The sequence below is a fragment of the Staphylococcus sp. 11-B-312 genome (assembly GCF_016743055.1).
Classification (GTDB): domain Bacteria; phylum Bacillota; class Bacilli; order Staphylococcales; family Staphylococcaceae; genus Staphylococcus; species Staphylococcus ureilyticus.
On sequence record NZ_CP068241.1, the window covers coordinates 288,358 to 403,700 of the forward strand.

Annotated in this window: 100 protein-coding genes and 1 riboswitch (2 of these 101 only partly in view); of the genes, 57 read left to right on the forward strand and 43 right to left on the reverse strand. The window is 33.1% G+C overall.

Annotation, left to right across the window (positions count from 1 at the left end; translation table 11 throughout):
* The 3 genes from JG554_RS01200 to JG554_RS01210 all read left to right on the forward strand — a co-directional run.
* Positions 1–244, forward strand: the 3' portion of a protein-coding gene (locus JG554_RS01200) for a lipoate--protein ligase (protein WP_070037109.1). Its footprint begins 779 nt before the window's first position; only the last 244 of its 1,023 coding nucleotides appear in the window; its start codon lies beyond the left edge, outside the window; its stop codon occupies positions 242–244.
* A gap of 317 nt (positions 245–561) precedes the next feature.
* Complete coding sequence (locus JG554_RS01205) at positions 562–1,551, forward strand: Gfo/Idh/MocA family protein (RefSeq protein ID WP_070037112.1); 990 nt, start codon at positions 562–564, stop codon at positions 1,549–1,551.
* 225 nt (positions 1,552–1,776) lie between these two features.
* Positions 1,777–2,997, forward strand: coding sequence for a putative glycoside hydrolase (locus JG554_RS01210; protein WP_046206601.1), 1,221 nt, complete (start codon positions 1,777–1,779; stop codon positions 2,995–2,997).
* A 103-nt stretch (positions 2,998–3,100) separates the two neighbouring features.
* Here JG554_RS01210 and larC read toward each other — a convergent pair whose 3' ends face one another.
* The 6 genes from larC to JG554_RS01240 are packed head-to-tail and all read right to left on the reverse strand — an operon-like array spanning position 3,101 to position 9,510.
* A complete protein-coding gene (larC, locus tag JG554_RS01215) occupies positions 3,101–4,276 on the reverse strand; it encodes a nickel pincer cofactor biosynthesis protein LarC (RefSeq protein WP_046206602.1) in 1,176 nt (391 codons plus the stop codon).
* A 17-nt stretch (positions 4,277–4,293) separates the two neighbouring features.
* Entirely contained in the window at positions 4,294–5,052 is a 759-nt protein-coding gene (larB, locus tag JG554_RS01220) for a nickel pincer cofactor biosynthesis protein LarB (RefSeq protein WP_046206603.1), read from the reverse strand.
* Between the two features lie 32 nt (positions 5,053–5,084).
* Positions 5,085–5,894, reverse strand: coding sequence for an ATP-dependent sacrificial sulfur transferase LarE (larE, locus tag JG554_RS01225; RefSeq protein WP_070037719.1), 810 nt, complete (start codon positions 5,892–5,894; stop codon positions 5,085–5,087).
* A 42-nt stretch (positions 5,895–5,936) separates the two neighbouring features.
* Positions 5,937–7,199, reverse strand: coding sequence for a nickel-dependent lactate racemase (larA, locus tag JG554_RS01230; RefSeq protein WP_046206604.1), 1,263 nt, complete (start codon positions 7,197–7,199; stop codon positions 5,937–5,939).
* 46 nt (positions 7,200–7,245) lie between these two features.
* The gene (locus tag JG554_RS01235; protein WP_238394781.1) at positions 7,246–8,358 is read right to left on the reverse strand and encodes a 2-keto-3-deoxygluconate permease; all 1,113 of its coding nucleotides are present in this window, start codon (positions 8,356–8,358) and stop codon (positions 7,246–7,248) included.
* 21 nt (positions 8,359–8,379) lie between these two features.
* Positions 8,380–9,510, reverse strand: coding sequence for a glycerate kinase (locus JG554_RS01240; protein WP_046206605.1), 1,131 nt, complete (start codon positions 9,508–9,510; stop codon positions 8,380–8,382).
* 139 nt (positions 9,511–9,649) lie between these two features.
* Between JG554_RS01240 and JG554_RS01245 the strand changes: the two genes are divergently transcribed.
* From JG554_RS01245 to JG554_RS01260, 4 genes are all read left to right on the forward strand, one after another.
* A complete protein-coding gene (locus JG554_RS01245; protein ID WP_070037117.1) occupies positions 9,650–10,729 on the forward strand; it encodes a CdaR family transcriptional regulator in 1,080 nt (359 codons plus the stop codon).
* A 396-nt stretch (positions 10,730–11,125) separates the two neighbouring features.
* Positions 11,126–13,762, forward strand: coding sequence for a pyruvate, phosphate dikinase (gene ppdK / locus JG554_RS01250; RefSeq protein WP_070037120.1), 2,637 nt, complete (start codon positions 11,126–11,128; stop codon positions 13,760–13,762).
* Positions 13,752–14,567, forward strand: a complete 816-nt coding sequence (locus JG554_RS01255) for a pyruvate, water dikinase regulatory protein (RefSeq protein WP_064209154.1) — start codon at positions 13,752–13,754, stop codon at positions 14,565–14,567. Before ppdK ends, JG554_RS01255 begins: the two co-directional genes overlap by 11 nt.
* Positions 14,568–14,689: 122 nt before the next feature.
* Entirely contained in the window at positions 14,690–15,103 is a 414-nt protein-coding gene (locus JG554_RS01260; RefSeq protein ID WP_064209155.1) for a VOC family protein, read from the forward strand.
* A 287-nt stretch (positions 15,104–15,390) separates the two neighbouring features.
* On the opposite strand, the gene JG554_RS01265 is transcribed toward JG554_RS01260, so the two are convergent.
* From JG554_RS01265 to JG554_RS01280, 4 genes are all read right to left on the reverse strand, one after another.
* Entirely contained in the window at positions 15,391–15,900 is a 510-nt protein-coding gene (locus JG554_RS01265; protein WP_064209156.1) for a DUF3278 domain-containing protein, read from the reverse strand.
* 13 nt (positions 15,901–15,913) lie between these two features.
* Positions 15,914–16,417: a hypothetical protein gene (locus tag JG554_RS01270; RefSeq protein ID WP_070037123.1), complete on the reverse strand. Its 504-nt coding sequence runs from the start codon at positions 16,415–16,417 to the stop codon at positions 15,914–15,916.
* Positions 16,401–16,610 carry a helix-turn-helix transcriptional regulator gene (locus JG554_RS01275; RefSeq protein WP_046206612.1) on the reverse strand — a complete coding sequence of 70 codons (210 nt, stop codon included), beginning with the start codon at positions 16,608–16,610 and terminating at the stop codon, positions 16,401–16,403. The genes JG554_RS01270 and JG554_RS01275 overlap by 17 nt, the downstream gene beginning before the upstream one ends.
* Positions 16,611–16,962: 352 nt before the next feature.
* Positions 16,963–17,514 carry a helix-turn-helix domain-containing protein gene (locus JG554_RS01280; protein ID WP_070037126.1) on the reverse strand — a complete coding sequence of 184 codons (552 nt, stop codon included), beginning with the start codon at positions 17,512–17,514 and terminating at the stop codon, positions 16,963–16,965.
* Positions 17,515–17,599: 85 nt separating this feature from the next.
* Here JG554_RS01280 and JG554_RS01285 point away from each other — a divergent pair, with 85 nt between their 5' ends.
* From JG554_RS01285 to JG554_RS01310, 6 genes are all read left to right on the forward strand, one after another.
* On the forward strand, positions 17,600–18,784 hold the full coding sequence (locus JG554_RS01285) for a CynX/NimT family MFS transporter (RefSeq protein WP_070037129.1): 1,185 nt from the start codon (positions 17,600–17,602) through the stop codon (positions 18,782–18,784).
* A 158-nt stretch (positions 18,785–18,942) separates the two neighbouring features.
* Positions 18,943–20,427 (forward strand): cardiolipin synthase, encoded by a 1,485-nt coding sequence (gene cls / locus JG554_RS01290; RefSeq protein ID WP_070037132.1) that lies wholly within the window; start codon positions 18,943–18,945, stop codon positions 20,425–20,427.
* Positions 20,428–20,667: 240 nt separating this feature from the next.
* Positions 20,668–22,053 carry a MocR-like transcriptional regulator GabR gene (gabR, locus tag JG554_RS01295; protein ID WP_203265348.1) on the forward strand — a complete coding sequence of 462 codons (1,386 nt, stop codon included), beginning with the start codon at positions 20,668–20,670 and terminating at the stop codon, positions 22,051–22,053.
* A gap of 107 nt (positions 22,054–22,160) precedes the next feature.
* Positions 22,161–23,483, forward strand: a complete 1,323-nt coding sequence (gabT, locus tag JG554_RS01300) for a 4-aminobutyrate--2-oxoglutarate transaminase (RefSeq protein WP_070658042.1) — start codon at positions 22,161–22,163, stop codon at positions 23,481–23,483.
* Positions 23,484–23,557: 74 nt separating this feature from the next.
* Positions 23,558–24,937: an NAD-dependent succinate-semialdehyde dehydrogenase gene (locus JG554_RS01305; protein ID WP_070037139.1), complete on the forward strand. Its 1,380-nt coding sequence runs from the start codon at positions 23,558–23,560 to the stop codon at positions 24,935–24,937.
* A gap of 143 nt (positions 24,938–25,080) precedes the next feature.
* Entirely contained in the window at positions 25,081–26,466 is a 1,386-nt protein-coding gene (locus tag JG554_RS01310) for an APC family permease (RefSeq protein ID WP_064209163.1), read from the forward strand.
* A gap of 105 nt (positions 26,467–26,571) precedes the next feature.
* On the opposite strand, the gene JG554_RS01315 is transcribed toward JG554_RS01310, so the two are convergent.
* The 4 genes from JG554_RS01315 to JG554_RS01330 all read right to left on the reverse strand — a co-directional run bounded on the left by JG554_RS01315 (position 26,572) and on the right by JG554_RS01330 (position 30,318).
* A complete protein-coding gene (locus tag JG554_RS01315; RefSeq protein WP_070037142.1) occupies positions 26,572–27,579 on the reverse strand; it encodes a PTS sugar transporter subunit IIC in 1,008 nt (335 codons plus the stop codon).
* A gap of 384 nt (positions 27,580–27,963) precedes the next feature.
* On the reverse strand, positions 27,964–28,854 hold the full coding sequence (locus JG554_RS01320; protein WP_046206621.1) for a fructose bisphosphate aldolase: 891 nt from the start codon (positions 28,852–28,854) through the stop codon (positions 27,964–27,966).
* 136 nt (positions 28,855–28,990) lie between these two features.
* Positions 28,991–29,707 (reverse strand): class I SAM-dependent methyltransferase, encoded by a 717-nt coding sequence (locus JG554_RS01325; protein WP_064209165.1) that lies wholly within the window; start codon positions 29,705–29,707, stop codon positions 28,991–28,993.
* Between the two features lie 155 nt (positions 29,708–29,862).
* On the reverse strand, positions 29,863–30,318 hold the full coding sequence (locus JG554_RS01330; protein WP_070037147.1) for a DUF805 domain-containing protein: 456 nt from the start codon (positions 30,316–30,318) through the stop codon (positions 29,863–29,865).
* Positions 30,319–30,742: 424 nt separating this feature from the next.
* Between JG554_RS01330 and JG554_RS01335 the strand changes: the two genes are divergently transcribed.
* Entirely contained in the window at positions 30,743–32,365 is a 1,623-nt protein-coding gene (locus tag JG554_RS01335) for a BCCT family transporter (protein ID WP_103161376.1), read from the forward strand.
* Positions 32,366–32,566: 201 nt separating this feature from the next.
* Here JG554_RS01335 and cudC read toward each other — a convergent pair whose 3' ends face one another.
* On the reverse strand, positions 32,567–33,121 hold the full coding sequence (cudC, locus tag JG554_RS01340; RefSeq protein ID WP_046206624.1) for a choline uptake/conversion transcriptional regulator CudC: 555 nt from the start codon (positions 33,119–33,121) through the stop codon (positions 32,567–32,569).
* A gap of 204 nt (positions 33,122–33,325) precedes the next feature.
* On the opposite strand from cudC, the gene betB reads away from it, so the two are divergent.
* On the forward strand, positions 33,326–34,819 hold the full coding sequence (gene betB, locus JG554_RS01345; RefSeq protein WP_046206625.1) for a betaine-aldehyde dehydrogenase: 1,494 nt from the start codon (positions 33,326–33,328) through the stop codon (positions 34,817–34,819).
* A 60-nt stretch (positions 34,820–34,879) separates the two neighbouring features.
* The gene (betA, locus tag JG554_RS01350; protein WP_046206626.1) at positions 34,880–36,562 is read left to right on the forward strand and encodes a choline dehydrogenase; all 1,683 of its coding nucleotides are present in this window, start codon (positions 34,880–34,882) and stop codon (positions 36,560–36,562) included.
* 370 nt (positions 36,563–36,932) lie between these two features.
* Here betA and JG554_RS01355 read toward each other — a convergent pair whose 3' ends face one another.
* Positions 36,933–39,089, reverse strand: coding sequence for a bifunctional glycosyltransferase family 2 protein/CDP-glycerol:glycerophosphate glycerophosphotransferase (locus JG554_RS01355; RefSeq protein WP_046206627.1), 2,157 nt, complete (start codon positions 39,087–39,089; stop codon positions 36,933–36,935).
* Between the two features lie 403 nt (positions 39,090–39,492).
* On the opposite strand from JG554_RS01355, the gene JG554_RS01360 reads away from it, so the two are divergent.
* The 3 genes from JG554_RS01360 (at position 39,493) to JG554_RS01370 (ending at position 42,964) form a co-directional block, all read left to right on the forward strand.
* Positions 39,493–40,665 (forward strand): IS256-like element IS256 family transposase, encoded by a 1,173-nt coding sequence (locus JG554_RS01360; RefSeq protein WP_000195429.1) that lies wholly within the window; start codon positions 39,493–39,495, stop codon positions 40,663–40,665.
* A 145-nt stretch (positions 40,666–40,810) separates the two neighbouring features.
* Positions 40,811–41,437 carry a nitroreductase family protein gene (locus JG554_RS01365; protein WP_070037150.1) on the forward strand — a complete coding sequence of 209 codons (627 nt, stop codon included), beginning with the start codon at positions 40,811–40,813 and terminating at the stop codon, positions 41,435–41,437.
* A gap of 384 nt (positions 41,438–41,821) precedes the next feature.
* Positions 41,822–42,964: a CapA family protein gene (locus JG554_RS01370; RefSeq protein ID WP_070037153.1), complete on the forward strand. Its 1,143-nt coding sequence runs from the start codon at positions 41,822–41,824 to the stop codon at positions 42,962–42,964.
* A 105-nt stretch (positions 42,965–43,069) separates the two neighbouring features.
* On the opposite strand, the gene JG554_RS01375 is transcribed toward JG554_RS01370, so the two are convergent.
* On the reverse strand, positions 43,070–44,008 hold the full coding sequence (locus JG554_RS01375) for a nucleoside hydrolase (protein ID WP_070037155.1): 939 nt from the start codon (positions 44,006–44,008) through the stop codon (positions 43,070–43,072).
* Positions 44,009–44,219: 211 nt separating this feature from the next.
* On the opposite strand from JG554_RS01375, the gene JG554_RS01380 reads away from it, so the two are divergent.
* From JG554_RS01380 to JG554_RS01405, 6 genes are all read left to right on the forward strand, one after another.
* Complete coding sequence (locus JG554_RS01380) at positions 44,220–45,632, forward strand: MFS transporter (RefSeq protein WP_070037158.1); 1,413 nt, start codon at positions 44,220–44,222, stop codon at positions 45,630–45,632.
* A 345-nt stretch (positions 45,633–45,977) separates the two neighbouring features.
* A complete protein-coding gene (locus tag JG554_RS01385) occupies positions 45,978–47,474 on the forward strand; it encodes a DUF6583 family protein (RefSeq protein WP_070037160.1) in 1,497 nt (498 codons plus the stop codon).
* A 19-nt stretch (positions 47,475–47,493) separates the two neighbouring features.
* On the forward strand, positions 47,494–48,660 hold the full coding sequence (locus JG554_RS01390; protein ID WP_064209172.1) for an ABC transporter permease: 1,167 nt from the start codon (positions 47,494–47,496) through the stop codon (positions 48,658–48,660).
* A complete protein-coding gene (locus JG554_RS01395) occupies positions 48,657–49,580 on the forward strand; it encodes an ABC transporter permease (protein ID WP_070037162.1) in 924 nt (307 codons plus the stop codon). Before JG554_RS01390 ends, JG554_RS01395 begins: the two co-directional genes overlap by 4 nt.
* Before the next feature lie 10 nt (positions 49,581–49,590).
* Positions 49,591–50,256: an ABC transporter ATP-binding protein gene (locus JG554_RS01400; protein ID WP_046206634.1), complete on the forward strand. Its 666-nt coding sequence runs from the start codon at positions 49,591–49,593 to the stop codon at positions 50,254–50,256.
* Between the two features lie 205 nt (positions 50,257–50,461).
* Positions 50,462–51,799: a gluconate:H+ symporter gene (locus tag JG554_RS01405; protein WP_046206635.1), complete on the forward strand. Its 1,338-nt coding sequence runs from the start codon at positions 50,462–50,464 to the stop codon at positions 51,797–51,799.
* A 181-nt stretch (positions 51,800–51,980) separates the two neighbouring features.
* Here the strand turns inward: JG554_RS01405 and JG554_RS01410 are convergent, their stop codons facing one another.
* The gene (locus JG554_RS01410) at positions 51,981–52,730 is read right to left on the reverse strand and encodes a DeoR/GlpR family DNA-binding transcription regulator (RefSeq protein WP_046206636.1); all 750 of its coding nucleotides are present in this window, start codon (positions 52,728–52,730) and stop codon (positions 51,981–51,983) included.
* 143 nt (positions 52,731–52,873) lie between these two features.
* Between JG554_RS01410 and JG554_RS01415 the strand changes: the two genes are divergently transcribed.
* The 9 genes from JG554_RS01415 to argB all read left to right on the forward strand — a co-directional run bounded on the left by JG554_RS01415 (position 52,874) and on the right by argB (position 62,688).
* Positions 52,874–53,629 (forward strand): ABC transporter ATP-binding protein, encoded by a 756-nt coding sequence (locus JG554_RS01415; RefSeq protein ID WP_107360195.1) that lies wholly within the window; start codon positions 52,874–52,876, stop codon positions 53,627–53,629.
* Positions 53,619–55,238: an ABC transporter permease subunit gene (locus JG554_RS01420; protein WP_107360194.1), complete on the forward strand. Its 1,620-nt coding sequence runs from the start codon at positions 53,619–53,621 to the stop codon at positions 55,236–55,238. Before JG554_RS01415 ends, JG554_RS01420 begins: the two co-directional genes overlap by 11 nt.
* A 4-nt stretch (positions 55,239–55,242) precedes the next feature.
* On the forward strand, positions 55,243–56,259 hold the full coding sequence (locus JG554_RS01425) for an extracellular solute-binding protein (protein WP_238394782.1): 1,017 nt from the start codon (positions 55,243–55,245) through the stop codon (positions 56,257–56,259).
* Positions 56,260–56,263: 4 nt separating this feature from the next.
* Positions 56,264–57,361, forward strand: a complete 1,098-nt coding sequence (gene phnW / locus JG554_RS01430) for a 2-aminoethylphosphonate--pyruvate transaminase (RefSeq protein ID WP_070037173.1) — start codon at positions 56,264–56,266, stop codon at positions 57,359–57,361.
* Positions 57,362–58,144, forward strand: coding sequence for a phosphonoacetaldehyde hydrolase (gene phnX / locus JG554_RS01435; protein ID WP_046206640.1), 783 nt, complete (start codon positions 57,362–57,364; stop codon positions 58,142–58,144).
* A 244-nt stretch (positions 58,145–58,388) separates the two neighbouring features.
* A complete protein-coding gene (gene rocD, locus JG554_RS01440) occupies positions 58,389–59,588 on the forward strand; it encodes an ornithine--oxo-acid transaminase (protein WP_070037177.1) in 1,200 nt (399 codons plus the stop codon).
* 32 nt (positions 59,589–59,620) lie between these two features.
* A complete protein-coding gene (gene argC, locus JG554_RS01445; protein WP_046206642.1) occupies positions 59,621–60,652 on the forward strand; it encodes an N-acetyl-gamma-glutamyl-phosphate reductase in 1,032 nt (343 codons plus the stop codon).
* 23 nt (positions 60,653–60,675) lie between these two features.
* On the forward strand, positions 60,676–61,914 hold the full coding sequence (argJ, locus tag JG554_RS01450; RefSeq protein WP_070037180.1) for a bifunctional glutamate N-acetyltransferase/amino-acid acetyltransferase ArgJ: 1,239 nt from the start codon (positions 60,676–60,678) through the stop codon (positions 61,912–61,914).
* Positions 61,915–61,926: 12 nt separating this feature from the next.
* Positions 61,927–62,688: an acetylglutamate kinase gene (gene argB, locus JG554_RS01455; RefSeq protein WP_064209178.1), complete on the forward strand. Its 762-nt coding sequence runs from the start codon at positions 61,927–61,929 to the stop codon at positions 62,686–62,688.
* Between the two features lie 174 nt (positions 62,689–62,862).
* On the opposite strand, the gene JG554_RS01460 is transcribed toward argB, so the two are convergent.
* Positions 62,863–64,095, reverse strand: coding sequence for an ArgE/DapE family deacylase (locus tag JG554_RS01460; protein ID WP_203265349.1), 1,233 nt, complete (start codon positions 64,093–64,095; stop codon positions 62,863–62,865).
* 550 nt (positions 64,096–64,645) lie between these two features.
* On the opposite strand from JG554_RS01460, the gene ssuE reads away from it, so the two are divergent.
* Positions 64,646–65,185 (forward strand): NADPH-dependent FMN reductase, encoded by a 540-nt coding sequence (gene ssuE / locus JG554_RS01465; protein WP_046206646.1) that lies wholly within the window; start codon positions 64,646–64,648, stop codon positions 65,183–65,185.
* Between the two features lie 135 nt (positions 65,186–65,320).
* Here the strand turns inward: ssuE and JG554_RS01470 are convergent, their stop codons facing one another.
* Positions 65,321–65,980, reverse strand: coding sequence for a hypothetical protein (locus JG554_RS01470; protein WP_070037184.1), 660 nt, complete (start codon positions 65,978–65,980; stop codon positions 65,321–65,323).
* A gap of 320 nt (positions 65,981–66,300) precedes the next feature.
* Positions 66,301–67,890 carry an L-lactate permease gene (locus tag JG554_RS01475; protein WP_046206648.1) on the reverse strand — a complete coding sequence of 530 codons (1,590 nt, stop codon included), beginning with the start codon at positions 67,888–67,890 and terminating at the stop codon, positions 66,301–66,303.
* A 356-nt stretch (positions 67,891–68,246) separates the two neighbouring features.
* Between JG554_RS01475 and JG554_RS01480 the strand changes: the two genes are divergently transcribed.
* The 5 genes from JG554_RS01480 to JG554_RS01500 all read left to right on the forward strand — a co-directional run bounded on the left by JG554_RS01480 (position 68,247) and on the right by JG554_RS01500 (position 74,208).
* The gene (locus JG554_RS01480) at positions 68,247–69,512 is read left to right on the forward strand and encodes an MFS transporter (protein ID WP_070037186.1); all 1,266 of its coding nucleotides are present in this window, start codon (positions 68,247–68,249) and stop codon (positions 69,510–69,512) included.
* Positions 69,513–70,093: 581 nt separating this feature from the next.
* Positions 70,094–71,125 (forward strand): ornithine carbamoyltransferase, encoded by a 1,032-nt coding sequence (gene argF / locus JG554_RS01485; RefSeq protein WP_182478102.1) that lies wholly within the window; start codon positions 70,094–70,096, stop codon positions 71,123–71,125.
* A gap of 176 nt (positions 71,126–71,301) precedes the next feature.
* A complete protein-coding gene (locus JG554_RS01490) occupies positions 71,302–72,840 on the forward strand; it encodes a PTS transporter subunit EIIC (RefSeq protein WP_070037191.1) in 1,539 nt (512 codons plus the stop codon).
* Positions 72,841–72,908: 68 nt separating this feature from the next.
* Complete coding sequence (gene nagB, locus JG554_RS01495; RefSeq protein ID WP_070037194.1) at positions 72,909–73,676, forward strand: glucosamine-6-phosphate deaminase; 768 nt, start codon at positions 72,909–72,911, stop codon at positions 73,674–73,676.
* A 400-nt stretch (positions 73,677–74,076) separates the two neighbouring features.
* Entirely contained in the window at positions 74,077–74,208 is a 132-nt protein-coding gene (locus tag JG554_RS01500; protein ID WP_019469020.1) for a beta-class phenol-soluble modulin, read from the forward strand.
* Between the two features lie 118 nt (positions 74,209–74,326).
* On the opposite strand, the gene JG554_RS01505 is transcribed toward JG554_RS01500, so the two are convergent.
* From JG554_RS01505 to JG554_RS01530, 6 genes are all read right to left on the reverse strand, one after another.
* Positions 74,327–75,541, reverse strand: coding sequence for a NupC/NupG family nucleoside CNT transporter (locus JG554_RS01505; protein ID WP_070037197.1), 1,215 nt, complete (start codon positions 75,539–75,541; stop codon positions 74,327–74,329).
* Between the two features lie 9 nt (positions 75,542–75,550).
* On the reverse strand, positions 75,551–76,462 hold the full coding sequence (locus JG554_RS01510) for a pseudouridine-5'-phosphate glycosidase (protein WP_070037200.1): 912 nt from the start codon (positions 76,460–76,462) through the stop codon (positions 75,551–75,553).
* A complete protein-coding gene (locus tag JG554_RS01515) occupies positions 76,446–77,555 on the reverse strand; it encodes a carbohydrate kinase (RefSeq protein ID WP_046206655.1) in 1,110 nt (369 codons plus the stop codon). Before JG554_RS01515 ends, JG554_RS01510 begins: the two co-directional genes overlap by 17 nt.
* A gap of 494 nt (positions 77,556–78,049) precedes the next feature.
* On the reverse strand, positions 78,050–78,868 hold the full coding sequence (locus tag JG554_RS01520) for a hypothetical protein (RefSeq protein WP_070037203.1): 819 nt from the start codon (positions 78,866–78,868) through the stop codon (positions 78,050–78,052).
* A gap of 321 nt (positions 78,869–79,189) precedes the next feature.
* The gene (locus tag JG554_RS01525) at positions 79,190–80,485 is read right to left on the reverse strand and encodes a TcaA second domain-containing protein (RefSeq protein WP_046206657.1); all 1,296 of its coding nucleotides are present in this window, start codon (positions 80,483–80,485) and stop codon (positions 79,190–79,192) included.
* A gap of 14 nt (positions 80,486–80,499) precedes the next feature.
* Positions 80,500–81,312, reverse strand: coding sequence for a zinc ribbon domain-containing protein (locus tag JG554_RS01530; RefSeq protein ID WP_070037206.1), 813 nt, complete (start codon positions 81,310–81,312; stop codon positions 80,500–80,502).
* Positions 81,313–81,595: 283 nt separating this feature from the next.
* Here JG554_RS01530 and JG554_RS01535 point away from each other — a divergent pair, with 283 nt between their 5' ends.
* From JG554_RS01535 to JG554_RS01555, 5 genes are all read left to right on the forward strand, one after another.
* Positions 81,596–82,492 (forward strand): DUF7916 family protein, encoded by an 897-nt coding sequence (locus JG554_RS01535; RefSeq protein ID WP_070037209.1) that lies wholly within the window; start codon positions 81,596–81,598, stop codon positions 82,490–82,492.
* A 292-nt stretch (positions 82,493–82,784) separates the two neighbouring features.
* On the forward strand, positions 82,785–84,725 hold the full coding sequence (locus JG554_RS01540) for a BglG family transcription antiterminator (RefSeq protein WP_070037214.1): 1,941 nt from the start codon (positions 82,785–82,787) through the stop codon (positions 84,723–84,725).
* Positions 84,726–84,735: 10 nt separating this feature from the next.
* The gene (locus tag JG554_RS01545; RefSeq protein WP_046206661.1) at positions 84,736–85,176 is read left to right on the forward strand and encodes a PTS sugar transporter subunit IIA; all 441 of its coding nucleotides are present in this window, start codon (positions 84,736–84,738) and stop codon (positions 85,174–85,176) included.
* 5 nt (positions 85,177–85,181) lie between these two features.
* The gene (locus JG554_RS01550) at positions 85,182–85,466 is read left to right on the forward strand and encodes a PTS sugar transporter subunit IIB (RefSeq protein ID WP_046206662.1); all 285 of its coding nucleotides are present in this window, start codon (positions 85,182–85,184) and stop codon (positions 85,464–85,466) included.
* A 22-nt stretch (positions 85,467–85,488) separates the two neighbouring features.
* Positions 85,489–86,847, forward strand: a complete 1,359-nt coding sequence (locus tag JG554_RS01555; protein ID WP_070037217.1) for a PTS ascorbate transporter subunit IIC — start codon at positions 85,489–85,491, stop codon at positions 86,845–86,847.
* 52 nt (positions 86,848–86,899) lie between these two features.
* On the opposite strand, the gene JG554_RS01560 is transcribed toward JG554_RS01555, so the two are convergent.
* Both JG554_RS01560 and panE read right to left on the reverse strand, forming a co-directional pair.
* Positions 86,900–87,718: an acyl-CoA thioesterase gene (locus JG554_RS01560; protein WP_070037220.1), complete on the reverse strand. Its 819-nt coding sequence runs from the start codon at positions 87,716–87,718 to the stop codon at positions 86,900–86,902.
* Positions 87,719–87,761: 43 nt separating this feature from the next.
* Positions 87,762–88,679 carry a 2-dehydropantoate 2-reductase gene (panE, locus tag JG554_RS01565; RefSeq protein ID WP_070037226.1) on the reverse strand — a complete coding sequence of 306 codons (918 nt, stop codon included), beginning with the start codon at positions 88,677–88,679 and terminating at the stop codon, positions 87,762–87,764.
* Between the two features lie 526 nt (positions 88,680–89,205).
* Between panE and JG554_RS01570 the strand changes: the two genes are divergently transcribed.
* Entirely contained in the window at positions 89,206–90,057 is an 852-nt protein-coding gene (locus tag JG554_RS01570; RefSeq protein ID WP_070037228.1) for an NAD-dependent epimerase/dehydratase family protein, read from the forward strand.
* 479 nt (positions 90,058–90,536) lie between these two features.
* Here JG554_RS01570 and JG554_RS01575 read toward each other — a convergent pair whose 3' ends face one another.
* Positions 90,537–91,394, reverse strand: a complete 858-nt coding sequence (locus JG554_RS01575; protein ID WP_046206669.1) for an ABC transporter substrate-binding protein — start codon at positions 91,392–91,394, stop codon at positions 90,537–90,539.
* A gap of 383 nt (positions 91,395–91,777) precedes the next feature.
* Positions 91,778–91,887, forward strand: a riboswitch (SAM riboswitch).
* 93 nt (positions 91,888–91,980) lie between these two features.
* Here JG554_RS01575 and JG554_RS01580 point away from each other — a divergent pair.
* The 6 genes from JG554_RS01580 to JG554_RS01605 all read left to right on the forward strand — a co-directional run bounded on the left by JG554_RS01580 (position 91,981) and on the right by JG554_RS01605 (position 99,864).
* Positions 91,981–92,796: a MetQ/NlpA family ABC transporter substrate-binding protein gene (locus tag JG554_RS01580; RefSeq protein ID WP_064209198.1), complete on the forward strand. Its 816-nt coding sequence runs from the start codon at positions 91,981–91,983 to the stop codon at positions 92,794–92,796.
* A 52-nt stretch (positions 92,797–92,848) separates the two neighbouring features.
* Positions 92,849–93,781, forward strand: a complete 933-nt coding sequence (locus JG554_RS01585) for a lactate/malate family dehydrogenase (RefSeq protein WP_070037230.1) — start codon at positions 92,849–92,851, stop codon at positions 93,779–93,781.
* A 237-nt stretch (positions 93,782–94,018) separates the two neighbouring features.
* Positions 94,019–95,881, forward strand: coding sequence for a BglG family transcription antiterminator (locus tag JG554_RS01590; protein ID WP_070037233.1), 1,863 nt, complete (start codon positions 94,019–94,021; stop codon positions 95,879–95,881).
* 78 nt (positions 95,882–95,959) lie between these two features.
* Positions 95,960–97,909 carry a PTS fructose transporter subunit IIABC gene (locus JG554_RS01595; protein WP_070037236.1) on the forward strand — a complete coding sequence of 650 codons (1,950 nt, stop codon included), beginning with the start codon at positions 95,960–95,962 and terminating at the stop codon, positions 97,907–97,909.
* Between the two features lie 16 nt (positions 97,910–97,925).
* Positions 97,926–98,861: a mannose-6-phosphate isomerase, class I gene (gene manA / locus JG554_RS01600; RefSeq protein WP_070037238.1), complete on the forward strand. Its 936-nt coding sequence runs from the start codon at positions 97,926–97,928 to the stop codon at positions 98,859–98,861.
* Between the two features lie 106 nt (positions 98,862–98,967).
* Positions 98,968–99,864, forward strand: a complete 897-nt coding sequence (locus JG554_RS01605; RefSeq protein ID WP_064209203.1) for an ROK family protein — start codon at positions 98,968–98,970, stop codon at positions 99,862–99,864.
* Positions 99,865–99,964: 100 nt separating this feature from the next.
* On the opposite strand, the gene JG554_RS01610 is transcribed toward JG554_RS01605, so the two are convergent.
* The 5 genes from JG554_RS01610 to JG554_RS01630 form a co-directional block, all read right to left on the reverse strand.
* Positions 99,965–100,423, reverse strand: coding sequence for a threonine/serine exporter family protein (locus JG554_RS01610; RefSeq protein WP_046206676.1), 459 nt, complete (start codon positions 100,421–100,423; stop codon positions 99,965–99,967).
* A gap of 11 nt (positions 100,424–100,434) precedes the next feature.
* A complete protein-coding gene (locus JG554_RS01615; RefSeq protein ID WP_064209204.1) occupies positions 100,435–101,187 on the reverse strand; it encodes a threonine/serine exporter family protein in 753 nt (250 codons plus the stop codon).
* A 481-nt stretch (positions 101,188–101,668) separates the two neighbouring features.
* Positions 101,669–102,949, reverse strand: coding sequence for a homocysteine synthase (locus JG554_RS01620; RefSeq protein WP_064209205.1), 1,281 nt, complete (start codon positions 102,947–102,949; stop codon positions 101,669–101,671).
* Between the two features lie 221 nt (positions 102,950–103,170).
* Complete coding sequence (locus JG554_RS01625) at positions 103,171–104,415, reverse strand: MFS transporter (RefSeq protein WP_046206679.1); 1,245 nt, start codon at positions 104,413–104,415, stop codon at positions 103,171–103,173.
* 100 nt (positions 104,416–104,515) lie between these two features.
* Complete coding sequence (locus tag JG554_RS01630; RefSeq protein WP_019468982.1) at positions 104,516–105,073, reverse strand: TetR/AcrR family transcriptional regulator; 558 nt, start codon at positions 105,071–105,073, stop codon at positions 104,516–104,518.
* A 171-nt stretch (positions 105,074–105,244) separates the two neighbouring features.
* Between JG554_RS01630 and JG554_RS01635 the strand changes: the two genes are divergently transcribed.
* Genes JG554_RS01635 through JG554_RS01645 form a run of 3 tightly spaced genes read left to right on the forward strand, consistent with a single transcriptional unit; the run spans position 105,245 to position 107,763 of the window.
* Positions 105,245–105,949 (forward strand): ABC transporter ATP-binding protein, encoded by a 705-nt coding sequence (locus JG554_RS01635; protein WP_046206681.1) that lies wholly within the window; start codon positions 105,245–105,247, stop codon positions 105,947–105,949.
* A 2-nt stretch (positions 105,950–105,951) separates the two neighbouring features.
* A complete protein-coding gene (locus JG554_RS01640) occupies positions 105,952–107,097 on the forward strand; it encodes an ABC transporter permease (protein ID WP_203265350.1) in 1,146 nt (381 codons plus the stop codon).
* 18 nt (positions 107,098–107,115) lie between these two features.
* Positions 107,116–107,763 carry a TetR/AcrR family transcriptional regulator gene (locus JG554_RS01645; protein WP_070037241.1) on the forward strand — a complete coding sequence of 216 codons (648 nt, stop codon included), beginning with the start codon at positions 107,116–107,118 and terminating at the stop codon, positions 107,761–107,763.
* A 76-nt stretch (positions 107,764–107,839) separates the two neighbouring features.
* On the opposite strand, the gene JG554_RS01650 is transcribed toward JG554_RS01645, so the two are convergent.
* Positions 107,840–108,310 carry a thioesterase family protein gene (locus JG554_RS01650; protein ID WP_046206684.1) on the reverse strand — a complete coding sequence of 157 codons (471 nt, stop codon included), beginning with the start codon at positions 108,308–108,310 and terminating at the stop codon, positions 107,840–107,842.
* A gap of 441 nt (positions 108,311–108,751) precedes the next feature.
* On the opposite strand from JG554_RS01650, the gene JG554_RS01655 reads away from it, so the two are divergent.
* A complete protein-coding gene (locus JG554_RS01655) occupies positions 108,752–109,843 on the forward strand; it encodes a YkvI family membrane protein (protein ID WP_046206685.1) in 1,092 nt (363 codons plus the stop codon).
* 104 nt (positions 109,844–109,947) lie between these two features.
* A complete protein-coding gene (locus tag JG554_RS01660) occupies positions 109,948–110,154 on the forward strand; it encodes a hypothetical protein (RefSeq protein ID WP_046206686.1) in 207 nt (68 codons plus the stop codon).
* 325 nt (positions 110,155–110,479) lie between these two features.
* Here JG554_RS01660 and JG554_RS01665 read toward each other — a convergent pair whose 3' ends face one another.
* The 7 genes in view from JG554_RS01665 to JG554_RS01695 are tightly spaced (at most 13 nt apart) and all read right to left on the reverse strand, a layout consistent with a single transcriptional unit that may run on beyond the window.
* Positions 110,480–111,322 carry an urease accessory protein UreD gene (locus JG554_RS01665; protein WP_046206687.1) on the reverse strand — a complete coding sequence of 281 codons (843 nt, stop codon included), beginning with the start codon at positions 111,320–111,322 and terminating at the stop codon, positions 110,480–110,482.
* Entirely contained in the window at positions 111,322–111,936 is a 615-nt protein-coding gene (gene ureG, locus JG554_RS01670) for an urease accessory protein UreG (protein ID WP_046206688.1), read from the reverse strand. Before ureG ends, JG554_RS01665 begins: the two co-directional genes overlap by 1 nt.
* A gap of 13 nt (positions 111,937–111,949) precedes the next feature.
* A complete protein-coding gene (locus JG554_RS01675) occupies positions 111,950–112,639 on the reverse strand; it encodes an urease accessory protein UreF (RefSeq protein WP_046206689.1) in 690 nt (229 codons plus the stop codon).
* Positions 112,632–113,084 carry an urease accessory protein UreE gene (gene ureE, locus JG554_RS01680; protein ID WP_064209209.1) on the reverse strand — a complete coding sequence of 151 codons (453 nt, stop codon included), beginning with the start codon at positions 113,082–113,084 and terminating at the stop codon, positions 112,632–112,634. Before ureE ends, JG554_RS01675 begins: the two co-directional genes overlap by 8 nt.
* Positions 113,085–113,095: 11 nt before the next feature.
* Positions 113,096–114,811, reverse strand: coding sequence for an urease subunit alpha (gene ureC / locus JG554_RS01685; RefSeq protein ID WP_064209210.1), 1,716 nt, complete (start codon positions 114,809–114,811; stop codon positions 113,096–113,098).
* Complete coding sequence (locus JG554_RS01690; protein ID WP_046206692.1) at positions 114,808–115,221, reverse strand: urease subunit beta; 414 nt, start codon at positions 115,219–115,221, stop codon at positions 114,808–114,810. Before JG554_RS01690 ends, ureC begins: the two co-directional genes overlap by 4 nt.
* Before the next feature lie 13 nt (positions 115,222–115,234).
* On the reverse strand, positions 115,235–115,343 hold the end of the coding sequence (locus JG554_RS01695) for an urease subunit gamma (protein ID WP_046206693.1). It continues 194 nt past the right edge of the window; 109 of the gene's 303 nt are visible here — the last part of the coding sequence; its start codon lies beyond the right edge, outside the window — the gene reads right to left on this strand; the stop codon is at positions 115,235–115,237.

The following is a 115,343-nucleotide window of genomic DNA, read 5'->3' on the forward strand; positions in this document are numbered from 1 at the left end:
TAGAGATGCGAAATTAGCGGCAGGTACCATTGATATTACACTAGATGTTGAACATGGTCGCATCAAGGCATGTCGTATTTATGGTGATTTTTTTGGTCAAGGTGATATTAGAGAAGTTGAAAAGCAACTTATCGGTGTTCGAGTTGTTAAAGCAGATTTGTTTGATGCTTTAAGTAAAATGGATATTCCTTACTATTTCGGTAAAACGTCAGCAGAAGAACTTGTTGATTTAATTTTAAGTTAATACTAAAAGGAAACATTAGCTGAAAGCAATGTAACAGTACATGACTTATATACGAGCAGTTATTTCTTGGGAAATAGCACAAAAAAGGATTAAAGAGTTGTTAGCTAAACATATAAAATTGTCGTGAAATATTCAAATGTAATGATAGAAAAGATGATGAAATGAACAAATAAACTGTGACGTATTATGTTTTATAAGGTTGGACAGGTAAATGCCACAGCCATTAATATCGTTATAGATGATTTAATTTTATGATTCAAAAATTGTAGATATTTCATTATAGACAATAAATTTTTATGATAAAAAAGGGGAAATTTATGAATATAGGTATAGTTGGAGCCGGAAAAATTGTAAAAGAAGCATTGCCAGTGATGTCAGAGATACCAGAAATTCATATACAAAGCATAGTGACTACTGGACGTAATCCTGAGAATGTAGCTCAATTGCAAAAGCAATTTGATATTAAGCAAGTCTTTGAAGATTTTCAAGCGTTTATAGAAGATGAAAAGATAGACACTGTTTATTTGGCTGTTCCCAATCATCTTCATTTTGATTACGCACGTAAAGCTATAGCAAAAAATAAGCATGTGATTTGTGAAAAACCTTTTACATTAACCACAGAGGAGCTTATCATACTTAAAGATTTAGCAGAGCAACAAAAGGTGATTATTATTGAAGCGATTACCAATTTGTATTTAAGTAATTATGATGTACTTAAGCAAAGTATACCAGAAATTGGAAATTGCAAAATTGCTCAGTTCAACTATTCACAGTATTCCTCAAGATTTGATGATTTTAAAAATGACATTATTCAACCCGCATTTGATCCGAGTAAGGGTGGCGGTGCATTAATGGATATTAATGTTTACAATGTTCATTTAGCAGTAGGCTTATTTGGTAAACCTAATAAAGTGACATACTTTGCAAATATTGAAAAAAATATCGATACTTCTGGTATCTTACAATTAGAATATGAAGAGATGAAAGTAGTTTGTATTGGGGCTAAAGATTCTAGTTCTGATAATCAATCTTATATTCAAGGAGATAAAGCAACAATCAATCTTAAAGGTCCTACAAATGAGTTGAATGCATTCGAATTAAAATATCACACTGGTGGTACACAGTATTATCAGGTGAACGCACACAAGCATCGAATGTACGAAGAATTTGTGAAAATTGAAAAAGTAATTCGGGAACAAAACATTATATTTGCAACAAGACAATTAGAGCATAGTATTCATGTATTAGATGTGTTAGAGCAAGCATTAGCGAGTGCCAATTTAAGTATTGGGCCTTCAATTAAGTAAAAGTTGAGCACAGCTGAATTGATAATATTAAAAATAATAGCTTAAAAGACAGAAATAAGTCGTCAATCCTGTAATTGATAACTATTTCTGTCTTTTTTTATAAATAAAAGTTCGGAATTTACGTTGTTTAAAATATTAAAATGATATAATATGTGTAGTGTGATACTTATTTGTGATTTAAATGTTTTTGTCTTTGAATTGATTGAGGGAGAGGGAGATAATTCAATGAAGGTATGGAAATTTATAGTGATATTATTTGTGACCGTATTAATGATGTCAGCTTGTAACAGTGGTTCTAACAATGAGAAAGAAACAAATGAAGGTAAAGAAAGTTCAAACAAATCAAAAAAGCATACATATAGTGATGTTGATTATCCAAAAGATGGTGTGAAAGGTATCTATGTAACACCGGATTCAGCAAAAGGGGAAAATTTTGAAGAACTTATACAATTTATAAATGAAACTGAATTAAATGCCATGGTAATTGACGTTAAAGATGATGAAGGAAATATAACGATGGACTTTAAAAGTGACAATAAATTGATTAGCAGCAATACAGTGAATCGTGTTGACGTAAAAAAAGTCATAAAAGCAATGGAAAAAAACAATATTTATCCAATTGCACGTATTGTTACATTTAAAGATTCTAGATTGTCTGAAGAAAAACCTGATTGGTCATTTAAAACGTCTGATGGTAATGTTTGGGAAAGTGAAGGCGGGGATAGTTTTTTAAATCCTTTTAATGATAAAGTATGGAAATATAATATTGCAGTTGCAAAAGAAGCGGCTAAAGCAGGATTTAAAGAAGTTCAATTTGACTATGTTCGATTTCCTGAAGGATTTGAAAACAAAGATAAATCACTACAATATTCAAATGGAAAGTATAAAAATAGTGATTTAAACCATGTTGAGCAACGTGTAGATACGATTACTAATTTTTTGAAAACTGCACGTAAAGATTTAAAATCATATGATGTTCAAACATCTGCGGATGTTTTTGGTTACGCAGCTACGGTTAAAGAAACACCAGGTATTGGGCAAAGCTTCCCTAAAATCGCCAAAAATGTAGATGTCATTTCATCGATGATTTATCCTTCTCATTGGAGCCCAGGAGATTTTGGATTAGAAGCGCCAGATACAGAACCATATAAAACAGTGGATCGTTATCTTGATAAAGAAAAAGAAGCACTGCAAGGTATCGACCCTAAAAAGGTTAAATCTCGTCCATGGCTTCAAGATTTTACAGCCTCTTATTTAGGAGAAGGGCAGTATAAATCCTATGACAAAGCGGAAGTAACTGCACAAGTACAAGCGTTAAAAGATCATAATATTCATGAATTTTTATTATGGGATGCTTCTGCTGACTATACGAAAGGCGCCGATTACAATCCATCAAAATACACCAATCCGGATGCTCAAAAGCCAGAAAACGCTAAAAGTAATTAAACATATTAACTACTAAGATGAAGTAAGCCTATAACTGAAATTTATAGAATTTCAGTTATAGGCTTATTCTATTAGGACTTATGTGGCATAAGGTTTAAGAAATTCAGTCAAATTGTATATGTTTTTGAATCTCTTGATTAATATGATTGTATACATGTAAGAATGGTTTATTTGCTTGAATTGCAGCGTTTCTCACATCTTCAAATTCTGGTTTTGCCTTAATTATTTTTCCATTTAACATGGCTGTTTTTACTAAAATCGCTCCATAATTTGTATGAATTGTTTCGAATTGTCTATGGAGTACTTTACGATTAACCGTGTAACTTCTAATTCCTAATGTAGATGTATTTTTTAAAACATAGTCTTCGAAAAATTGTGCATTTTCTAATTTACAAATGACTGTGATTTGAGTGGCTGGTCTGCTTTTTTTCATGGTGATAGGTGTGAAGTATGCATCTAATGCACCATCTTCTAAAACTTGTTCAAGAAAGTAACTTAACATCTCAGCAGACATGTCATCTATCTGACTTTCTATTACTTGGACTTGTGTTGGTGTATTGTCTTTAGTTTTAAATTGAATTGCTCTTAAAATGTTTGGAAAATCAAAGTCTTTGGTGCCACTTCCATAACCAATTTCTTCTATTGTGACAGAAGGTAAAGGACCAATTTTAGATGCTAATGCTTTAATAAAAGCTGCTCCGGTTGGCGTCGTTAATTCGCTATTAATATCAAAAGAAGCAAGCGGTATACCTTTTAAAATTTCTGCCGTTGCTGGTGCAGGCACAGGATATAATCCATGAGCGATATTTATTTTACCTCCACCTGTTGGAATTGGGGAAGCGTGTAACTCATCAATTTTCAAATTTTCTAAAGCAAGGCAACCGCCGATAATATCGATAATGGAATCCATAGCGCCTACTTCATGAAAATGTACTTCTTCAACGGACATCCCATGAATTTTAGCTTCTGCGTGAGCAATCGTATCAAAGACTTTTTGGCTTCGTACTTTAACTCTTGCGGGTAAATCACTATCCTGTATCATTTTTGTAATATCAGAAGCTGTTCTATGGTGTGTTGTTTCACTAAAATCAATATCTAGTTGTTTGGCTTGAATACCTTGCTTGGTTTGATTAGAAAAGTGCAATTTAAAATCATTAAGTGGCAACTTTTGTAAATGAGATTCAATGTAAGCTATATTTGCACCTAAGTCTACTAGAGAAGATAGCAACATGTCACCTGCAATACCTGCATGGCAATCTAAATATATTGTATTCGTCATATCATTCACTCCATCCCTTAATGTTGTTCCAACATATTGACAATCATAGCAGCGTTATAACCACCGCCAAAGCCATTATCAATATTAAGTACACTAGAACCAGGTGCACATGAATTGATCATTGATAATAATGTAGTGATACCATCTAGATTTGCACCATAACCAATACTTGTTGGTACGGCATAGACAGGATGGTCAACCAAGCCAGCAACTACACTTGCTAACGCGCCTTCCATGCCAGCTATTACTACAGATACATTGCAATTGCGAATATCATCAATATGAGCGAAAAGACGGTGGATACCAGAAACTCCAACATCGTAAAATCTTTTTACTGAGATTCCCATTACTTCTGCTGTTATAGCAGCTTCTTCCGCTACAGGAAGGTCAGACGTACCTGCACAAATAATAGCAGCTTGACGTTGTGTCTTGGTAATATGCTCTAAAGATGTACAAACGATTTGTGCTGTTGCATGATGTACCAATTGAGGATATGTTTCACAAATAAAATGGGCTTTTTCATTATTAACACGAGTAATTAAAATTGTTTCTTCGTGTAATATTAATGAGTGAATGATTTTCACTAGTTGTTGCTCAGTTTTACCTTCGCCAAATATTACTTCTGGGAATCCTTGTCGCTTTCTACGATGTAGGTCGATTTTTGCAAAACCTAATTCATCATATTGACTTAATTCTGATTTAGCCTCAGATATTGATAATTGATCTGATTTTACTGCTTGCAATAATGATTCGATGGAATCATATTTATCTGTCATAGTTAAACCACCTTTATACTATAGCGTTAAAATTAAGATTGTATGACCTCATTCATACTACCAGTACGATAGCCTTCTAAATCAATTGTGACATAGTCAAAGCCAAGCTCTTTAAGTCGTAGTGAAATTTGGTCTTTATGTTGAATTATCGTAACAATATCTGTTTCATCAACTTCGATACGTGCTATGTTGTCGTGATAACGTACTCTCACGTTATTAATATCTAAATCTAAAATGAATTTTTCAGCTTCATTAACTTTATTAACTTTGTTGAAACTAAGTGGTTCACCATAAGGGATACGAGAAGCTAAGCTACAAAGTGCAGGCTTATCCCAAACCGGTAAGCCATTTGATTTGCTTAGTTCTCGTACTTCATCTTTATAAAGTTCAACTTCTTGTAAAACGCTTCTCACCCCGTATTCAGATCTCGCTTTAAGACCTGGTCGGAAATCTGAAATATCGTCCATAATCATGCCGTCTAACACATAATTGAATCCAAATGTTTTTCTTAACGCTTCTAGTTTTGCGTATAATAAACATTTGCTGTAATACCAACTGTCGGGTGTGTTTTTTATGATGTGTGGGTCTTTTAATTCTGCTATTTCCGTCTCTACGATATCTGCATTTAACGTATTTCCAAGTTCTATAGCCCGATTAAATTCTTCGTTTCTAAATAATTCTGATTTAACTATCACTGCTTTTACATTATTGGTACCTAATACATCAATTGCTTTTTTCAGAACTAAGCTACTATCGACACCGCCTGAAAAAGCAATAACTACTGTCTCCATTTCTTTTAAAAGCATTTCAAGTTTAAATTCTTTATTCTGTAATTTAGTCATCATTTAAATTTCCTCCTTAAATATTTTTGGACGTATTGAAAATTATGATTCTACATACGGTATGGTAAGTGGGCCGAGTGGCATAACGCCAATAGTCATGTCTTTCCCATATTGTCGTTCTAAAGTTTTTAATGTTGCTTCAATATTTGAAACAGGATGTAACATAGCATCTTTTGCTTGTTGATCAGTTAATTTGGAATATAAATACACATTGGCAAAAGTTTGAATCACAGCTTGTTTTTGAACTTGCCACTGATCTAGCATGGCGAAGTTTGGATCATTAATCATTTTGACAAGTGCTTCTGGGGTGTCTGCCATTTTCAGTATTTCTGCATAATTACCATGATTTGGAAAACCATCGCTGCATTCAGATAACATGATAATACTGCCGCCTTCTTTAACCACTTTATGAGCAGCACTCATTCCTTTAACTGTTTGATATAAATTTTGGTCAAGTGGATAACCAGAATTAGATGCGATAACGACGTCAAAGCGATGGTCACATTTGAACATAGCGTGTTTTTTTGCATAAGCACATCCCAAATCATGTGCTTTATACAGTTCTCCAGCAAAGACTTCTGTAATTTCTTTTTCTTTGTTCAATGTTACATTGAGCATAAAGTCAGGTTTGCACATGGCATTAATTTCTCGAGTCATATCTTGTACTGGATTGTCTGTCATATTCCCCCAAGTAGAACGAATATCACCGATCATTTTGGCATTGTGAAATGTCATAATCGTTTCTATACCTGCAATACCAGGCATGATTCCTTTTGGTCCTCCTGAAAATCCAGCAAAGAAATGTGGTTCTATAAAGCCAGTTACAATTTTGAAATCAGAATCTACATAATCCTTGTTTAAATAAACATCACAGCCGTATTTACTATGGCCAACTTTTTTTAAAGTTTGCTTATCATTACAATGATTATGTACAATTCTAATATTGTTTACGATATCTTCACCTAACATTTGTATCAATTCATCTTTAGTTTGATCTCGATGTGTACCAGTACCATTAATGATAACAATATTTTCTAAAGGTACATGTGCAAGGCATTCTATAATAAGAGGTACAAGTATATGATTGGGTGTAGGGCGCGTGATATCACTAATAACGATTGAAACAGTCTGATTGGATTTTACTAAATCTTCCAGCGGATCCGAATTTATAGGATTCTTTAATGCATCACGTATGGCTTGTTTATCATTTTCGAGTGCAGGTATAGGTGTTGGCTCTATTAAGACGCAGTTTTCAGGTAATTCTATATTAAGGTTTGACTTTCCATATAATATTTCTGTATTCAAGGTCGATCTTCCTCCTTATATGAAGCGCTTTCATAAAAATGTGATTTTATTTTCGCATTAGAATGTGTTTGGGTCGATTGAGTAACATATTCCTTTGTTCCATATATTCCTTACTTTTTTGATACCTATCAATCAATATGACTGCTATTGGACATAATATTGCTGTAGTAATAGCCGAAATTGAAATTTGTGCTGTGGCGATAGGTGCTACTTTCTCAATCATAGCATACTCACTTTGACTCAGATTACCATTTGCGAGCGCCGTAGAAGCAGCAGCAACTACTGCAGCAGGTGTAGATACTGCGTTACCTGCTGTAGATGATTCAGAAATTGGTGCAATTACACTCTTTTCTTTAAATATTTTAAAGGCAATGATACCAGTAAATGCGGTACAAATAAAGGTTAATACTGCTAACGTTAAGCCTCCTGATAATACGGAAAAATTAAAGAATTCAGCTAAATTCATACCAGCACCTAAAGAAAAGGCGAAAAAGGGGATGAGTATGGTTTCACCTGGACGTAAAAACTCTGATATTTTAGGGTCAAGATTGCCTAATATCATGCCTATACTTAAAGGTAAAAGCACAGAAATAAATGAAATGATTGGAAAGCTTGTACCAATAAATCCCAATGAAATCAAAGTTAACAATGGTCCGTCATTAATAGCAAGTATGGACAGGCCACCAACATCTGAACGATTCCCATAAGTACTTGTTAAAGCAGCATACATGCCACTATTACTATTTGTCATTGCTGCGATGACAGCTATTGTAGACAAACCGAATAGTCCACTCCAAGGATCAAATAATGAGCCTAATAGGAGTCCTACTGCTAACCCAGAAAAATATTTCGTTGTTGTTAATAGCATACCTTTTTTTAAGGCCTTACCGCCAATTTTTAAATTCATTTGACTTCCTACACAAAATATAAAAAGTGCAATTAAGACAAGAGCACTATATTTGAATAATTCTTGTGAAAAACCCCCAATTTGAAGCATTTCGTAATATCCTTGTTCAGTTTTAGGTGCGCCCAGTGACTTAAGTAGGTTCATTATAGGAGTTAAATGTAATTGGTCAACGGTGTTTATTGTAGCGCCTAAAAGCAACGGGACTACCATCAATCCTCCAGGAATTTTTTCTATTGTATCTTTAATTCTCATAACTAACATCCCCTTAATATGTTATTGGTTATGGAAAAATGTTTTTACAATATTCTTGGTTGTTTGTTTTATCAATTTTTCCGACTTTGAAAATGTTTCTTCTAATGACATAGGTCCATTACTTAAACTAAATGCGCTGAGTATACCACTGTCTTTTAAGTCTTTTTCATCTACTTCTACTGATCCTCCTATAAAAATAACTGGTACATTATACTTTTTAGCACATTTTGCAATGCCAATTGGTGCTTTACCATAAAAAGATTGCTGATCGATTTTTCCTTCTCCAGTAAGGATTAAGTCTGCTTGCTTTAAGTATTTCTCAAATTGTATATATTCCATAACTACCTGGATACCTTCTTTAAAGTAACTTGGGAAAAATGCTTTGAAAGCACCTCCTAAACCACCTGCTGCGCCAGCACCAGGTAAATCGTGTAGCCTTATGCCTGTAGTGTGTTCAACTAGATTAGCCCAATGAGTGAGGTTATCATCGAGTTGATGCATATTTTGTGCAGATGCACCTTTTTGTTTCCCAAAAATAAATGATGCGCCATTAGGTCCTACTAATGGATTTTGAACATCAGTCGCTATAATAAAATTACAATAAGCGATTCGAGGATCAAAATTCGATAAGTCAATTTGAGCTAAATTTTGTAGTTCTCCACCTCCAAAATGTATTGAATGATTTTGGTTATTCTTTAAATCTGCTCCTAAAGCTTGCAACATACCTGCGCCAGCGTCATTTGTAGCTGAACCACCAATCGCCAGGATGAAATTTTGATATCCGTGATTTAAAGCATGTAAAATTAGTTCGCCTGTACCATACGTTGTCGTATATAAAGGGTTTAATTCGTCTTGATCTAAATGCTTTAATCCTGAAGCTTCTGCCATTTCAATGACACAAGTATGATTATCTAAAATACCGTATTGAGCTGTTACTTTGTCACCAAGTGGTCCGGTTACACTGACTGTAGTAAACGAACCATTTGTTGCATTTATTAATGCTTCCATTGTTCCTTCGCCACCATCACCGATGGGTAAATCATGAATGGTAGATTCAGGGAAAACTTCTAATATAGAATCTTTCATATACTTGGTTACTTCGCTTGCCTTCATACTTCCTTTAAATGAATCAGGTGCTAATATGATTTCCATTGTGAATTTCTCCTTTTTAAGAAAGCGCTTTCTAAAATGTATTGTTCTAAGTTTAACGATTTTACTATTTTAGAAAAAGGGTTAAACTATACAAAAATAATATTTTAAATTTGTATATAAATAACAAGTGGTGAGATAAATGGATATATTGACTGAAGAAATGGCAACGTTAATCGTTAATGAAACAGCTAAAAGAACCAAAACTAACATTAATATTATGAATTTTAATGGAGTAATTATTGCGTCTTTCGATAAAAGACGTATCGGTACGCTACACGAAGGTGCTATAGAAGTGTTGAAACAAGAAAAAACCGTGGTAATTAACCAGAAAGACAGTTTACATCTTAAAGGTACGCAGGCAGGTATTAACTTACCTATTATTTTTCAAGATAATATAGTAGGTGTTATCGGTATTACAGGTAATCCTAGTCAAATTACACATGTAGCAGATTTAGTTAAAATGTCTACAGAATTGTTACTTTATCAGAATTATTTTACATATGAATTGGAAGGGCAAATACGGAGTCAAGAATTATTTATAGAGGAGTTGTTAAAAAGTGAATCATCAAAATCCTTTATTCAATATTTAATGAAACAACTCAATATCGATTTATTAACCTATAGAAAATGTATTATTATCGATATTGAAAAGCAGATTTTTTCTAGAAATAGCATTGTACGTTCATTAACGAGTAGGATAGACGCCCGTTCATTTACAATTGCATTTACGAATTATAACCGTATTGTTATTCTTGCTACTGCTCAGTCAGTACAAGCTTTAGATAATAAAATCAATCATATATATCAAATATTTCAAAACTTAGAGCTTAACGTTCAAATGGCTTCAAGTCTTATGTTTAAAAGATTAAAAGATTTTAAAAATGCATATGAAGAGTGTGAGTTAGTGTTTATGTTGGCTGAAAATGAAAAGGTTGTAACCTCATTTGAAGATATAGAAGAAAAAACACTTTTATATCAAATTGATAAGAACATAAGAGAACGATTTAAAAAAAGAATATTGAGTGATGTGGGTCAACAGAGTATCGATACACTAAAAAGTTTCTTTGAAAATGATTTAAATATAACGCAAACTGCTAAAAAATTGTATATCCATAGAAATACTTTATTGTATAGGTTAGAAAAATGTGAAAAAGAAACAGGATTAAACCCAAAAAAATACTCTGATGCTGTTAAATTACAGATTGCAATATGGTGTTAGCGACGAAAGCAATAAAATCACTTCATTAGAAAGTTTAGTAAGAATAATAAAAAGGTTAGACACATAAAAAAACACTTTGCAGCAATCAAAGATCAATCATACATGTAATAGATGAGCTGCTAGCATGCAACGACATACAAATTTTAAAAATAATAGCAGTCTAAACGGATAATCATTTTAATATTTTAATTATGTCATACGATAAAAAATAAAAAGTCTTAAGCAATACGATGAACTCGTGTTGCTTAAGGCTTTTTATATGCTTTTTTTAGCTCAGTAGGTTACGAAAGTGAATGATAAAGAGCAACCGTTAAAATTTTGGTTGTTTTTTATAAAGTAATATGACATACTCTATAATAATTAGTATGACATATTAAAAATTTGAGGTGAATCAGTATGACAAAATATATTTATGCATTTGATGAAGGCAATAAAGCCATGAAAGATTTATTAGGAGGTAAGGGAGCTAATTTAGCTGAAATGAAACGGTTAGGGTTACCTGTGCCGGACGGTTTTACGCTTACTACAAAGGCGTGTATTGAGTATTTAAAGCAAGGCGCTCACCTTTCAGATGAATTAGTTGGACAATTACATGAACAATTAGAAGCATTTTCACAACGCACTCAAAAATCATTTTCTTCTAAAGAATCCTTATTATTAGTTTCTGTAAGAAGTGGCGCAAAAATTTCCATGCCAGGCATGATGGATACCATTTTAAACTTGGGGTTGAATGATTTTAATGTTAAAACATTAGCAGAAAAAACAGATGATGCACGTTTTGCATATGACTGTTACCGTAGATTATTACAAATGTTTGGCGAAGTCGTATACGGCATACCGATGACTTCATTCGATACATATTTTAATCAATATAAAGCACAACACAATTACCAAAATGATGCAGATATTCCAGCTGAAGGTTTAGAAGAAATATGTGATCATTTTAAAAGTGTTTATTTGGAAGAAGTTTATAAACCATTCCCACAGGAGCCAATTGTACAATTAACAGAAGCAATTGAAGCAGTTTTTAAATCATGGGACAATGATCGCGCACGTGTATATCGTCAATTAAATGAAATACCACACGATATTGGCACTGCAGTTAATATTCAGGAGATGGTTTTTGGTAATAGTGGTGCACAAAGTGGGACAGGTGTTGCATTTACGCGTAATCCAGTAACTGGTGAAGCAAAATTGTTTGGTGAATATTTGTTGAATGCTCAAGGAGAAGATGTTGTCGCTGGTATTAGAACGCCAAAAGATATCAGCACATTAAAAGCACAAATGCCTCTTGTTCATCAACAGTTTTTAGAAGTTTCTCAACAATTAGAAAAACACTATAAAGATATGCAAGATATTGAATTTACTATTGAAAATGAGCAACTATATGTCTTACAAACGCGCAGTGGTAAACGAACTGCTAATGCAGCCATTCATATTGCAGTAGATTTAGTCGAAGAAGGTATTATTTCTAAAAATGAAGCAGTTATGAATGTAGAAGTAAAATCAATTGAGCAATTATTACATCCTAATTTTGATGATAAAGCACTTGAGAGAGCTACAGCTGTTTCGAAAATGGGACTTCCTGCTAGTCCGGGTGCAGCGAGTGGTGAAATCGTGTTTTCTGCTGAAACTGCAAAATTCAAAGCTGAACAGGGATATAAAGTAATATTGATGAGACCTGAAACCTCACCTGAAGATATTGAAGGTATGGTTGCAAGTGAAGCGATAGTTACCACACATGGTGGTATGACTTCCCATGCTGCAGTTGTAGCTAGAGGAATGGGTAAATGTTGTGTGACAGGATGTTCAGACGTTGAAATTAATGTTAAGGATAAAGAAGTAACATATCCTAACGGAACATTAAACGAAGGGGACATTATCTCAGTTGATGGCGCTAAAGGTGATATTTATTTAGGAGAAGTTGAAACGATTAAAGCTGAGAGAAGTAAGGCTTTTGAACAATTTATGCAATGGTCAGAAGAAATTGCAAGATTAGATGTTCGCATGAATGCAGAAACATCACAAGATATTCAAGCTGGCTACCAATTTGGTGCGAAAGGTATTGGTTTAGTTCGTACTGAGCATATGTTTTTTGGCCCTGAACGTTTGATTGAAATGAGACGTTTCATTTTATCTGATACACAAGATAAAAGAGTGAATGCTTTAAATAAAATTAAACAATATCAAAAAGAAGATTTTGAAACGATATTAAAGTTATCTGGAGAACGTCCGACGATTATCCGTTTATTAGATCCACCTTTACATGAATTTTTACCTAACTCAACAGAGGAAAAAAATAGTGTGGCAAGCCAACTCAACGTGTCTGTTGCAGAGTTAGACCATTATATGGAAAGTTTAAATGAAGTTAATCCAATGCTAGGGCATCGTGGGTGTCGCTTGGCGATTACTTACCCTGAACTTTATATTATGCAAGCAGAAGCTATTATGGAAAGTGCATTGAAACTTAAAAAGCAGGGCATTGATTGTCAACCTGAGATTATGATTCCGCTCGTATCAACTGTTTCAGAATTCACAACATTAAAGACACAAGTTGTTGAATGCATTGAAGCCTTACAAGCTGAAATGGGAGTAAGTGTTCACTATATGATTGGAACGATGATTGAAACACCAAGAGCATGTCTAATCGCTGGAGATTTAGCACGAGAATGTGATTTCTTTAGTTTTGGCACAAATGATTTAACACAATTAACGTTTGGTTTCTCACGTGATGATGCTGGTAAATTTATTAGCGCTTATTCAGAGCAAGGCATATTAACAATAGACCCATTCCAAACACTTGATATAGATGGCGTTGGACAATTAATTAAGCAAGCGACAGAGCAAGCAAAAGCCACAAATCCAACGATAAAAATTGGCGTATGTGGAGAATTAGGCGGTGACCACAAATCAATTCAATACTTTAATCAACTAGATTTGGATTATGTATCATGTTCTCCATTTAGAGTGCCAGGAGCCTTATTATCAACGGCTCAAAGTGAAGTCGAAGGCGGTAGATTACGTGTTAAATGATAATGATAGACCACAGTTAACGCTATTCGTTGTATCTGATTCTATAGGTGAGACAGCACAGCGAATGATTCATGCGACCTTAACACAATTTCCAGATGTCACGCGTATAGAAATTAAAAAATTTCCTTTTATCAAAAATCAAGATGAATTACTCAATGTGCTTTCTTTGGCTAAGGCGCGTGGTGCAGTCGTTATAACGACTTTAGTTAATCCAGAATTTAATATAAAAGGTCAGGCATATGCTCAAGCGCAACAAATTCCATATGTTGATTATATGTCTGATTTAATTAGCATTATTCAAGAACATACGAATTGTTCACCCATCTTAGAAAGTGGTGCTTTGCGCAAGTTAGATGACAACTATTTTAAAAGAATTGAGGCAATGGAATATTCTGTGAAATATGATGACGGTAAACATTTTACGGATATAGGAGAAGCTGATGCTTTGATTTTAGGTGTTTCACGAACGTCAAAGACGCCTTTAAGTATGTATTTAGCAAACAAAGGTTATAAAATCGCTAATATCCCTTTAGTTCCAGAAGTGGATATTCCAGATGAGGTTTTTAGAAATAAAAATTTAAAGGTATTTGGTTTGACTGCGAGTCCTACCTATATCTTGAATATTCGTACTGAACGCGTGAAAGTATTAGGTTTACATGGACCTACAGATTATAATAGTGTCGATAGAATTAAAGAAGAACTAATGTATGCCGAAGAAATATTTGCTAAATTAAATGCCACAGTTATTAATACGGAATTCAAATCGATTGAAGAATCAGCATTTTATATTGAAAAGTTTTTATAAAGATGAAAAATTGTAATTACCTATGTGTGTTTCAAATCTAGATATCAAACTTGAATTGTCTAAATTTATGTTAAAAGGGTATGTTTGATAATAGAAAACGATATTTAAAAAGAGGGGATACTATGTTGAAATCGACAGTACCGTATTTGTTTTTTAACGGTCAATGTAAAGACGCTTTGGCATTTTATAGTAAGGTGTTGAACGGAGAGATTAAAGATACAATGACATACGGTGAAGCGAATGAAAGTGTTGCAGATGATCCTAATCGTATCATTCATGCCCAATTAGAAGTTGATGGTAACTTATTCATGCTGTCAGATATACCTAAAGATGATGATACAATGCTACAAGATAGAAATGTATATATTGTTTTAGAATTTGATAGTGAAGCGGCAGTCGAAGAAGCTTATGAACAATTGAAAGATGAAGGCAATGTTCAAATGGAGCTAGATACTATGTTTTGGGGAGCGAAATATGCCAAGTTGATTGATAAATATGATATCGGTTGGGATTTAAGTTACACATATCCACAATAACTTAAACTGCAATTGGAATAGAAATATTCACGCACATGTATCTTAATCTGTTCAAACATAAAAAGATGTTTATTAAGGTATAACAGTATATAATTAAAATAAATGTATTTTCATTTTTGAAGATAGCACCTCAAGTTGCATTGCTATTTACTGCGATAACTTGAGGGCTGTACTTTCGAATGGATTTGCATTTTTTATTTTAAATGGCACGTCGTACTTTATCTATTAAAATAACTAAAAATTGAAAGCAGCGTTTTTCACGCTGCTTTCAACATAAAATTAGGCCTTCATTTTTTATAAGTACGAATGATTTTGGATTTGGCTATCATATATATGATTAATCCTGTAATCATGGCAATGGTTGCAGTCGTTGGGATTTGAGAACTTAAAGCTGTGATTTTAGGAAGTTCTTGGTGTGTCACAAAGGGAATAAGGTAATTATTGATGTTGAAAATTATAAACATAATAAATGCAAATAGGATACTGCCGTTACGTGCTTTTTTGATATATTTTTGGTATTCATCTTTAGAATCGACATCAAATAGGTCTACTTTTTTATTGTGAAGTGCGCATGTGAGTATGATTGAAGCCACCATCAATCCAATCAATGCAATGATACTAACAAATGGTATTTGTTGAAAATACATAGAGATAAAACAATCTAGTGCGGAAATCATCAATGTTCCCCAAAATATCCAGACATATAGTTTGGCATAGAGATTTAATAATACTTGCCGTTCATATTCATCAGTAAATCTATAGTTTGGAATTAAGCGAAGTGTTTTTTCATTATTCAAGATGATTGGCCTCCTATTCTATTAATTTTATGCGCGAATCTTTGTTAACTGTAAAGATGACAATGAATATAAAGGGTATATAGGTACTTATATTTAATAAATAACTAAAATTCATTGGATTTCCTGCAAGTAGTGGTGCGGTGATTGTTGCAGTCCCTAACATATAAATTAGGGCTGTAACCAAGAAAATAATCCTTTTATTTCGTGTTTCTTTTAGTAGTTTATAATATGTATGTCGCTGATGTACTTCAATTTCAATAGCATCTGCACCGAGACGATTCATGCTCATTCTACAGAATAGAATAATAATTAACAGGGCACCACCAACGGTAAATGGTGATAAAAATTCTCGCTCTATATCAAGGAAAATAGATAAATAAACAAGGGCAAGTAACGTATATAAAGCAATAATTGAAATTTTTGCTAATGTTTTATCAATTTCATGTCGTTGATATTCATCAGGTGTATCAATTAAACCGGCGAAGTTTTGATATAACCATTTATCTCTTTTCTTCATCGTTATGATCCTCCCAAAATAAATCGTTTAATGTAACATTTAATGATTGTGCAATATTGATACATAAATTTAATGATGGATTGTATTTATCATTTTCAATCATATTAATCGTTTGTCGTGAAACGCCTACGGAACGTGCAAGCGCAAGTTGAGATATTTGTTGTTGACTGCGAAAGTATTTAACTTTATTCAATTTAAATCATCACTTCTTTCTGATGTGTCAAATATATATGACATAACTTTTTTCGTCAAGATAATATAAAAAATAATAAATCTTTATATATTAAATAAAGCGCGATATATAAAATGTTTCTAAAAACAAGCGGGGTAGAAATCATTTGATAAAATTTGATTTCTACCCCGTTTGGGATTGTATGTGATAGTTCAGCGTTGAATGTGTCATACCTTGGCAACAACATCACACCGTATTCATTTGGCGTTATTTTTAAGAAGGTTAATGACCATTTTGATGATGGCTTTTATTTATCTTTTGTTTGTCGCAGTGAGATTATTAAATAATGTTGAGTGCAAATTTACTACGATTGCTATTGTACTTGATAATGTATTGTGGCGGTAAGTATAACAACTTCATTATTTGGGTTATAGTAACCATGAGCTACATCACTATTAAAACGAAAAGCTTGGTTACTGCTAATTGTATAAGACGTTTGTTCGACTTCAATATTTAAAGTGCCTGAATTAACAATGATAAACTCTTCAGATTGTATATGATGAGGATCAGAAATCATTTTACCACCTGGTTGAATTTCCATTTTAAACATTTCAAAATGCTTTCTATCATCGTAAGGAAAATACGGAAAGATCTTAACTTTATCTTCAACAATAGGAATAATGTCAGATTCATCTACGAAGTTTATATGTTCTTGTCTTGTTGATGTCAGTTGTGACAGAGGTAAATGAAGTCCATTGGCAATCTTCCATAATGTTGTAATTGTTGGATTAGATGCGCCTTTTTCAATTTGACTTAGCATGTTTTTACTAACGCCAGTTAGGTTAGCCATTTTATCTAAACTAAGCTGATGTTTACTACGATAAGTTGCTAAATTTTTTGCAATAATATTTTGAATATGATACACGTGAATCGCTCCTATTTACATTATAACGTACATATTGTACCATATGTAATGTTGTTTAGAAAATTTATGATGTAAGGTGAGCAAAATGGAAAATTATAGAAAAGTAAAGCCGTTTAATTGGCTTTTATTTATCGGTGTCTTATTAGTGGGTGCAAATCTAAGGGCGCCAATTACTTCAATCGGAGTTGCGTTGCCTGATATAAAAAATGATTTGGCGATGTCTAACAGTGCAGTTAGTGTAATTACAGTCGTCCCGTTGATTGCATTCGCAATTATTTCGCTATTTGCAGCAAAAACCAGTTATCGCTTTGGATTAGAGCGTACAATTTTTGTGGCTTTATGGCTAATACTGATTGGTGTAATCGTACGTTCTATCACAGGTGTTTCGTGGTTATATATAGGTACCATTCTTATCGGTGTCGGTATAGGTTTTGGTAATGTACTTGCGCCAGCAGTGATCAAAGCGAAATTCCCATTACATATAGGTGTGATGACAGGCTATTATACTGTTGTTATGAACGTGTTTGGAGGATTATCATCATATGGAACGGCGCCAGTCGTCAAAGCATTTAATTATAATATTGCTATTAGTGCGATTGGTGTCATTACATTGATTACCATTATAATATGGGCGTTTCAATTAAAGCATAAGGAAGAAACAACGGCCTCATTACCAAAAGAGAGTGTCAATGTTTGGAAGTCGCCATTATCATGGCAAATAACGATATTGATGGGCGGACAGTCACTTATTTTTTATTCTCTAATCAATTGGCTGCCAGCATATTTATCTCAAAGTGGTATGTCAATCAGTGAAGCCGGGATGTATTTATCAATTATGCAAATCTCCATCATCCCATTAACATTTATTACACCTATATTTGCTACCAAAATGAAATCACAGTTTTTATTAACTTTTATCACTGGTTTATGTTTTGTGGTGGGTGTTTCAATAATGTTATTTTCACCACAACTTGCTTTAATTGCTACGATTTTAATTGGTGTTGCAAGTGGCTTAGCGTTTGGACTTGTTAATACATTCTTTAGTTTAAGAACAGAACATAGTCAAACGTCAGCAAAGTTATCTGGTATGGCTCAATCTGTGGGTTATCTTTTTGCAGCTATAGGTCCTTTATTATTTGGTATATTACACGATGTTACAGGTCAATGGATCGGTTCATTAAGTATTTTATTAATCACTGCACTATTAATCACATTATTCGGCTCACAAGCAGGGCGTAATCGAACAATAGAAAAAACAATAGAACAATAGACAGTATCATTCAAATATTGTACGATATTTTACAACATGCTTTGTTTTTCTATGAGTTTTAAAATTAATTGGATTTGATAAGTTGAGCTACATTAATAGTCACATAGATGACTTATGTAGTCTTCATTAAAATCTAAAAGAAACGATGAGGTGTCATTATGCAACTTATTTTTGATCCAAGTGTAAGCCCGATTTATCGAGGTATACTTGCGTTTTTCTTTGTTATTAATATAGCACTTGCCTTTATTATTGTATTCTTAGATAGAGATCGCAGAGATGCTACAGCAACTTGGGCATGGTTATTTCTACTATTTGTAGTACCTATTTTAGGCTTTATTATTTATATATTCTTTGGTCGAGCAGTGCGAAAAAAACGTGAACAAGGCTTTCACCATAATCAGATAGATGACATGAAAGAACGAATGAAAACACAGTTATCAGATGCTACCAACAAGATTAATCATTCAGATAACCGATTAGTTAAAAAACATGCAGATATTGTAAATACATTGCTAACGAAAGAACCAACATTTTTAAGTTACGATAATAATGTCGACATTTATACTGATGGTCATGCGCTATTTGACCAAATGAAAGAAGATTTACGCAATGCGAAATCGTATATTCATTTAGAGTATTATGTTTTGAAATTAGATAAGTTGGGCTCTGAAATTGTCGATATTTTGCAACAAAAGGCTGAAGAAGGATTGGAAGTTAAAATACTTTATGATGCAGTAGGATCTAAAACGGTACATAAATCAAAATTCAAAAACTTCCAAGAAGCTGGTGGACAAGTAGAGGCTTTCTTCCAAGCTAAAATTCCATTAATAAATTTCAGACTAAACAATAGAAATCACCGTAAAATTTTAGTGATTGATGGTATGACTGGTTATGTGGGTGGATTTAATATTGGTGATGAATATTTAGGTTTAGATGAAAAATTTGGCTATTGGCGTGACACACATTTAAGAGTTAAAGGTGATGGCGTTGACGCGTTACAGCTCAGTTTTATCCACGATTGGAATTCTCAATCACACCGTGAACAATTGGAATATAATGATAAGTATTTCCCAGACAATGCAAATCAAGGTGGAGATGTGCCGATGCAAATTGCACTCGGTGCCCCAAGTGATAACTGGCATCAGATAGAGTTTGGCTATATGAAAATGATCATGAACGCCAAAGAATCAATTTATATGCACAGTCCGTATTTTATACCAGATAAAGGTTATATCAATGCATTGCGTATAGCTGCAAAAGCTGGGGTAGACGTGCGGTTAATTATTCCTAATAAACCAGACCATATTTTTGTATACTGGGCCACAATTACAAGTGTCGCGCAGTTGATTAGAGATGGTGTCAAAGTTTATACGTATGAAAATGGATTTATTCATTCAAAAATGATGATTATTGATGATGAAGTAGCAAGTGTAGGCTCATCAAATATGGACATACGTAGTTTTGAATTAAATTTTGAAATTAATGCATTTATGTATGATGCAAATATTGTCAAAGAACTTAAAGCAGCATTTATAGAAGATATGAAAGTATCTAAGGAATTAACAGAAGAGCGCTATGAACAGCGATCAAATTGGATTAAGTTCAAACAATCGATTGCTAAATTAGCGTCACCAATTCTATAAAATATAAAGCATATTGAAGTGGCAAGTTCTAAGACTGTATGTATTTATCAATGCAACTATCGCTCGTGATGCCACTGGAGTTCCAATAACATATTGTAATTTTCCAACCATAAGATTGGTCTGATGAGGACGGTGACATGGAATCAAATTTACGTTTTGATTTCTATACCGTCCTCATTTTCATTATAATGAGTGATATGAGAAAACTGGAGAACAGATGATGTAAAAAGGGGGGATTGAATGCAACGGGAAAGCGGTCAATTCATTTATCGTCAATTATATAGCCAATTAAAAGAAGATATTCTCGCATTCAAATATGAAAGTCATGAAAAGTTACCTTCCAAAAGAGATATGTCACAACATTTAAATATTAGTGTGAATAGTGTAAAAGCAGCATATGAACAGCTACTGGCTGAGGGATATATTTATACTGAAGAGCGGAAGGGTTATTTTATTGAGCCATTAGAAAAATTGATCATTGATCCAAATGCGCAAATATCTTTGAATGTTCAAGAACAGCAAATTGAAGATGCATACGATTATTCATTTTCTCATATGAGTACCGATATTTCAGCGTTTCCAGTAGAGGTATGGACTAAACTCGTTAAACGTGTATTTGAAAATTATGATCATGAATTATCTTCAATACCTCAAATTAAAGGGCCAATAGAGTTAAGACAATCGATTGCCAAATTAGTGTCTTATCAAAGAGGTATCCAATGTCATCCGGAACAAATTGTCATTGGATCAGGCACTAATATACTGTTAACCAAATTGATTCAATTATTACCAGATGAAATCAAGATTGCAGTGGAAAATCCAGGGTACTCAAGGTTTAGAACACTAATCCGTCAAACATCTGCACAGTTAAAACCGATTGCTTTAGACCATAAGGGGATATCTATTGAAGCAATTAAACAAGCTCAACCTGATGCTACGATAGTGACACCATCGCATCAATTTCCAATGGGAATCATCATGCCTGTGTCGCGTCGTATTGATCTTTTGAACTGGGCAAGTCAAACACAAAGTTACATCATAGAAGATGACTATGATAGTGAGTTTAAATATGAAACTGATAATATCCCCTCACTGTTTAGTTTTGATAAAAATGAACGCGTGATATACTTAGGTACATTTTCAAAAACGCTAATGCCAGGATTACGCATGAGTTATATGATTTTGCCAATTAATTTAGTAAAACAATTTGATCACTATAATTTAAATATGATTCCTGACTTTTCAACGATTCACGCACTTACATTAAATTTAATGATCAAAGAAGGCTACTATGAAAAATATGTAAAAAAGATGCATCAAATATATGGAAAGAAACGAGAAACACTCATCACACATCTATCCAATACCTTTACAAATAATATTCGAATCAAAGATACGCGAGCAGGTTTACATTTTATTGTAGAAGTTAACACCCCCTTTTCCTACCAAGAAATTGAATCACGAGCTAAAGAAATGAAACTTGAACTTTATACACTAAATCGATTTTCTGTGAAAGCGCTTGAAAAAAATAGTTCATATAAAACACTGATTATAGGATTTTCAAAAATCAAGCAAGAGCAGATTCCTCAGGCAGTACAGAGATTAAAAGAAGTCATTTGGGAATAATCTGGTTCCATTAAATTGTCATAACTGGTACTTTACACTGTACCAATAATCCCTTAAATTTTAGAAAACTACAGGTCTTATGTAGAAGCAAAGAGGAGGGGTTATTGATGACAAATCAATTTGAAAGCTATAAGAGACAACGTGATAAGTATGTAGCACGTGGTGTTGGGAATGGTAATCTGCATGTTGCAGATCATGCACAAGGTGCTACGATCACAGATGTAGAAGGTGAACGTTTCATAGATTTTGCGGGAGCAATTGGTACATTAAACGTTGGACACACACACCCTAAGATAACCAAACATTTAAAAGAACAACTAGACAACTTTATACATCCTGGCTTCAATGTCATTATGTATAAAAGCTATCTCAACTTAGCTCAAAAATTAACAGAGATTACACCTGGTGATTTTGATAAAAAAGTGATTTTACTTAATTCAGGTGCAGAAGCTGTAGAGAATGCAGTGAAAATTGCTAGGAAACACACTGGAAGGCAATCAGTTGTTTCCTTTGTAAGAGGTTTTCATGGACGTACAAATTTAACAATGTCTATGACAAGTAAAGTAAGGCCTTATAAACTTGGATTTGGCCCATTTGCACCAGAGGTTTACCAAGCGCCATACCCTAATATTTCAGAAAAATCCGAATACTTATCTGAAGCAGCCTATATTGATCAAATGATTGATAAGTTACATGATTTTTTCATAGAGACTGTAGATCCTAGTGAAGTAGCTTGTATCGTGATGGAACCAGTCCAAGGAGAAGGCGGATTTATTATTCCGGATAAAAAATTCGTGAAAGCAGTTAAAAAAATATGTGAAGCGCATGACATTATTTTTGTAGCAGATGAAATTCAAACAGGTTTTGCACGAACAGGTAAAACATTTGCGATTGAACATTTTGATATAGAACCCGATTTAATAACTGTGTCTAAATCATTGGCTGCAGGATTTCCATTAAGCGGTGTAGTTGGAAAAGCGGAAATTATAGACAGTGCATCTCCTGGAGAACTAGGTGGCACATATGCTGGAAATCCCTTAGCTTGTGAAGCTGCTTTAAAAGTCATTGAAATCATTGAAGAAGAAGACTTAAACAATAAAGCAGAACAAATTGGAAAACAACTTGAAAGTTTCTTATATCGCAGTGCAGAACAATATTCATTTATCACAAACATTCGTAGACTTGGTGCTATGGTTGCCTGTGAAATCATCGATGATCAAACCGGTCAGCCCAATAAAGCATTGACTGGAAAAATTATTCAAACAGCGAATGCAAATGGTTTGTTATTATTATCTGCTGGTATTAAAGGTAATGTTTTACGATTCTTAACACCGCTTGTTATTACAGACGATGAATTACAACAAGGATTAGAAATATTGTCTGAAACATTTGAAAAAGTGAGTATAGCGGAAGCACATCTGGACGTTTAAAATTTTATTTTTAAATAACGGGTATAGTTAAGTCATACCTCATAACAAAAATAAATGTAAAGGAGAGAACAATAATGAGTCAATTAGAAGTTTATAATCCTTCTACCAATGAAATTATAGAACGTTTAAACTACTCAAGTCATGATGAAATCCATTCACAAATTGAACGTGCACGTACAGCATTTGAAGAATGGAAATTAGTTGATGCACACGAACGTTCAGCAAAGTTATATCAATGGGGGAAACTCATTGATGAACATCAGGATGAACTTGCGAAGCTTATTACACTTGAAGGTGGAAAACCTTTAGCAGAAGCTAAAGGGGAAGTCATATATGCGAATGCTTATGTAAAATGGTATGCGGAAGAGGCTAAGAGAGTATATGGACGTACGATACCTGCAAATACGTCATCTAAGAAAATAGTGATTGATAAATTTCCGGTAGGTGTAGTAGGGGCGATAACACCTTGGAATTTCCCGGCAGCGATGATAACGCGTAAAATGGCGCCTGCATTAGCTGCTGGATGCACAATCATTTGTAAACCTGCTGTCAAAACACCTTTAACAACCATTAAACTAGTTGCACTAGCACATGAAGCTGGCATACCCAAAGATGCGATATCCTATATTATTGCGTCTGGTAAAGATGCAGGTGATATCTTCACCACACATAAACTGATTAATAAAGTGACATTTACTGGATCGACTGCTGTTGGAAAATCACTGATTGAACAGTCAGCGCAAAGTGTGAAAAATGTAACGATGGAGCTAGGTGGTTTAGCCCCTTTAATTGTGCATAAAGATGCTGATATTGAAGCAGCTGTAGAAGGTACGATTGCTTCTAAGTTTAGAAATGCAGGGCAAACATGTATCTGCGCGAATCGTATTTTTGTACATCGAGATATTGCTGATCAATACACAAACCGTTTGATTGAGAAAGTCAACGAACTTTCTGTTGGTGATGGTCTGCAAAAGGATGTAAACATAGGACCACTCATTGATAAAGCTGCAGTTGAAAAAGTGATGACACATATTACAGATGCACAAGCTAAAGGTGGGAAATTATCACGGTCAGTAGATGAAATACAAGCGTTAAAAGGAAATTTCCTAAAACCAGTGGTTATCTCTAATGTGAATTTAGATATGAAAGTAATGCATGAAGAAACTTTCGGTCCAGTCGCACCGGTTATGGTTTATGAAGATTTAGATGAAGCAATAAAAATGGCAAACGATACAGAATTTGGCTTAGCTTCTTACTTCTTCACAAATGATTATCGTACAGGATTAAAGCTTTATAATGAGTTAGAATATGGTGTTGTTGGGTGGAATGATGGTGGTCCTTCAGCTGCTCATGCACCATTTGGTGGTTTGAAAGAAAGTGGTTATGGCAGAGAAGGTGGCACTGAAGGTATAGAGCCATATTTAGAAACAAAATATTTATCCATAGGTATTTAAAGTGCAAGTTAGAAAGCACTGGTTGTAAATAAAGCAAAACGTATGAATCTAAACGAACAAGAAAGTGATGATTAGATTGAAACTAATATAGAAAATTTAAGCTCATTCACTTTTAATTCAATGAATGTTATGGGGTATGTAAAATGAAATCTCAATTTAATAAGACGATGAATATTGTTGATGTCTTATTTCTGGCAATCGGCGCAATGCTTGGATGGGGCTGGGTCGTATTATCAGGAGAATGGGTATCAACAGCTGGTTTTGTAGGAAGTGTTGTGGCATTTTTACTCGGTGGATTTTTAGTCATTGTCATCGGACTTACATATGCAGAATTAGCTGCAGCAATTCCAGAAACTGGCGGCGGTTTTGTATTTGTTAAAAAAGCTTTTTCACCAGGCGTTGCCTTTATATCAGGTTGGTCCGTATTATTTGGCTATGTTTCAGTTATTACATTTGAAGCGGTCGCATTGCCCACAGTGATCGACTATGTTATTCCATTTCAACATCAAGGATTGATGTGGAATATCGCGGGGTGGGATGTATACTTCACATGGGTGATCATTGGCTCAATTGGAAGTGTCATTTTAACTTCACTTAATTATTTTGGTGTAAAGCCTGCAGCAATCATGCAAACAGTTTTCACAATTTTTATTGTAGGCGTTGGCTTATTACTTGTATTTGGTGCAGGATTTAATGGTAATTTCAACAATTTACAGCCATTTGAAAATGGTATTGGTGGAACGATGTCTGTATTAATGATGATTCCATTTCTGTTTGTGGGCTTTGATGTCATCCCACAAATTGCAGAAGAAGTTAAAGCACCTGCGAAAAAAATTGGCGGTATTTTAATATTATCAATTATCGCTTCTGTGATTTTTTATTTGCTCATTGTATTTGGTGTAGCAACAGGTTTATCACCTAAAGCTCTAAGCAACAGTAATTTGGCGACAGCAGATGCAATGGCTAACTTATTTGGTCATAGTGGATTTGGCGTCTTGCTAGTATTAGGTGGTGTAGCTGGCATTATTACAAGTTGGAATGCTTTTATTATTGGTGGTAGTAGAATTCTGTATGCTATGGCGAAAAATCACATGATTCCTAAATGGTTTGCATTTATTCATCCTAAATATAAGACACCTACACATGGTATTTTGTTTCTTGGTATCTTAGCGTTTGTTGCACCACTTTTAGGTAGAGCAGCACTTGTATGGATTGTTAATGCTGGTGGTATTGGTGTGGTATTAGGGTATTTACTTGTAGCGATTTCTTTTATGAAGTTACGCAAAGTGCAACCTGATTTAGCTAGACCCTATCGTATAAAGAATGGAAAACTCGTTGGTACTATCGCTATTGTTTTAAGCGTTTTGTTTATAGTCATTTATTTACCAGGTATGCCATCATCGTTAGCATGGCCTTCCGAATGGCTTATCGTATTGGCTTGGTATGCAATCGCAGCAATTTTATATGTAACACAAACAAGAAAAGCTACTGCAAATGTCCCTGTAAACGCACGTGTGGATAAAGAGTAGAGTGAGATTGAAAATATATTTATCATTACATTGATTTAGATGAACATAAATAAATCCTGAGACATGTAAATTGTCTCAGGATTTGTTTTATATTGTATGTCGTTGCTATTTTGCAATGTGAATCAGTTGGTCACCAGGACGTATCCATTGTTTTTTAAAACAAATTCTATAAAGAAAGAAACTGATAATGGCTGGCAATAAAATGTGGAAAGTAAGAATTAAGGACCAAGTCTGTATAGAGCCACCCATTGTATTGATAGTCATAATTTGACCGATGAAGCCGCTTGTGCCCATACCAGCACCTGCAGCATTATTTGTCATAGGGAAGCACGTTGTCATAATAGGTGCAACAATAGCGCTTGTAAGAGTAGGTGGTAGTAAAATCATTGGATGTTTAATGATATTTGGGACTTGCAACATACTTGTACCAATACCTACAGAAAGCACACCACCCCAACCATTATCTTTATAGCCAGTAACTGCAAAACCAACCATTTGTGATGCACAACCAATTGTTGCTGCGCCTGCAGCGAGGCCATTCAAATCTAACATCAACGCTAAAGCTGCACTTGAGATCGGTGCAGTTAAAGCTAAACCAAAGATAACAGAGACTAAGATACCCATGATGAACGGTTGTTGATCCGTGGATGCAATGATAATTTTGCCTAAGCCTGTCATAAATTGATTTAATGCTGGTCCAAAAGCCTTTGCAATAAAACCACCAATTAATATCGTTAGTAGTGGAGATAAAATGATGTCGATTTTTGTTTTGCCAGCATATAATCTACTCAGTTCAACAACGATGACTGTAGCGATATAAGCGCCTACTGGACCACCATCAAAAGTTGTATAACCTAATGTACCTACGATAACACTAGAAAATGTAACGAGTGGTTTTGCGCCTAAACCATAAGCTATCGCCACACCAATAGCGGCACCAGTCATGGACATTGCTACTTTACCGATTGCTGATAAAAATGTCAGATTTAATTGTGGTAATAATGTTTGTTCTCCAAGCGTTTCTAAAATCAATCCGATAATCAAAGAGCCAAATAACCCTAAAGCCATATAACTTAGCGCTTCAATAATCCATCTATGTAGATAATTTTTCATACTTCCTCCCCTTAAAACCATTGATAATTAGCAAATTAATATAATTATATAGTTTGTCGTGGTTTATAGCTAGTCTATTTAAGGATTTCTTAAAAACTTACATTAAACATGCTTGCTGAAAAATATTGAAAACATTAAGGAATAGTCTCAGTGAGCACATGTTATTTCAAATGCAGTATTCGATTTTTTATGATAAAAAAATGCGTTAGTTAGATTGAGTATAGCAAGATAAGTAATATTGACTGAGGTGTGTAAGACGTTATTACAAATCGCATTTAAACATTGTTATATAAAAACACACCCTGACATTAAAGATCAGGGTGTGTGTTAAGCTTTATTTTTGCCATGTTTCCTGGGAAATATAAAGCTATTGCTGAATGGTTATTAAGCTTTGTTTACTGATGCATCATAGATAGAATCGATTGTATCTGCTAAAATTTTATCAAATTCTTCATCTGATTGATTGACATTTAAGTCATTGATTAATGCACGAGAGAAACTAGCAATTAAGTCTTTGTTTTGTTTTAAAACTTCGTTAGCATGTTCTCTACTATAACCACCGGATAAAGCAACGACACGAACCACATTAGGGTGTGCGATTAATTCTTGATATTGGTTAGCTTTAGTTGGGATTGTTAATTTTAACATTACGAGTTCATCGTCATTTAATTTATTTAGCTCAGCTAATATTGCACTTGATAAGTATGATTCAATCTCTGCTTTGTTATCAGCATTGATATTTACCTCTGGTTCGATAATTGGGACCAATCCAGCAGAGATGATTTGTTTTCCAATTTCGAATTGTTGTTGTACAACTTGGTCAATACCAGTTTTATTAAATTCTAAAATATTAGAACGCATTTTTGTACCGAAAATTTTATGATCATTTGCACGGTTTAATAATTTATCTAAATCTGGAATTGGCTTCATTAATTGCACGCCGTTTTGTTCTTCAGCTAAGCCTTTATCAACTTTTAAGAAAGGAACGACACCTTTATCAGCTAAATAGTCACCAGTATGTTTACCTTCTACCTCACGGTCCATCGTCTGTTCGAAAAGAATTGCACCAATGATTTTATCTGAACTGAATGCAGGTGATGAAACAATTCGTGTACGCATATCATGTACAAGTTTAAACATTTCATCTTCACTGTTATATTGATCTTCAGTTACACCATAGTCACTTAATGCTTTAGGTGTACTGCCACCACTTTGGTCTAATGCAGCAATGAATCCTTTGCCGTTTTTCACTTTATCAAATTGTTCTTTATTCATTCTTACCACTCCTTTTGCTTTTATTCATATATAGTATGATAAAAATTAGGTGTCAACGCAAGTTGTAGGCTCTATGTGAAACGAATTATTCATATTTTAATATGGTTAGCAATGTTGTATGTTTCATAATCATTTATTACTTCGTTAATGCTATTAAAAATATAGGTGTTGGATTATAAAATTCATCATGTGATTGATAAATGCGTTTATGAATGGTCGTATCTACATGGATGGGTTTCGTATTTATTTGCTTAAGGATATTTAAATCGTATTGAGGGCGGTCGTAGTGATTAATTGAAATACTTTGCTTTATATTTTCACTCTCTGCTAACATCGTGTCTCCTAAAGTATGATGCGCGTGGTGATTAGGTATATCACTATAATCTGTAAAAGCATCGTTGCCATAATCTCCATCGATATTAATGAGTGTAGCATTTGGTTTTAAAACGCGTAACCATTCTTGGTAGGCAGCTTTTGTATCTGGTAATAACCATGTAACATTTCTAGAAATGACTAGATCAAAATACGCATCGTCAAAATGTAAATGTTCAGCATCCATGACTTGAAAGTTGACATTTATATTAAAACGTAATGCATTTTGCTTAGCAGATTGAATCATTTCAGGGGAAAGGTCAATACCAGTAACTTGTGCACCTTGTTGTTGACATAGAATTGCTAGAAAACCTGCGCCTGTGCCAATGTCTAAGATTTTCATACCGGGTTCGATTGTTTTAATTTGGTTTATTTCAGATAGCCATCTTTCTGCGTGCACACTTTTAAGTTCTGCTTGCTTGTCTTTGCTAAAAGAAGTCGCACGCTTATTCCAATAATTAATGATTTTATTTTTGTTCATGTTAAATACCTCATTTATTATAAATACATTATATATGAATTATAAGCTATTTTAGTTGAAAAGTATGGGATTAATAGTTTTGCAAAAAGAAAAACGGGACAGGAATCGCTTGTAAAGCATGATTTCTGTCCCGTTCTTTATGTGCGTTTTTCTAATTACTTACGTGGTAATCCGTATTGATTAACTACTTTATCACTATCGGTAATCATGTAAAAGAAAGCGACAATATTTAAAATGAAGAAAATAATACTACTAATGCCGAAAATAACTGCTAAAATATTGAAAAATAAGCCGTCACCAGATGGGATAAATGAGGCAATTAAAAATAACACGGAAAAGACGCCAAATATAATTGGAAAAGTCATCGTCCGACCAATATCATGCATGCGTCTTGTAGCCACTGAAAAATCAGGAATAAAGATAATAATTGTAAATAAAGCGCTAATTGCGTCACTTAACGACGTTGGTATTTTGAAAATATAGTCTAATAGTATAGCCAATAGAATAGTGATTAATATATTGACTAACAATGGAAACCACAATTCTTTTCTTCTAGCACGCCCTTTAAAATCAAGCGCATTTTTCCAATACAATTTATAATAATGCCACATGATATAAACTCCCTTTGTTAAATATTGAGAATTACCAATATTATTTTTAAAAAATAAAGTATATTGAAACTTAATTGTGTGTTGAATTTACTATAGAAAAAGGAAAATAGCAACTGTTCGAAAAAATATAAAAATAATATTAATACATAAATAACGCATAATAATACAAAAAGAAAGTTTGTTCCGTTCGTTAATTTCGTTAAATTTAAACTTAACACTGTGATTATAACGATTTTAGAGACTGTGACTAATAGAAATATTATATATTTATTCATCTTTTGTGTTTGTGTTTTTTGAATGCAATTTGCATTATTATTAAAAGTTCGTTAGGCTCATGTTTGTAATTTAATAAATGGTTTTGCTAAAAAATTATAGTGATTAGCAAATTTTTTACATATTTTACTAACAATAAGGGGTGTCTATTGTGAAAAAAGAAAGAGTAAAAGTAATGGATTGGACGACCTTTATAGGGTCTTCATTGATATTACTGATTGCAGTTATTCCGATGATGGTTTTTCCTAAGGCCAGTCAGGACATAATTACGCATTTAAATGAGGTCGTGTCGAGTACACTCGGCTCAATATATTTATTGATTGGACTTGCAACGTTAATATTTGTACTTTATATTGCATTTGGTAAATATGGTAATGTGACGCTTGGTAAAGCGACAGACAAGCCTGAATTTAATAATTTTAGTTGGGCAGCTATGCTATTTTGTGCCGGAATTGCTTCAGATATTTTATATTGGGGCGTTATTGAATGGGCATTCTATTATCAAGATCCTCCACATGGCGGTAAAGGAATGACGGATAGTGCATTGAATTACGCTACTATGTATGGCATGTTCCATTGGGGACCAATTGCTTGGGCCACATTTGTATTGCCAGCACTAGCAATTGGTTATCTTGTTTTTATTAAGAAAAAACCAGTTTATAAAATTAGTCAAACAATGCGTCCGATTTTAAGAAGTCAGACAGATGGTATTATAGGAAAAATAGTTGATATTCTATTTATTTTTGGTCTGCTTGGTGGCGCAGCTACTTCATTAGCACTGGGTGTGCCAATGATTTCTGCAGGCATAGAAAAATTAACAGGTATTGGAGACAGTATGTTGATGCGTAGCATTATTCTCTTCACAATTACAGCTGTCTTCGCATATAGTTCTTATTCTGGTTTGAAAAAAGGAATTAAAGTTTTAAGTGATGCGAATGTTATTTTATCTTTTGTATTACTAGGATTTGTATTTATTGTTGGACCGACTGTATTTATTATGGAAACGTCCATCACTGGTATGGGTAACATGATTAAAAATTTCTTCCAAATGGCTACATGGATTGAACCATTTGGCGGTATAGGTGGTCGTAAAGAAACGAATTTCCCACAACAATGGACGATTTTCTATTGGTCATGGTGGATTGTATATGCGCCATTTATAGGATTGTTTATTGCGCGTATTTCTAAAGGACGTACACTTAAAGAAATTGTGCTTGGAACAATTGTTTATGGGACGTTAGGATGTGCACTGTTCTTTGGTATTTTTGGAAACTATGCAGTTTATTTACAAATCACTGGTTCATTCGATGTGATCCATTTCTTAAATACGCATGGTACAGAGGCTACTATTATAGAAGTTATGCATCAATTACCATTCCCTAATTTAATCATTGTACTATTCTTGTTATCTGCATTCTTATTCTTAGCGACTACATTTGATTCAGGTTCATATATCTTGGCTGCAGCTTCTCAAAAGAAAGTTATCGGCGAGCCATTAAAAGCAAATAGATTGTACTGGGCTTTTGCATTATGTCTATTACCATTTGGATTGATGTTAGTAGGTGGTGAACGAGCGTTAGAAGTTTTGAAAACAGCTTCTTTATTAGCTAGTGTCCCACTGTTGGCTATATTTGTCATGATGATGATTTCATTCTTAAGGACATTGTCCGAAGATAGATTGAAACTAGAAGATAGAGCCGAAAAATATAGGGAAGTAGAAAGACGTTCGTTACGTATAACACAAGTAAGAGAACGGAAAGAAAATGATAAGTAATATAAAACAAGCGCACCACTATCTTATTTTACGGTGAGATAGTGGTGCGCTTATTTTGTATAGAGACAGTGATTCGGATTACTTTGTAAAACGAGTAGCATGTATAGTATTCAATCACTATGAACACATACTTAAAGCTGAGACATTATAAACTGTCTCAGCTTTTTAACTAAAAATGTTAAAAGCAAGCTTCCAACATAACTATGACTCTTTTTTTTCTGGAATTGGGAAATATTTAAATATTTCACCAGATTCTAATGCATTGCTTAAATTATCTAACCATTCATAATAAGGTAAAGTATCTAATAATTGTTGTTTAACTTCCTCTGCTTCAGATTTTGTAGCTTCATCTGCTTTGCTGTTATCAATAATCTTATCAAGGATGGCTACTGCATCATGAACACCTTCTGAATTAATAACAATTTCACGACGCCATTTGCGTGAAAAGAAATTACTAAAGAAATTAAAGAAATCTTTTTCAGCGACAAAATGTTGTTTTCTACTTCCCCTTGTGAATTGTTGCTTAACAATATCAAATTCTTGCAATCTTTTAACACCAGCACTCATGCTGGGTTTGCTCATTTGTAATTGTTCTCTCATTTCATCAAGTGTCATACTGTCTTCAAAGAGCATTGTTCCAAATAAGTTTCCTACACTTCTATTGATGCCGTACAAATCCATGGTTTCGCCAATAGCATTAATAACGATATCCTTAGCTTCCTCTAATTGATAATCAGGGTTGGTCGAATGTACCAATTGTCCACCTCCGTTCAAGTCCTTATAGAGTTAAGTGAAAAATAAATAGTGAGTTTCTATAGTTTACCTTCCATATAAAAAAGATGCATGCATAAACCCCTATCATATTTAAACACATTTGACACTTTTTCAACTACTATGATAACATAAAGTTCATAAAATTCGTTAAATAAAAATTTAACAAACTTAACGGAGGTAATTTTAATGGAACTTGTAGATCATTTATCTCGTCTTCAATATATAGATGGAGCATGGGTGGAAAGCTCAAATAAGCAAACGAGAGAGATTATTAATCCATATAATCAAGCAGTTATTCTTGAAGTAGCAGAAGGAACTGCAGAAGATAGTGAACGTGCAATTTTAGCAGCAAGACGCGCTTTTGAAGCAGGAACATGGGCTAATGAAACAAGTGAAAATAGAGGTAAGAAAGTTAGAGCAATAGCTAATATGATCGAAAAACATCGTGAAGAATTAGCGAAACTTGAAACGTTAGATACAGGTAAGACATTAGAAGAGTCTTATGCTGATATGGACGATATTGCAAATGTATTTAACTTTTTCGCTGGGTTAGCAGATAAAGATGGGGGAGAAATTATTGATTCTCCTATTCCGAATACAGAAAGTAAAGTCGTTAAAGAACCAGTTGGTGTAGTAACACAAATCACACCTTGGAATTATCCTTTACTTCAAGCATCTTGGAAAATTGCGCCAGCATTAGCGACTGGTTGTTCTTTAGTAATGAAACCAAGTGAAATTACACCATTAACAACAATCCGTGTGTTTGAATTGATGGAAGAAGTTGGCTTCCCTAAAGGTGTCATTAACCTAGTATTAGGTAAAGGTTCTGAAGTTGGAGAACCACTATCAGCACATAAAGATGTCGATTTAGTTTCATTTACAGGCGGCATTCAAACAGGTAAACATATCATGAAACAAGCGGCAGATCATGTAACAAATGTTGCTTTAGAACTCGGTGGTAAAAACCCTAATATTATATTCGAAGATGCAGACTTTGAACTTGCAGTTGATCAAGCGCTAAATGGTGGCTTTTTCCATGCAGGTCAAGTATGTTCAGCTGGTGCAAGAATCATAGTAGATAACAAAATAAAAAAACAATTTGAACAAGCGTTAATTGAAAGAATTAAAAATATTAAATTGGGTGACGGCTTTAACCCAGAAACTGAAATGGGTCCAGTAATCTCTGCAGAACATAGAGAAAAAATAGAGAAATATATAGAAATAGCTAAATCAGAAAATGCCACTATTGCTATCGGCGGTAAACGCCCAGAACGTGAGGACTTACAAGACGGCTTATTCTTTGAACCAACAGTGATTACTGATTGTGATACTTCAATGCGTATCGTTCAAGAAGAAGTGTTTGGACCTGTAGTAACAATCGAAGGTTTTGATACAGAAGCGCAGGCAATCACACTAGCTAACGATTCTATTTATGGACTAGCTGGCGGTGTATTTACTAACGATGTTGGTAAAGCAGAACGTGTCGTTAATCAATTAAGAATGGGCACAGTTTGGATTAACGATTTCCATCCATATTTTGCGCAAGCACCATGGGGCGGATATAAACAGTCAGGTATTGGTAGAGAACTTGGAAAAGAAGGTCTAGCAGAGTACCAAGTTGAGAAACATATCCTTCGTAACACAAATCCAGAGCCTGTAAATTGGTTCGGTAAAGCGTAACGTTAATCACAAAATTTACGATGAAGCTTATAAATATGTATATCAGGAGGCTATATAAAAATGAGAGAAGCATATGATTATATTATTATCGGAGGCGGTAGTGCCGGATCAGTATTAGGTGCGAGAATTAGTGAAGATGTATCTAATAACGTACTTGTACTTGAGGCAGGACGTAGTGACTATCCTTGGGATTTATTAATCCAAATGCCAGCTGCTTTAATGTATCCAGCAGGCAATAAACTGTATGATTGGATTTATGAAACTAACGAAGAACCACATATGGACGGTAGAAAAGTAGGTCATGCCCGTGGTAAAGTGCTTGGTGGTTCAAGTTCTATTAACGGCATGATTTATCAAAGAGGTAACCCAATGGACTATGAAAAATGGGCAAAACCTGAAGGCATGGATAATTGGGATTTTGCACATTGTTTACCATACTTTAAACGTTTAGAAACAACATTTGGTTCAAGTAAAGATGATCCATACCGTGGCCATCATGGTCCGATTAAATTAAGAAGAGGCCCTGCATCGAATCCATTATTCCAAGCGTTTTTTAATGCAGGTGTAGAAGCGGGCTATAACAAGACACCAGATGTTAATGGTTTCCGACAAGAAGGATTTGGTCCTTTTGATAGCCAAGTTCATAATGGTCGTCGTGTTTCAGCTTCAAGAGCATATTTACATCCAGCAATGAAACGTAAAAATTTAGACGTACAAACACGTGCTTTTGTTACTAAACTAAATTTCGAAGGAAATAAAGTAACTGGTGTTACATTTAAGAAAAATGGTAAAGAACATACAGTTCATGCTAAAGAAGTCATTTTATCAGGTGGTGCGATAAATTCACCACAATTATTACAATTATCTGGTATTGGTGATTCAGAACATTTACGTTCTGTAGGTATCGAGCCACGTTTACACTTACCAGGTGTAGGCGAAAACTTTGAAGACCATTTAGAGGTATATGTGCAACATGCATGTAAACAACCTGTATCAATGCAACCAAGTTTGAATAAATTGAAAATGCCATTTATTGGTTTGCAATGGATATTAGGTCGTAAGGGTGCTGCAGCATCCAATCATTTTGAAGGTGGCGGCTTTGTTCGTTCTAACAATGAAGTAGATTATCCAAACCTAATGTTCCACTTCTTACCGATTGCAGTAAGATACGATGGTACTAAAGCGCCAACTGCACATGGTTATCAAGTTCACGTTGGTCCAATGTACTCTAATTCACGTGGCCACTTGAAGATTAAATCTAAGGATCCATTTGAAAAACCGGATTTCGTCTTCAATTATTTGTCTACTGAAGAAGATAAACGTGAGTGGGTAGAAGCAATTAAAGTAGCTAGAAATATCTTGTCTCAAAAAGCTTTAGATCCATTCAATGGTGGAGAGATTTCACCAGGACCTGAGGTTCAAACAGATGAAGAAATTATCGAATGGGTAAAACGTGATGGAGAAACAGCATTACATCCATCTTGTAGTTGTAGAATGGGACCAAAATCTGATGAAATGTCAGTAGTAGATCCTGAGACATTTAAAGTACATGGTATGGAAAATTTACGTGTCGTAGATGCTTCAGTTATGCCACGTACGACAAATGGTAATATCCATTCTCCAGTATTGATGATAGCTGAAAGAGCTGCTGATGTAATTAGAGGTAAAAAACCATTAGAACCTGAATATATTGATTTTTATCGTCATGGTGTACATGATAAAGACGCAGGTACAGTAAAATAAAGTACATGCTATTAATATATAAGAACCTCCTATTTTCATTCGTAATAAATGAAAACGGGAGGTTTATTTTAATGGATTGAAACCATTGGTTATGAAATAACAACCTCTTTAATTTATGAAGCTGAATACGCTAAGTTGAAGGTGTGTTTCCTTTAAACTATAGTACTTCAGTGACAGTGATTTAAGAACGTATTTTTCTCCAAGTATAGTCTGCGTGCAAGACTACTAGTTTAAACTACTTACACATATTGTACTTCAGTGGATCAAAGATGTAAGATTTTAAAAATAATAGCGCGCTAATCCATCATGGATTAGCGCGCTTGTTTGTACATAGCCATATATAAGCTATGCGCATGATATCTTTTAATATTTATTGATTTTTGGTAATTAAATCAGCGATTGCTTTAGCAGCATTACCATTTTCAATTGAGCAAAAATCATTATAAAATTTATCAATTTTAGGTTTATAATCAGTTTCAATTTGATTTAAATGTTGTAAATCTTCAGCTAGTTGATATGCATCTTGATAAATAGGTCCTGGTAAATCTTTGTGATAGTCTAAATAGAAGCCTCTTAAATCTTTAGCATATTTATCTAGATCATAAGCAAAGAAAATTTGAGGTCTTTTTAATACGCCATAGTCAAACATTACAGAAGAATAATCTGTGATTAAGCAATCAGAAATGAGATATAATTCTGAGATGTCACTATAGTTTGATACATCGATTGCAAAATCTTCATAACCTCTTAAGTCTAATGCGTTAGCAATAAGATAATGCATTCTTAATAGAATAACATAGTCATCACCAATTTTTTGCTGTAAATTATTTAAATCGATTTTTAAGTCGAATAAATATTTTCCTTTTTTGACAAATTCATCATCACGCCAAGTTGGTGCATACATAATTACTTTTTTGTCTTTAGGTAAATTTAAGTTTTCTTTAATTTCTTGAATGTAAGCTTGATCATTTGCACGATTAACTAAGACATCATTTCTAGGATAACCAATTTCAAGTATTTTCTCTGGTGGCATCCAAAAAGCTGTTTCAAATATCTTAGATGAATAAGCATTTGGAGAGACAAGGTAATCCCATCTGCTTGTTTCTTCTTTGAAATTACGCTTATAGTTATCAGTTGTTGTTCCAGGCATACGGATGACTTTCATATCATTTGCTAAGCGTTTTAAAGGCGTGCCGTGCCAAGTTTGAATATAAACTTGGTTAGCTTTTTTATTTAGGTATAATGGGAGTCTTGCATTTGTTACCCAGTATTTTGCACTAGCGTAAGCTTCATAGTATGCGTTAGAACCCTTTTTAACTTTTTTGGCAGGTCCTGGTAAATAGACTTGATCAGGTTTTCTGAATACCCAAATAAATTCATAGTTTGGATGGTATTTCATCATATACTCATAGATATACTTTGGACTGTCACTATAATTTTTACCACCAAAAGCTTCGAAAACGATTGTATTCGGCTTAACTTTGTTTTCGCTATCTGTAAGTTGATATAATGAACGGTTTTTATTTTTTCGACGTAAAACAACATTTTTAGCTAAGCGTGCACGCTTTCTAAATCGATTTACTTTAAATGCCGGCTTTTTCTTATTAAACATAAGCATTAATGATTCTAAAATAAATAATGGTTTCTCGCTTTTGAATATTGTAGTCATTAACTGTCTTGTGACTTTTGGTAAAAGCTCACTATTTGATTTATATCTTTCAGGTGTTTTTCTTAATGATGGCTCAAACGAATCTCTATATAAATTTTTCATCTTAGTTTTAATGAATTTTTTGTTTTCTTTTAAAGGCGCACGTTTTACAGCGTCTGAAAAACTATAAACGTAGTCATTAAAAATAATATTGAAATCTTGAGTTGACAACGTCGGTTTTTCAAACGGATCATAAATTTCTCCTTTAATATAGAAAGGGAATCTACTGATTCTTACAAAACCGTTTGAATATTTAATGAATTCTAAGACGAAAGACCAGTCGATAAAGATATCTAAATCTTCATTGAATTTAATATTATGTCCACGCATAATTGCTGTTTTAAAAACGATATTACAAACAGAATGTTTACGTAGAAATTGATTTGATTTTGTTTTAGTGTTTAAATATTGCACTTTCACTAAATTTTGATCGACGTATTGTGGCACATCTAAAGTGAAAGAATGAATAGGTGCAATTAAAGCATCGTATTGATTTAAATGTTTCATATAGAAAGCTAACGCATAAGACGCAAGATAATCATCAGAATCTATAAATATAAAATAAGGTGATGTTACTGAATCTAGCGCAATATTTCTTGCATAAGCATGTCCGAAATTTTGAGTTAAATCAATTTCTTTAATTGAGATGTTCCAATCTTTGATTGTTTCAGTTGCAATAGCTTTTGAACTATCAGTTGAACCATCGTTCACTAATATTAATTCAAAATCTTGGAACCTTTGATTTTTTAAACTGTTTAAGCAATTTTCAATATAATCTTCGGAGTTGTAATAAGTTACAATTACTGATACAGATTTCATTATTTTACCTCTTTTTCCATTAACTCTATTTATTATTTGAATAGCATACTTGTTCTGATAATATTCAAAATAATAGGGTGTTTTTTTAAAATAACTTCACCGTTTAGGAGTTAAAACGGATTTATTTATTTTACTACAATATAAATATATATTCAAAACATCAACTATTGTTTATTTTCAATTACACTTTTATAAAAATTATTGAAATAAACGTTTTACTTAAATCTTAATTATTTTGATAAATTAATAACTTCATTATAGGGAATTCTAGAGGCAAAATAAAATATTTCCAAACTAGAAATGATAAAGTCCGTATAATTGTGTAAAAGTAAAAAGGCCATATAACAGTCCTTTTACGGTACAATGTTTTTAACGACAAAAACATACCCAGGAGGACTTTTACATGACCCAAGTACATTTTACACTGAAAAGCGAAGAGATTCAAAGCATTATTGAATATTCTGTAAAGGATGACGTTTCTAAAAATATTTTAACAACGGTATTTAATCAACTAATGGAAAATCAACGAACAGAATATATTCAAGCAAAAGAATATGAACGAACAGAAAACCGACAAAGTCAACGAAATGGCTATTATGAGCGCAGCTTTACGACACGTGTAGGCACGCTAGAATTAAAAGTACCCAGAACACGTGATGGCCATTTTTCACCCACAGTGTTTGAACGTTATCAACGAAACGAAAAAGCCCTCATGGCTTCAATGTTGGAAATGTATGTATCAGGCGTTTCAACTCGTAAAGTATCAAAAATTGTGGAAGAACTTTGTGGTAAATCCGTCTCTAAGTCCTTCGTTTCTAGCTTAACAGAACAGCTAGAACCTATGGTTAACGAGTGGCAGAATCGTTTATTATCAGAAAAAAATTATCCTTACTTAATGACCGATGTACTCTATATAAAAGTACGAGAAGAAAATCGAGTACTCTCAAAAAGCTGTCATATAGCGATTGGAATAACCAAAGATGGCGACCGTGAAATTATCGGCTTCATGATTCAAAGTGGCGAAAGCGAAGAGACCTGGACAACATTTTTTGAATACCTAAAAGAACGCGGTTTACAAGGTACGGAACTCGTTATTTCTGATGCGCACAAAGGATTAGTCTCTGCCATTAGAAAATCCTTCACCAACGTAAGTTGGCAAAGATGCCAAGTTCACTTCCTAAGAAATATCTTTACCACCATTCCTAAAAAAAATTCAAAATCTTTCAGAGAAGCTGTTAAAGGAATTTTTAAGTTCACAGATATTAACTTAGCGCGTGAGGCTAAAAATCGATTGATTCATGATTATATCGATCAACCAAAATATTCAAAAGCTTGCGCATCATTGGATGATGGATTCGAAGACGCCTTTCAATATACCGTACAAGGAAATTCCCACAATCGACTAAAGAGTACCAATCTAATTGAACGACTGAATCAAGAAGTACGCAGAAGAGAAAAGATTATTCGCATCTTCCCCAATCAAACATCAGCCAATCGCTTAATTGGAGCCGTTCTTATGGACCTACATGATGAATGGATTTATTCTTCAAGAAAATACATCAATTTTGATAAGTAGAAATGGTAAAAACATTGTATAGCATTTTACACAGGAGTCTGGACTTGACTCTAGAAATCATTAAATATTTAAACAGATGATTTGTAAAATATAACAAATTGCGTATAATTTGATTTTGTAAAAAAAGATTAAGGAGAATTTTGGAATGAAGAATAATGATTTTGAAGATGTTGTGTTAAATAGGAAATCTGTAAAAGTGTTTGATGAACAAGTTAAAATTCCTAGAACTGAAATGGATGAGATGATACAAAAAGCAACAAAAGCGCCATCGTCTGTGAATATGCAACCGTGGAGATTTTTAGTGGTTGAAAGTGAAGCAGGAAAAGAAAAATTGAAGCCACTTGTTCGTTTTAATACCCGTCAAAATGATACATCCGCAGCTATGGTTATTATATTTGGCGATATGCAAAATTATGAATATGGAGAAGACATCTATCATAATGCAGTTTTAAATGGTTATATGCCTGAAGAAGTAAAGGTTGAAATGTTAGGCAAAATATTGCCTTTATATAAAAGTTTAAATCGGGCAGAAATGAATGATATTATTAAAATTGATAGTAGCTTAGCAGCAATGCAATTTATGCTCGTTGCTAGGTCTTATGGTTATGATACAAATCCTATTGGTGGTTTTGAAAAAGATCAAATTGCTGAAGCATTTGATTTAGATTCAGAACGCTTTGAACCAGTAATGATTGTTGCTATAGGAAAAGCTAAAAATCCGGGTCATGACTCTTATAGATTGTCAGCGGAGACTGTTACAAAATATGTTTAAAATTTATAATTTTAAGGAAGCTAAGTTAAATAGTATTAACGACTTGAATATTAAATGGCTGAAGAATGTTAATAATTTACCGTTAGCTAGCTATGAATGTCATTTCTAAGATGACTAAAATGATAAATTAGCAAAAAGCAATAAATGCTTGAGCATAAAAAGTTGATACTCAAAAATAAGCAGGTGAATCTAAATAAGGTTTGCGTGCTTATTTTTATAGTATTTATTACATAACCAAAAAGTACATTTCTATAAATATGTGTAATAAAAGCTTAACTTTTTGAACTTTATTATGTTATAAATAGTTTATAAATGTAGGAAACGGTAGGATTCGTAATTAAAAAAACAAGCTAACAATTTATATTGTATAGTAGAGGTGTTTGTGTGTTGAAATATAAAATTTTACTTCCTTTATTGTTTTTGTGTTTTATCATAGTTGGTGCATGTTGCTTATTAAATATTAAGCATTTGAGTCAGAACGTTTCATTTTATGCGGTGGGGGATAATTTAATTCATCCAGCAGTTTATCATGATGCTTCAGTGAATAACGGAAGTTTTGATTTTAAACCAATGTATAGTCATTTGAAAAAAGATATTGAAGCTTCGGATATAGCTTATATAAATCAAGAATCTCCCATTGGTGGAGATAGCAAAGGATTGTCTGGGTTTAAGCGCTTTAATACGCCAGAAGCTATAGCAAAAGATTTATCTGACTCAGGGTTCAATTTAGTGAACGGTGCTAATAATCATGCATTAGATCAAGGGACGAGTGGACTTATGAATGAAATTGCACTTTGGAAGCAATTTGATGATATTGAATATTTTGGAACATATAATTCACAAAACAATAGAGATACAGTTCAAATTATGAATAAAAACGATATTAATATAGCTTTATTGAGTTATACATATGGCACGAATGGTATTCGATCGGATAAACCATATTACATAAATTACTTTGATGAAAAGCAAATAAAAAGAGACGTGGCTAAGGCAAAAAAACAAAGTGATGTTGTTATCGTTTCAGCACATTGGGGTAATGAAGGTAAACATAAACCAAATAAAACACAACAGAAATATGCGAAAGTGTTTGCTGATGCTGGGGTAGATGTAGTGATTGGAACGCATCCCCATGTCATTCAGCCTGTGAAGTGGATTAAGGGTAAAGATAATCATAAAACATTAGTGGCTTATTCCCTGGGAAATTTTTTGAATGGTCAAAAAACAGGTGATGAAAACAATGTACTGGGAGGTAATTTAGCGTTCGATATTGAAAAAACACCGAAGCAAACTAAAATCAAGCAAGTCAGATGGAAATCACTAGTAACACATTATGAGCTGGAACCGACTTTATATAGCAATAAGGAACAAAATTTTAAAATGTATCCTTTAAATCAATATAATAATGAGTTAGCACGTAAGCATGGTTTAAATCAAAAAAATCAAGGTAATGTTAACGTGGAACGTTTAGAGGAAATCACTAAAGCAAACATTGATTCTGAATTTGTGACTAACGAAAGTTTCTGATTATTATTTATTTATAAAATGAATATGCTTATTTAATAGCATAAAAAGAAGAAGCGTAATCAATTCACATGTTTTGATTGTGCTTCTTCTTTGAGTTATGTGTATTTATTTTACTTGCTTAGCTAAACTTGTAATGTAATTAAAAAAGCTATCATGTTCAACATGATGTACCACAGAAACTAACCGGCCATTTGCTTCATCGATATATGTACATCCTTGACTAGGACCATCAACATGAACAGAAGTTTTTACATCGTGTTGTTTTACTAAGTCTGGTTTACCGACATAAGCAGTTGTTAAAACATCCCATAAGAAATATGTAGAATTTGTTTGGAAATGTGTGAGCGGTGGCACAGCAGCATAACTTACACCTAAAAAATCAACACCAGTATAAGCGCGTTCGTTGGCCCACATTTGTCTAATGTCCCAAGTCATAGGTACTTGATTCGTACTTTCTAAAGCGACCATATCAATCTTTAGTTCTGTATCAAAAATGGTTTTAACAGCTTCAGGGTCCCAAAATGCATTCCATTCAGCTGTGCCGTCATGTTCGGGTTCTTCTACATTCCCTTTTTCTAAAAATGTGCCTCCCATCCATACTAACCGTTCAATATTATTTACGAGTTTTGGTTCAACGGAGATAGCTTTAGCTAAATCCGTAAGCGGCCCAGTAAATAATAATGTAACTTTTTCATCGCTCGCGTTTACTTTTTCGATAATATCTTCATATGCCTCATGTGTTAATATTTTAGAATGTTGCGAAGTAGGCTCATTCAGTATAGGTAATGCATCCATAAAGAAAGCATGCATACGCCAATCTTTTGGGAAAGGATTTTTGCCGCGTGCTTTTGATGCTGCTACATGGACAGGCGTTAATGAAAAACGATTTATTATTTTTTGTGATGCACTCACAGCTGGTTCTATGTAACTGTCAGCACCGATTGCACTGACACCAATCAAATCGACTTCTTCCATTTGAAGTAATAAGAAAAGTGAGATTAAATCATCTACACCACCGTCATGATTAAAATAAACTTTTTTCATAAATATAATCCTCCGAATTCAATGATTTTAAATCATTATACCAAACTCAGTTATTAGTATAAGCAATTTAAACAAAAGTTCATAAATCTTTAGCACGTGATATTAAAAGCCACAGGGTGGGAAAATTCTGAAAATAAAAAATGTAAGTGTTTATATATATGCGTAAAGGTTATGTTATATCTATGGAAGTAAATAAGGGGTGTTTTTATTTGTGAAGTTTAAAAAAGAAAAAGTGAATCATGTAGATTCAAATCAAGCTAAAAAAGGTGTAGTAGCAACGGGGATAGGTAATGCAATCGAATGGTTTGATTTTGGATTGTATGCACAATTAGCAGTGGTAATCAGTGCGAATTTTTTCGGTAATTTGCCACAAGAAATGCAAATAGTGTCAACCTTTGCAGTTTTTGCTTTTGCATTTATTGTAAGACCAATTGGAGGAATATTTTTCAGTCATTTGGGAGATAAATATGGTAGAAAAATAGTTTTATCTACTACCATTTTATTGATGGCTGCCTCTACATTAATGCTCGGTTTGTTACCAACGCAGGAACAAATTGGTATTTGGGCACCCATACTATTATTAGTAGTTCGAATGATTCAATCATTCTCCACTGGTGGGGAGTATGCAGGAGCGATGACTTATATTGCTGAGACATCTCCAGATAAAACACGAGGTAAATTAGGCAGTGGACTAGAAATAGGAACACTTGCAGGAAATATATTAGCTGCAATACTTGCTGGTACAATGTATAGTTTGTTGAATGACCAGCAAATGGCTGAATGGGGTTGGAGAATTCCATTTATTATAGCAGCGCCATTAGGTATTGTTGGTATTATACTTCGTTCGAGTCTTGATGAAAGTCCAGCTTATGAGTCCACATTAGAAGAACAAAAAGAATTAGAATATTCATATTTAGATATTTTTAAATATTATTGGAAAGACGTTGTAGTTTGTTTTACAGGCGTAGCTTTCTTGAATGTAGCCAATTACATGGTATTGTCATATATGCCTTCGTTCTTGAATACGACGATTAATTTAGGTGGGACAATGGGTTCAATATTAAGTACAATCACTATGTTGCTCATGATTCCAGCTGTATTTTTCTTTGGGTGGTATAGTGATAAAATTGGAAATAAACGTACGATTATATTTGGTTTAGCAGGTTTCAGCTTATTCTCAGTGTTAGCATTTTGGTTAATGAGCATACCGATGTTGCCTTTAGTTATCTTAGGTTTATTTATCATTGCATTATTTATGTCAACATTTGAAGGTGTTATGCCTTCAGTGTTACCAAGTATGTTCCACACTAAAGTCAGATTGCGTACGCTATCGCTTGTATATAATATAGGTGCTGCTATTTTTGGTGGTTTAACACCATTTATCCTTTCTACACTTGTAGAGACAACTGGCCAACAAATTGCACCTTCCTATTATTTGATGTTTATAAATGTTGTTGGCTTAATAATCTTTGTAACAATGTTCAAATCAACTTCTAATAAATCTTTAAGAGGATCATATCCAAATGTAGAATCCCAAGAAGATTACGAAGATGTGATTCAAAATCCAAAAGATGCATTGTGGTGGGAAAAAGAAGTTAAACACGAAAAACGTAGCACAACATAGCATGATTGAAATCACAGTTTTTTAACAAAATATTTTAGAATTTTGGTTTTAAGATTGAGCCTCAAAAGGTTGCTAATAAAAGTAATCTTTTGGGGCTCATTTTATATTCGTATTGAATTTCATTGATAATAATTATTTTACAAATTAAGAGGAAATATAAAGGTGACTACATATGTATTGAGTGCACAATTGATTGGATGTAATGATATATTACAAATATTAAAAATGTTTGATAATTAATTTAAATAACAAGTGAAAAATAAAAGAAAAATCAAATAAATAAATTAATATTAAGTCTTTTATGGTATTATTAAAACAATCAAACTTAATGGGAGGTTGAGGGGTATGTCTAAAACAGTAAAAATAATTGTCGCAGTTGTGATTGGTGTGCTTTTAATTGCCGGTATTGGGGGAGCTGCTTATTACTTTTTTATCAAAAACACACCTAAAAACACATATTTATTGAGCGAAAAGGAAACAGCTAATCAATTTCAAGAATATGCTAAAGATCGATTTGAAAATGAATTTAAATTTCAAGATAAGATGAAAGATGAATCATATCTGATCAATTTAAAAGGAGACGCCGATGTGCCTAAAAATTTATTAGAATCATCAGGTGTTCCTAAATCTGTCGCAGATGCTTCTGAAGTGGGATTGACAGTGGGACACGATCCTAAAAAAGAAAAATCAATTTTGGCTTTAAACCCAACGATAGCAGATAATGAAATCGGTAAGTTTCAATGGGCTGCAGACAAAGACAATCAATATTATGCATCACCATTATTTAACGATGTTTATAAAGCTAAAAATGATGAACTTGTAGATGCTTTTGAAAAAATAACTGGAGATACATCAAGTACTACAGGTAAAGAGAATGTAGTGACAAATGATACATTAAACTTAAATTCATTATTATCGGGGTCACAAATTTCACAAAAAGATATAGAAAAAATAAGTAGTAAATATACAGATGTAATCATTGATAAATTAGACAAAGATAATTTTGAAAAAGAAAATGCTACGATTGATGTAGATGGCGATGAACAAGATGTTAAGAAAGTAACATTGAAACTTAGCAAAGGCGAAACAAAAGCGATTGTGAAATCAGTTTTGGAAAAAGCTAAGAAGGATAAAGATATTAAAAAAATAGCCGAAGATCAATTCAAAGCAGAGGATTATGAAGATAAAATTGATGAAGCGATACAAGAAGTGAAAGATAAAGATAAAAATGATTTTCCAAGTATTAAATCTGTAATTTGGGAAGAAGATAATTTAATTTTAAAACGTGAATTAACTGCTAAAGATAAAAATGATTCAGAAGTAAAATTAACAGGAACGAATCAAATTGATGATGATAAACTAGCAGTGAATTATAAAATTGCTGCAGATGATACTGAGTTATCATTAAAAGGTAAATCTACAAAAGACGATGATAAGTATAAAGACAATTATACAATTGGGGCTAATGAGCGTTACAAAAAATCTACGATTAAGTTATCAAACAATGAGACTCAAGATGGTGACAAACGTACAGACAAAGGTAAAGTGAGCGTTGATGCAAATTATCGCAAAACTGAATTTGAATATAATAATCATTTAGAAACCGATGTGAAGAATAATACGCAAAAGCAAGATTTTAAATTGACTACAGATATTCAATATCAACCAGTAACATTTAATATCAAAGGTGAAACAAAACTTAAAGAAGATATTAAATTCGAAAAATCAGGTGCCAAAGATTTAAATGGATTGACCGATGATGATTTGAAAAAATTACAAAAGGAAATTTCTAAAAAAACAGAAGGTATCATTAAAGATTTAGCAAAAGATTTTAAAAAATAACTAAAAGGAGAGTGGTAAAATGAAAACATTACAATTGTTTCGCATTTACCACTCTTTTTTATTAAAAAAATGGTATTTACTACTATATTTATTGATTATAGTTATAGGGTTGTTTACTACTTTAATAGTGATTCAACAATTAAATCAAGATAATGAGAAATTTAGAATTGGTGTTGTGGATAAAGATCGATCTCCAGAGACGCAAATCATATTGAAATCACTAGGTGATGGTGCGAATTTGGGGAAAGATATTAGCATAAAAAAATATGACCAAAAAGTAGCTGAAAAAAAGTTAGAGAATAAAGCATTAGAGGGTTATTACGTGTTTGAAAAAGGTATGACACAGGATTTTTATAAAAATGGAAGTTTGCCTATTTCAGTACATACATATGATCAACAGTCTACCAAAAGTTTAGTCATTAATCAGTTAACAGACTCAGTATATCAAAGGCTTATGTTATCGATGGGTGGAGGTCTGGCCTATACAACGTTGTCCTCACATAATGATAAAGATCATACATTAATGCTGCTAACGGATTTATTGTTTACAGGACTAAATCGTGCTGGCGCATTTGAATATGAACCTATACATATATATGACAGTGCAAGTTATTATGTAATTACAACGTATTTAACATCTATTTATATTTTTGCTTTGTCAATATTTACTATTTTGAAAATGAATCAAACGACTGCATTGTGGTCAAGATTAAGCATGCACCATTTTTCTTTTGAAAAATTAACACTGATAAGGAGTTTATTTACACTTTTTTATACAGGATTATGGACGATTTTTGGTGTGCTTTGGTTGATTAAATCCTTGCCAAATCAGTTTGAAAGCTATAATTGGTTAACGATTGTAATTCAACTGAGCTATTATGTCTTGATGATTATCATTTGGTTAACCATTATTGATTTAATTGCTTTTAAATGGATGAACTATGTACTGAAAAGTATATTGAGTATATTGATTGTTCTATTGTCAGGGATGACGATACCAACCATTTATTTTAAACATTCTATATTAGGGATGGTTGATTACTTACCATTTAGTTTTGTAACAAATCAAATGCTGGAAATTGTATTGAATAATTATATTTTAGATGTACCAATAACTTTTTATAGCAGTTTATTTATATCAATTTTCATCTTAGTCTTGATATTGATTGGGAGGTATCGCTTATGATTCAACCCTATTTCTTCATAATTATAAAAAAACAGTGGAAACAACATTTAGCCTTTATGTGTATCTTATTATTCTCTTTAATTGCTATTTGGGGGATATACAAAACACTAAATAAATCATTTCAAATTCCTGTAGCAATACAAGATTTAGATCAATCTGCAGCGTCTAAAAATTTAATCAAAAACATCACAAGTAACGAATTCATTACTCAAATAAAAGTGCCAACTGAAGAAACGTATTTGGATGAATATATAGAAAGAAAAGAAGCGGTAGTAAGTTTACAAATACCTAAAAATTACAGTCAAAAGTTGCATGATAACCGTTTAAAAGAAACAATTTTATTATATGGAAGAGATGATTTTATTGGTGATATTACCTTAGAAATCATAAGCATGTCATTATATGAACAACAGATACCTAATATCGTTAAAAGTCATTTAGATGATAATGGTGATCGTACATCTTTGAACACAGTAAATAAAATATTGAATGATAAGACACCTCAATCTCAAATTGTACATTATTTTGTAAAGTCACATTCAGATACTTCTATTTCATTGAGTGTTGTTTTTGCGATATTGTTGAGTATGAGCAGTGTGCAAATTATTTTGCACCAAAGATTAAAACAGAATGGGCCTTTGAGAAGAATTTTTTTAGTTCAATATAGTCAGGTGAAATTGTATCTTACTTACATACTGATACATACGATGCTATTGTTAATGATATTAATCATAAGTGCATTATTGTTTCATCAATCGTTAACATGGATATTTTATTTGAAATCACTGTTTATCATTGTATTATTTGAAGCCGGTGTTGCTTTTTTATTATTTAAAATTAATACACTTAGTCATAGGTTATTTATGACGTTTATATATGCGCTTGTCATGAGCGTAATTTATATCCTTATACAAATTTAGGAGGGATGGGATGATAACTTTAAAGCATGTGCAGAAACGATATCATAATAAAACAATTTTTCAATCTCTGAATATGACTTTTGAAAACCAACAATTAACTGTGCTATTAGGTGAAAATGGTGCTGGAAAGTCGACACTATTAAGAATGCTTGCGGGGTTAGAACAACCTAATCAAGGGGAAATTACGTACTTTGGAAAAAAATTGTCTAAAAAACAATTACAAGCAATGATTGGATATGTACCACAAGATATTGCATTATTTGAGCATATGACTGTTGCTGAAAACGTTAATTGTTTTAAAGCATTATGTAAACATCCAATATCTGATGCGTTAATTACAAAATACATGGAACAATTAAACATCAAAGATTTAGATGTTACTGTTTCTCGTCTATCTGGGGGGACGAAGCGTAAAGTGAATGTATTAATAGGTTTACTGAATCATCCACGAGTTCTGATACTAGATGAACCAACGGTAGGCATAGATTTAAAATCAAGGTTTGATATCCATCACTTACTCAATCAAATGAAGCGAAATTGTTTGATCATATTGACGACACATCATTTAGATGAGGTAGAGGCATTGGCTGATTGTATTAAAGTCATAGGCGTCGATCCGTTTTATAAAAAAGTATTATCAGACAAACAATGGCAATTTGAGCGTTATCATAATTAACTTTAAATTTCTAAATCATTTGTTAACTTATATTTAAAAAAGTACTTACAAAGTGAATGTCAATCATTTATTTTGTCTGTGCTTTTTTATTTTTAAGAAATCTTAAAACCACAAAATAACAACGTTGTTATTAAAGGCGAAAAGGTGTATAATGTTAGTTTGTGAATTCGCTTTCATAAAATCGATTTTGACTGGGGGACTTAAATTGTCATTTGTGAGTGAAAATTTACCGATAATATCACTTATTATTGGCGTAGCATTGCTATTATTTTTAAATATTAAATTAAAGATTAACAGTATTTTTTCTTTGATTTTTGCAGCTATTGCTGTTGGCTTACTGAACGGTATGAAGCCAATGGTAATCTTAGATACAATTAAAGATGGATTAGGTTCAACGTTAGGTAGTCTTGCACTAATTATAGGATTTGGTGCAATTTTAGGTAAGTTAATGGTTGATTTTGGAGCAGCTCAACGAATAGCTACCACGCTAATTGATAAATTCGGTGCAAAGCATGTGCATTGGGCATTGATTATTATTGGTGCTGTCTTTGGTATTTCTGTATTTTACGAAGTGGCTTTTATGATTTTAGCTCCTTTAGTGATTAGTATTGCTATAGAAGCTAAAACACCATTTATGAAATTGGCTATTACTATGGTAGCTGCAACAACACTATCTCATAGTTTATTTCCACCTCAGGCAGGTCCGACTGCATTGGTAGACGCCTATCATGCTGATATGGGGATGGTATATATCTTGGGAATCATCGTCTTTATACCTGGTGTAATGATTGCTGGTATCCTTTTACCGAAAGTTATGAAAAATTTGAATTACCCTGTGCCACCGTTGTTGCAGAAAAATAAAACGTTTAGTGAAAGAGAAATGCCTAATTTTGGGATGAGTTTATTAATACCACTCATTCCTGCGATTTTAATTTCACTTTCAACAATATTAAGTATGTTTCTAACGAAAGATACTTTATGGCATGAAATTGTATCATTTTTTGGGAGTGCAGAAATTAGTCTTATAATCGCAATTCTTACATCAATTATTGTCTTTGGATTGAGAAAAGGTAAAAAGATGGATGAGTTGATGAAATCTTTCGAAAGTGGCTTGAAAGGTGTGGCAACGATTATATTTATCGTAGGTGCTGGTGGTGCATTTAAAGAAATTATTTTAAAAGCAAATGTAGGCGATTATATTGCGGGAATTATGCAAAATACAAATATTTCACCTCTAATCATGGCGTGGTTAATTACAGCACTTATACGTATTGCTACAGGACAAGGGGTGGTGTCAGCAATAACTGCAGCTGGAATTGTAGGGCCTTTAATTCCTACATTTAATGTTAATCCAGTATTGATGGTTCTAGCAACTGCTGCTGGTAGTAATACAATTACACATGTGAATGACGCATCATTTTGGTTATTTAAAGAATATTTTAATATAACGATTAAAGATACATTTAAAACCTGGGGTCTTTTGTTATTTACATCTTCTATTGTTGGTTTGGTTATTGTATTAATCATGGATCTGTTTATGTAAAGTAACGATAGTATGAGCGGAATGAAAAATCATTAAAAATCTGATTTTTGTTCCGCTCTATACATATGGATTATTGGCTATTTGATGTAAGAATGCTCCCATTCTTAAAAAGGTGGTATCAATTAAGGTGGGATTGAAGGAACGAAGACGTGAGTACATACTTAAATAAATTGCGAAATCATCAAAGGATTTTGATTTTATTATTATAAAGGCTAGCTGTCTTTGATTCTAAATATTTATCACTTATTAAGAAATCTAAACTAGAGATATCACAAATTTTTACAGTAACTACTTTATCTATTTTTGTACTATCTGCTGTTAAATAAGTATATTTAGAAATGTCTAAAATTTTTCTGCGTGTTTCAACTTCTTCTAAATTAAAGTCAGTAACGCCTTTGTCTAACGAGATACCACTGCAACAAATAAATGCTTTGTCGATGTTTAATTGATCAAAGTTAAATAAAAAATCAAAGCTAGTGATAGAATGTTCAGACTGACGTACCTTCCCACCAATACTTATAATTGTGTGACCTTGATTTAAAGCTTGTAACATAACTGGTATAGAGTTGGTAATAATCGTTAAGTTTTTTACCTCATTTAAGTGTTTGGCGATTTGTAATGTAGTAGATCCGCTATCCAAAAATATGCAATCACCATCAGAAATTTCTGCAATTGCTTTTAAAGCAATTGCATTTTTTTTATCAATATTTAAATCTAAGCGTTGTTCAATAATAGATTCTCCATTTGAAACATGTTTCAGACGAATACCACCATATTCTTTAGTGATTAAATCATCTTTGACTAATTGTTGAACATCTCTGCGTAATGTTTCCATAGAAATTTGTAATGCATCTTTAAGTGATTTTAATTTTAAAAACTCTCTTTTTTCAAGTAAATCAAGGATTTTTCTTCTTCTTTCTGTAGGTAACAATGAACTTTTCCTCCTGTATATTCATAATATGGTAAAAAGTTTGTAATGACATTGTCAAAAGTTAATCATATTTTACGATTAATTAACGATGAATTAATAAATATGTCCTATACTTTTAGTATAACAAATAGGAGGTGTCAGTAGTGCTGAAATTGTTAAATGTTAGTAAGAGCTATGATAATCATAGCGTTCTTAAAGATATTAATTTATCTATTGAAAAGGGAGAAATCGTTAGTTTATTAGGCCCAAGTGGGTGTGGTAAAACGACGCTATTAAATATGATTTTAGGATTAACGGAAGTAACTGAAGGAAAAGTGTTGTATAACGATAGGGAAATACAAAACAAACCCATGAATAAAAGGAATTTTAATATTGTTTTCCAAGATTTTTGCTTATTTCCTCATTTAAATGCCTATGAAAATATCATTTATGGTTTAAAAAATATAAAAAAGAATGTCCACGATAAAAAAGTAACTGATTTAATTGAATTATTGGATTTAAGGCCACATTTGAACAAAAAAGTACATGAATTATCGGGTGGTCAAAAACAGCGTGTCTCTATCGCACGTACGATTGTTATGGAACCAGAAATTTTATTAATGGATGAACCTTTAAGTGCATTAGATAGTGTAATAAAAGAATCTATTAAAGATATGATTCAAAGAATTGCTAAAACACTTTCGCTTACTACAATTATTGTTACACATGATCCTGAAGAAGCATTAACAATAGCAGATAAAGTGGTAGTAATTGAAAATGGTGAAGTTGCTCAATTTGGTACACCTAACGAGATCATTAACCATCCCAAAAGTGCATTTGTTGAAAAATTTATTTTAAAACAATTAAAAGTTAAAAGAGACCATATTTACCGATTATTTGGTGATCGTCATGGTGCATAAGTTATGGTCACAACGTATGATTTTTATTTTAATTTTGCTATTTTTTATTGCTTTTTTAATATTACCAATTGTTTTCTTATTAGGCCGTTCGTTTTTTTTAGATGGTGCATTGACGCTATATCATTATAAAGATATTTTAACGAATCCAGAAATAACAAACGCACTATTTAACAGCTTAAAGGTATCATCGACTGCAGCGATGGTGACGACGATTCTTGCATTTTTTATGTCTTACACGTTACATATGACACGTGCTTCAACATGGACGCATTCATATATAAAAAATATGACTTTATTGCCAATGTTTGTACCTACCATTACATATGGTTTTATTTTGATGTATCTATTTGGGAACGAAGGAATATTATCCAATATATTAAGCGAGTTACCATTTACAATTTATGGTAAAAATGGATTGTTTATTGGTTATATTATTTATACATTGCCCGCCGCTTATCTTATTATTTCTAATGCGTTTAATTATATTGATCATCGATTTTATTATATTTCATCACTAATGAAAGATGGTAAAATGAGAAGATTTTATCACACTTTGTTAAGACCATTATTTATACCAATCGGCAACGCATTTATTTTATCGTTCATTTTAAGTTTTACTGATTTTGGGATACCCGCTTCAATTGGTGCAGATTATAATGTGATTTCTATAACTTTGTATCAAATGATATTAGGTTCTATTCCTAAGTTTGCAGAAGGTGCAGTGATAGCTATGCTCATGCTTATCCCTGCAATCATTGGTTTTATATTTCTGACTATTATTGAAAAATGGAATGTGCAACAACGAGCGATAAGTCATAAAAATTTACCTTTAAGAAAGTGGCATGACCGATTTGTTAATGTATGTGCCATAACCATAGCAACAGTTATTTTGTTGATATTTTTAGTGATGTTTATTGTACCTTTTACGCAAGACTATCCTTATCAACTAGATTTTACATTGACACATATCATCAGTGTCATTAATGATGAAATATTATTAGATGTCTATATACAATCATTGTTTGTAGCTATTGCGACTGCTTTTTTTGGCACCCTCATCAGTTTTGCTTCTGCGTTGATAACAGTTAGAACTAAAGTGAAGGGTAAGCAATCTTTAAACATCATATCGCTAATAACGAACACCGTACCAGGTATGATATTAGGACTTTCTTACTTATTATTATTTCAAAACAGTTCTATTAAGGGGACGTTTTTGATTGTGATTATTAGTATTATCGTGCACTACTTTACGACACCTTATGTGATGGCAAAAGGGGCATTGGAAAAGTTGGACCAATCTTGGGATGTTACGAGTTCGCTTTTGCAAGACCAATGGTATGAGACGATATTTAAAATCATATTACCTAATATGAAAACCACAATTATTGAAATGATGAATTATTATTTTATTAATGCGATGGTAACGATTAGTGGTGTTATATTTTTAGTTTCGACTTCAACGCAACTGGTATCTACCGAAATAAATCAATTACAACACTTTAACCGATTTACTGACATATTTATTTTATCCATTTTAATACTTATCACAAATGTTTGTATACGAAGTATCAGTAGTTGTTGGTTGAAATATAGAGAAAGGAGAGGATGAACGAGTGAAAATTAAGTGGCAAATAAGCGTCCTTATATTCGTTGCAATCGTTCTTTTATATTTTTCTATTGTTGGGTTTGGTTCGTCTACTAAGAAAGTCGTTATTTCAACGAATGCAGATGAGGAAGCGATTGCTGTTATGAAAAAAGCATTAGATGATCATGGTTTTAAAGGAGAATATATTGTTCAGCCCCAATCAACTTCTGAATTAGGCGGGAAAATGATGGCAGAAGGTAAAAATATTGAAGCTGATGTTATTACACAAGCAACCTATTATTTAGAAAGTGCACAAAAAGAAAATAATATGTTTGCTAATATCGAAAATACTAATAAAAGTACCAAAGATGCTTATCCTGATTATATAACGCCGCTATTAGGTAATATGGGGTCATTGTTTGTTAATAAAAAAGCATTAAAAGAACAAGGATTGGAAATGCCAAAATCTATTGAATCTCTAACGAAAAATCAATATAAAGACCAAGTGGCAATGCCCAATGTTATTGATTCTTCTACAGGATGGTTAGTGATTCAAAGCATACTTAATGAGTATGGAGAGAAGGAAGGTCAAAAAATATTAACTCAATTATTAAAAAATATTGGTCCTCATTTAGAAAGTTCCGGGTCTGGACCGCTTAAAAAAGTTGAGTCTGGTGAAGCAGCTATTGGTATCGGTTTACGTTCACAAGCCATTGATGCAGAAATGAAAGGGAAGCCAATTCATTATATTGATCCAATAGAAGGCAACTTTTCATTAGTAGAAGCTGCCGCTGTTGTCAAAAAGGGTGGAGCAAAACAACAGAAAGCTGAAAAAATGGTGCAAGTGATTCAAAAATATGGGCGCAAAGATTTATTACAACAGTATCCAGTGCCACTTTATAAGGGAGAAAAAGTGGACAAACAACAACGACCGACTTATCCCAAAAAATGGAAAGGTAGGCTAACTGTAGATTTATTAGAATCGCATCAAAAAATATTCCAAGAAGCAAAAAAACAAGCGCAACAGAGTAAAAATAAGGAGTGATTAAATGGAACAACTAAAATTATTAACACCAGGACCACTGACTACTACACATACAGTAAAAGAAACAATGATACTAGACCGATGTACATGGGATGATGATTATAAAAAACTTACTCAAAGTATCCGACAACGTTTGCTTGAAATTGCTAAAGTGAATGCTGAAAATTATACAACTATTTTGCAACAAGGAAGTGGGAGTTTTGTTGTAGAAAGTGTCATCCAAACGGCTATATCATCAACAGATCATGTGCTGATTATTAGTAATGGTGCTTATGGCAAACGGATGATTGATATGGCTTATGTCGCAGGTAAAAAAATAACAGAATTAAACATTTCGTTTGACGTCATACCATCGTTAGCGAAAATACAGCAAGTGTTAGAAGAAAATCCGACAATAACTCATATTGCTTTTGTGCATTGCGAAACGACTACCGGTATTTTAAATCCTATAGAATCCATTTGCACATTGGCAAAAAAATTTAACAAAAAGATTATTGTAGATGCCATGAGTAGCTTCGGTGGTGTACCGATTGAGGTTGAAAAGTTGCAAATAGACTTTTTAGTTAGTAGTGCCAACAAATGTATACAAGGTGTACCTGGTTTTGGATTTGTCATTGCCAAAAAAGAAAGTTTGGAAAAAACAAAGGGGAATGCAAGAAGTGTGTCACTTGATTTGTATGATCAATGGATTGTAATGAAAGATAGTGGAAAATGGCGTTTTACATCTCCAACTCATGTAGTTGCCGCTTTTCATCAAGCGATTTTAGAGCTAGAAAATGAAGGTGGCGTTGAAGCACGCTATGAGAGGTATTTAACGAATAATCAATATATTATTCAATCTATGCAACAGTTAGGCTTTAAGCCTTATATCGATGACGAATACCAGTCACCGATTATTACTACTTTTTTATATCCAGATACGAATTTTGAATTTGATGATTTTTATCAATATATGAAAAAAAATAACTTTGTTTTATATCCTGGGAAATTGATGGATGTACCATCATTTAGGGTTGGAAATATAGGTGATTTATATCGACAAGATTTTGAGGTAATGATTCAACATATTAAAAATTTTAATGCGCAAAGGAGTATCAAATAAATGACTAAAATAAAAGGTATAATTATGGATTGGGCAGGTACTACGATAGATTTTGGCTGTTTTGCACCAGTTAATGTCTTTGTGGATATATTCAAAGATGAAGGTATTAAAGTTACAATTGAAGAAGCTAGAGAACCTATGGGGATGTTAAAACGTGATCACATCAAAGCAATGGCTGAAATGCCACGAATCAAAAAGGAGTGGCAAAATCAATTTGGAAAAGTACCAACAGAAGAAGATATTGATCGTTTATATGCTCAATTTGAAAAAATGCTAATGAAGAATCTGAAATCATTTACAGATCCATTGCCCAATGTTGTCACTACGATTCAAAATTTACAAGATGATGGATACCTTATTGGTTCTACTACAGGTTACACTAAAGCAATGATGGAAATTGTTATACCTGAAGCGGCACAAAAGGACTATAAACCCAATAGCATCGTTACTGCAGAACAAGTGAGTGGTTACGGAAGACCTTATCCATACATGATTTTTGAGAATATGAAACACCTCAAACTAACCTCTGTTAAAGAGGTAGTGAAAGTCGGCGATACAATAGCTGATATTCGAGAAGCCAATAACGCTGGTGTGATAGCTGTGGGGATTGTTAAAGGAAGTTCTATAGTTGGATTGAATGAACAACAATGGGATGCATTAACAAATAATGAACGAGAGGTTTATATTGAAAAAGCGACAAACATATTTAAGCAAAATAACGCTGATTATATCCTTGAAGATATAACACAATTACCACAATTGTTAAAACGACTGAATGTATAATTTGAATGGTAGGTACGGATATTATCTTAAATATTAAATGATGATATGCAAATTGTATACAATGATTTATGTGCATCTATTGAAATTTTTATAATTTTGATAGATGCTTTTTGCTTATTTTAAAGCCTTTTTAAATATTTTTATAAAAAATATTTAAATAAACCTTTGACTTATTATATTTAAAAGTGTAATATTCATGAATATTAATACAAATAATAGAATAATAATAAGGTTGGTGTATTTAATGAATACGTTATTCGAATTAACAGATCAATATAGTTCAAATAATTACAGTCCCTTGAAATTAGCATTAACAAAAGGTAAAGGTGCTCATGTATGGGATGTTGAAGGTAAGCGTTATATTGATTGTATAGCAGGCTTTTCAGTGGTCAATCAAGGACATTGTCACCCGAAAATTATTGAAGCATTTCAAGCGCAAAGCGAGCAAATAACTATGGTATCGCGTGCCTTATATAGTGATAACTTGGGACAATGGGAAGAAAAAATTTGTAAATTAGCAAATAAAGACAAAGTGCTACCCATGAATACTGGTACTGAAGCTGTGGAAACAGCAATTAAAATTGCACGTAAATGGGGCGCTGATGTCAAAGGTATTAAAGAAAATGAAAGTGAAATCATTGCTATGAATGGTAACTTTCACGGTCGTACGTTAGGGTCTTTATCTTTATCTGCACAAGATAGTTACAAAAAAGGATTTGGTCCATTGTTAGAAAATATTAATTATATAGAATTTGGAGATATTGAACATTTAAAACGGTTGATTAATGACAATACATCGGCCATCATTTTAGAGCCAATACAAGGTGAAGGTGGCGTGAATATCCCCCCAGACTATTTTATTCAAGAAGTACGTCATTTATGTAATCAACATAATATTTTATTCATTGCTGATGAAATCCAGGTTGGACTAGGTAGGACAGGCAAGATGTTTGCCATGGAATGGGAGGGCGTAGAGCCTGATATTTATTTACTAGGCAAATCATTGGGGGGTGGACTTTACCCTATTTCAGCTATATTAGCAAATGAAACAATCATGAATGTTTTAACACCAGGCACGCATGGTTCTACATTTGGTGGTAATCCACTTGCTTGTGCAGTATCGATAGCAGCCATAGATGTTTTATTAGATGAAAATTTAATTGAACATTCAGCTGAGTTAGGCCAAACACTGTTGAATCAATTACAACTTATCGATAGTCCAATTATTGATGATGTCAGAGGGAGAGGGTTATTTATTGGTATTGAATTAACAGAACAAGCACAGCCATATTGTTTAGAAATGATAGAAAAAGGCGTGTTGTGTAAGGAAACACAGGGCAATGTTATTAGAATTGCACCACCGTTAGTCATTAATGAAAATGAGATTAATCAAATTGCTGATGTGATTAAAGAAGTACTTGAAAAAAATAAAAAAGCACATTAAAAATTCCGAATATTCAGAAAGGAATGAGGAAGATGATTACAGTTGGAATAGTAGGTGGAAGTGGTTATGGTGCTGTAGAACTTATACGTTTATTACAACATCATCCTAACGTCATAATTAAATATGTATTTTCGCATTCTAAGATTGATGAACCAATCAGTAAAACATTTCCACATTTAAACCATATCGCACTTAATTATACTGAATTAAATGAACAAGCGACGTCTTGTGATGTTATATTTTTTGCAACACCTTCAAATGTCAGCAAACATTTAGTGCCAAATTTAATTAATAATGGTGTTAAAGTGATTGATTTATCAGGAGATTTTAGACTGACAGATAGAAACCTATATCAAACATATTATGGTGAAGCAGCAGCAGAACAAGATTTTTTAGATTCGGCCCTTTATAGTATTGCGGAGTGGAGTGAAATAGATTCACAACGCACAAAGTTGATAGCGAATCCTGGTTGTTTTCCCACTTCTATTTTATTGGCGTTACATCCTCTGATTTCTCAAAATGCAATCGATGTTCATTCAATTATTATTGATTCAAAAACAGGTGTTTCAGGAGCAGGACGTGCATTAGCACAACACCTCCATTACGCTGAAATGAATGAAAATTTTAGTGCCTATGCAATTGGAAACCATAAACATAAACCAGAGATAGAACAATATGTATCTAATATTGCTGGGACAAAGTGCGATGTGATGTTCACACCACATTTAATACCGATGACAAGAGGTATTTTATCTACAATTTATGTGAAGTTAAACGAGTATATGACAGCAGAGCATTTACATGATATTTATAAAAATAATTATGAACAGAAACCATTTATAAGAATTAGAGACTTGGGAGAATACCCCAAAACAAAAGAAGTGTATGGTAGTAATTTTTGCGATATAGGTCTGTATGTAGATGAAAAAAATCAAAGGGCTATTATCGTATCAGTTATAGATAACTTAGTTAAAGGTGCGAGTGGTCAAGCAATCCAAAATTTAAATTTACTTTATGACTTAGACGAGACAACTGGTCTGAATCAGCTACCAATTTATCCTTAATGAAATGCGAAAGGAGAGATGAGATGAAATATATTGAAACGATAGATACATTCAATCAAATCACTGTAGATATCAATGGTGACGTTGGATCGCCATTGGGGTATATGGCTGGTGGATTTCATGCTGGCCTAAGAAGAAAGAAAAAAGACTTTGGATGGATTTACTCTACGACAAAAGCGACTGCAGCAGGTGTATATACGCTTAATCGTTTTAAAGCAGCACCACTTAAAGTAACTGAAGATAGTATCAACATCGATCAAACATTGCAGGCAATTGTAGTTAATTCAGCGAATGCGAATTCATGTACTGGAGATAGAGGTATACAAGATGCGAAAGATACACAAAGTTGGGTGGCTGAACGATTAAACATAGAACCACATCATGTTGGTATTGCTTCAACAGGTGTCATTGGCTCATTTTTGCCTATGGATAAAATGAAACGTGGCGTCGATCATGTTTTACACGATGCGTTTAACCAGAGTGACTATTTTAATCAATCGATTTTAACGACAGATACGACAACGAAACATGTGTCTGTAAAAGTAAATATAGACAACCAAATAGTGACAATAGGTGGTACAGCAAAAGGCTCTGGGATGATACATCCCAATATGGCAACCATGCTTGGTTTTATAACGACAGATGCAAAAGTTGGTAGTGAGCCATTGAATGATTGTTTAAAACAAATTACAGATCACTCATTTAATATGATAACCGTAGATGGTGACTCTAGCACGAATGACATGGTTCTATGTATGGCAAATGGTCAAGTTAATCATCATTGGCTAGATGAAAATCATCCTGAATGGCAAAAATTTGTTTACGCCATCAATTATGTTGCACGTTATTTGGCTCAGTCGATTGCAAAAGACGGCGAAGGTGCGACTAAATTGGTGACAGCTAGAGTTAAAGGGGCAATAGATATCCATGAGGCAAGAAAAATGGCGAAAAGTATTGTTTCATCCAATTTAGTTAAAACAGCAATTCATGGTGAAGATGCAAATTTTGGAAGAATTGTAACAGCGATGGGTTACGCATCAAAACATATAAATCCTCATGCGACAAACGTATCATTATGCCAAGTTGATGTGGTTAAAGCAGGCATGTCAGTGGCATTTGATGAAGCTTATTTAAAAAAACAATTGGAAGCAGACAATATCATTATAGAAGCTACTGTAGGTGATGGAGATGGGGAAGCTACCGCTTATGGCTGCGACTTATCATATGAATACGTGCGCATAAATGCGTCGTATAGAACCTAAGAGGTGTTTGATATGGATTACATTGTAATTAAAATAGGCGGGAGCACTTTGACGAATATGCATGATTCGATAATTGAAGATATTGTTGCATTAAAAAAGCAAGGTTATAAACCATTAATCGTCCACGGAGGTGGGCCTTTTATAAATCAATCTTTGGAATTACAAGAAGTAGCAACAGAATTTAAAGATGGTTTGAGAGTTACTACCCATGAAGTACTTTCTGTTACGACTCAAACATTAATTGGACAAGTGAATCCTAGTTTAGTCAATAAAATCAATCAATTTGGTATTCAAAGTATTGGCATGAATGGCATAGATGCGCAATTATTTGATATTAAACCATTAGATTTAAAATATGGTTTTGTTGGCGAACCTATTCATATAGATACAAGCGTTATCGCGACTTTAACACAATCTTTTCTACCAGTCATCGCATCTATAGGTGTAAATCAAATGACGCACCAGGTATATAATATTAATGCCGATACGCTAGCGTATAAAATTGCGCAAGCTTTACATGCACCAATTTATTTATTAAGCGACATTCCGGGTGTTTTAATCAATGAAAAAGTACAACCGTCATTAAATGCGAAAAATATAGCCACCTATATTGAACAAAAATTAATATATGGTGGTATGATACCTAAAGTCCAAGATGCTGTTAAAGCAATAGAAAAGGGATGTCAAAAAGTAGTTATTGCAGCAGGAAATGAAGCGCACATTATTCAAAAATTGCAACATGGCCATAATGTAGGTACTACAATTTGCAAGTAACAATGTACAAAAGCGTAAATAACAAATTTTTAAATGTGTTGTTTTGTTCCACTATTGTCAGGACAAGGTTTTAACAGTATGTACACACGTTTACCTTATCACGATGTTATAAAAAAAGCTCAGAACATAGTGTGTCTGAGCTTTTTTAAATGGCTGAAGTTAATTTAATTAAAACTAAAGCTTTTTAGAATAAGTTGTTAAAAGTTCACTGTAAAAATCAATGAATTTTAAATACATGTCTTTTTCTACACATTCATCAATTTGATGTGGTTTAATACCTGGACCAAATACTAAGAATGGGAAAGTTTCATCTTTATTTTTTAATAAGTTTGAAGCATCAGTAACGCCACCGATTGGAGAAGCGATAAAGTCCTTGTCAAATAGAGATTGAGCTATGTTCTGAGCAGTATTAATTAAGCTGTTATCACCAGTAGTGAGTACTGGATCTAGGTCTAAGTATAGGTCGCTTGATAAATTTGCACCTTTATCATTATGGTTTTGAATTGTGTTTGAGAATAACGTTTTTACTTGTTCATTATCATATTCTGGAATTGTACGAATATTAAAATCTGCATCTGCCTCTTCAGGAACAGAGTTCACCTGTACCCCACCGTTAATTAATGTATTGCTAATAACTAAACCTTGAAGTGCAGATTCTACGTCTTCAAGTGCTGTTGTTGCAGGTAATGATGGCTTAATTCTTTCAATGAATTTTGTGAAATCTAGCGCTTTTCCCTGAACTTCTTTTGAAATTTTAGCATAGGCGTCATCAATATCTTGTATAAATGAGATTAATGGTTTTATGGCATTAGTGCCCATTACTGGCATAGAGCTATGTGCTGATTTACCGTAGGAAGTAATACGATAATCCATTGAACCTTTATGTGCATACACCATGATATCTTGGCAAGGTTCTGCTATAAGTAATGCATCAACGTCATCCATATAACCCTGTTCGTACAAAGTTTGAGAACCAAGTTGCTCCATTTCCTCACTACTAGTTGCTAAAAATCTAATACGACCATGTTGCAGTGCTTGAGAAGATTTAATATCAATAAGTGCAATTGCTAACGCAGCAAGTCCTGACTTCATATCTGCTGCGCCACGACCATATAAAAATCCATCATCCTCAGTAAGCGAAAATGGATCGTATGTCCATTGAGATTTATTACCAGCAGAAACAACGTCCATATGACCTGAAATACCGATTACCGGCTTGCCTTCACCGATTTCAGCAATGAGGTTAGCACGTCGTTCATCAATTTTTTGAATTTTTGATTCAATTCCGTAGTTAGAAAATAGTTTCTGTAAATAATTACAAACTTCAAGCTCATTATCATTTACTGTTTCAATCGCTACAATATCTGATAAGATTTGTACTTTTTCTTTATTAGAAAATGTACTCATTGTGTATCACTCCTTTGTATGTCTAAATTAAGTATACATCTAGAAAAAAAGGTTTTTAAAGCGAAACGATTTTTTAAAAAAGAATATAATAAAATTATTTATATTGTGGAATTTTTAGAGTTGAAACAAAAAAACTGATTTTGTACTATTACACTCAACCGTGTATGATGTTTAGAATTAATAATGTGTTAAGAAATTAAAAAAATGCATCAACAGGCGAATTATAGGTCATAGCTTTTGAAGCAATAACATAAGTGATAAGTTATCAATGGGTTTAGATAATAATCAATATAAAGTGCTAAATGACAATATAATTATTTCCAAGGAAATGCCTAATCAATGTCATAAATTTAATATATAAACTTATTGATACAATAATAATTGCGATAATTCAAATCATTTCCTATGATTTTACCTATATTTGATGATACGCTAAAGAAGTGGAATTTGTTTCCAATGGATTCTATTTTTTCATATATTTATTAATAGATAAGCGTGTAAATGTCGAAGGTATATATGAAAAATTTTATATAGAAAGGGGATTATCATTTTGGCAAAAGTAGCAATTATTGCTGGAGGCAATAAACTAAAATCAAGACTCACAGGTATTATAGATTACGCGGAATCGTATTTGAATGCTGAGGGCATCGAGACAAATGTCATCCACGTACATCAATTAGATGCTGAGGCTTTAATTACTGCAGATTTTTCTAATGAATCGATAAATGCTACGCATAAAACGATTGAAGATGCGGATGGTGTTATTATAGTATCTCCAGTATTTAAAGCTGCCTACTCAGGTATCGTGAAAACGTATTTAGACTTGTTACCACGAGGGGCATTTACAGGTAAAACGGTACTACCATTAGCCTTAGGAGGCACGTTTGCACATGTGCTAGCAATCCAATATAGTCTTGATCCAGTTATTAAAGAACTAGGTGCAGATACTATTCATAAAGGCAGATTTATATTAGATAAGCACATCACACAAAATGAAGATGGTAGTTATGGTTATGACCAAGAAGCGAAAGATGGTTTAAATAAAACTTTAAAGAAATTTGTCAGTGACAAGTCACAAGTTAAAGAGTAAATTTGATTGTAAAACTGTTAAAATCAAAATATACGATAAACTTAGAATATGACGTTATAAGACGGTATTAATAAAAAATGAGCACACAGTATCAAAACTTGCTAAATTGATATTGTGTGCTCATTATTTTTAGATTTAAAGTTTATTTAAGTGCCATTGAGATTGGTTATCCATGCTTAACTTAAATTCATTTGTTTGAATGCACATGGGATGAGATTCGGAAAACTGGTCAGAAAACAGCCATTTATTATCTTCCGGTGTCAGTAAAATAAAACTGTCATCATAATGATCGCCGATAAAGTTTAAATCATGTGGTGCAAAGGGTTGCTTTTCATATGTATTTAAATGAAATTTCGACAATGCTTCAAAGACTGCCTTCGTTTCATTACATACGAATCCAATTTCACTAATTCTTGAAAATTCAGGTTCATCAGTTATATTAGAAATGCGTGCAATGAGTTCCACGACGTTCCCTGAAGGATCTTGAAAGTAAAAAGAATGTGCAACAAAAGATTCGAAATACGTCGTATGCTGACCATCCTCCATCAATAGAAATAAAATATTTTGATAATGTTGTTTCATGTCGAAGAAATGGTTGTAAGGAATGTCAATCGCAAAGTGATAAAATGGTTGGACATCGTCGTTTGCTTGTTGAAAACACAGATGCGTCTCTCCAATTTTAACTGTAAAAGCCTCTTGGCCAATCATCCAAACTGGACATTCTAAAATTTCTTCATAAAATTGGAATGTCTTTTCAAATTCTGAAGTGAATAATTTAATGTTTTCAATTTTCATAAACAAACCCCACCTAATCCTCATGTTTATCATATAAATATAAGAAATAATTTACTTGTACTTTATCAAAATAATAATCAATATGATAATAATAAGAATTTTATATGAAATAATACGCATTAAGTAACAATATGTTCTATTTAAAATAGTTATATAGCGTTGGTGATTTATAAAACTTCATAAAAAGGCTGAGACAATTCAATTTGTCTCAGCTTTTTTTCTTATCGCCGTGCGATGAAGAAGTAATTTTAAATCAATTAAATATGAATATCTCACTTCATTTTTAAGTTCAAGATATTTGTATCTCAGACTTGCATAGACTAAGCGAAAAATAATGAGATAATATACGCGCTAATCCCAACTAGAATACAATACAGAAGTGCAGGGCCTAATGTTTTTCTTATGACACTACCTTCTTTACCAGGCATATTAACTACCGCACAAACTGCGACCACATTATGCACACAGATCATGTTACCGGCAGCTGCACCAATGATTTGTGCAGCTAATACAATAAATGGATCTGCACCAATAGAGTTAGCAATGTTTAATTGAATAGGTGAGAAAGTCAACGTTGATACAGTAGCACTACCTGTAATAAACGAACCTAAAGCACCTAAGAATGGTGCAACGAATAGCCATACAGGACCTAAAGTATTAGCCATATTTTTGGCGATATATTCTGGCATACTTATTAAATCATGCGCATTGATACCTGAGTTGATAAAAACATGCACCATTGCGAGTGTGGCAATTAGTGTAATACCAGTAATTTTTATTGTTGATAAGGATGTGATACTTGCATTACCTAAATCCTTAATAGATTTTCTTTGAATTATAATGGCGAAAATTGCTGATAATAATAAAATTGTCCCAGGTGAATAAAGAAATTGCCATTCAGATGATATTTCAGAGAAATTTAAAATATTATTCCAAGAAAAATCAAGAACATGTGTGGTGAAATATTCAACACTTGGAACCGTTCTCGTTAATAAAAGTAAGATAACAACCATTACATAAGGTGCCCAAGCAGTTAGTAAACTCATAGAATGTTCTGTACTATCTGCTTCGTATGTTTTATCTAAGCCATCTGTCCACACTGTTTTAGGTAACAACCAACCCTTACTTGCAGTTAAGACGGCAACTACTAAACCAGTTAGTGAGCCTAATATAGCAACAAATTCTGCGCCGAAAACATGTGCATATACAAAGGCAGATACTGCATATACAATTCCTATTAATGCTAGCCATGGTAGCATTTCAATAATAGATTTTAACTTTTTATTTTTCCCAAAGAAAATAATCATCGTAGAGATAACGATGATAGGTATGAAAATACCACTCAATAAATCTAATATAGTTATTTGCTCAGCTGTCGAATGGAAAAAGGATTGATTTGCTTCTTTTAAAGTACTTAATCCAACAATAACTGGCGTGCCCACTGCTCCGAAAGACACTGCAATACTATCGGCAATTAAAGCTGTAACAACAGCTATCATAGGTCTAAAACCTAAAGCAACTAGTAAAGGTGCTGTAACCATTGCTGGTGTACCAAATCCTGAAGCGCCTTCAATAAGTGAACCAAATAAGAAAGCGACAATGATGACTTGGACACGCATATCTGGTGAAATTTTCTTAAATCCTGCATTGATACGGTTTACTGCACCCGTTTGGCGTAATGTATTAAGTAACACGAGCGCACCGAATAAAATATAAAGTATCGTTAATGTTTTGTGCGTACCTTGAAGTATTGAAGCTATAACGACATTACCTTGCATCCCCCATACAAAAATCCCTAAAACTGTTACAACGATAGCGCTAATAATCATCCCTTTTAAAGCTGACATACGTAAGAGTACAAGAAATAAAAAAGGTACGATTACTGCACTGAAAGCTACTAATAACATCATTTTATATAAAACTCCCTCATAAAAATTTAATAATCATCTAGTCATATGATGTTTAAATAACTCTCATTGTAAACGTTTACAAATAAATTTTCAATCATGTATAAAAAATGAATTTTTCATATAAACAATTTAAATCGTATACAAATATTTTTCGTTGATTTTAATAAGCTGTATTTTCGGTTTTACTTATTTATATCTTAAAACGAAAATAAATGAAAATAAATTTGCGTTATTAGAAAAAATATAATAATATAATGATAATATTTGAAAGCGTTTACAAAAGTGATTACAAAAATTGCAAGAAAATATTTAAATTAATCTTAATATCAACGATTGATTTATAAGGGGTGCGTAATATGAGTGATAAATTAACTAAAATGGGAATGCCTCCAACGTTATTTTGGGGATATGTTGGTGTATTAATATTTATGATGGGAGACGGTTTAGAGCTAGCATGGATTAGTCCTTATTTACATGATCATGGTCTATCCGTGCAACAAACTGCGATTTTGACCACTTGCTATGGTGTAACGATAGCTATTGGTTCTTGGTTATCAGGTGTCTTGGTAGAAATTATCGGTCCAAGAAAAGTGATGCTGTTAGGAACAGGGTTATATATCATCGGTCATGCAATATTTGTTGGTTTGGCAATCCCAACGATGAACTATAATATCATGATTCCGTCATATGCAATAAGAGGGTTTGGCTATCCTTTGTTTGCTTATTCTTTTTTGGTTTGGGTTGCTTATCGTTCTCCGCAAAAGCGTTTAGGTGCTGCAGTAGGATGGTTTTGGTTTGTGTTTACAGGAGGGCTTAGTGTCCTAGGATCATTTTATTCTTCTTTTGCGATTCAACTAATTGGACACTTCTTTACATTGTGGACAGCGATTATTTGGGTGTTAATAGGAACATTTTTAGCAGTATTTGTAAATAGAGACCAGTTTATGATTGAAGAAAAAGGGCACGGATTTAAAGAACACTTTAGTGAGGTACTTGCAGGTATAACGATACTAAAAAGGGAACCGCGTGTGGCAGTGGCCTGTGTTGTTAGAATCATAAACCAGGCGGCACAATATGCTTTTCCATTATTTCTGCCGATTTATTTAGCTTCCAAAGGTATTGCTACTACAACTTGGTTAAATATTTGGGGAACAATTTTTATTGCTAATATTATATTCAATCTAATATTTGGTGCGTTGAGCGATAAAATTGGCTGGAAAAATACGATTTCTTATATTGGTGGTGTTGGATGTGCGATATTTACGTTAGGACTATATTTTGTGCCAGAGTTATTTACAGGTAATGTTTTTATTGTGGGTACGGTAGGATTTCTATGGGGGATGTGTTTAGCAGGCTTTGTCCCTATTTCTGCACTTGTCCCTTCTTTAGTTCATGATGGTGATAAAGGACCAGCAATGGCAATATTAAATTTAGGCGCTGGTCTTTGTGTATTTGCAGGACCAGGGTTAGTGGCATTGTTTTATGATAGTATTGGTGTTAAAGGCATGATGTACTTAATATTTGGATTATATGTTGCTAGTGCAATTATGACACGTTTCTTAAAGACACCTGAGGAAAGGGAACGTAGAAAGTCTAAAAATTTTGCATCATACAGTAAATAATCTATTATAGTAGCTATAAAAAAGTTAGGATATGGCTTAATGGATGATTTTTTAATAGCTTCAGCTAACGATTAATAAATAATAGTAAACGGGCGAACAGTTTCAAAATGAGGGGTTTTGATATTGTTTGCCCGTTTTTGTATTCATTTTAAGGGATGATTATGCAATGATTTTGAGATGACGTGGGATAAATATAATTATTTTTCTTGGAAACCACCTGAAACAAAATGAGCAGCAATTTGCTTAATAGTGGCAAATAGTAAATCTAACATGTATGTTCACCTCCATGAGCTAGTGGTTACATGTTCAATTTACTATATATTATTAAAATATTGTGTAGGAAAGCACAACTTAGTTAAATCATTGCCACGGTGTTTATTGTCAGACATCTTACTTGCTTGACTGTTGCAAATAAGATCGTGATTGTATGGAAATATACATTTAGCGTAGGTTATACTTCAAAACTAGTAAAATAATTAAACGATTTAAAAATATACAATAAATAGTATATTTATACTTGAAAATAACTCTATTTAAGTTTAATATGTATATAAATCTTATAAATATATTGGAGTGATGAAATTGGGGCGTACACAACAGATTTAAAAAAACTAGCATTGTTAAAAGGTAAGAGCTTTTTGAAAACGAGTGACTTTACTGCAGATGAACTAGTCACTTTGATTGACTTTACCGGAGAATTAAAAGAAAAGAAAAAGCGAGGCATTCCTCACCCTTATCTTAAAGGTAAGAATATTGCTTTATTATTTGAAAAACCATCTACAAGAACACGTTCAGCATTCAGTGTAGCAGCAAACGATTTAGGTGCCTTTCCAGATTATTTTGGTCAAGGTGAAATTCATCTAGGTGTCAAAGAATCGACAGAAGATACAGCAAAAGTATTAGGGAGTATGTATGATGGTATTGAATTTAGAGGTTTTTATCAAAAAGATGTGGAAAGTATAGCGCAACATGCCGAAGTTCCAGTATGGAATGGTTTAACAAACGAATGGCATCCTACTCAAATGATTGCAGATTTTTATACTTTAAAAGAACACCTAGGCACATTACAAGGCAAAACATTGACTTATGTTGGTGATGCAAGAAATAACGTAGCACATGATTTATTGGTTACTGGCGCAATATTAGGTATGAATATTCATATTGCAGGCCCTCAATCGCTACAGCCTGATCAAGATATTCAACAACTTGCCAAAAATTATGCAACACAATCGCACAGTAATATTTTAATTACAGATAATATTCAACAAGCAGTTTATAAAGCAGATGCAATATATACAGATGTCTGGTTTTCAATGGGAGAAGATGAATCAGTTCAAACACAACGTATTGAAAAATTACTTCCATATCAAATTAATGAAGCTATGCTTGTCAATACAATGAATCCAGATGTTATTGTATTACATTGTTTGCCCGCCTTCCATGATGTGCATACAAAGGTGGGACAACAAATCTATAAGACTCATGGTTTAACTGAAATGGAGATAACAGATGATGTATTTAAAGGTGAACATGCTGTTATATTTGAGCAAGCGGAAAATAGATTACATTCAATTAAAGCAATTATGGCAGGAACATTAGGCGATATTTTTTAACACATATCTTAATTGAATAAATAAAGAAACTCACAAAGTAACGTGGCTTTGTGAGTTTTTTTCATTAAAAAAGAAGACATATATCACCATTATGAAAAAGTTTTTCATAATGGTATTTTATATTGATTAATATTTTCTTTAATTGTATATTTATGATAATTAGGAGGTTAATGACTATGAGTAAATTGTTTGAAAAGGCACAACAATTTGGTAAATCATTTATGTTACCTATCGCTATATTACCGGCAGCTGGATTGTTGTTGGGAATCGGTGGCGCATTAAGTAATCCGAATACAATCAAAGCATATCCCGTGTTGGATATTAACTTATTGCAAAATATATTTGTTCTTATGTCATCAGCTGGTAATATTGTATTTCAAAATTTACCAGTAATTTTTGCCATAGGTGTTGCAATTGGATTAGCTAGAAGTGATAAAGGTACTGCAGGATTAGCAGCAATGTTAGGATTCCTTATTATGAATGCTTCGATGAATGGATTGCTAATCATTACAGATACGTTAGCAAAAGGCAATTTAGCAGAAGAAGGACAAAGTATGGTTCTAGGAATTCAAACAGTAGAAACGGGCGTGTTTGGTGGGATTATCACAGGAGTTATGACGGCGCTTTTACATAATAAATATCACAAGATTTCTCTTCCATCATATTTAGGATTTTTTGGAGGATCTCGTTTTGTTCCAATTATTACAGCAATCTCTGCAATCATACTCGGGGTTATCATGTTCTTTATTTGGCCAACAGTACAGGGGTGGATATTTGGTGTAGGAGGTATCGTAGATAAAACTGGTGTCATTGGTACTTTTTTCTTTGGATTTATATTAAGGCTATTGGGGCCATTTGGTTTACATCACATTTTCTATTTACCGTTTTGGCAAACTGCATTAGGTGGCTCGTTAGAAGTTAAGGGTCATCTTGTTCAAGGCACTCAAAATATTTTCTTTGCTCAACTTGGTGATCCAGACGTAACGAAATACTATTCAGGTGTTTCGCGTTATATGTCAGGTCGTTTTATTACTATGATGTTTGGACTATGTGGTGCAGCTTTAGCAATTTATCATACTGCGAAACCACAACATAAAAAAGTTGTTGGTGGGCTAATGTTATCTGCAGCATTAACTTCATTTTTAACAGGTATTACAGAACCGTTAGAGTTCAGTTTTTTATTTGTTGCACCAATTTTATATGTGATACATGCATTTTTAGATGGTTTAGCGTTTATGATGGCAGACGTATTTAATATTACGATAGGTCAAACATTCAGTGGTGGCTTTATAGACTTTTTATTATTCGGCGTTTTGCAAGGTAATGCTAAGACGAACTTTTTATGGGTAATACCGATTGGCATCGTTTGGTTTATTTTATATTATATTATTTTCAGATTTTTAATTAACAAATTCAACTTTAAAACACCTGGTAGAGAAGCAGAAACAACTACAGAAACTGTTGAAACGACAGAACGTGCTAAAACAATTATCGAGGGTTTAGGTGGTAAAGAAAATATAGAAATTGTCGATTGTTGTGCTACAAGGCTAAGAGTGACATTAAAGTCAGACGCCCCAGTCAATAAGCAACTGCTGAATTCTACCGAAGCTAGAGGTATCATACAAAAAGGTAATGGTGTACAAATTGTTTATGGACCACATGTCACAACGATAAAAAATGAAGTAGAAGAGTTACTAGACAGTGAACAAGCGTAATAAAAAAATTTTCAATTTATCATTAAACAAAGGTAATATACAGAAATTAGAAAGTGATTGGTGAGTATATGTATATTTTAAATTTAGAGAATAGACAACTTGCAAGTCAATATGTTGCGACTGAACTGTTAAAGCAAATAAAAATGAAACCGGATTCAGTATTGGGTCTTGCTACAGGAAATACTATGACAGATGTTTACAAGTATTTAAAAACATTGATTAATCATAATCATTTGCAACTAGATCAAATAGTGACATTTAATTTGGATGAATATGTGGGTTTAAGCGCAGACAATGAACAAAGTTATCACGCATATATGTATCGACAGTTATTTAAACATCATCAAACGTGGCATAAAGAAAATATATTTATACCACAAGGAGATACCAATAATTTAGAACAAGAATGCTTAATGTATGAACAATATTTAAAAGATAAAGGACCTACAGATATACAAATTTTAGGTATAGGTGAAAACGGGCATATAGGATTTAATGAGCCTGGTTCGTCGTTTGAAAGTATTACAAGAGTTGTAGATTTATCTTCTTCAACGATGAAAGCAAATAGTCGTTATTTTGATTCAATAGAAGATGTTCCTAAGCAAGCAATTTCTATGGGGCTGGCATCTATTATGCGTGCGAAACGTATTATTTTGTTAGCGATGAGCAGAAATAAAAAAGAAGCCGTCTCACAATTAATAGAGGGAGAAATTTCCGAAACGTTACCTGCATCTATATTACATCAACATCCTCATGTTGAAGTAATTGTAGATAATGAAATATTCGACACATTAGATCAAGATAAAGTTCAGCGATTAGAAAGGCATTTGTCATAAAGATATTTGAATACGTTGTGTTTTGGCGAGACGCTTGAGGTAACAGGACAAGCTGAAGACTATAGGATGAAGTCGTCCCTTAAGAAAGCGAACCAACAATACGAAGTATTGAATAAAAAGGAAGCACTCAGATGAATTGAATTAAATCATCTGAGTGCTATTTTTTTAGGATTTATGTCCCAGATGCATTATTTCTGTCATTATAAAAATAATATAAAACTTTATCACTGAATGACAACTAGGAAACGCTAATTGTAAAAATTAAGTATTGTAATAACACTTAGGCACAAAAACATACAAAATAAGAAATATTTACAACAATATTAATATTTCTTATTATAATTTAGTTAAAGGTAATCAACCTTTAACAAATCATATATTGAGAAATGAGGTGTGTTAAATGTCTGATTTCGTAAACGCAATCAGTGAAGCTGTAAAAGCAGGTTTAAGTGCTGACTGGGTAACAATGGGAACTAGCATTGCTGACGCATTAGCTAAAGGCGCTGACTTCATCTTAGGTTTCTTTAACTAATAAATAATGTAAGAGGCTGAGACAAATTGAATTGTCTCAGCCTTTTATTATTCAATGCTAGTTATAGGTTACAATATCATTTAAAGTTATTTGGATTTATGTAGTCATTTTTAAAAAACTATAATACTAAGCCAACGATTGATGCTGAAATAATTGAAGCAAGTGTTGAACCTAGTAGCAAGCGCAAGGCAAACGAAGCCACCTTATTGCCTTGTACATCACTAAATCCTTTGATAGCACCAACGATAATGCCTACAGTACCAAAATTAGCAAAACTAACGAGATATACAGAAATGATACCTTGTGTGCGTAGTGTTAAATCTCCAGCTAATTTTTGATAGTCTAACATAGCAACAAATTCGTTAGTGATTAATTTAGTTGCCATGAGTGATCCAGCTTGAACTGCTTCGTTCCAAGGCACACCTATGATGAAAGCAATCGGTGCAAAAATAAAACCGATTAATTGTTTGAAATCTAAACCGACAAAATTAAATAATACTGTGACTGCTTCCATCAAAGAGATGAATGCAAGGAGCATAATGGCGACACTTACGGCAATTTTAAAGCCGTCCGTAGCACTATCGCCAATCATTTGGAAAAATGGAACGTTTTTCGACTTTGTTTCATCACTATTTGAATTGCTTTTATCTGAGGATAAGTTGGAAATTTCCACGTCACTATCATCTGATTGATATGGATTGATGACACTTGCGATAATTAAAGCACTGAAAATATTGAGCATAACGGCAGTAACTACATATTTAGGTTCAATCATTTGCATATACGAACCTAACATAGCCATACTGACAGCACTCATACCAGAAGTAGTAATCGTATATAATTTCTCTTTAGATAATTTAGGAATCATTTCTTTAATAGTTAAATAAACTTCTGGCTGTCCTAACATAGAAGTTGAGATTGCAAAGTAACTTTCGAGACGGCCCATACGTGTGATTTTATTGATAATAATACCAACATATTTAATGATAAACGGAAGAATTTTAAAATAGTTTAACACACCGATTAATACAGAGATAAATACTAAAGGTAGTAACACGGTAATAAAGAACGTTGAAGCACCTTTGTTTTGTAAACCACCAAAAACAAAATCGATACCAGCTTTACTAATATTGATTAATTCTTCAAAAAATGAACCTAATGTGGTTAGTATCGTTAAACCAATAGTCGTATTCATCATGAATACTACAATGATGATTTGAACGATTAACATAATGACTGGTTTTTTGAAATCAATTGCCTTTCTGTTATAGCTAAATAAAAAAGCGATGAATAATGCAAAAAATATACCAGTAACGGCAAATATGATTGACATAAGTATCACCTACAATGAATTGAAAGCAACTGCAATTTTTGCGCCAAGTACCGCATTGTTCTCAACTAGTTTGATATTTGTATTTAAACTCTTGCCTTTAGATTTTTCGACAATTTTACCAAGTAAAAATGGCGTAGAATCTTTTCCACTAATACCTTGCGTTTCTGCTTCTTTAACTGCTTCTTCAATAATATCGTCAATATATGATTTAGGTAATTCATGTTCTTTAGGAACTGGGTTAGCGATAACAACGCCACCTTCAATATTCAAATCATTTTTAACTTTACAAATATGTGCGATATCATCTGGAGTTTCAGAAAAACTGTTTAGTTTAATACCGCTTTGTCGTGTGAAAAATGCTGGTAATTCATCTGTTTGGTAACCTATTACGGGTACGCCTTTTGTTTCAAGATATTCCATTGTTTTTGGTAAATCTAGTATAGATTTAGCGCCAGCACATATTACTGTTACATTTGTTTTACCTAACTCTTCTAAGTCCGCTGAGATATCCATTGTGTTTTCGGCACCTTTATGTACACCACCAATACCACCAGTTACAAAGAATTGAATTTCTGCTAATTCTGCACTCATCATTGTTGATGCAACTGTAGTTGCACCAATCTGTTTAGTAGCGATTACTTCTGCAAAATCACGGCGTGAAACTTTTGCGACATTATCACTTTTAGCGAGTAATTCTAGTTCATCATTTTCCAGTCCAATTTTGATTTTTCCATCAATTAATGCAATGGTTGCTGGAATTGCACCATAATCACGTATGATATTTTCAACAGCCGTAGCCATTTGCACATTTTGTGGGTAAGGCATACCATGTGAAATGATTGTTGATTCTAGTGCTACGATGGGTTTTTTATCTGCTTTAGCTTGTGCTACTTCTTTAGAAAATTCAATATATTGCTTCATTTTTATAGTCCTCCAAATCTCTAAATAATTGTTTCTTATCTAAGTTTTGCCTCACGGTGTATTCAGTTTCAATTGTTTTTCGAGCATTCATCATGCCTGTTGTCAGTATGCTTTCAGTGTCTAGTTCATTTAACCAACTAAAAATGACTGCACTAGAGAAAGCGTCACCAGCTCCTGTTACGTCTACGACATGTTGTGAAGGTATCACAGGTTTAATGACTTCTTCGTTACTATTTCTAAAAATAAGTTCTTTTACACCATTTGTAATCACAACATTTGAAACGCCTAACTTATTCCATTTTTGTGCAGCTATACGCAAATCATCAGTGTTTTGTATAGTCATATTTAAATAAGTTTCGGTTTCATCTCTATTAATAATAAGCCAATCGATAGCATGTAATGAATCAGGCATGTTTTTCATTTTTGGAGATGAAACGGGAATAACTATTAATTTAATGCTATGCTTTTCTGAATAAGCACATAAAAAATCCATTGCACTTTTTGAAATGTTGAGGTCTGCGATGATACATTTTGCTTTTATTAATAAATGTGTACGTTTAATTAAAAATTCTGGAGTAATATAATCATAGACCTCCATATCTGCTAAACCGTATTCCATATTACCGTCGTTATTGATTAATGCTGTATAGGAACCAGTGTTTGCGTTTTCTATTTGTTGGACGTGGTCTAAGTTCATGAATGGGGTTGATAATTTATAAATCATATCCCATTCGCTGTCATTACCACTCACAGATAAAAATGCGACTGTTTCGCCCATACGCCCTAAATTCTCTGCTATATTGCGTGCAACCCCACCTATAGATCTCGTTGAAGTAACAGGATTAGACGTTTCTAATTGTAAATCGTTATGAACATAAAATTTTCTGTCCAAGTTCGCAGCACCAATGCAGACAATTGGATAATCTTCATTTAAAACATACGCTTTCCCTAAAACATATTCTTTGCGGATAAGTCCAGATATAATATTTGCAACTGCTGGCCGAGATAATCCAATAGACTGTGCTAATTCTTGTTGTGAAATGAATGGATTTTCTTGAATACGCTTTAAAACTTCCTGTTCATTTTTATTCATATGGCAACCTCCTTTATGCAAAATTAAACTTAAGTTTACAAATTAAACATTTGTTTAAGTTGATAAGATAATAGCACGAATATTCTTAAATGTATACGCTTACATATAATAGTTCGTAAAATTGTAAAATCTATATATTCACGAAACAGAAATTTATATATGCTATATGTCGCTAAAAATCAAGGGTTTTATGGCGTTTGATCATTTGTGGAATTTATTAAAATGATTTATATGAAAAAATTTAAAATATAATTCAAAATATTAATGAAATAGAAAAGAAGTGTAGTTGTTTTTCAAGTAGGCATATATCCAATAATTTTGTAACAAGGAAATAACTAGGAAAATAAACGAGTACTCACTTATATAAACATATCAGACAGTAGGTAAGCTTAAATAAAAAAACTGCCAACAAGGTGCGTCCTTAGTCGACAGTTATTATTTAGCGAATACAATCTATATCTCGTATTTTTAAAAGCATATATTAATTTTTTGCGTTAACTTTCAACATCCTCATTATTTGTTTGTTCATCTTTACTAAACAACGAAGAAAATTTCGATTTTATATCATCTAGTTTGCTATTTACTTTATCTAATTCTTCTTGCATTTTATCAGTATTACCATTATCTTTTTCGTTTTTTGCCTGTTTTAAATCATCTACTGTAGTTTGGTATTTATCAGCTAACTTATTTGTTTTATTAGAATCAGCTTCTTGTTTTAGGCTATTAATTTTATCTTGTAATGCTTGTAATTTAGAATCTGTTGCTTCATTAGAATTTGAAATATCTGACTTTAACGATTGAATATCATCTTTGACTTGATTGTTCTGACGTTCGAAATTGACATTATCACCTTGCGTATCATTCGATTGATTTTGATTGGCAGTGGATTGTTCACTTGTTTCATTACCAGTTTGTTGATTATCATTGTTATTACTCATAAAAGTACTAACTGCAAAAATGACAATGATGACTAATAAAGCCACCAGACCTAAACCAAGCCAAAATTGCTTGCGCTTTGATTTTTTATTTTCTTCTAATAACTGCAACTCTCGTTCACGATCTCGCTGATTGTAGCTTGTTTCCGACTTGTAATCATTGTACTTATGGTCATTATAAGATTCGCTGTTTTTCACAGTACGACGATAAGGATTGTATAAGATCTTTCCGTAGATATCTTGTTGTTGTTGGTCATTCACAGTGTGAATATTTAAATCAGTATTAACGTTTCCATATTTGTCTAGCGCAATAATTTTTCCATCATCTTCAATTTTTAAAATTTTAGGATAATCATTGAAAGAGTTGTTGTTAGTCATTTTTTCACCTTCAATTGTATTTAGATATTAAGTGCTTACTTTTAAATTACCCAACTCTGGTAGTATAAACATTGCTTGTTTTAATAATCTTAAGTATATATTACTAACTTCTCATTAATAAAACATCATCATTTAGACTGAGCTAATGTATTTGGTGTAACGTTAGTTTGCTTTAACAAAGATAAAAATAAAAGGGGCGGGACAGAAATCTTTTTTTAAATATCAGATTTCTATCTCACTCCCTTGTATAGTGTGTTTAAGTATTAATGCAATGTTATTGACTTTTACAAGTAGCATGTTGTATTTACTACTTGTAGTTTATTAGTATCCTGAATCTACTTCTTCACCGTCTTCGTCATATTCAGTTACGTAACCATCCTCATCAATTTTATAAGAACCTGCTAGGTCTCCGTCTTTATCTGTGAAAGAGAATCCCCAACCGTCTCCAGTTTTTTCTGGTTCTTTATAAGTATAATTATCTGTATCCAAAGTCCTACCTTCATAAGATTCGACTTTATCAATAACATTATCACGCGTTACTTTTTCGTCAGAGCTGGCGTTACTACTATCGTCGTCATCAGAATCTGCTTCTTTTTCGATCATTTTGTCTTCATAATCGCTTATTGCATCATCGTCAAATGATAAAGATACGTCTATTTCATCTTCATCATCTTTAGGACTAGAAACATTTTCTACACTTGATTTGAATTGTTTGCCTTCAACTTCAGTTGTAGCATAGACTTCGATTTTTTCATCTGGTGCATAAGGACCGTAAGTGACAGATTCATATTCGTCAAAATCTGATTGTTCATCCCCATTAATATAAAGTTTCAGAGAATCAGAATCTGCATAAGTTGAATCAATACTAACTGTAAAACGTTTTTGTTTGAATTGTAAATCTGCACTGTTACTTTCAGACATATCGATATGAATAACGCCGTCGAATTTTTTATTATCAACCTTTTGTGTTGCTTTTAAATCATATATGCCAACTGGAAAATCATCGAGTGTCTTCGTCTTACCTTGTTTTAATTTAACTTGGGTTGTTTTGTCATTAAGTTTGTAAGATAGCGTTGTGTCTTCTTCTGAGGTAATCGAAACAGGCTCCTTACTAACATTAAAAATGTAATTTTTGAATATGCCCCATTTTTTTCCATCTTCGGTAATATTAATTAAAGCAGTGTCACCAACAGTGACAGCATGTTCATTTGATTTATTTTCTTTAATATTTTTTGCACTACTTTGAAGTTCATCAGCAACACGATCTATGCTATCAGTTTCGTCAATATATTTATAAATAGCTTTAGCTTCATCTTTAGAAATAGCTTCACCATTTGCTTTTAAATGGTTGGCTAGGCGATCTGTATCTTTGTTTTTTAAATCTTTAGAAATGGTTTCTGCCTGTTTTGTAGGTGATAGTTGCGCGTCAATTATTTTATAAGTAACAAACAAAGCAATAATAATGACTAATATCACTGCAATAATGATAAATATAGGTAATTTTGATTTACGATTAGGTGGTTGATGCGTTGTTCGTTGTTGAACAGGCGTACCACATTGAGTACAAACGCGTTGACCAGGCTTGATTTCAGCACCACAATTACTACAATACTTCATTTGAAATATCCTCCTTAATAACCTGTATTAAAAAATGAACTTAAATCACTTAATGTATTAGAAACAGTACTTTCCACTATAATACGTAAAATGATTCCTAAAATGATGATATAGATAAATATAGAATAAATGACAGGCATACGTATAAGTTGATTGTGGCTGTATTTGGTAATTAAATATATTGGTGCAATGAGTGTAAATAATATAGCAATAATGATAAGGAATACTGCAAAACTTGGAACATGAATTGCTAAAAATAATAAACCAAACAAAAGTGTAATAACAGAAAGGGTGTTGATTAAAACGAAATCTGAAAATACTTTATGTAACGTCGAATTAATATTTAATATTTTTATTAGTGCAAAAGTGATACCAAATAGTACTGTAATTGCTATTAATAAGAAAAGTGAAATGTTAAACACAACGCTTGCTTTACTTGTCATGAAATATGCAACTTCTGCAGGTATCAATATCGTTAGTAATATAATGGATAAAAGTAATCCTGCTACGATTAAACTGAAAAGTGTTTTGTAAGAAAAAAAGTGAGGACTCACAAGTTCTTTATCAGGATGTCTGAAAGCAGTTGAAAAGAACGTTTTAGCTTCATTGAAAATATCTGAAGTATGCTTTGAAAACTGCTCATTTTTATGATTAGACTGTGTTGATATTTGTGTTGCATTAGATTCCGTTGAATTATGTTCGGATGCATGGTTCGGTTTGTTTTTAGTTTCGTTTGTTGTATTTGTTTGATGAGATAATTTTGTACCACACTCTCCACAAAATAAATCTGATGCTTCAATAGGATTTCCACATTTTGGACACTGCATAAAGCTTCCCCCTTGTAATATGTATATTAAAATATAATATTATCACATTTATATTTGTGTTACACTACTATTTTGAAAATTAACTAAATTTAAATTCAAAAAAATGTAAATGCATATAGTAGTAGATTTTATTTAAAAAATAATAATAATAAGTAGAGGCTGTGTATAATGAAATATAGGGGGATTCAGTGACGTCGTTACGGAAGAAAGAACATCATTACTATATCATGTAGTTATAATAAATAGATGACAGCTAAAGTATATATTAAGGAGTGGAATACAAATGGTTAAGCGAATACTGAGTAACAATGCTTCAGAACTACTAGCAATGTCAGGTGAAGAATTAAAACAGAGCATTAAGGCGAGTGCTGGGCGTGTAGTTTTATCTGAAAATATAGTTACAGAAACGCCTGTCGTGCCAGATATTACTAATGCTGAAATAGCGCGTGCGTTTGGTGCTGATTTGATTTTATTAAATGGCTTTGATGCGTTTCATCCAAAAGTGAAAAATATAGATGAACACGAACAGGTTATAGAAACATTAAAACGACTCGTGGGTAGACCCATTGGTGTGAACTTAGAACCTGTTGATGACGGAACAAATATGTATGAGCAACACTTAGAAATTGCAGAAGGACGTCAAGCAAGTCCTGAAACGGTTCAAGTACTTGAAGCATTAGGGGTGGATTTTATATGTATGACTGGAAATCCTGCAACTGGTGTATCTAATAAGAAAATAGTTGAAGCAATCCAAAATACAAGAAATCATTTTTCGGGTTTGATTATCGCTGGGAAAATGCATAGTTCAGGTGTAGATGAGCCTGTGATTACCAGGGTATATGTAAAGCAATTTATTGAAGCGGGTGCTGATATTATACTAGTACCTGCTGTCGGTACAGTGCCAGGTTTCGATGAAGCGCAACTTAAAGACATTGTCAAAGAAGTTCATCGTGAAGGGGTACTTGTCATGTCAGCAATTGGTACGAGTCAAGAGAGCGCTGATCCGAGCACTATTAGAGATTTTGCCATTCGAAATAAAATATGTGGTGTGGATATTCAACACATTGGTGATGGGAGTTATTGTGGTTTAGCTCCTGTGGAAAATATATTTGAATTGAGTAAGGCGTTGCGTGGAGAGAGACACACGATATCGATGATTGCACGTTCCATAAATCGCTAATAAAAACGCCATGCATAAATCCATGGTTACAAATATTCATTGGCTTATTTTAGTTTGATTAAATACATTAAAAATTATAGGTATGGAGAAGAGAATGCAACACATTAATGTTGGATTCTCTTTTTAATATTTTATTGAAGTATTTATATAAAATTATAATTAAATAAATTATAATTTTAAAAAGTGATCGTTTATGATAGATGTGCAACTTTTCGGATTATGAGACGAAAGAAATTACACATCTAAAAATGAAAGTAAGCGGTTACAATATAAATATAAGGAGGTTGCTCATGTGTTAAGCAAGAGACAGCATCATATCTTAACATTCTTACTTGAACGTGAATCCTTTATAACTATTCATCACTTAGCTAACCAATTCAATGTTTCAGAAAGGACGATACAGTACGATTTAGAATATATAGAAAGTATGGCGCAACAATTGGATTTAACCATTTTTAGAAATAAAAATGCAGGCATAAAGATTGAATCTAAAAAACCTTTGAATGATATTGTTCCTCAATATATAGCGACTTCAATACATTATTCTAAAGAGGAAAGAATTCGATATATCATATTAAAGCTATTTGAATCTAATACACCAACATCTTCTAACACGATGGCCGATATGGTTTCTGTGACACGTAGAACGATCGTTGAAGATCTGAAAAGTGTACAGACTTGGTTATCTTCTTATAATTTGAATTTAAAATATATTAAAAACAAGGGATTTATCATACAAGGTGAAGAAACAGATTATCGAAAAGCATATGCGACACGCGTCCATGAATATTTTCAAAATCATACACATCAAATAGGGCATAAGCTATTTTCGAATAAAGCATTGGAAACGATTCGATTAACTGTAGTGTCAGTATTATTTGAAGCGGATTATCAGTTAGTCCAAAGTGCAATTGATGGTCTGATTTATCATATTTTAATTGCAATACACCGAACGAAAGAAAAGTTTGTTTTTGAAATACCAGATATGGAATATAACAAATTAGCGGAAACAGACCAATTTCGCGTGGCATTACTTATAAAGGCATCTTTGGAAGAAAAACTCGATATACAATTCCCTAAAAGCGAAGCAGGCTTTATTACATTACATTTGCTAGGGGCTAAAACTTCAGAGATGAATCAAAAAAACGAAACAATAGATGATTTAGAAATTCTAACCGAACAATTGATAGAACGCATGAGTGGTGACTTAGGCATAGATTTAATTAACGATACTAAATTATTAAATGGCTTAATTGTTCATTTAAGACCAGCAATTCACCGGTTGAAGTTCGATATGACGCATAATAATCCTCTGACAGATGAAATATTTCAACAGTACCATCACATCGTAGGAAGATTACGCAATCATATTTGGGGTGTGGAAGAGAATTATCGTATTTGCTTTGACAAAGATGAACTTGCATACATTACGTTACATTTTGCTTCAGCAATTGAACGTATTTCCGCAATTACTACAAATGCTCTAAAAGTAGTTTTACTGTGCGGCTCAGGCATCGGCACTTCACAATTATTGAGAAGTAGAATTCGACATATTTACCCTGAACTTGAAATTGTAGATGCTTATTCAATCTACGAAATTGATGAGACGTTATTAAAGCATGAAGGCGTTGACTATATCATATCAACGGTACCGTTTGAACATGCTTCAATACCTATACTCAATGTTTCTCCATTTTTAGATAAAAATGACCGTCAACAAATTAACACAATTATTAATAAATCAAGAGAACAATATGTGTATGATATCAAAGGACTAGGGCCTACTCTAAAAGAAGTCTTACCAAAAAATAGAATTTTAACACAACAACCTTCACTTTGTAGAAATGATGCAATTAGACAAAGTATTGAAACTTTGATTGATGCTCAAGTTGTTGATTGTATTTATGCCGATGAAATCATTGAACAATTAAATGCATTTGGACCATATATGGTTATCAGTCCGCACATTGCTTTAATTCATGCTAAATCAACACATGTTAAAGGGACAGTAGGTTTTAGTTTGACACACTATCAAAATGGTGTTCGCTTTGGACATGAACAATATGATCCTGTATATATCATTGTGACGTTAGCAACCGCTCAGCCGCAAATTCATTTAAATGCATTGAGACAACTTAGTGAACTGATTATGAATGATAAAACTAGAAATATATTACTTTCAGGAAATATTGAAGCAATTATGCACTGCATAAATGAAGTGAGTCAACATTAAGGAGGGGAAAATGACTTTGGAAATTTTATCATCAGATAAAGTGCAAGTACTTGAACAGGTTAAAAGTTGGCGTGAAGCAATTAGTATAGCTGCAAATCCTTTGAAAGAACAAGGCTATTTTCAGCAAGATTACATTGATGACATGATTCATAGTGTAGAAAAATTAGGCCCTTATATAGTTATTGCTCCAGAAATAGCGATTGCACATGCTCGACCGAATAATAATGTAAAAAAGATAGGTCTAAGTTTGTTAAAACTAAATCAGCACATTAACTTTTCAGAAGAAGGGCACTATGCTTCATTGGTGTTTGTATTAAGTGCTATAGATAATGAAGGACACTTAGAAGTATTGAGAAATTTAGCTATAACTTTAGGCAATCAACAGACAGTAGAACATTTATTAAATGCACAAACATCAAGTGAAATTATAAATATATTTAAAGGAGAATGAGGACAATGAAAATTTTAGTAGTATGTGGTCACGGATTAGGAAGTAGTTTTATGGTTGAAATGAATGCACAAGAAGCACTTAAAAATTTAAATGCACCATCAGACATAAAGGTTGAACATAGTGATGTTATGAGCGCGAGCCCTGATATGGCAGATTTATTTATTTGTGGGAGAGATTTAGAAGAAAACACAAAAAATTTAGGTGATGTCATTGTGTTAGATAATATATTAGATAAAGAAGAATTACAGCAAAAACTAGATGAAAAATTAAAAGATTTAAACGTACTTTAATCATTAATAAGGAGGTGGGACGATGAAGCCAATTCTTGATTTTATCGTCGATATTTTGAGTCAACCTGCGATATTAGTTGCCCTAATCGCATTGATTGGATTAATTGTTCAGAAAAAGTCAGCAACTGATATTACTTCAGGTACGATAAAAACAATTTTAGGATTTTTAGTCTTAAGTGCGGGTGCTAATGTAGTAACGCAATCATTAGAACCATTTGGTAAAATTTTCCAACATGCATTTGGTGTGCAGGGGGTTGTGCCTAATAATGAAGCGATCATATCAATTGCACTGGAACAATATGGTACGACTGCAGCGTTAATCATGGTGTTTGGCATGCTAGTGAATATCATTATTGCACGTATAACTAATTTGAAATATATTTTCTTAACTGGCCACCATACATTTTATATGGCCGCATTTTTAGCGATATTATTGTCAGTTGGTCATGTGACAGGTACGTTAACAGTGATTATTGGGGCGATTATTTTAGGTTTGATTATGGCAATATTACCAGCTTTAGCACAGCCTACAATGAAAAAGATCACTGGAAACGATCAAGTTGCTTTGGGTCATTTTGGTACATTGAGTTATTGGGCTGCTGGAGAAATTGGGAAATTATTTAAAAGTAAATCAAAATCAACTGAAGATATCAATTTTCCTAAAGGGTTAAGTTTTTTAAGAGAAAGTACGATCAGTATTTCTTTAACAATGACATTGCTTTATTTTGTAGCATCATTGTTTGCTACACCTACTTTCGTACATTCAGAAATCAGCGATGGGCAAAACTTTATTGTATTTTCACTTATTCAGGGCGTTACATTTGCAGCAGGTGTATTTATTATTTTAACTGGGGTTCGCTTAATTCTTGCAGAAATAGTGCCTGCATTTAAAGGTATATCTGAAAAATTGGTTCCCAATACGAAACCTGCGTTAGACTGTCCGATAGTCTTCCCTTATGCACAAAATGCAGTGTTAATCGGCTTCTTTGTCAGCTTTATTGTAGGTGTGATTGGGATGTTCATTTTATTCTTATTCGGTGGTGTCGTGATACTTCCAGGTGTGGTTGCACACTTCTTCTTGGGTGCTACGGCAGGTGTCTTTGGTAATGCACGCGGAGGTATTAGAGGTGCGGTAGCTGGCTCAGCTTTAAATGGCTTATTAATCACGTTCCTACCATTATTATTCTTGCCATTTTTAGGGGATTTAGGTGGTGCTGCTACTACGTTCTCAGATACAGATTTCTTAGTAGTGGGTGTCGTGCTTGGTAATGTAGCAAAATATTTGGGCATCATTGGTATTGTTGGCTTAATTGTTGTTGTCGCTGTAGTGTCAATTTTATTACAAAAACGTTCGAACCAAAAAGCGATAAAAGAACAGTAATCATAAAAATCCTAGGCTATGTAAAATCATAAACCTAGGATTTTGTGTTGTTTTATTCTTTATAGTAAACAAGTTGTGTTGTCGTAGCTAATAACGATCCATCAGCACTCCAAATTTCGCCGGTTTGGTCATAAAAACCGTTATTAAAATTTTGTGCCCGTGTATGTCCTAACACATGATGATTATTGTGTTTTTCTAATGCTTCCGTGTCAGAATGAAAGTAAACAGTAAGAGAAACTGTACCTATTGGAACAACTTTTTCACGACGGACGTATATTCTTGGGAAAAAGGCGTCACACATTGAAGCAAGTGATAAATAATCTAGTGGTCTATTTGGCTTGTCTTTCATCCATTGTAATGTAACTGAATCTGCATGATTTGATTTTGTGTAAGCTCTAGGTGCACCTTTTACTATTTTAATATCATAGTGATTTACCCAGGGTGGGACTTCAGTTAATGATAAACTGTCTACACGTTCTGCATCTGGCACTTCTGGCTTGTTTAATTCGGTTGAAGACCATGTATCTCTTTTCTTTGCGGTAACTGCAGTCGCTGTGATAACTATTTCATGATGTTGGCACAGTTCAACATACCAATGTTGTGTAGAACGATTGGTTCTTGTAGGATTTGCCTTAATAATAAATGAGCCGTCTTTGACAGGTGCTGCGTAATTAACAGTAAATGAAACTGGGCTACCAAGACAGTCAGGATGTTCTATAATTGCTCGTAATAATGTTGATGCAATCACACCACCAAAAGGGCCAACCATATTGGCATAATCGTCAGAAGTATGTCCATGATAAACGCCAATTTCTTGTTGTTTTAGGCTTGTTGCGATATCAAAAGGGTGTGCGTACGTATTTAAGCTCATTGATATGCCTCCTTATAATTTTTAGCTAAGTTTTAAGAAGATTTTATTGAAGCATTTCTTTATAAACTTTGTGATTTTGATATGAAGCATAAAGCAATGGTGCGTTTAGTTGATGTTCTTCGGCTAAATTCAGTAAATAGCCTTGTAAGTGATCGGCTTCGATATTTAAGCCTTTTTCCATATCACGTTGCATTGATGTTTTGAAATGATATGAGAGCTTAGTAAGTCCTTTCATATACTGATCAACTATTGTATCGTCAATGGGCACTTGGTGACTTCTCATAATGGATGAAACTTCTTCATATAATGATTTGATAAAATCAGTGCCACCTTCACTATCACGTATTGGTCCGATTGGTGCATGCATCATCGTAGTTACACTTGATAATACTGTAATCATTAGATATTTTTGCCACATACCACGCATGATATCTGAAGTTAATATAAATTCAGATTTTGTATTAGCGAAAGTATCTTCTATTAATTTAGCTCTATCACTATTCGTACCATTTAATTCTCCAAAGAAAAGTTTATCGAAATCACTAGTTTGTACGACTTCACCAGTGGCATTCAATGAGGTTTCAATGATGCAATATCCACCCATGACTTTATTTTTACCAAAAACAGCTTGTAATTTTGGAATATGTGCAACACCGTTCAACAGTGGGATAATCACTGTGTGGTCCCCAACAAATGGTTTCAAGTCATCGATTGCTTGCTCAAGGTGATAGGATTTTGAAGATAGTAAAATTACATCAAATGGTTCTGCTTTGTCTTCTTTAGTAATCAATTGAGGGGTAAAACTATAATCACCGTTCTCACTATGGATGACTAAGCCGTTCCTTTCCAAATAAGATTTCCTTTTCGGTCTTACTAAAAAAGTGACATTTTTATGATTTTCTACTAAACGACCACCAAAATAGCCTCCAATTCCACCTGCTCCTAAGACTAAAATACGCATCTTAAACACTCCTTAATCTATGTAATGATTCATATTGTTATATATATATACCACTAAAAGTTCAAAGTTACGCATTGGAAATGAACAGAAAATTTAAAGGCATGCTCATTGCATAATATACAATAAATTTTAAATATCAAAGAACATCCTTCATATTTGAGAAATGAGACTTAATAATCTAAGCCAAAATATAAAAACATTAAATTTTTGATGATTATGTAATGGATTGGCTAAGTAGTTGCAAAAGCAAGTGATATATAACGTAATTCATTGTTTATTGTTAAATACGCTGTGGGTATATTTAATAAATGAAGCATGGAGTGAAAGTGGTGATTACTATATAGCAATTATTTGAAATGTAGAACCATGCTCATATCATTATTTTGATATTTATAATGAACATGACCTTTAAGATGTTACATAAGCTTTTGAAGGTCACGTGTATTATCATCTTTGAAAGTAGTATAAAATTTAGCCAAGAAAAATAAAAATGATTATAAAGTGTGAATCATGAAGGAGGATGATTATGACGAAAGTATTTGTAACTGGTGCTACAGGTCTTATTGGCACAAAACTGACAAAGCGTTTACTTGAAGAAGGCTATGAAGTAGCTGGATTAACAACATCTAAAAAGGGTGAGGAGAAACTAGTTAATGCAGGTATTCAAGCATATATCGGTAATATTTTAGAATACGAAACGATAGAACGCAGTATTGGTGATTTCAAACCAGACATTATCATGAATGAAATTACTGATTTAAAGCAAGTTGATATGTCAGCTAACACAAAAGTTAGAATTGAAGGTACAAAAAATCTTGTTGATGCAGCAATTCAGCACGGCGTGGAACATATCCAATCACAAAGCATTGCTTTCGCATATGAAGGCGGTAATGGGTTGGCAACTGAGGATACGCCTTTAGATTACGAATCTAGTGGAGATCGTAAAATTACAGTAGATGGCGTTGATGGATTAGAAAAAGAAACAGCTCGAATAAAAAATTATGTCATTTTGCGTTATGGGTTATTATATGGTCCAGGTACTTGGTATGGTAAAGACGGCATGATTTATAATCAATTTATGAATAATGAAATTTCAATCACAGATGGTGTTCAATCATTTATTCATATAGATGATGCAATTGAAACAGCAATTCAGGCTTTAAACTTTGATTCGGGTATTTATAATGTAGCAGATGATGATCCTGTAAATGGCAATGTTTGGGCTGACTGGTATGCAAACTTATTAAACGTCACACCTCATATTAATATAAAAGCTGCCGCACCCTATGAACGTGGTGTAAGTAATGAAAAGTTTAAAAGGCAAGGTGGTAAATTAACTTATAAAACATGGAAAGTTGGAATGAATCCAATAAACTAGATTTAGAAATTTATTAGAAAGTGGCATAAACATTGATGCGAGATATTATTAATGTATGTTTTTTATTGTAAAAAGCCTTAGCAGCATTATCGTTAAGGCTTTCTCAGATTTTTAATTAATTACATAATATTCAATAAAGCATAGTATTATGGTGTATATTAGTGGAGATAAAAATGTCTTTGAAATCAAAATATTAATGTTATTTACTATTTATACATCTGAATGGTAAAGCGAAACCGCCTATATTACCAATGATGGACAATATGCCGTTATTGAGGATAGCTTTACATTGTGCATTATTTACGATTGTCAACACAGCACATCTAAAAGAACCCGAAGCTTACTCTAGTAAGTTTCGGGTATAGTGTTTCAATGGCCCTACTTATTAAAATCTATAACAATCTTACCAAATGCACCTTTCATCATTTATAACTAATTTTAAAAAACGAGTAAACTGATAATACAATTATAAAGATACATTATTCTTTAAGATTAGCTAAAGTTTTTGCAATATCTTCAGAGGCAAATAAGCCACGCAGTTTTGACCATTCATCTCTATTTACGAAATGAACATTATTATTTTTTACAGCATCAAGTTGGTCCCATTGATTACTGTTTTGTAATTTGTTTAAATCTTCATCATTATTTTCATCAATCATTATAATTAATCTTTCTGGATTAACCTCAACAAGCTGTTCGTATGACATTTCTAAATAATTTGATTCTCTGTATGCAGGTAGTTTATCCGCAATGTTTTCACTAAGTGCATTATTGAAACCTAATTTACTTAGAAGTTCACCTACATACGTTTTGTTAGAATGTGCAGTTATACCTTGTTCAGAAACTACAGCCGCCAATGTTTCTTTGTTTTTATCTATATCAATTTGCTTGTTGAAATCATTGATTAATTCATTGTGTTTGTCTAAGCGCTCTTTAGCCTCTTTAGATTTATTAACTGCTGTACCAATACGTTGGAATATTTCTAAAGTTTCTTGATAGCCAGCATCAAAACTTCTAAATAAAATAGTAGGTGCAATCTCACTTAATTCATTATATATATCTTGATGACGATCAACATCTCCAATGATAAGTTGCGGAGAGGCAGAACGAATTGATTCAAAATCTGGATCAATACGAGTGCCAACAGATCTATATTTACCAACTGCTTCTTTAATTGGTGATATTAAATTTGTGCTATCATTATCATCAGCAATGCCTTTAACATCTATATTTAAAGCAACGAATGCATCGACAAAAGAAAATTCTAAAGCTACTGCTGAATGAATATCTTCTGGTAAATCAGTCGTTCCTAAATCATGTTTAAATTCAAAAGTCATTGTATTACCTCCTAATAGATAGTACAGTATTAATATTCCACTTAACTGTTATACAAAACGTAATAGAAATCTATATTTTCAAATGCCAACAATGATTATAAACGAATGTTTTATATTTTAGAAAACCCACACAATATTGGTGGTTTCATATACGGACATCATTATGTTTATTTGAAAATAGAAGTAAAACCATTATGTAAACTAACAAATTAAATAATTAAGATGTGAGTGCATTGCCGGTTCATAGTGTAAATATATTCGTTTCACATGGAACAATTTTATTAACATTAGATTAATCAATAATTAATTAGAATTTTCTAAAATTTATTGACTATACATGAGTGGAATGCTAGGATTAATACAACTCAAATACATAGGATTGACTCTTATTTAGAGAGGTGGAGGGATGTGCCCGATGAAACCCGGCAACCATCGTTAAACGAAATGGTGCTAATTCACAGAAAGTAATCTTGATTACTTTCAAAGATAAGAGAAGGTGGATACTTTCTCTTTATTACAATAAGAGAAAGTATTTTTTTACATAATGAGTGAATTTTATTTTCAGATAAGGTTAAGGAGAGATGTTATGAAAAAGTTGATTAGTTTAACAATTTTAGTATGTTTTGCTGCAATACTCGTAGCTTGTGGTTCGTCCAAAGATAAAGAAAATAAAAAAATCACGATTGCTACATCACCAGCACCTCATGGCGAAGTTTTAAAACATGCGAAAGATGAAATGAAGAAAAAGGGGTATGATTTAGAAATCAAAGTTGTTAATGACTACAAAGTACCTAATAAACTTTTAGACAAAGGTGATGTTGATGCAAACTTCTTTCAACATGTACCTTATTTAAAGGCTGAAAGAGATGACCATAATTATAATATTGAGGAAGTAGGAAAAGTATTTACGACACCAATGGGCGTATACAGTAAAAAATATAAAGACATCAAAGACATTCCTAAAGGCTCTACAATCTACGTTTCCAATAATCCAGCTGAAGAAGGGCGTTTCTTATCATTTTTCGTAGATAAAGGATTAATAAAAATTAAAAAAGGTGTCAAAATTGAAGATGCCAAATTTGAAGATATCGTGGAAAATAAAAAGAATCTCAAATTTAACAATAAGCAGGGTGCAGAATTTTTACCTAAAACATATAAAAGTAAAGAAGGCGCAGCTGTAATCATGAATTCTAATTATGCGATAGATAATGGTTTAACGCCACACAAAGATGCTATTGCAATAGAAGGTAAATCATCACCATTTGCTAACATTATTGCAGTTCAAAAAGGCCATAAAGATGATGAAAAGTATCAAACTCTATTAAAAGTTTTACAATCTGAAGATATGAAAAAGTTCATAAAAAAAGAATATAATGAAGATGTTATACCGTATGAAAAATAAAAACATTAATTTATGATATAGGTTTTAACAAACAGAGGAGGTATGGTTACACATGTCTAAGTTAGGAATTGTCGGACTTGGTAGAGTGGGCAGCCAAGTATTGACAGACGTTCAATATTTGAATTTATTTTCAGAAATTGTATTAATTGATAGCAAAGAAGAAATTGCAAGCGGTGAGGCGCTTGATCATAATCATTCGCAAGGATTGTTTAATACAAGTCATGTGCGAATTAAAGCTGGCGCATATCAAGATTTAGCTGATGCAGATTTTATAGTAATTGCCGCAAGTATACAAACGGATAAAAACGATGGTGATCGTACACTATTGGCACAAGATAATCATGATATTATAAAAAATGTTATGAAACAAATTGCTGAAGTAACGCAAGAAGCTATTATTATTTTAATTTCTAACCCAGTGGATTCGATGGTATATTTTGCTAATCAAGTCAATTATCCAACTCATAAAATCATTGGAACGGGTACAGCATTGGAAAGCTCAAGGTTCAAAACCATTATCGCTCAGCATTACCAAATTGATCCTAAAAATGTTGAAGCTTTTGTTATTGGTGAACATGGTCAGTATGCAGTGCCTGTATGGAGCAAAGTGCGCATTCATGGTATGGAACTATCAGAGTATGAAGCTTTAAGTCAATCACCAGTAATTGATAAAGCACATATTACATCAATTATCAATGAAGTATCAATGGATGTTTTTTATCAAAAAGGATGGACCAATGCAGCGATTTCCAGGGTGACTACTACATTGATACAAGCGATTGCTTTGAATCAACGCACAATTATGCCACTAACATCAATCAGTCAGGAATACGGGCTAGATGACGGGGCGTATAGTTTGCCGACATTAATTGATCAGCATGGTATTGTACAAAGATATCCTATCACATTGGATGAACAAGAAGAACAGCAGCTCGTTGAAGCATATCAATATATCAGACAAACAATTCATATAGCACAAAATTAAGTTCATTTAATATAGAGTGAGAAACATAAGTATCACATAGCATAAAAAATGGCGATTTCTAGATTTTATATAGAAATTGCCACTTTTTTATTTTGTACTCATATTTTTGTTTCATCATTATGTCAGAAGTATCATAGTGTGACTGCTTGCTTTAATATGAAGGTATGGATACAATGTATTTAAATATTAATATTGAATTTAATAAAAAATTAAACGATTAGAAAGCGCGGTGCAATCATGTTGATAAGACATGCTAAACTCATTAGGTTATTGTTGAACAACAGTAATCATTACCTAAGCGCAGATGAAATAGCTAATTATTTAAGTGTTTCCAATAGAACAGTGAGAAATGATATACAATACATTAATGGTGAAATTATAAATCGCTTGATTACAAGTGTTAAAGGGAAAGGATATAAACTCAATCATGACCATTATGATGAGACAGAATTAGAGACATTGATACATTCGTATTTAACAAAAGAAAATGAAAAGTTAATGAAAATTGGATATGAATTATTAATGTATCAGAAACCCACTACCATTGATCAAATAGAATCAGCATTTATGGTAACGAAAGCAGAAGCTAATGATTATATAAATAGAATAAAGGCTTGGTGTGCATCATTTGATATTAACGTTGAGGTCATTAAGAAAAAAGGTGTTACCATAACTGGTAATGAAATGAATATAAGGAATGCGATATTACATTTAAATCAATTGTCTAATAATGAAAAGACGGTAGAGGGTTTGATACTTAATGAAATACCTCAAGCGCACATCAAAACCATATGTCATATTATTAAAAACAGATTAGCACAACATTATATTTTTACTTCTGATATGCGTATTCAACAATTACTCATTCATTTAGTCATTATTATAAAAAGGGAAAAGATAAGTGAAGATTCATGGGTGATAAATGAAGAGGCTGAAGAAATAGCGATGCAGTGTATAGAAGATATCAACCATAAATTAGCTTATGGATTATCGAAAGATACAGCTAAGTTATTTTCATTTTTCATTAGTTATTACTTTAATAAATATGATTTGGGTATAGAAACCTTTTTTGTTGAAAGCTATGTAGCGCGCATGATTCATCAAATGGAAAAAATAGTTGGTATCAATTTTACTCAAGACAATATTTTACGTGAAAACATTCAAGTACATTTTAGCAGAGCGTATTTGCGTATCGCTAAAAATGTATATATCAATAATCCATTAACGGATGAGATCAAAAAATACTATCCTTTTGTTTTTAATGCATTGTATGAAACTGTAAAATACTTGGCTAAAGATTCAAATTTAAGCTTAGTAGAAGATGAAATTGCTTTTTTAGCATTACATTTTCAATCATCTATTGATCGTAATAAAAAAGACGAAGTTAACATTGTGATAACCTGTTATTATGGTTTAGGAATATCTAGTTTGTTGGAAGTGAAAATTGCGAATCTAGATAGTCATATAAATATTGTTGATACTTTAAAATTAGAGAGACTGTCTCATTACAATTTTTCAAATGTTGATATGTTGATTACCACGCATCCCATTGACACTGCTGATTTACCAGATACATTACACGTGATAGAGGTATCCCCTTTGCTTTCGGATAATGATATAAATCACATTAAATCATTTATCAATAATAAAAGAAACCCTGTGTTGAAACAGGATGAAATATCTGCAATTCAATTTGATGTTCAAGCGATGACAGATGAGGAAACTGCAACCCATGTTTTTGAAAACGCACAGTCAATGCTGATGAAACACCATGCTATTACGGAAAGTTATATGAAGAGTGCATTGGAACGTGAAAAATTTGCTTCAACATATATAGGGAATGGTATTAGTATGCCACATGGTGATCCTGCGAAAGTGTTGCGTTCACATGTTATTATATTTAAATGCCCTCATGGCTTACTATGGAAACAAAATAAAGTTAAATTAGTGTTCTTTTTAGCCATCGCAAATTCTGATACCTCAGCAATGAAGAAAATCATACATGTGATAGCTGGATTAAACGAGTATGATGTCGATCAACTTATGACTATGGATGCACAACATCTAAAACAGTATATGATTAAACTCATCAAAACATAATTGCCGTTGATAACGGCAATTATGTTTTTTTATCAATATTAGAAAGCGTTTACAATTGAATGTGAGGAGGATGAAATGATGAAAATATTAGCGATTACATCGTGCCCAAATGGTATAGCGCATACATATATGGCACAAGAAAAGTTAGAACAAGCTGCTCAAGAAATGGGCGTCAATATAAAAGTAGAAACTCAAGGTGGTGTAGGGGCAGAAAATGTTTTAACATCAAAAGAAATTAAAGAAGCGGATGGCATTATCATTGCAGCCGATAGACAAGTAGATTTGTCACGTTTTGATGGGAAATTAATTATAAATGAAAGTGTTCGTGAAGGCATTCATAAACCAAAAGAATTAATTCAACGTATCATTGATAAAGACGGACATATTCATCATGATCGTAATGGGGATACGAATCAAAAAGATGATGATCAAGAGCAAAAAAGTGGGATGCAAATGGTCTATCAACATTTAATGAATGGTGTATCATTTATGGTACCTTTCATTGTAGTTGGTGGATTATTGATGGCTATTGCTCTAACTTTAGGTGGTGAGGCTTCATCAAAAGGTTTAGTTATACCAGATGATTCTTTTTGGAAATCAATTGAAAATATTGGTTCTCTAGCATTTAGTTTTATGGTTCCAATATTGGCTGGGTATATTGCAGTGAGTATTGCAGATAAACCTGGTTTGGTACCTGGTATGATTGGAGGCGCAATCGCAGCTGACGGTAGCTTTTATGGTAGTGATGCAGGTGCTGGGTTTTTAGGTGGTATTGTTGCAGGATTTATCGCAGGTTATATTGCAAAATGGATAAAAAATATTAAAGTACCTAAAGCGATGGCACCTATTATGCCAATCATTATTATTCCAATCATCTCTTCATTGATTGTAGGATTAATTTTTATCTTCTTGATTGGCGCACCAATTGCGAGTATTTTTGAAGGTTTAACAACTTGGTTAAAGAGTATGCAAGGGACAAATATTATTATTTTAGCATTAATAGTTGGTGCTATGATTGCTTTTGATATGGGTGGACCAGTAAACAAAGTAGCATTTTTATTTGGTTCAGCATTAATCGCGGAGGGTAACTATGCTGTTATGGGAATGGTTGCAGTTGCAGTATGTACACCTCCTATTGGTTTAGGATTGGCTACATTTATCAATAAACGTAAGTTTAATAAAGGTGAAATTGAAATGGGCAAAGCATCATTTACCATGGGATTGTTCGGTATTACGGAAGGTGCTATACCATTTGCTGCACAAGATCCGTTTAGAATTATACCATCTAATATGATTGGTGCGATGGTAGCTGCCGTTATTGCTGCAATTGGTGGTGTAGGTGACAGAGTTGCACACGGAGGCCCAATAGTTGCAGTGCTAGGCGGAATTGATCAAATATTGTGGTTTTTTATTGCAGTAATCATTGGTAGTATCGTTACAATGAGTGTGGTTTTAATTTTAAGAAGACAAACGCCATCACTTGCAGTTGATACGAATAATATTGAAATGGGTATGGATCAATCAGAAAATGAGATAGAAACAGAAAAAAATAATGTTTCAACGATGGATAATCAAGCATTAGAAGAACAAAGTGTATTTAGTGAACAAGTTATTCATATTTCAAAACAAACTTTATCTAGAGATGAAGCAATAGATCAGTTAATAGAAAATTTAAATGAACAAGGGTATATTACAGATCAATCACAATTAAAATCCGATGTCTTAAAGAGAGAGATGGAATCAACGACAGCGATTGGAATGAACGTAGCCATTCCTCATGCAAAATCGGATGCGGTTAAAGCACCTATCGTAGCAGTCATGAATAATAAGCACGGCGTGAAATGGGAAAGTTTAGATGGAACGTTACCTCAATTGATATTCTTAATTACTGTACCAAGTGATAGCAGTGACACACATCTCAAATTATTACAAAGATTATCAAGAACATTGATGGATGATGAAACTAGGCAAAATTTAATAAATGCAACAAATAGTAAGCAGATTTATAATATATTAAAAGATATTTAAATGGAGGTATCATGCAATGCCATTATTTTTAAAACCTGTATTTCAAGAACGGATATGGGGTGGAACAGCTCTAAAAACATTTAATTATGATATTCCAAGTGATTATACAGGAGAATGTTGGGCGATTTCGGCGCATCCAAATGGTACAAATACAATAGAAAATGGAAGGCATCAAGGTAAAACTTTAGAAGAAGTGTGGAATGAGGATAAAGCACTTTTTGGTGTTTCAGGTGATGTTAAATTTCCATTGCTAACTAAAATTTTAGATGCAAAAGATAAATTATCAGTACAAGTCCATCCAGATAATGACTATGCCCAAAAGTATGAGGGTGAATACGGTAAAACAGAGTGTTGGTATATATTAGACGCACAAGAAGATGCTGAAATTATTTACGGTGTAAACGCTGAAAATCAAGATGAACTGAATGATATGATAGATCAACAACAATTTGATAAGTTATTTCATAAAGTTAAAGTGAAGGCGGGAGATTTTTTCTATGTGCCTGCTGGTACAGTACATGCTATCGGAGAAGGTATTTTAATATTAGAAACACAACAATCTTCCGATACAACATACAGAATCTATGATTATGAGCGCACTGACAACAAAGGTAACCAACGTGAACTACATTTAGCGCAGAGTAAAGCTGTGATTAATCTTGCTGCGACTTCGCCCAATACAACACCCAAACACGAGGTGAGACAAGGGCAAACATATACGCAATTTGTTTCAAATGATTTCTTCACGGTCGAACGCTGGATGATCAATGGTGCATTAAATTATGAAAAACCAAGCGCATATTGTCTTGTATCCATAGTTAAGGGTAATGGTAATGTAGAAACGAATGATGAAGTTTATAAAATAGAAAAAGGAACACATTTTATATTAACGACAGAAGATAAAAACATAGCATTTAACGGTGATATGACAATGATTATAAGTTATGTATAATGTTTAAGAGGTGAGGGCATGGATTTGCGTTAAGGCAGATTCATTTAACCTACACCTCTTTTTATCCAAAATTGAAGTAATAATATGAGTGATGAGGTGTATGGATATGCTTAAAATTTGCGCAGATATAGGTGGCACGAAAACCATTGTAGGGGTTATAGACCAAGACTTATCAGTGATTGACAGTCAAAAATTCGAGACAGATGTAGATCATCCGGAAGCAGAATTTACAAAAATTATTAATATAGCAAATGAATTCAGCAAAAAATATAATAATGTAGCGCAAAGTACATTGAATATCGCGATGCCAGGACCTTGTGATTATACTGAAGGATTGTTTTTGAATCCTCCTAATTTACAGAAATATGTAGGCTTTAATGCTGGTGATTTTATAAAGGCGCAAAGTGCATTTCAACCACATTTTGTAAATGATACTGATGCAGCGATATTAGCGGAATATCAATATTTAAATTCAGATGTAGAAGATGTCATATACTTAACAATTAGCACAGGTATTGGTATGGCATATATAAGAAATGGTCAACTCGTTACTGGCATTGATGGTAATTTTGGAGAAATTGGTCATACTATCATAAAAAATAATAGCGATTATCAATGTCCGGTGTGTCACCAATTTGGATGTGTTGAAAATGAACTGTCAGGTTTAGCGATCAGTCGTAAAGCGAGTGATATTTTACAAAAAGTGGTGAGTACTAGAGAAGCAATCGACATCTACATGAATAATGACAATGAAAATATCAGTCGTATGATGAATGAAGTAGTGTTACTAACACAACAACTATGTACGAATTTATTTAATATCTTTAATGTATATCATATTATTCTTGGTGGTGGTGTTACACAAAGTGCATTACCATATAAAGCAAACATTGAAGCGTATGCGCAAAAGCACCATTTGATTCAAAACAAACCATTTCATATTAAAGTAAGTAATTTGGCAGAAAATGTGCTTACTGGTCTTTATTATGTAAATGAACAATAAAAATAGTTTGCACATTCATAAAGATAGCGAGCATCTGAAATGATTTAATGGAAATTTCAGATGCTCGCTATTTTTTGATGTCTAAAATGCTTAAGTTGATTTATAGTCTGTTGCGCTTAATCAAAATATATTTTCTTATGTTTAATGTTTTAGATAGTTGGTCAGAAAGTAATAATCCTAATGCAATTGAACCTGCAATTAAAATCGCTCGTATAAAGGTATTGGTTGCATCTGTGAAATTTAAAGTCACCAATTGCTGTGTCGCTCTAAAAGCAATACTACCTGGGACAAGTGGAATGATGCCAGGAATCATAAAAAGTACAACGGGCGCTTTGAAAATACGACTCATAATATGGGCAAGCAAACCTAATGTTAAACTACCAAGCAAGCTAGAATATATACTATCCATTTCAAATGATTGTTCTAAAATGTAGCTGACAAAATAGCCCATTGAGCCAGCAAACCCAGCTGGAAAAAATAATTTTTTAGGGGCATCGTAAATCACATTAAAAAAGTATGATGCGCTAAAGCTACATAAAAAAGTAAATAAAATTGTCATTATGTGACCTCCTAAAAAATTAAGTAAGCAATCGCAATACCTGAACCAATTGCGAAGGCAATGACGAGTGCTTCTAAAAATTTTGCTGTAAACATTAACATGTGTCTACTAAATAAATCTTGTATCGCAGTCGTTATTAGTACACCAGGTACAATTGGCATAACGGAGGCAATCATAGCTGGTCCGAAAGATTGATTGACTTGAAACAGTTCTGAACCAAATATAACGGTCGTACCCAAGATAAATGAACCTACAAATTCAGGTATAAACATGGTGAGTGATTTACTTTGCATATACTCAACGATTAAAAATCCTATAGCACCAGCAATAATTGTAGTAATTGCATCAGACCAAGTACCGCCTTGTAAGTATAAAAAACTTAACGATATAATACCTGCCGCAATCACTTTTTTCCATAGTGGAATACTTAAATTGGATCTATCAATATTTTTCAGCGCTTCAAAAGCTTCTTCTATAGCAAGTTGATTGTCTGTAAGTTTACGGGAAATATTATTGACTTGAAATATTTTAAGTAAATTAGTACTGTTTTTATCAATACGCAAAATTCGAGTATCGTGTTCTTCACTTAATGAAAAATTGATAAATACATTAATGACATATCCTTGGCTATTATAATAACCCATACAAATGGCGATTCGTCTCATTGTATCTTCAACACGAGAAACCTCAGCGCCAGATGACAATAAAATTTTACCAGCAAGTAATATCACATTCATCGTAACTTTATCTTTGTAGTTATCCAAAAGCGTACCTCCGACTTGATAAATAATTATCATTATTATCCCAATATTATTATGTAATTTCAAAAAGAATTTACTAAATGTAAAAAGCATAAACAATATGCATTGCTGACGTTAGCCTTCGGGTTGTCTGCGGTTACGTTGCGAGGTGTCTTAAGTAATGATTAGACGTTATCGTTTCAGCAAAATGAAATTTAAAGGTTTTAAAAAGTTAAATCAATAAAATTCAAGTATAAAAACATGTCTTATTTTTATCGATGCGACGTCTACATAGACAATTAGATATTATACTGCTGATAAAAGTTAATTGTTTCAGCCTTTAACATTTAATTAGCAATTAAAGTCCCACTTCTCAAATGATTTGAGTCAGTGGGACTTAATGTAAGCTTGTTCGCTCAAGTTTTAGCCATTCTATTGCAGACCGTCATAATCATTTTGAATGAATTAGATTTTTATCAAATGACTTAAAGACATGCAGACGTTTTTATAATATTTGTAAGCCTTGTTCAAGATCTGAAATAATATCATCAATATTTTCAGTACCAATTGATAATCTTACTAATTCTGGTAAGACACCAGATGATTGTTGTTCTTCAGGTGAAAGTTGTAAATGAGTCGTACTAGCTGGATGAATAACTAATGATTTTGAATCGCCTACATTTGCTAAATGTGAGAATAAATTTAAAGATTCAACAAATTTGGCAATATCTTCAACTGAACCATCCACACCAAAGGTTAAAATTGCGCCTTGGCCATTAGGTAAATATTTTTTAGCAAGATTATGATATGCATTACTTTCCAAGCCAGGATAATTCACCCAAGAAACTTTAGGATGTTCTTCAAGAAACTGTGCGACTTTAAGTGCATTTTCTGAATGTCGTTCTAAACGAAGATGTAACGTTTCTAAGCCAATTAGAAATTCATGTACATTAAACGGTGAAACAGCAGAACCAAGATCACGTAATAATTGTACGCGTGCTTTTGTAATATAAGCAGCTTCGCCTACATCATTTGCATATGAAACACCATGATAACTTGGATCCGGTTCGACTAAACCAGGGAACTTTCCATTATCCCAATTAAATTTACCACTATCGACGATGATGCCACCAATGGAAGTCCCATGGCCTCCTATAAATTTTGTGGCTGAGTGTATCACAATATCAGCGCCATACTCAAATGGGCGTAATAAATACGGAGTTGGGAAAGTGTTATCAACAATTAAAGGTATCTCGTGGTCATGCGCAATATGAGCAACTTTTTCAATATCTAAGACGTCTATTCTAGGATTACCAATTGTTTCGGCATAAACTGCTTTGGTTTTATCCGTTAAGGCTGCTTTGAAATTTTCGGGATTACTTGGATCCACAAAGTGTACTTTAATACCTAGTTTTTTGAAAGTGACATTAAATAAGTTGTAGGTACCACCATAAAGATTTGAAGATGCTACAATTTCATCACCGCTTTCAACAATATTTAATAAAGCTAAGTGAATTGCAGCTTGTCCAGAAGATGTGGCTAGGGCACCGACACCACCTTCAAGTGCAGCAATGCGTTCTTCAAAAACGTTTTGTGTAGGATTCATAATTCTGGTGTAAATGTTTCCGGGTTCTTCTAGTGAAAAAAGTTTTCTTGCGTGTTCTGTATCATCGAACACGTAACTTGAGGTCTGATAAATCGGTACTGCTCGTGATTTTGAGAATGCGTCTACCTCTTGACCCGCATGAATCGATAAAGTATCTAAATGCCAATGATTTTGAGACATACATTGTCCCTCCTATATATTTGAATTTTCTGATAATTATTACTATACAAGAGCACTTTTTTAATTTCAAGTATCCTTACTAAGAAAGTAAGGATTAATTTTATGTTTATAACAATAATATGTCCCCACGAATATTAATATGTAACAATATTCATGGGGAACTTTATAGGCAAAATCTGTTCATTCGATTAGGATCATTATTTCCTAGGCAATTTTATATATTAGTAATGTTGATCATGCGCATATTGATCGTGTGTATCATCCATATTTTCATGATTTAAAACTTCAGCGTTTTGCTGTTGTAGCTGACTGTAATCTCCTTCTGGTAATTTGCTCTCGAGAGCTTCAACTTTAGGATAAATAAATAGGGGAATAAAACCAATTAAACCGTATATCATAAATGTAAACATAAAATTAAACGTATCTATAAATAATCCTGCAAAAGTAGATCCAATCACTTGTCCAATAGCCAACATTAAGAAGGGTATGCCTATACCTAAAGAGGCATTTTTAACAAATATTTTAATTCCCCAAACTAAAAGTACGCCAGTTAAGAATATATAACTCATACCAAATAGTGCAGCAGATACAAAGGGAATAATCCAAATTTTGGGTGTGAAAGCAAGGGCGATTGTTGCGATGGCAAGTGCTATAACACCTAAATTAAATGCATAACGAAGTCCGCGTTTATCAATAATTGCACCTGATATGCCACCTATCATGCCGAATAATCCTATCAAAATCCAAAAGAGTGAAAGTGCAATATCAGAATAATTACCAGTATTTTGAACAAATGATTTGGAAAATGTCCAAAAGGTTGCAGTAGATACACCTAATAATATAGAAGCAGTCGTGATACGTGTACTAGCTGAAATATCACGAATGTTAAATGAACCTGTATGAATTTTAATATTTTGCTTTAATGATGGAATGATGAGATAGTTCCAAAGTAAAACGATAAGTGCCAATATCGCATAGATAAAATAAGTTTGTCGCCAATCTATAAAAGTGAACATGGCTGTTATACCCGTAAACATAAGGCCAATACTTGTGCCAGAATTAATCCAAGTATTTGCTTTTCCTTGTTCATGCACTTTAATCCATAAAGAAATGGTGTAGCCATATGGAGGTGAAATGAGTCCAGTACTCGCACCGGCAAAGATGACACCGATAGATAAAACGATTGCGCTTGTTGAAATGCCTATCCCTAATAAACCTATTAGTACAGAGATTCCTGCTAATATAATCATACGTTTAGGGCCAATTTTATCAGTTTGTAATGTTGAAAAGATAATTGTAAAACAATAGGATAAATAAAATAATGAGGAAATAATCCCTGATTGTGATGCAGATAAATGTAAATCAGTGGTTACTTCAGGTAAAAACAAACCAAAACTAAAACGTCCTAAACCATAGGTTGTTGCTATCATAGCTATACCAGGAAATACAAGTTTAGAAAATTTCACTATAAATTTCTCCTTTAGTAGATAGAATGTTCATTCTATTTTAATTTTAAAAAAATACGAGATGAGTATATAAAGTAAGATGCTCATGCTCGTTTAAGAATTAAATTTCTTTGTGTGCTTCGTTAAGTAGTAAATCAGCCATAGTTATGGCGTGCGATGTAGCTTTTTTTGAACCTAGTAATGCTGTCATTGAGGTTGTTCCTTCAAGTAATAGTGTGAATTGAATTGCCAAATCCAATCCATTGACGATACCAGCATTATTTGCCAATTGCTCTAAGTAATTTAACAACTTTTGTTTATGTCCTCTAGCAATATTTTCAATTTCGTTATCTGTATTCGCATAATCTTCGATAGCCCTCATAAACATATCACCCTTATAAGAATGATCATTAAGCCACTGACAATGTGCTTTGACTGCAGAAATAAAAGGTTGGTGTGGTTGTTTTTCAACATAAGTGTCTAAATAATGCCAATATCTAGATTCACGTTGTTTTAACACCGCCTCAACTAAATTGTCTTTAGATTCAAAATGATTATATAAAGTCATCGTAGCTACATTGGCTTCTTGTATAATTTGCTTTAAGCCGATACCACGAAACCCATATTCATAAAATAACCTTTCAGCAGTTGATAATATATCTTGTCGCTTTTGTGACAATCGTCTCACACTTTCTTCTTAGTAGAATGACCGTTCTATTTAAAGTTAACAGCTAAATAGCAAAATGTCAAAGTAATATCAACATATTATGATTTTGACATTTTATATTTAGAAGTGTAATATAACAATAAAGTGAGTGTATACTCACTATTTGTGGAGTGGGGTGTAGAAATGATTGAAGTGAATAATTTAAGTAAATCTTTTAGTAATAAACAAGTATTAGAAGATATAAATGTTGCTTTTGAAAAAGGTGAAATCGTTGGATTAATTGGTCCGTCTGGAACTGGAAAAACAACGCTAATCCAATGCATGTTAGGAATGGAACGTATTGATGTAGGTTGGGTAACGATAAATGGAGTTGAAATGCCCAATAGAAAAATTTTAGGTGACATTGGATATATGGCTCAAAGTGATGCACTTTACACAGATTTGACGGGGAGAGAAAACCTAGAATTTTTTGGAAGTATATATATAAAAAAAAGAAAAGACATCAAAAAACGCGTGGAAATTTGTAGTGATATGGTAAAACTTCAAGAAGCATTAGATAAAAAGGTATCTACCTATTCTGGCGGCATGAAACGTAGGTTGTCTTTGGCTATTAGTTTTCTACAAGATCCACAAATATTGATACTAGATGAACCAACTGTTGGAATTGATCCTAAACTTAGACAAGCGGTATGGAGGGATTTGGATGCAGCCAAAAAAGAAGGGAAAAGTATTCTAGTCACAACTCACGTATTAGATGAAGCAACACGTTGTGACAGATTATTACTTATGAATCATGGTGAAATTATTGCAATAGGATCACCACAAGATATTAAAACGCAATATCAAGCTGAATCAATTGAAGATGTGTTTTTGAAAATGGAGGACTAAATATGAATGCATTTTATATTACTAAACGAATTTTCAAACAAACAATCAGAGACATACGTACGTTAATGTTATTACTAGTAGCACCTTTGCTAATATTAACATTACTGTATTATATATTTACAGTTTCAGATAACTCGAATGGTGTGAAAGTAGGCGTTCATGATATTCCTGCATCACTGAAAGATGAATTACAGTCACAAGATATTACGATAGAAAATTTTAAGGACCATAAAAATATAGATGATAAAATAAAAGAAGATCAATTGACTGGTTTTATGTATATGCAAAATAATGAGTTAGAAGTCACTTTTGCTAATGATAATCCAACTGATAAGGGCATCATGGCTTCTACAAACCAAAAATGGTTAACCAATCATAATATGACTCAAATGAAAGAAAATACAGAATCATTAAAAAAGGCACTTGAGGAAGTTCAATCGCAAATGCCTGATAATGCTAATTCAGGTCAAAGTATGACAGATAATCAGCAAAATATCAGCAAGCCAACAAAAGTTAATACACATTATTTATATGGGGATAAAGATGCTACATATTTTGATACAATTAATCCCATTTTAATAGGATTTTTCGTATTCTTCTTCACTTTTTTAATTTCTGGCATCGGTTTATTAAAAGAGAGAACTTCAGAGACGTTGGAACGGTTGTTGTCTTCACCAATTAAGCGCAGTCATATTATTTATGGTTATATAATGGGTTATGGTATTTTTAGCGTGATACAAACCTTTGTAGTAGTTATATATGCCATATATGTGTTAAATATAGCTGTTGCAGGTTCGATTTGGCTTGTCTTAGCTACAACGGTATTAACGGCCCTCGTAGCTTTAACTTTCGGTATACTGCTGTCTACTTTTGCATCATCAGAATTTCAAATGATCCAATTTATACCACTTGTAATTGTACCGCAAGTGCTATTTGCAGGATTAATACCAATATCGTCGATGAATATGGGGTTGCAATACTTTGCACATTTGATGCCACTATTCTATACGGGGCAAGCTATGCAAGATGTCATGATTAAAGGATTTGGTATACAAGATATTTATATCAATTTATGTATATTATTTGGTATTTTTGTAGTGCTCTTGATATTGAATATTTTAGGAATGAAGCGTTATAGAAAAGTTTAAATATAGGTGGTATCAAAAATGAATCGAAATATTAAAGATATTGTGGAAGAAATTGTACCTAAGTTAGAACATTTAACTGAAAAGCAACGTTCAGTGATTGAAAGTGCCCTCGTACTCTTTAGTGAAAAAGGCTATAATCAAACAAGTACAAGTGATATTGCGAAGCGGGCAGGTGTTGCTGAAGGTACAGTATACAAACAGTTTAAAAATAAAGAAGCATTGCTATATGCAGGTTTAGTGCCTATCATAAAAGATAATATAGCGCCAACTGTAGCAGAAGAATTCTTAAGTGAATTGAATCGTGCAAGCAACTTGGAAATATTTATAAATACATTTGTGGACAATCGTTCTCAATTTATTTATGAAAATAGAATGCTGATAAAGATATTCTTTAATGAGGCTATGATAAGTAAAACATTTCAAACAGTTTTATTAGAAATATTTAATAAGCGTTTAGTTGCTCATTTAAAGCCGATAATCAATAAGATGATACGTTGTGGTGAAATGCGAGATGTCGAAGCGGAGTTTTTTGTACGTAGTTTAATTGCTCAAACAATCAATTTAAATATAAGTTGTTTAATTGATTTGAATTATCAATGTGACGAAGCGTATGAAAAACATTTACTTTATACAAAAGAAAGTCTTTACTACATGTTTAAAGCCTAACAATATAATAGCTTATTTAAAATAAAGAAAGTAGAACAGAAATGGAAGTTAGCATCTCCGTTCTACTTTTCTTTTTTTATTTTCTAGGTATACCAATAACGTGTCCTAGTTGTGATGGCGGATTAAACGGCGTTTGCATATTAAAAGCTGCTTGTATTTTCTCTAGTATAGGTTGAGGGAACGCCATGCTCCGACGTGTAACTTTACTAACACCTATCATGATAACTTCATATGTAGCAATACGCTCATCATTGTCATTATACATTGTCAGGAATAAATGTACTCTTTTCGCATCATAATCATAAATATGTACTTTAACATAAAAGGCATCATCTAACACAAGTTCTTTTAAAAATGAAATATGTGCCTCCAAACTAAAAATGGTAATTTCATGTGTTTGTCGATAAGAAACATATAAGTCGACTGATTCAAAAAAGCCAACGACAACATCACTGAAAATGGAATAATATTGTGCATCATGCATATGGTTATTATTATCTATCCAAGATGGTTGCACGGTGTTTTTATAAATGTATTCCTCTGCCACAAAATCACTCCTCGAGTAAAAATTAATAGTAACCTATATTATTGTAACAACATTAAACAGTTTAAGTTAGTATTTTGATTGAATCTAAGCATAATTCAGCATTAATTATTAAAAATGCGAGCATTGATAAACAAATGTAAGTAAGTTATTATAAAAAATGTAAACGCTTGCATTTTGAATGTTTTAAGTTTATATCAGTATTTATAAATTTAAAATAAAAGATATAAAAATTTTGAATTTAAACAGAATTCGGTAGGTAACAAAGGTTTGGGTGACTAGGAAAAACGGGTACAGACTTAAGGTTCTGTGAAAACCACAAACATATTTTAAGCTCGTTCATCCTATATCAAGATCAAAGATGCAAGCGAGCAAAGTAGTGTTATAGACATTTGTAAATGTTTATAAATGAACTTTAATGTAACTTTAACGAAGGGGATTTATATGAAAAGGATATTTTTAATAGGTAGTGCATTCATTGGTATCATCGTGGGTGCAGGGTTTGCCTCAGGTCAAGAAATACTACAGTATTTTACTAGCTTTGGAACGTTAGGTATACTCGCGGGAATTGTTTCTACCGTGTTATTCGCTTACGTAGGTATGATGTTAGTTTGGCTAGGTAGTATATTTAAAGCTGAAGGACATAACGACGTGATACATAAATTGACTGGTGGTACAATGTTTGGCAAAGTGATTGCATGGTTAGTAGACATTGTGCTCATTATTGCCTTATTTGGATTTGGTGTCGTTATGCTTGCAGGTGGAGGTTCGAATTTTGAACAACAATTTGGCATACCAGCTGTGTACGGTACCGCTCTTATGGTTATCTTAGTACTTGTATTTGGAATGTTACGTGTGGATAACGTTGTAAAAGTGATTGGTAACATTACGCCGCTATTGATTATCTGTATTGTTATCGTTGCGATATATTGTTTATTTACGATGTCAGGTTCATTTAGTGAATTGGATACATTGGCTAAAAGTCATACCTCAGCTGTCCCACATTGGTTTATCGCAGGTGTGAATTATGTCTCACTTAATGTAGGATTAGGTGCATCAATGTCAATTGTCATGGGAGGCAATGAGAAAAATAGTAAAATAGCGGCATGGGGCGGTTTAGTTGGCGGTATAGTATTAGGTTTAATGATTATGATTAGCCATTTGGCAATTTTTTCTAAGATTGAAACAGTTGGGCACTTGCCGTTACCAATGTTAGGATTAGTCAATGATATTTCACCTATATTAGGCGTATTCATGTCAATCGTTATTTATTTAATGATTTTTAACACATGCCTAGGTATGTTTTACTCATTAGCTACACGTTTCACTGAAATTGAAACGAAACAATTTAAAATATTTTATACGATATTCACTTTAATCGGTTTTGCAATTAGTTTTGCAGGTTTTACAGATTTAATGACATTTTTCTATCCAGTAATTGGTTATATGGGAATCATTATTATAATCGTATTAATTTATGCACCATTTAAGGTGAGACGAATAAAAAAACAAGGTAAATCATTGCAAGATTTGTAAAATATCATATGAAAATAGGTATATATTTTTATAGTGTAAATGTTAAGCTAGCAGGTACGTATAAGAAATGATAACTATTGAAATCCGAAAGGAGCCAATCGCAAATGGTTTATGTGGCATTGTTGTTACTGATAATAGCGATTATATTATTGATTTATTCTATTGCACTGCTGATGGGGAAAGATGGATCATTATTTAGCTTGTTTACACATGAAGAAAAATCATTAAAAAAAGGACAAAAGCTAGCGATTTACATTGCGACAATTATATTGTTAGTAATTAGTATTGTATGGTTGCTAAATATAGTTTAAATGAATGGTAAAAAAGCTATTTAAGCATTACGTGTTGATAAGCTATCACAAATAGCTGACTCAAACACAAAATTTTAGATGTGCAATAGAGGAGGCTGGAACGGAGCACTTTGTCTCAGCCTCTGATTGTTAAATTAGCAGAAACTGACTGGCTCTGATGATATAAATGATAGCCTTAGTCAGGCACGGTCAAAATCAATATGTTGTATAAAAAGAGAACTAATCCATCTTTTGTATGGATTAGTTCTCTTTTGTATAAGTTAATTTGTAAGTCTTATTATTTTTGACGTGAAGGTGGTTGTTTTGATATTTGGCACAATGAAAATTAATATTTTCTTAAGAAATTGACTTCTCTATCAAAGATTTGATGTACAACATACGTTTGAACTGCATTTAAAATGCGCTCAATAATTTGTGTTTTATTTGATAGAATTCGAATACTGAAACCATGTGTTGGCAGTTGCGTAATGCCAAAACGGCAATTATATACTTTTTGATAATGCTTGATGTGATCATATACATCATCAATAAAGGATTGATTTACTTCAGGATGTATGAAATAACATGAGCCTAAATGTGTATAGTCTTCCATATATCCTAGGCCATCAACCTTATTTTTAGTTGGATCAAGTAACAAATTATCAAAAGTTACGAGTTCATTATCAACATAAATTTCATTAAGCAGATGCATATATGTGTATGTGAAGGCTTTGTCTTCTTTTGAATAACCAGGTGTCAGTATATCTGTATAGAACAGTGAACCGCTAGCACTTAAATTAAACGTATTTTGTTGGAAAAATTTGGCGTTTTCAAATGCAATTATAGGATCGCCGACATATTCAATATAACCATTATCTTTAATGGTAAAATTTTGATATTGTTCGACATGATCATTTAATGTTTTATAAATTTTTGTCGCACCTTGTGAAGTTAGCGTCACATGTGCATTTTCTTCTGCTGTAAAATCCATCTTGTAACGGTCACCATCTAAATAACCACCGCCTACATTTACAATATAAAATGTAGGTATATCTGAGCCGTTTAAGTAGACTGGGCGTATGACTTTTAATGCTTTTTCAAAAAAGATATTACGCGCTACAGATTTTCTACCATTATTAAAAATGGTTAAATCTAATATGCCAGTCCATTTTTGTTGTGCATCGGCCATTAAGCTAAACCTTTAAGAAAGACGTCTTGATCTATCCATTCGATAACCTTATCTAAGCCTTCATCTGTTTTAAGATTAGTAAATGCAAATGGTCTTTTGCCTCGGAATGTTTCTGTATCTTCGGCCATACGTTCTAATGAAGCACCAACATATGGAGCTAAATCGGTTTTGTTAATTACAAAGAAATCAGATTTAATCATGCCTTGTCCGCCTTTACGAGGAATTTTTTCCCCTTGGGCAACGTCGATAATATAAATAGAAAAATCGACTAACTCTGGGCTGAAGGTCGCAGCAAGGTTGTCACCGCCAGATTCGATAAAGATTAAATCGATATCGTCATTGCGCTCTTTTAATTCATCGATTGCAGCAAAGTTCATTGAAGCATCTTCACGAATTGCTGTATGTGGGCAGCCGCCTGTTTCGACACCGATAATGCGGTCTGCAGGTAACACACCGGAATTAACTAAAATCTTTTCATCTTCTTTTGTATAAATATCGTTAGTAATGACTCCGATACTAAATTCTTTAGATAATTGTTTTACTAATTTTTCGATAAGTTGTGTTTTCCCTGCACCTACAGGGCCACCGACACCTATCTTAACTGTCTCTGTCATTTTAAATGCCCTCCTAAGATATAAATATTCTTACGTTTACGTTTTCATGTTCCATCTGGTTGATTTCTAATCCGGGTGCAGTGATACCTAGTTGTGATTCATCTAATGTCATAATATGATTTCTCGTATTTTTCATAAAGGGAATCATATCATGCACGATTCTTTGACCAGCAGTTTGTCCTAAAGGAATTGCACGAACGGCGTTTTGTGTTAAACTCGAAACATTTTGGTATAAATAGTAATCGATAATCATTTCAATATCGACACCCAAATGGTGACCGAGCATCGTAAAACAAATCGCAGGATGCAATTTTGCATTTTTATTTTTGTTTTGCGTTTGATACCACTTTAACCATTCACTATCATAAAGTTCTGCTGCTAATTTGACCATGCGGTTACCCATTTGTTTTGAACCTTGTCTGGTTTCTTTAGGTAGGTTTTGTACAAAAAGTATTTTATCTAAATACAAGATTTTTTCTGTGTTCTGATGATTGAGTGCATCATAGACGAGACGCATCGTTAAACCATCAGCAAACGAAAGTTGTTCATTTAAGAATAATTCAAGCCATTGTTTAAATGATGCTTCATCATGAACAATATCTCTTTGGATATATGTCTCAAGTCCGAATGAGTGACTGAAAGCGCCTGTTGGAAATTGAGAATCACAAAATTGAAAAAGGCGCAAATGTGCATGATCAATCATGTGAATGACCTATATGTCTGAATGCTTGATTTACTTTTCTATCTTCGTGGCTATAGGGTATGCCTAATTCTTTCAGTAAATCCTCTACAAGATAGTCATATTGTACAAGCATCTCTGTTTCTGTGAATTGTGCTGGCAAATGTCGATTACCTAATTGATGTGCAATGTCACCCATTTCTTGTAATGTGCGTGGTTTGATAACTAATAAATCTTCTGAATTGACGTCTATAATTATCATATTTGTATCGTCTTGATATAAAATATCACCATATTGTAAATCGATTGGCTGTTTTAAACGAATACCAATTTCATTACCATGATCTGTTGTAACGCGTTGAATACGTTTCACTAAGTCAGAATTTTCAAGGTAAACTTTTTCAACATGTTTGTTTTTTTCATTTTGCGTAAGATTTGCAATATTACCTTTAATTTCTTCGATGATCATACTTTACCCTCCTAAAATAAGAAATAACGTTGTGTTAGTGGCAATTCAGTAGCTGGTTCACTTGTTATTTTCTCGCCATCGACAAATACTTCATAAGTTTGTGGATCCACATCTAGTTTAGGTGTAGCGTTATTATTTTTCATATCTGCTTTAGATAAATTACGAATGTTTTTAACTGGTCTTAATTTACGTTTTAAGCCTAAACTTTTACCAATATCATTTTCGTAAGCTGTAGACGAAACGAAAGTGATGGCAGTACTTTGCATATTACCACCTAATTGGCCGTACATATTACGGTATTTGAGCGGTTCAGAAATTGGAATAGAACCATTAGCATCACCGTTGATTGCTGTACTAATCATACCACCCTTAAGTACTACTTCAGGTTTAACACCGAAGAACGCTGGGTCCCACATCACAATATCTGCGAGTTTACCTTCATCAATAGACCCAACATATTCTGAAATACCGTGCGTGATTGCAGGATTAATTGTGTACTTCGCAATATAACGTTTGATTCGATTATTATCGTTATATTCACCGTCTCCTTCAAGTGCGCCACGCTGTTCTTTCATGCGATGAGCCACTTGCCATGTACGTGTAATTACTTCACCCACACGTCCCATAGCTTGAGAGTCTGAACTAACCATACTAAATACCCCTAAGTCTTGTAATACGTCTTCTGCAGCAATCGTTTCTTTACGAATACGTGAGTCAGCAAAAGCGACATCTTCAGGGATGGAAGCGTTAAGATGGTGTGTGATCATAACCATGTCTAAATGTTCATCAATGGTATTGTGTGTGTAAGGCAAGGTAGGGTTAGTGGATGATGGTAAAATATTTGAGTATGAAGCTGACTTAATCAAGTCAGGTGCGTGCCCGCCACCAGCGCCTTCTGTATGGTACATGTGTAACACACGGTCTTTAACTGCAGCCATTGTTTCTTCCATAAAGCCGGCTTCATTTAAAGTATCTGCGTGTAAGGCTACTTGAATGTCATAGTCGTCTGCGACTTGTAGAGCATGATCTAAGGCAGATGGTGTTGCACCCCAGTCTTCATGGACTTTAAGGCCAATGGCACCCGCATGTATTTGTTCTACGAGAGCCGTATGATTAACGGCTTGTCCTTTTCCAGTAAAGCCAACGTTTAATGGAATTTGTTCTGCCGCTTCTAACATGCGATGTATATACCAAGGACCTGGTGTAACGGTTGTTGCTTTTGAGCCTTCAGAAGCACCTGTACCTCCGCCAATCAATGTCGTTGTACCACTTTCTAGTGCAACGAGTGATTGTTCTGGGTTAATGAAGTGAACGTGTGTATCAAGGGCACCCGCAGTTATGATTTTACCTTCTGCAGCAATAACATCAGTTGTTGCTCCAATAACAATATCAACATTATCCATAATATCCGGATTGCCTGCTTTACCAATTTTCATAATATAACCATTTTTCACACCGATATCTGCTTTGATTACTTTGTCATAATCTAAGATTAACGCATTAGTAATCACTAAATCTGCAACTTTTTTATCGTCTCTTGTTACGTTAGGGTTTTGAGCCATACCGTCTCGGATGGACTTACCGCCACCGAAAGTAGCTTCGTCACCATAAGTAGCAAAATCTTTTTCGACTTTGGCGAATAAGTTTGTATCACCGAGTCTAACTGAATCACCAATCGTTGGGCCATAAAGACTTGTATATTGAGATTGCGTCATTTTAAAGCTCATTTTTTATACCCACTTTCTTTATTAGCATTATCTTCAGATAAATTAGCTTCATCGATAATTTCTGAGTCTTTAGTATAATCATCAGGTTTAACTACACGGGTTTCGTCTATTGGACCATTTACTTTGCCATGGAAACCATAAATATTACGTTTCCCTTTATATTCTACTAATTGAATTTCTTTTTCATCACCTGGCTCAAAACGAACTGCAGCACCTGCGGGTATATCTAAACGTTTGCCATATGCGTGATCACGATTGAAATCTAAAGCAGGATTCACTTCGTAAAAGTGAAAGTGAGAACCAACTTGTATAGGCCGATCACCTGTATTTTTTACTGTGATGACTGTGGCATGAAGCCCTTTGTTAACATCGATTTCTGTACGCTTAACAATAATTTCACCTGGTTTCATCTAGTATCCTCCTTTAGACTATCGGATGATGGACAGTAATTAATTTTGTACCATCAGGGAATGTTGCTTCAATTTCTAAATCAGTTAACATATCTGCAACACCTTCCATGACATCATCTTCA

Bases quoted from the DNA above. Each gene is read 5' to 3' on its own strand.
- JG554_RS01205 (WP_070037112.1), top strand. From the start codon at position 562: ATGAATATAGGTATAGTTGGAGCCGGAAAAATTGTAAAAGAAGCATTG.
- JG554_RS01210 (WP_046206601.1), top strand. From the start codon at position 1,777: ATGAAGGTATGGAAATTTATAGTGATATTATTTGTGACCGTATTAATG.
- larC (WP_046206602.1), bottom strand. From the start codon at position 4,276: ATGACGAATACAATATATTTAGATTGCCATGCAGGTATTGCAGGTGAC.
- larB (WP_046206603.1), bottom strand. From the start codon at position 5,052: ATGACAGATAAATATGATTCCATCGAATCATTATTGCAAGCAGTAAAA.
- larE (WP_070037719.1), bottom strand. From the start codon at position 5,894: ATGACTAAATTACAGAATAAAGAATTTAAACTTGAAATGCTTTTAAAA.
- JG554_RS01235 (WP_238394781.1), bottom strand. From the start codon at position 8,358: ATGAGAATTAAAGATACAATAGAAAAAATTCCTGGAGGATTGATGGTA.
- JG554_RS01240 (WP_046206605.1), bottom strand. From the start codon at position 9,510: ATGGAAATCATATTAGCACCTGATTCATTTAAAGGAAGTATGAAGGCA.
- JG554_RS01245 (WP_070037117.1), top strand. From the start codon at position 9,650: ATGGATATATTGACTGAAGAAATGGCAACGTTAATCGTTAATGAAACA.
- ppdK (WP_070037120.1), top strand. From the start codon at position 11,126: ATGACAAAATATATTTATGCATTTGATGAAGGCAATAAAGCCATGAAA.
- JG554_RS01260 (WP_064209155.1), top strand. From the start codon at position 14,690: ATGTTGAAATCGACAGTACCGTATTTGTTTTTTAACGGTCAATGTAAA.
- JG554_RS01270 (WP_070037123.1), bottom strand. From the start codon at position 16,417: ATGAAGAAAAGAGATAAATGGTTATATCAAAACTTCGCCGGTTTAATT.
- JG554_RS01285 (WP_070037129.1), top strand. From the start codon at position 17,600: ATGGAAAATTATAGAAAAGTAAAGCCGTTTAATTGGCTTTTATTTATC.
- cls (WP_070037132.1), top strand. From the start codon at position 18,943: ATGCAACTTATTTTTGATCCAAGTGTAAGCCCGATTTATCGAGGTATA.
- gabR (WP_203265348.1), top strand. From the start codon at position 20,668: ATGCAACGGGAAAGCGGTCAATTCATTTATCGTCAATTATATAGCCAA.
- gabT (WP_070658042.1), top strand. From the start codon at position 22,161: ATGACAAATCAATTTGAAAGCTATAAGAGACAACGTGATAAGTATGTA.
- JG554_RS01305 (WP_070037139.1), top strand. From the start codon at position 23,558: ATGAGTCAATTAGAAGTTTATAATCCTTCTACCAATGAAATTATAGAA.
- JG554_RS01310 (WP_064209163.1), top strand. From the start codon at position 25,081: ATGAAATCTCAATTTAATAAGACGATGAATATTGTTGATGTCTTATTT.
- JG554_RS01315 (WP_070037142.1), bottom strand. From the start codon at position 27,579: ATGAAAAATTATCTACATAGATGGATTATTGAAGCGCTAAGTTATATG.
- JG554_RS01320 (WP_046206621.1), bottom strand. From the start codon at position 28,854: ATGAATAAAGAACAATTTGATAAAGTGAAAAACGGCAAAGGATTCATT.
- JG554_RS01325 (WP_064209165.1), bottom strand. From the start codon at position 29,707: ATGAACAAAAATAAAATCATTAATTATTGGAATAAGCGTGCGACTTCT.
- JG554_RS01330 (WP_070037147.1), bottom strand. From the start codon at position 30,318: ATGTGGCATTATTATAAATTGTATTGGAAAAATGCGCTTGATTTTAAA.
- betB (WP_046206625.1), top strand. From the start codon at position 33,326: ATGGAACTTGTAGATCATTTATCTCGTCTTCAATATATAGATGGAGCA.
- betA (WP_046206626.1), top strand. From the start codon at position 34,880: ATGAGAGAAGCATATGATTATATTATTATCGGAGGCGGTAGTGCCGGA.
- JG554_RS01355 (WP_046206627.1), bottom strand. From the start codon at position 39,089: ATGAAATCTGTATCAGTAATTGTAACTTATTACAACTCCGAAGATTAT.
- JG554_RS01360 (WP_000195429.1), top strand. From the start codon at position 39,493: ATGACCCAAGTACATTTTACACTGAAAAGCGAAGAGATTCAAAGCATT.
- JG554_RS01365 (WP_070037150.1), top strand. From the start codon at position 40,811: ATGAAGAATAATGATTTTGAAGATGTTGTGTTAAATAGGAAATCTGTA.
- JG554_RS01375 (WP_070037155.1), bottom strand. From the start codon at position 44,008: ATGAAAAAAGTTTATTTTAATCATGACGGTGGTGTAGATGATTTAATC.
- JG554_RS01385 (WP_070037160.1), top strand. From the start codon at position 45,978: ATGTCTAAAACAGTAAAAATAATTGTCGCAGTTGTGATTGGTGTGCTT.
- JG554_RS01390 (WP_064209172.1), top strand. From the start codon at position 47,494: ATGAAAACATTACAATTGTTTCGCATTTACCACTCTTTTTTATTAAAA.
- JG554_RS01395 (WP_070037162.1), top strand. From the start codon at position 48,657: ATGATTCAACCCTATTTCTTCATAATTATAAAAAAACAGTGGAAACAA.
- JG554_RS01400 (WP_046206634.1), top strand. From the start codon at position 49,591: ATGATAACTTTAAAGCATGTGCAGAAACGATATCATAATAAAACAATT.
- JG554_RS01420 (WP_107360194.1), top strand. From the start codon at position 53,619: ATGGTGCATAAGTTATGGTCACAACGTATGATTTTTATTTTAATTTTG.
- phnW (WP_070037173.1), top strand. From the start codon at position 56,264: ATGGAACAACTAAAATTATTAACACCAGGACCACTGACTACTACACAT.
- phnX (WP_046206640.1), top strand. From the start codon at position 57,362: ATGACTAAAATAAAAGGTATAATTATGGATTGGGCAGGTACTACGATA.
- rocD (WP_070037177.1), top strand. From the start codon at position 58,389: ATGAATACGTTATTCGAATTAACAGATCAATATAGTTCAAATAATTAC.
- argC (WP_046206642.1), top strand. From the start codon at position 59,621: ATGATTACAGTTGGAATAGTAGGTGGAAGTGGTTATGGTGCTGTAGAA.
- argJ (WP_070037180.1), top strand. From the start codon at position 60,676: ATGAAATATATTGAAACGATAGATACATTCAATCAAATCACTGTAGAT.
- argB (WP_064209178.1), top strand. From the start codon at position 61,927: ATGGATTACATTGTAATTAAAATAGGCGGGAGCACTTTGACGAATATG.
- JG554_RS01460 (WP_203265349.1), bottom strand. From the start codon at position 64,095: ATGAGTACATTTTCTAATAAAGAAAAAGTACAAATCTTATCAGATATT.
- JG554_RS01470 (WP_070037184.1), bottom strand. From the start codon at position 65,980: ATGAAAATTGAAAACATTAAATTATTCACTTCAGAATTTGAAAAGACA.
- JG554_RS01475 (WP_046206648.1), bottom strand. From the start codon at position 67,890: ATGATGTTATTAGTAGCTTTCAGTGCAGTAATCGTACCTTTTTTATTT.
- JG554_RS01480 (WP_070037186.1), top strand. From the start codon at position 68,247: ATGAGTGATAAATTAACTAAAATGGGAATGCCTCCAACGTTATTTTGG.
- JG554_RS01490 (WP_070037191.1), top strand. From the start codon at position 71,302: ATGAGTAAATTGTTTGAAAAGGCACAACAATTTGGTAAATCATTTATG.
- nagB (WP_070037194.1), top strand. From the start codon at position 72,909: ATGTATATTTTAAATTTAGAGAATAGACAACTTGCAAGTCAATATGTT.
- JG554_RS01500 (WP_019469020.1), top strand. From the start codon at position 74,077: ATGTCTGATTTCGTAAACGCAATCAGTGAAGCTGTAAAAGCAGGTTTA.
- JG554_RS01505 (WP_070037197.1), bottom strand. From the start codon at position 75,541: ATGTCAATCATATTTGCCGTTACTGGTATATTTTTTGCATTATTCATC.
- JG554_RS01510 (WP_070037200.1), bottom strand. From the start codon at position 76,462: ATGAAGCAATATATTGAATTTTCTAAAGAAGTAGCACAAGCTAAAGCA.
- JG554_RS01515 (WP_046206655.1), bottom strand. From the start codon at position 77,555: ATGAATAAAAATGAACAGGAAGTTTTAAAGCGTATTCAAGAAAATCCA.
- JG554_RS01520 (WP_070037203.1), bottom strand. From the start codon at position 78,868: ATGACTAACAACAACTCTTTCAATGATTATCCTAAAATTTTAAAAATT.
- JG554_RS01525 (WP_046206657.1), bottom strand. From the start codon at position 80,485: ATGAAGTATTGTAGTAATTGTGGTGCTGAAATCAAGCCTGGTCAACGC.
- JG554_RS01530 (WP_070037206.1), bottom strand. From the start codon at position 81,312: ATGCAGTGTCCAAAATGTGGAAATCCTATTGAAGCATCAGATTTATTT.
- JG554_RS01535 (WP_070037209.1), top strand. From the start codon at position 81,596: ATGGTTAAGCGAATACTGAGTAACAATGCTTCAGAACTACTAGCAATG.
- JG554_RS01545 (WP_046206661.1), top strand. From the start codon at position 84,736: ATGACTTTGGAAATTTTATCATCAGATAAAGTGCAAGTACTTGAACAG.
- JG554_RS01550 (WP_046206662.1), top strand. From the start codon at position 85,182: ATGAAAATTTTAGTAGTATGTGGTCACGGATTAGGAAGTAGTTTTATG.
- JG554_RS01555 (WP_070037217.1), top strand. From the start codon at position 85,489: ATGAAGCCAATTCTTGATTTTATCGTCGATATTTTGAGTCAACCTGCG.
- JG554_RS01560 (WP_070037220.1), bottom strand. From the start codon at position 87,718: ATGAGCTTAAATACGTACGCACACCCTTTTGATATCGCAACAAGCCTA.
- panE (WP_070037226.1), bottom strand. From the start codon at position 88,679: ATGCGTATTTTAGTCTTAGGAGCAGGTGGAATTGGAGGCTATTTTGGT.
- JG554_RS01570 (WP_070037228.1), top strand. From the start codon at position 89,206: ATGACGAAAGTATTTGTAACTGGTGCTACAGGTCTTATTGGCACAAAA.
- JG554_RS01575 (WP_046206669.1), bottom strand. From the start codon at position 91,394: ATGACTTTTGAATTTAAACATGATTTAGGAACGACTGATTTACCAGAA.
- JG554_RS01580 (WP_064209198.1), top strand. From the start codon at position 91,981: ATGAAAAAGTTGATTAGTTTAACAATTTTAGTATGTTTTGCTGCAATA.
- JG554_RS01585 (WP_070037230.1), top strand. From the start codon at position 92,849: ATGTCTAAGTTAGGAATTGTCGGACTTGGTAGAGTGGGCAGCCAAGTA.
- JG554_RS01590 (WP_070037233.1), top strand. From the start codon at position 94,019: ATGTTGATAAGACATGCTAAACTCATTAGGTTATTGTTGAACAACAGT.
- JG554_RS01595 (WP_070037236.1), top strand. From the start codon at position 95,960: ATGAAAATATTAGCGATTACATCGTGCCCAAATGGTATAGCGCATACA.
- manA (WP_070037238.1), top strand. From the start codon at position 97,926: ATGCCATTATTTTTAAAACCTGTATTTCAAGAACGGATATGGGGTGGA.
- JG554_RS01605 (WP_064209203.1), top strand. From the start codon at position 98,968: ATGCTTAAAATTTGCGCAGATATAGGTGGCACGAAAACCATTGTAGGG.
- JG554_RS01610 (WP_046206676.1), bottom strand. From the start codon at position 100,423: ATGACAATTTTATTTACTTTTTTATGTAGCTTTAGCGCATCATACTTT.
- JG554_RS01620 (WP_064209205.1), bottom strand. From the start codon at position 102,949: ATGTCTCAAAATCATTGGCATTTAGATACTTTATCGATTCATGCGGGT.
- JG554_RS01635 (WP_046206681.1), top strand. From the start codon at position 105,245: ATGATTGAAGTGAATAATTTAAGTAAATCTTTTAGTAATAAACAAGTA.
- JG554_RS01640 (WP_203265350.1), top strand. From the start codon at position 105,952: ATGAATGCATTTTATATTACTAAACGAATTTTCAAACAAACAATCAGA.
- JG554_RS01645 (WP_070037241.1), top strand. From the start codon at position 107,116: ATGAATCGAAATATTAAAGATATTGTGGAAGAAATTGTACCTAAGTTA.
- JG554_RS01655 (WP_046206685.1), top strand. From the start codon at position 108,752: ATGAAAAGGATATTTTTAATAGGTAGTGCATTCATTGGTATCATCGTG.
- JG554_RS01660 (WP_046206686.1), top strand. From the start codon at position 109,948: ATGGTTTATGTGGCATTGTTGTTACTGATAATAGCGATTATATTATTG.
- JG554_RS01665 (WP_046206687.1), bottom strand. From the start codon at position 111,322: ATGGCCGATGCACAACAAAAATGGACTGGCATATTAGATTTAACCATT.
- ureG (WP_046206688.1), bottom strand. From the start codon at position 111,936: ATGACAGAGACAGTTAAGATAGGTGTCGGTGGCCCTGTAGGTGCAGGG.
- JG554_RS01675 (WP_046206689.1), bottom strand. From the start codon at position 112,639: ATGATTGATCATGCACATTTGCGCCTTTTTCAATTTTGTGATTCTCAA.
- ureE (WP_064209209.1), bottom strand. From the start codon at position 113,084: ATGATCATCGAAGAAATTAAAGGTAATATTGCAAATCTTACGCAAAAT.
- ureC (WP_064209210.1), bottom strand. From the start codon at position 114,811: ATGAGCTTTAAAATGACGCAATCTCAATATACAAGTCTTTATGGCCCA.
- JG554_RS01690 (WP_046206692.1), bottom strand. From the start codon at position 115,221: ATGAAACCAGGTGAAATTATTGTTAAGCGTACAGAAATCGATGTTAAC.